General features: G+C 62.3%; 112 protein-coding genes, 10 pseudogenes and 1 other annotated feature (1 of these 123 only partly in view). Of the genes and pseudogenes, 49 read left to right on the forward strand and 73 right to left on the reverse strand.

What is annotated here, in order from left to right:
* Positions 1-19 precede the first annotated feature (19 nt).
* The 7 genes and pseudogenes from repA to ACNKFW_RS22235 form a co-directional block, all read left to right on the forward strand.
* Positions 20-1,194: pseudogene (gene repA, locus ACNKFW_RS22205) on the forward strand (plasmid partitioning protein RepA); the annotation flags it as partial.
* On the forward strand, positions 1,178-2,107 hold the full coding sequence (repB, locus tag ACNKFW_RS22210; RefSeq protein WP_418025984.1) for a plasmid partitioning protein RepB: 930 nt from the start codon (positions 1,178-1,180) through the stop codon (positions 2,105-2,107). The pseudogene repA and the gene repB, both read left to right, overlap by 17 nt.
* Before the next feature lie 213 nt (positions 2,108-2,320).
* Positions 2,321-3,532 (forward strand): plasmid replication protein RepC, encoded by a 1,212-nt coding sequence (gene repC, locus ACNKFW_RS22215; protein ID WP_074646408.1) that lies wholly within the window; start codon positions 2,321-2,323, stop codon positions 3,530-3,532.
* Positions 3,533-3,712: 180 nt separating this feature from the next.
* Positions 3,713-5,875 (forward strand): ParB/RepB/Spo0J family partition protein, encoded by a 2,163-nt coding sequence (locus ACNKFW_RS22220; RefSeq protein ID WP_418025939.1) that lies wholly within the window; start codon positions 3,713-3,715, stop codon positions 5,873-5,875.
* A 99-nt stretch (positions 5,876-5,974) separates the two neighbouring features.
* On the forward strand, positions 5,975-6,448 hold the full coding sequence (locus ACNKFW_RS22225) for a hypothetical protein (RefSeq protein WP_418025941.1): 474 nt from the start codon (positions 5,975-5,977) through the stop codon (positions 6,446-6,448).
* Positions 6,449-6,757: 309 nt separating this feature from the next.
* A pseudogene (locus ACNKFW_RS22230) lies at positions 6,758-7,000 on the forward strand (single-stranded DNA-binding protein); the annotation flags it as partial.
* A 281-nt stretch (positions 7,001-7,281) separates the two neighbouring features.
* The gene (locus ACNKFW_RS22235; RefSeq protein ID WP_418025943.1) at positions 7,282-9,384 is read left to right on the forward strand and encodes an ATP-dependent nuclease; all 2,103 of its coding nucleotides are present in this window, start codon (positions 7,282-7,284) and stop codon (positions 9,382-9,384) included.
* A 280-nt stretch (positions 9,385-9,664) separates the two neighbouring features.
* Here the strand turns inward: ACNKFW_RS22235 and ACNKFW_RS22240 are convergent, their stop codons facing one another.
* The 3 genes from ACNKFW_RS22240 to tnpA (ACNKFW_RS22250) form a co-directional block, all read right to left on the reverse strand.
* Positions 9,665-11,338, reverse strand: coding sequence for an IS66-like element ISPpa7 family transposase (locus tag ACNKFW_RS22240; protein WP_024844429.1), 1,674 nt, complete (start codon positions 11,336-11,338; stop codon positions 9,665-9,667).
* Between the two features lie 64 nt (positions 11,339-11,402).
* Entirely contained in the window at positions 11,403-11,756 is a 354-nt protein-coding gene (gene tnpB, locus ACNKFW_RS22245; protein WP_028710877.1) for an IS66 family insertion sequence element accessory protein TnpB, read from the reverse strand.
* Complete coding sequence (gene tnpA / locus ACNKFW_RS22250) at positions 11,753-12,184, reverse strand: IS66-like element accessory protein TnpA (protein WP_143091340.1); 432 nt, start codon at positions 12,182-12,184, stop codon at positions 11,753-11,755. The genes tnpB (ACNKFW_RS22245) and tnpA (ACNKFW_RS22250) overlap by 4 nt, the downstream gene beginning before the upstream one ends.
* Before the next feature lie 118 nt (positions 12,185-12,302).
* Between tnpA (ACNKFW_RS22250) and ACNKFW_RS22255 the strand changes: the two are divergent.
* The 4 genes and pseudogenes from ACNKFW_RS22255 to tnpC (ACNKFW_RS22270) form a co-directional block, all read left to right on the forward strand.
* Positions 12,303-12,755: pseudogene (locus ACNKFW_RS22255) on the forward strand (DUF932 domain-containing protein); the annotation flags it as partial.
* A 53-nt stretch (positions 12,756-12,808) separates the two neighbouring features.
* Positions 12,809-14,037 (forward strand): IS3 family transposase gene (locus ACNKFW_RS22260; protein ID WP_179921265.1). Its coding sequence is split into 2 segments (ribosomal slippage): positions 12,809-13,097 and positions 13,097-14,037, totalling 1,230 coding nucleotides; the frame shifts between segments, so codons are not numbered across the junction.
* Positions 13,090-13,206: a sequence feature (AL1L pseudoknot), on the forward strand. Its footprint overlaps the gene before it by 117 nt.
* A 54-nt stretch (positions 14,038-14,091) precedes the next feature.
* The gene (tnpB, locus tag ACNKFW_RS22265; protein WP_418025945.1) at positions 14,092-14,349 is read left to right on the forward strand and encodes an IS66 family insertion sequence element accessory protein TnpB; all 258 of its coding nucleotides are present in this window, start codon (positions 14,092-14,094) and stop codon (positions 14,347-14,349) included.
* A gap of 68 nt (positions 14,350-14,417) precedes the next feature.
* A pseudogene (gene tnpC / locus ACNKFW_RS22270) lies at positions 14,418-15,716 on the forward strand (IS66 family transposase); the annotation flags it as partial.
* A gap of 78 nt (positions 15,717-15,794) precedes the next feature.
* Here the strand turns inward: tnpC (ACNKFW_RS22270) and ACNKFW_RS22275 are convergent.
* On the reverse strand, positions 15,795-17,867 hold the full coding sequence (locus ACNKFW_RS22275) for a recombinase family protein (RefSeq protein WP_418025947.1): 2,073 nt from the start codon (positions 17,865-17,867) through the stop codon (positions 15,795-15,797).
* Positions 17,868-17,911: 44 nt separating this feature from the next.
* On the opposite strand from ACNKFW_RS22275, the gene ACNKFW_RS22280 reads away from it, so the two are divergent.
* Both ACNKFW_RS22280 and ACNKFW_RS22285 read left to right on the forward strand, forming a co-directional pair.
* Complete coding sequence (locus tag ACNKFW_RS22280) at positions 17,912-18,343, forward strand: hypothetical protein (protein WP_353428844.1); 432 nt, start codon at positions 17,912-17,914, stop codon at positions 18,341-18,343.
* Positions 18,337-18,483 (forward strand): annotated as a pseudogene (locus ACNKFW_RS22285) (transposase domain-containing protein); the annotation flags it as partial. The gene ACNKFW_RS22280 and the pseudogene ACNKFW_RS22285, both read left to right, overlap by 7 nt.
* 277 nt (positions 18,484-18,760) lie before the next feature.
* On the opposite strand, the pseudogene ACNKFW_RS22290 reads toward ACNKFW_RS22285, so the two are convergent.
* The 14 genes and pseudogenes from ACNKFW_RS22290 to ACNKFW_RS22355 all read right to left on the reverse strand — a co-directional run.
* Positions 18,761-19,322, reverse strand: a pseudogene (locus ACNKFW_RS22290) (IS481 family transposase); the annotation flags it as partial.
* Between the two features lie 110 nt (positions 19,323-19,432).
* Positions 19,433-20,143: an RNA polymerase sigma factor gene (locus ACNKFW_RS22295; protein WP_418025949.1), complete on the reverse strand. Its 711-nt coding sequence runs from the start codon at positions 20,141-20,143 to the stop codon at positions 19,433-19,435.
* Positions 20,140-20,667 (reverse strand): plastocyanin/azurin family copper-binding protein, encoded by a 528-nt coding sequence (locus ACNKFW_RS22300; RefSeq protein ID WP_418025951.1) that lies wholly within the window; start codon positions 20,665-20,667, stop codon positions 20,140-20,142. The genes ACNKFW_RS22295 and ACNKFW_RS22300 overlap by 4 nt, the downstream gene beginning before the upstream one ends.
* Entirely contained in the window at positions 20,667-21,089 is a 423-nt protein-coding gene (locus ACNKFW_RS22305) for a hypothetical protein (protein ID WP_418025953.1), read from the reverse strand. The genes ACNKFW_RS22300 and ACNKFW_RS22305 overlap by 1 nt, the downstream gene beginning before the upstream one ends.
* Positions 21,090-21,202: 113 nt before the next feature.
* Entirely contained in the window at positions 21,203-21,484 is a 282-nt protein-coding gene (locus ACNKFW_RS22310; protein WP_168776695.1) for a DUF6522 family protein, read from the reverse strand.
* Positions 21,481-21,714, reverse strand: a complete 234-nt coding sequence (locus ACNKFW_RS22315) for a hexameric tyrosine-coordinated heme protein (RefSeq protein ID WP_168776694.1) — start codon at positions 21,712-21,714, stop codon at positions 21,481-21,483. Before ACNKFW_RS22315 ends, ACNKFW_RS22310 begins: the two co-directional genes overlap by 4 nt.
* Positions 21,662-21,868 carry a cbb3-type cytochrome oxidase assembly protein CcoS gene (gene ccoS, locus ACNKFW_RS22320; RefSeq protein ID WP_168776693.1) on the reverse strand — a complete coding sequence of 69 codons (207 nt, stop codon included), beginning with the start codon at positions 21,866-21,868 and terminating at the stop codon, positions 21,662-21,664. Before ccoS ends, ACNKFW_RS22315 begins: the two co-directional genes overlap by 53 nt.
* Positions 21,865-22,653, reverse strand: coding sequence for a DUF2189 domain-containing protein (locus ACNKFW_RS22325; RefSeq protein WP_168776692.1), 789 nt, complete (start codon positions 22,651-22,653; stop codon positions 21,865-21,867). Before ACNKFW_RS22325 ends, ccoS begins: the two co-directional genes overlap by 4 nt.
* A 7-nt stretch (positions 22,654-22,660) precedes the next feature.
* Complete coding sequence (locus ACNKFW_RS22330) at positions 22,661-22,822, reverse strand: hypothetical protein (RefSeq protein ID WP_168776691.1); 162 nt, start codon at positions 22,820-22,822, stop codon at positions 22,661-22,663.
* The gene (gene ccoP / locus ACNKFW_RS22335) at positions 22,819-23,718 is read right to left on the reverse strand and encodes a cytochrome-c oxidase, cbb3-type subunit III (RefSeq protein WP_168776690.1); all 900 of its coding nucleotides are present in this window, start codon (positions 23,716-23,718) and stop codon (positions 22,819-22,821) included. The genes ACNKFW_RS22330 and ccoP overlap by 4 nt, the downstream gene beginning before the upstream one ends.
* The gene (locus ACNKFW_RS22340; protein WP_168776689.1) at positions 23,711-23,872 is read right to left on the reverse strand and encodes a cbb3-type cytochrome oxidase subunit 3; all 162 of its coding nucleotides are present in this window, start codon (positions 23,870-23,872) and stop codon (positions 23,711-23,713) included. Before ACNKFW_RS22340 ends, ccoP begins: the two co-directional genes overlap by 8 nt.
* Complete coding sequence (gene ccoO, locus ACNKFW_RS22345) at positions 23,869-24,600, reverse strand: cytochrome-c oxidase, cbb3-type subunit II (RefSeq protein WP_168776688.1); 732 nt, start codon at positions 24,598-24,600, stop codon at positions 23,869-23,871. The genes ACNKFW_RS22340 and ccoO overlap by 4 nt, the downstream gene beginning before the upstream one ends.
* 4 nt (positions 24,601-24,604) lie before the next feature.
* The gene (ccoN, locus tag ACNKFW_RS22350; RefSeq protein ID WP_168776687.1) at positions 24,605-26,239 is read right to left on the reverse strand and encodes a cytochrome-c oxidase, cbb3-type subunit I; all 1,635 of its coding nucleotides are present in this window, start codon (positions 26,237-26,239) and stop codon (positions 24,605-24,607) included.
* Positions 26,240-26,241: 2 nt separating this feature from the next.
* Positions 26,242-26,673: an Rrf2 family transcriptional regulator gene (locus tag ACNKFW_RS22355; RefSeq protein ID WP_168776686.1), complete on the reverse strand. Its 432-nt coding sequence runs from the start codon at positions 26,671-26,673 to the stop codon at positions 26,242-26,244.
* A gap of 77 nt (positions 26,674-26,750) precedes the next feature.
* Between ACNKFW_RS22355 and ACNKFW_RS22360 the strand changes: the two genes are divergently transcribed.
* The 6 genes from ACNKFW_RS22360 to ACNKFW_RS22385 all read left to right on the forward strand — a co-directional run bounded on the left by ACNKFW_RS22360 (position 26,751) and on the right by ACNKFW_RS22385 (position 30,133).
* On the forward strand, positions 26,751-27,200 hold the full coding sequence (locus tag ACNKFW_RS22360; RefSeq protein ID WP_418025957.1) for a group III truncated hemoglobin: 450 nt from the start codon (positions 26,751-26,753) through the stop codon (positions 27,198-27,200).
* 17 nt (positions 27,201-27,217) lie between these two features.
* On the forward strand, positions 27,218-27,703 hold the full coding sequence (locus ACNKFW_RS22365) for a hemerythrin domain-containing protein (RefSeq protein ID WP_418025959.1): 486 nt from the start codon (positions 27,218-27,220) through the stop codon (positions 27,701-27,703).
* Positions 27,696-28,031 (forward strand): carboxymuconolactone decarboxylase family protein, encoded by a 336-nt coding sequence (locus ACNKFW_RS22370; RefSeq protein ID WP_418025961.1) that lies wholly within the window; start codon positions 27,696-27,698, stop codon positions 28,029-28,031. The genes ACNKFW_RS22365 and ACNKFW_RS22370 overlap by 8 nt, the downstream gene beginning before the upstream one ends.
* Positions 28,031-28,447 (forward strand): DUF488 domain-containing protein, encoded by a 417-nt coding sequence (locus ACNKFW_RS22375; protein WP_418025963.1) that lies wholly within the window; start codon positions 28,031-28,033, stop codon positions 28,445-28,447. Before ACNKFW_RS22370 ends, ACNKFW_RS22375 begins: the two co-directional genes overlap by 1 nt.
* A gap of 70 nt (positions 28,448-28,517) precedes the next feature.
* Positions 28,518-29,459, forward strand: coding sequence for an NAD(P)H-dependent flavin oxidoreductase (locus ACNKFW_RS22380; RefSeq protein WP_418025980.1), 942 nt, complete (start codon positions 28,518-28,520; stop codon positions 29,457-29,459).
* Positions 29,456-30,133, forward strand: coding sequence for a 5-formyltetrahydrofolate cyclo-ligase (locus ACNKFW_RS22385; protein ID WP_418025965.1), 678 nt, complete (start codon positions 29,456-29,458; stop codon positions 30,131-30,133). Before ACNKFW_RS22380 ends, ACNKFW_RS22385 begins: the two co-directional genes overlap by 4 nt.
* A gap of 231 nt (positions 30,134-30,364) precedes the next feature.
* Here the strand turns inward: ACNKFW_RS22385 and rnk are convergent, their stop codons facing one another.
* Both rnk and ACNKFW_RS22395 read right to left on the reverse strand, forming a co-directional pair.
* On the reverse strand, positions 30,365-30,787 hold the full coding sequence (gene rnk, locus ACNKFW_RS22390; protein ID WP_418025967.1) for a nucleoside diphosphate kinase regulator: 423 nt from the start codon (positions 30,785-30,787) through the stop codon (positions 30,365-30,367).
* Positions 30,788-31,089: 302 nt separating this feature from the next.
* Positions 31,090-31,704 (reverse strand): annotated as a pseudogene (locus ACNKFW_RS22395) (transposase); the annotation flags it as partial.
* A 62-nt stretch (positions 31,705-31,766) separates the two neighbouring features.
* Between ACNKFW_RS22395 and tnpA (ACNKFW_RS22400) the strand changes: the two are divergent.
* From tnpA (ACNKFW_RS22400) to ACNKFW_RS22415, 4 genes are read left to right on the forward strand one after another with little or no spacing between them, the layout of a single operon-like run.
* Positions 31,767-32,177: an IS66-like element accessory protein TnpA gene (gene tnpA / locus ACNKFW_RS22400; protein WP_120441954.1), complete on the forward strand. Its 411-nt coding sequence runs from the start codon at positions 31,767-31,769 to the stop codon at positions 32,175-32,177.
* Positions 32,174-32,524, forward strand: a complete 351-nt coding sequence (gene tnpB, locus ACNKFW_RS22405) for an IS66 family insertion sequence element accessory protein TnpB (RefSeq protein WP_112312267.1) — start codon at positions 32,174-32,176, stop codon at positions 32,522-32,524. The genes tnpA (ACNKFW_RS22400) and tnpB (ACNKFW_RS22405) overlap by 4 nt, the downstream gene beginning before the upstream one ends.
* 58 nt (positions 32,525-32,582) lie before the next feature.
* Positions 32,583-34,235 carry an IS66 family transposase gene (tnpC, locus tag ACNKFW_RS22410; RefSeq protein ID WP_418025969.1) on the forward strand — a complete coding sequence of 551 codons (1,653 nt, stop codon included), beginning with the start codon at positions 32,583-32,585 and terminating at the stop codon, positions 34,233-34,235.
* Positions 34,232-34,834 (forward strand): plasmid pRiA4b ORF-3 family protein, encoded by a 603-nt coding sequence (locus ACNKFW_RS22415; protein WP_418024716.1) that lies wholly within the window; start codon positions 34,232-34,234, stop codon positions 34,832-34,834. The genes tnpC (ACNKFW_RS22410) and ACNKFW_RS22415 overlap by 4 nt, the downstream gene beginning before the upstream one ends.
* A gap of 39 nt (positions 34,835-34,873) precedes the next feature.
* Here ACNKFW_RS22415 and ACNKFW_RS22420 read toward each other — a convergent pair.
* From ACNKFW_RS22420 to ACNKFW_RS22470, 11 genes and pseudogenes are all read right to left on the reverse strand, one after another.
* Positions 34,874-35,881, reverse strand: a pseudogene (locus ACNKFW_RS22420) (ISL3 family transposase); the annotation flags it as partial.
* 182 nt (positions 35,882-36,063) lie between these two features.
* Complete coding sequence (locus ACNKFW_RS22425) at positions 36,064-37,317, reverse strand: glycerate kinase type-2 family protein (protein ID WP_116171239.1); 1,254 nt, start codon at positions 37,315-37,317, stop codon at positions 36,064-36,066.
* Positions 37,318-37,320: 3 nt separating this feature from the next.
* Complete coding sequence (locus ACNKFW_RS22430) at positions 37,321-38,757, reverse strand: NAD(P)-dependent oxidoreductase (protein ID WP_048600084.1); 1,437 nt, start codon at positions 38,755-38,757, stop codon at positions 37,321-37,323.
* Between the two features lie 42 nt (positions 38,758-38,799).
* Positions 38,800-39,612, reverse strand: a complete 813-nt coding sequence (locus ACNKFW_RS22435; protein ID WP_123130462.1) for a class II aldolase/adducin family protein — start codon at positions 39,610-39,612, stop codon at positions 38,800-38,802.
* 31 nt (positions 39,613-39,643) lie between these two features.
* Positions 39,644-40,945 carry a TRAP transporter large permease gene (locus tag ACNKFW_RS22440; protein WP_116171237.1) on the reverse strand — a complete coding sequence of 434 codons (1,302 nt, stop codon included), beginning with the start codon at positions 40,943-40,945 and terminating at the stop codon, positions 39,644-39,646.
* A gap of 10 nt (positions 40,946-40,955) precedes the next feature.
* Positions 40,956-41,510, reverse strand: a complete 555-nt coding sequence (locus ACNKFW_RS22445; RefSeq protein WP_116171236.1) for a TRAP transporter small permease — start codon at positions 41,508-41,510, stop codon at positions 40,956-40,958.
* 25 nt (positions 41,511-41,535) lie between these two features.
* Complete coding sequence (locus ACNKFW_RS22450; protein ID WP_148044833.1) at positions 41,536-42,525, reverse strand: TRAP transporter substrate-binding protein; 990 nt, start codon at positions 42,523-42,525, stop codon at positions 41,536-41,538.
* A 23-nt stretch (positions 42,526-42,548) separates the two neighbouring features.
* Positions 42,549-44,027 (reverse strand): aldehyde dehydrogenase family protein, encoded by a 1,479-nt coding sequence (locus tag ACNKFW_RS22455; RefSeq protein WP_116171234.1) that lies wholly within the window; start codon positions 44,025-44,027, stop codon positions 42,549-42,551.
* Positions 44,028-44,049: 22 nt separating this feature from the next.
* Positions 44,050-45,204: an iron-containing alcohol dehydrogenase gene (locus tag ACNKFW_RS22460; RefSeq protein WP_123130464.1), complete on the reverse strand. Its 1,155-nt coding sequence runs from the start codon at positions 45,202-45,204 to the stop codon at positions 44,050-44,052.
* 11 nt (positions 45,205-45,215) lie between these two features.
* Positions 45,216-46,268: an Ldh family oxidoreductase gene (locus ACNKFW_RS22465; RefSeq protein ID WP_116171232.1), complete on the reverse strand. Its 1,053-nt coding sequence runs from the start codon at positions 46,266-46,268 to the stop codon at positions 45,216-45,218.
* 5 nt (positions 46,269-46,273) lie between these two features.
* The gene (locus tag ACNKFW_RS22470; protein WP_116171231.1) at positions 46,274-46,918 is read right to left on the reverse strand and encodes an RraA family protein; all 645 of its coding nucleotides are present in this window, start codon (positions 46,916-46,918) and stop codon (positions 46,274-46,276) included.
* A gap of 133 nt (positions 46,919-47,051) precedes the next feature.
* On the opposite strand from ACNKFW_RS22470, the gene ACNKFW_RS22475 reads away from it, so the two are divergent.
* Entirely contained in the window at positions 47,052-47,975 is a 924-nt protein-coding gene (locus ACNKFW_RS22475; protein WP_123130465.1) for a LysR substrate-binding domain-containing protein, read from the forward strand.
* Between the two features lie 206 nt (positions 47,976-48,181).
* Positions 48,182-50,470 carry a type I restriction endonuclease subunit R gene (locus ACNKFW_RS22480; RefSeq protein ID WP_259676992.1) on the forward strand — a complete coding sequence of 763 codons (2,289 nt, stop codon included), beginning with the start codon at positions 48,182-48,184 and terminating at the stop codon, positions 50,468-50,470.
* Between the two features lie 436 nt (positions 50,471-50,906).
* Here ACNKFW_RS22480 and ACNKFW_RS22485 read toward each other — a convergent pair whose 3' ends face one another.
* The 6 genes from ACNKFW_RS22485 to ACNKFW_RS22510 form a co-directional block, all read right to left on the reverse strand.
* The gene (locus ACNKFW_RS22485; protein WP_418025973.1) at positions 50,907-51,926 is read right to left on the reverse strand and encodes a hypothetical protein; all 1,020 of its coding nucleotides are present in this window, start codon (positions 51,924-51,926) and stop codon (positions 50,907-50,909) included.
* A complete protein-coding gene (locus ACNKFW_RS22490) occupies positions 51,920-52,786 on the reverse strand; it encodes a hypothetical protein (RefSeq protein WP_123130467.1) in 867 nt (288 codons plus the stop codon). Before ACNKFW_RS22490 ends, ACNKFW_RS22485 begins: the two co-directional genes overlap by 7 nt.
* A 410-nt stretch (positions 52,787-53,196) precedes the next feature.
* Positions 53,197-53,880, reverse strand: a complete 684-nt coding sequence (locus tag ACNKFW_RS22495; protein WP_073061664.1) for a UPF0149 family protein — start codon at positions 53,878-53,880, stop codon at positions 53,197-53,199.
* 294 nt (positions 53,881-54,174) lie between these two features.
* On the reverse strand, positions 54,175-54,561 hold the full coding sequence (locus ACNKFW_RS22500; protein ID WP_119746558.1) for a GtrA family protein: 387 nt from the start codon (positions 54,559-54,561) through the stop codon (positions 54,175-54,177).
* On the reverse strand, positions 54,555-55,571 hold the full coding sequence (locus ACNKFW_RS22505; RefSeq protein ID WP_418025976.1) for a glycosyltransferase family 2 protein: 1,017 nt from the start codon (positions 55,569-55,571) through the stop codon (positions 54,555-54,557). The genes ACNKFW_RS22500 and ACNKFW_RS22505 overlap by 7 nt, the downstream gene beginning before the upstream one ends.
* On the reverse strand, positions 55,568-57,013 hold the full coding sequence (locus ACNKFW_RS22510; RefSeq protein WP_123130476.1) for an ArnT family glycosyltransferase: 1,446 nt from the start codon (positions 57,011-57,013) through the stop codon (positions 55,568-55,570). Before ACNKFW_RS22510 ends, ACNKFW_RS22505 begins: the two co-directional genes overlap by 4 nt.
* A 249-nt stretch (positions 57,014-57,262) precedes the next feature.
* Here ACNKFW_RS22510 and ACNKFW_RS22515 point away from each other — a divergent pair, with 249 nt between their 5' ends.
* Together ACNKFW_RS22515 and ACNKFW_RS22520 are read left to right on the forward strand one after the other, a co-directional pair.
* Positions 57,263-57,934, forward strand: a complete 672-nt coding sequence (locus ACNKFW_RS22515; protein ID WP_119746555.1) for a response regulator transcription factor — start codon at positions 57,263-57,265, stop codon at positions 57,932-57,934.
* 10 nt (positions 57,935-57,944) lie between these two features.
* A complete protein-coding gene (locus ACNKFW_RS22520) occupies positions 57,945-59,336 on the forward strand; it encodes a HAMP domain-containing sensor histidine kinase (RefSeq protein ID WP_123130468.1) in 1,392 nt (463 codons plus the stop codon).
* A 326-nt stretch (positions 59,337-59,662) separates the two neighbouring features.
* Here ACNKFW_RS22520 and ACNKFW_RS22525 read toward each other — a convergent pair whose 3' ends face one another.
* Complete coding sequence (locus tag ACNKFW_RS22525) at positions 59,663-60,646, reverse strand: hypothetical protein (RefSeq protein WP_148044834.1); 984 nt, start codon at positions 60,644-60,646, stop codon at positions 59,663-59,665.
* 328 nt (positions 60,647-60,974) lie between these two features.
* Between ACNKFW_RS22525 and ACNKFW_RS22530 the strand changes: the two genes are divergently transcribed.
* The 8 genes from ACNKFW_RS22530 (at position 60,975) to ACNKFW_RS22565 (ending at position 64,092) form a co-directional block, all read left to right on the forward strand.
* Entirely contained in the window at positions 60,975-61,304 is a 330-nt protein-coding gene (locus tag ACNKFW_RS22530) for a hypothetical protein (RefSeq protein WP_123130470.1), read from the forward strand.
* A 47-nt stretch (positions 61,305-61,351) separates the two neighbouring features.
* On the forward strand, positions 61,352-61,798 hold the full coding sequence (locus ACNKFW_RS22535) for a hypothetical protein (RefSeq protein ID WP_116171362.1): 447 nt from the start codon (positions 61,352-61,354) through the stop codon (positions 61,796-61,798).
* Entirely contained in the window at positions 61,791-62,024 is a 234-nt protein-coding gene (locus ACNKFW_RS22540) for a hypothetical protein (RefSeq protein ID WP_116171361.1), read from the forward strand. Before ACNKFW_RS22535 ends, ACNKFW_RS22540 begins: the two co-directional genes overlap by 8 nt.
* A 2-nt stretch (positions 62,025-62,026) precedes the next feature.
* On the forward strand, positions 62,027-62,356 hold the full coding sequence (locus ACNKFW_RS22545) for a hypothetical protein (RefSeq protein ID WP_116171360.1): 330 nt from the start codon (positions 62,027-62,029) through the stop codon (positions 62,354-62,356).
* Between the two features lie 223 nt (positions 62,357-62,579).
* On the forward strand, positions 62,580-62,876 hold the full coding sequence (locus ACNKFW_RS22550; protein WP_418025884.1) for a hypothetical protein: 297 nt from the start codon (positions 62,580-62,582) through the stop codon (positions 62,874-62,876).
* Positions 62,877-62,897: 21 nt separating this feature from the next.
* A complete protein-coding gene (locus ACNKFW_RS22555; RefSeq protein WP_104491151.1) occupies positions 62,898-63,143 on the forward strand; it encodes a type II toxin-antitoxin system Phd/YefM family antitoxin in 246 nt (81 codons plus the stop codon).
* Positions 63,133-63,435: a type II toxin-antitoxin system RelE family toxin gene (locus ACNKFW_RS22560; RefSeq protein ID WP_116171358.1), complete on the forward strand. Its 303-nt coding sequence runs from the start codon at positions 63,133-63,135 to the stop codon at positions 63,433-63,435. The genes ACNKFW_RS22555 and ACNKFW_RS22560 overlap by 11 nt, the downstream gene beginning before the upstream one ends.
* Before the next feature lie 462 nt (positions 63,436-63,897).
* Positions 63,898-64,092, forward strand: a complete 195-nt coding sequence (locus tag ACNKFW_RS22565) for a hypothetical protein (RefSeq protein WP_010400642.1) — start codon at positions 63,898-63,900, stop codon at positions 64,090-64,092.
* 1 nt (position 64,093) lies between these two features.
* Here the strand turns inward: ACNKFW_RS22565 and ACNKFW_RS22570 are convergent, their stop codons facing one another.
* Positions 64,094-64,267, reverse strand: coding sequence for a hypothetical protein (locus tag ACNKFW_RS22570; RefSeq protein WP_166436162.1), 174 nt, complete (start codon positions 64,265-64,267; stop codon positions 64,094-64,096).
* A gap of 244 nt (positions 64,268-64,511) precedes the next feature.
* Between ACNKFW_RS22570 and ACNKFW_RS22575 the strand changes: the two genes are divergently transcribed.
* From ACNKFW_RS22575 to ACNKFW_RS22585, 3 genes are read left to right on the forward strand one after another with little or no spacing between them, the layout of a single operon-like run.
* Positions 64,512-65,462 carry an IS1595 family transposase gene (locus ACNKFW_RS22575; protein ID WP_418025887.1) on the forward strand — a complete coding sequence of 317 codons (951 nt, stop codon included), beginning with the start codon at positions 64,512-64,514 and terminating at the stop codon, positions 65,460-65,462.
* 29 nt (positions 65,463-65,491) lie between these two features.
* Positions 65,492-66,235 carry a hypothetical protein gene (locus ACNKFW_RS22580; protein WP_418025888.1) on the forward strand — a complete coding sequence of 248 codons (744 nt, stop codon included), beginning with the start codon at positions 65,492-65,494 and terminating at the stop codon, positions 66,233-66,235.
* Positions 66,235-66,699, forward strand: coding sequence for a type II toxin-antitoxin system VapC family toxin (locus ACNKFW_RS22585; RefSeq protein WP_418025890.1), 465 nt, complete (start codon positions 66,235-66,237; stop codon positions 66,697-66,699). The genes ACNKFW_RS22580 and ACNKFW_RS22585 overlap by 1 nt, the downstream gene beginning before the upstream one ends.
* Before the next feature lie 215 nt (positions 66,700-66,914).
* Here ACNKFW_RS22585 and ACNKFW_RS22590 read toward each other — a convergent pair whose 3' ends face one another.
* A complete protein-coding gene (locus ACNKFW_RS22590) occupies positions 66,915-67,340 on the reverse strand; it encodes a type II toxin-antitoxin system VapC family toxin (protein ID WP_181180908.1) in 426 nt (141 codons plus the stop codon).
* Positions 67,340-67,585, reverse strand: a complete 246-nt coding sequence (locus ACNKFW_RS22595) for a type II toxin-antitoxin system VapB family antitoxin (RefSeq protein WP_140848566.1) — start codon at positions 67,583-67,585, stop codon at positions 67,340-67,342. Before ACNKFW_RS22595 ends, ACNKFW_RS22590 begins: the two co-directional genes overlap by 1 nt.
* A 628-nt stretch (positions 67,586-68,213) precedes the next feature.
* On the opposite strand from ACNKFW_RS22595, the gene ACNKFW_RS22600 reads away from it, so the two are divergent.
* From ACNKFW_RS22600 to ACNKFW_RS22620, 5 genes are all read left to right on the forward strand, one after another.
* Positions 68,214-68,411: a hypothetical protein gene (locus tag ACNKFW_RS22600; protein WP_140848564.1), complete on the forward strand. Its 198-nt coding sequence runs from the start codon at positions 68,214-68,216 to the stop codon at positions 68,409-68,411.
* A 617-nt stretch (positions 68,412-69,028) separates the two neighbouring features.
* Complete coding sequence (locus tag ACNKFW_RS22605) at positions 69,029-69,283, forward strand: hypothetical protein (protein WP_123130496.1); 255 nt, start codon at positions 69,029-69,031, stop codon at positions 69,281-69,283.
* Between the two features lie 13 nt (positions 69,284-69,296).
* The gene (locus ACNKFW_RS22610; RefSeq protein WP_140848562.1) at positions 69,297-69,938 is read left to right on the forward strand and encodes a hypothetical protein; all 642 of its coding nucleotides are present in this window, start codon (positions 69,297-69,299) and stop codon (positions 69,936-69,938) included.
* A 49-nt stretch (positions 69,939-69,987) separates the two neighbouring features.
* Positions 69,988-71,421: a DUF4942 domain-containing protein gene (locus ACNKFW_RS22615; protein WP_123130494.1), complete on the forward strand. Its 1,434-nt coding sequence runs from the start codon at positions 69,988-69,990 to the stop codon at positions 71,419-71,421.
* A gap of 580 nt (positions 71,422-72,001) precedes the next feature.
* The gene (locus ACNKFW_RS22620) at positions 72,002-72,892 is read left to right on the forward strand and encodes an ArdC family protein (RefSeq protein ID WP_418025893.1); all 891 of its coding nucleotides are present in this window, start codon (positions 72,002-72,004) and stop codon (positions 72,890-72,892) included.
* 608 nt (positions 72,893-73,500) lie between these two features.
* Here the strand turns inward: ACNKFW_RS22620 and ACNKFW_RS22625 are convergent.
* Both ACNKFW_RS22625 and ACNKFW_RS22630 read right to left on the reverse strand, forming a co-directional pair.
* Complete coding sequence (locus tag ACNKFW_RS22625) at positions 73,501-74,220, reverse strand: hypothetical protein (protein ID WP_418025894.1); 720 nt, start codon at positions 74,218-74,220, stop codon at positions 73,501-73,503.
* Positions 74,220-74,942 (reverse strand): AAA family ATPase, encoded by a 723-nt coding sequence (locus ACNKFW_RS22630; protein ID WP_147429460.1) that lies wholly within the window; start codon positions 74,940-74,942, stop codon positions 74,220-74,222. The genes ACNKFW_RS22625 and ACNKFW_RS22630 overlap by 1 nt, the downstream gene beginning before the upstream one ends.
* Before the next feature lie 677 nt (positions 74,943-75,619).
* Here ACNKFW_RS22630 and mobC point away from each other — a divergent pair.
* Both mobC and ACNKFW_RS22640 read left to right on the forward strand, forming a co-directional pair.
* The gene (mobC, locus tag ACNKFW_RS22635) at positions 75,620-76,207 is read left to right on the forward strand and encodes a plasmid mobilization relaxosome protein MobC (RefSeq protein WP_166436158.1); all 588 of its coding nucleotides are present in this window, start codon (positions 75,620-75,622) and stop codon (positions 76,205-76,207) included.
* The gene (locus ACNKFW_RS22640; protein ID WP_116171347.1) at positions 76,204-78,075 is read left to right on the forward strand and encodes a relaxase/mobilization nuclease domain-containing protein; all 1,872 of its coding nucleotides are present in this window, start codon (positions 76,204-76,206) and stop codon (positions 78,073-78,075) included. The genes mobC and ACNKFW_RS22640 overlap by 4 nt, the downstream gene beginning before the upstream one ends.
* Before the next feature lie 81 nt (positions 78,076-78,156).
* Here the strand turns inward: ACNKFW_RS22640 and ACNKFW_RS22645 are convergent, their stop codons facing one another.
* From ACNKFW_RS22645 to ACNKFW_RS22730, 18 genes are all read right to left on the reverse strand, one after another.
* Positions 78,157-80,109: a type IV secretory system conjugative DNA transfer family protein gene (locus ACNKFW_RS22645; RefSeq protein WP_418025897.1), complete on the reverse strand. Its 1,953-nt coding sequence runs from the start codon at positions 80,107-80,109 to the stop codon at positions 78,157-78,159.
* 8 nt (positions 80,110-80,117) lie between these two features.
* Positions 80,118-81,248, reverse strand: coding sequence for a hypothetical protein (locus ACNKFW_RS22650; protein ID WP_116171345.1), 1,131 nt, complete (start codon positions 81,246-81,248; stop codon positions 80,118-80,120).
* A gap of 45 nt (positions 81,249-81,293) precedes the next feature.
* Positions 81,294-82,298: an ATPase, T2SS/T4P/T4SS family gene (locus tag ACNKFW_RS22655; RefSeq protein ID WP_140848547.1), complete on the reverse strand. Its 1,005-nt coding sequence runs from the start codon at positions 82,296-82,298 to the stop codon at positions 81,294-81,296.
* The gene (locus ACNKFW_RS22660) at positions 82,298-83,632 is read right to left on the reverse strand and encodes a TrbI/VirB10 family protein (protein ID WP_418025899.1); all 1,335 of its coding nucleotides are present in this window, start codon (positions 83,630-83,632) and stop codon (positions 82,298-82,300) included. The genes ACNKFW_RS22655 and ACNKFW_RS22660 overlap by 1 nt, the downstream gene beginning before the upstream one ends.
* Positions 83,633-83,646: 14 nt before the next feature.
* Complete coding sequence (locus tag ACNKFW_RS22665; protein ID WP_116171313.1) at positions 83,647-84,378, reverse strand: TrbG/VirB9 family P-type conjugative transfer protein; 732 nt, start codon at positions 84,376-84,378, stop codon at positions 83,647-83,649.
* Positions 84,375-85,058, reverse strand: coding sequence for a virB8 family protein (locus ACNKFW_RS22670; protein ID WP_116171314.1), 684 nt, complete (start codon positions 85,056-85,058; stop codon positions 84,375-84,377). Before ACNKFW_RS22670 ends, ACNKFW_RS22665 begins: the two co-directional genes overlap by 4 nt.
* A 39-nt stretch (positions 85,059-85,097) precedes the next feature.
* Positions 85,098-86,138, reverse strand: coding sequence for a type IV secretion system protein (locus tag ACNKFW_RS22675; RefSeq protein ID WP_181180906.1), 1,041 nt, complete (start codon positions 86,136-86,138; stop codon positions 85,098-85,100).
* The gene (locus tag ACNKFW_RS22680; RefSeq protein ID WP_116171316.1) at positions 86,138-86,719 is read right to left on the reverse strand and encodes a hypothetical protein; all 582 of its coding nucleotides are present in this window, start codon (positions 86,717-86,719) and stop codon (positions 86,138-86,140) included. The genes ACNKFW_RS22675 and ACNKFW_RS22680 overlap by 1 nt, the downstream gene beginning before the upstream one ends.
* Before the next feature lies 1 nt (position 86,720).
* Positions 86,721-87,512, reverse strand: coding sequence for a type IV secretion system protein (locus tag ACNKFW_RS22685; RefSeq protein ID WP_116171317.1), 792 nt, complete (start codon positions 87,510-87,512; stop codon positions 86,721-86,723).
* Positions 87,509-88,672: a transglycosylase SLT domain-containing protein gene (locus ACNKFW_RS22690; RefSeq protein WP_418025902.1), complete on the reverse strand. Its 1,164-nt coding sequence runs from the start codon at positions 88,670-88,672 to the stop codon at positions 87,509-87,511. The genes ACNKFW_RS22685 and ACNKFW_RS22690 overlap by 4 nt, the downstream gene beginning before the upstream one ends.
* Positions 88,653-88,805 carry a hypothetical protein gene (locus ACNKFW_RS22695; protein ID WP_166436154.1) on the reverse strand — a complete coding sequence of 51 codons (153 nt, stop codon included), beginning with the start codon at positions 88,803-88,805 and terminating at the stop codon, positions 88,653-88,655. Before ACNKFW_RS22695 ends, ACNKFW_RS22690 begins: the two co-directional genes overlap by 20 nt.
* The gene (locus ACNKFW_RS22700; protein ID WP_116171319.1) at positions 88,798-91,173 is read right to left on the reverse strand and encodes a type IV secretion system protein B4; all 2,376 of its coding nucleotides are present in this window, start codon (positions 91,171-91,173) and stop codon (positions 88,798-88,800) included. Before ACNKFW_RS22700 ends, ACNKFW_RS22695 begins: the two co-directional genes overlap by 8 nt.
* Positions 91,166-91,444, reverse strand: a complete 279-nt coding sequence (locus ACNKFW_RS22705; protein ID WP_116171320.1) for a VirB3 family type IV secretion system protein — start codon at positions 91,442-91,444, stop codon at positions 91,166-91,168. The genes ACNKFW_RS22700 and ACNKFW_RS22705 overlap by 8 nt, the downstream gene beginning before the upstream one ends.
* Entirely contained in the window at positions 91,444-91,764 is a 321-nt protein-coding gene (locus ACNKFW_RS22710) for a TrbC/VirB2 family protein (protein WP_116171321.1), read from the reverse strand. The genes ACNKFW_RS22705 and ACNKFW_RS22710 overlap by 1 nt, the downstream gene beginning before the upstream one ends.
* Before the next feature lie 13 nt (positions 91,765-91,777).
* Positions 91,778-92,398 (reverse strand): lytic transglycosylase domain-containing protein, encoded by a 621-nt coding sequence (locus tag ACNKFW_RS22715; RefSeq protein WP_243700327.1) that lies wholly within the window; start codon positions 92,396-92,398, stop codon positions 91,778-91,780.
* Positions 92,399-92,528: 130 nt separating this feature from the next.
* On the reverse strand, positions 92,529-92,903 hold the full coding sequence (locus ACNKFW_RS22720; protein ID WP_140848480.1) for a hypothetical protein: 375 nt from the start codon (positions 92,901-92,903) through the stop codon (positions 92,529-92,531).
* A gap of 217 nt (positions 92,904-93,120) precedes the next feature.
* On the reverse strand, positions 93,121-93,867 hold the full coding sequence (locus ACNKFW_RS22725) for an acyl-homoserine-lactone synthase (protein WP_116171324.1): 747 nt from the start codon (positions 93,865-93,867) through the stop codon (positions 93,121-93,123).
* Complete coding sequence (locus ACNKFW_RS22730) at positions 93,851-94,207, reverse strand: hypothetical protein (protein WP_116171325.1); 357 nt, start codon at positions 94,205-94,207, stop codon at positions 93,851-93,853. The genes ACNKFW_RS22725 and ACNKFW_RS22730 overlap by 17 nt, the downstream gene beginning before the upstream one ends.
* Before the next feature lie 107 nt (positions 94,208-94,314).
* On the opposite strand from ACNKFW_RS22730, the gene ACNKFW_RS22735 reads away from it, so the two are divergent.
* The 3 genes from ACNKFW_RS22735 (at position 94,315) to repC (ACNKFW_RS22745) (ending at position 97,518) form a co-directional block, all read left to right on the forward strand.
* The gene (locus tag ACNKFW_RS22735; protein ID WP_116171326.1) at positions 94,315-94,935 is read left to right on the forward strand and encodes a helix-turn-helix transcriptional regulator; all 621 of its coding nucleotides are present in this window, start codon (positions 94,315-94,317) and stop codon (positions 94,933-94,935) included.
* A 375-nt stretch (positions 94,936-95,310) separates the two neighbouring features.
* Positions 95,311-95,958 (forward strand): hypothetical protein, encoded by a 648-nt coding sequence (locus ACNKFW_RS22740; protein WP_032488774.1) that lies wholly within the window; start codon positions 95,311-95,313, stop codon positions 95,956-95,958.
* A 315-nt stretch (positions 95,959-96,273) separates the two neighbouring features.
* Positions 96,274-97,518 carry a replication initiation protein RepC gene (repC, locus tag ACNKFW_RS22745; protein WP_166436155.1) on the forward strand — a complete coding sequence of 415 codons (1,245 nt, stop codon included), beginning with the start codon at positions 96,274-96,276 and terminating at the stop codon, positions 97,516-97,518.
* A gap of 302 nt (positions 97,519-97,820) precedes the next feature.
* Here repC (ACNKFW_RS22745) and ACNKFW_RS22750 read toward each other — a convergent pair.
* The 6 genes and pseudogenes from ACNKFW_RS22750 to ACNKFW_RS22775 form a co-directional block, all read right to left on the reverse strand.
* A pseudogene (locus ACNKFW_RS22750) lies at positions 97,821-98,380 on the reverse strand (transposase); the annotation flags it as partial.
* Positions 98,381-98,452: 72 nt separating this feature from the next.
* A pseudogene (locus ACNKFW_RS22755) lies at positions 98,453-98,835 on the reverse strand (IS5 family transposase); the annotation flags it as partial.
* 228 nt (positions 98,836-99,063) lie between these two features.
* Positions 99,064-101,655: a DEAD/DEAH box helicase gene (locus tag ACNKFW_RS22760; protein ID WP_418025906.1), complete on the reverse strand. Its 2,592-nt coding sequence runs from the start codon at positions 101,653-101,655 to the stop codon at positions 99,064-99,066.
* A gap of 4 nt (positions 101,656-101,659) precedes the next feature.
* A complete protein-coding gene (locus ACNKFW_RS22765) occupies positions 101,660-103,486 on the reverse strand; it encodes a site-specific DNA-methyltransferase (RefSeq protein WP_418025908.1) in 1,827 nt (608 codons plus the stop codon).
* Positions 103,483-103,806 (reverse strand): HigA family addiction module antitoxin, encoded by a 324-nt coding sequence (locus ACNKFW_RS22770; protein WP_145396293.1) that lies wholly within the window; start codon positions 103,804-103,806, stop codon positions 103,483-103,485. Before ACNKFW_RS22770 ends, ACNKFW_RS22765 begins: the two co-directional genes overlap by 4 nt.
* 444 nt (positions 103,807-104,250) lie before the next feature.
* A protein-coding gene (locus tag ACNKFW_RS22775; RefSeq protein ID WP_088238952.1) for an IS5-like element ISPme2 family transposase occupies positions 104,251-105,038 on the reverse strand; the annotation gives its coding sequence in 2 pieces (ribosomal slippage) (positions 104,251-104,702 and positions 104,702-105,038; 789 coding nt in all).
* A 91-nt stretch (positions 105,039-105,129) separates the two neighbouring features.
* Here ACNKFW_RS22775 and ACNKFW_RS22780 point away from each other — a divergent pair.
* A complete protein-coding gene (locus ACNKFW_RS22780) occupies positions 105,130-105,189 on the forward strand; it encodes a hypothetical protein (protein WP_418025982.1) in 60 nt (19 codons plus the stop codon).
* Between the two features lie 42 nt (positions 105,190-105,231).
* Here the strand turns inward: ACNKFW_RS22780 and ACNKFW_RS22785 are convergent, their stop codons facing one another.
* The 6 genes from ACNKFW_RS22785 to ACNKFW_RS22810 all read right to left on the reverse strand — a co-directional run.
* Positions 105,232-106,521 carry a TRAP transporter large permease gene (locus ACNKFW_RS22785; RefSeq protein ID WP_418025910.1) on the reverse strand — a complete coding sequence of 430 codons (1,290 nt, stop codon included), beginning with the start codon at positions 106,519-106,521 and terminating at the stop codon, positions 105,232-105,234.
* A gap of 17 nt (positions 106,522-106,538) precedes the next feature.
* Positions 106,539-107,051, reverse strand: a complete 513-nt coding sequence (locus ACNKFW_RS22790; protein ID WP_418025912.1) for a TRAP transporter small permease subunit — start codon at positions 107,049-107,051, stop codon at positions 106,539-106,541.
* A 26-nt stretch (positions 107,052-107,077) separates the two neighbouring features.
* The gene (locus tag ACNKFW_RS22795; RefSeq protein WP_418025914.1) at positions 107,078-108,058 is read right to left on the reverse strand and encodes a TRAP transporter substrate-binding protein; all 981 of its coding nucleotides are present in this window, start codon (positions 108,056-108,058) and stop codon (positions 107,078-107,080) included.
* 203 nt (positions 108,059-108,261) lie between these two features.
* Positions 108,262-109,041 carry a LamB/YcsF family protein gene (locus tag ACNKFW_RS22800; RefSeq protein ID WP_418025916.1) on the reverse strand — a complete coding sequence of 260 codons (780 nt, stop codon included), beginning with the start codon at positions 109,039-109,041 and terminating at the stop codon, positions 108,262-108,264.
* Entirely contained in the window at positions 109,038-109,376 is a 339-nt protein-coding gene (locus ACNKFW_RS22805) for a hypothetical protein (protein WP_418025918.1), read from the reverse strand. The genes ACNKFW_RS22800 and ACNKFW_RS22805 overlap by 4 nt, the downstream gene beginning before the upstream one ends.
* On the reverse strand, positions 109,369-109,674 hold the end of the coding sequence (locus tag ACNKFW_RS22810) for a biotin-dependent carboxyltransferase family protein (protein ID WP_418025920.1). Its footprint extends 681 nt past the window's final position; 306 of the gene's 987 nt are visible here — the last part of the coding sequence; its start codon lies beyond the right edge, outside the window; its stop codon occupies positions 109,369-109,371. The genes ACNKFW_RS22805 and ACNKFW_RS22810 overlap by 8 nt, the downstream gene beginning before the upstream one ends.

The following is a 109,674-nucleotide window of genomic DNA, read 5'->3' on the forward strand; positions in this document are numbered from 1 at the left end:
ATGAGCGAAGTAGAGCAGGATCTAGACATCGCCATCGGGCACTACGCGGAACTTCTCGCGTCGAACCTGCATGCTCAGCGCGCCGCACACTTCCCTCCGGATGCAAAGAAGGTGATGCGCACTTTGACCAGCGGTGAAGCTGCTGAGCTCCTTGGCGTCGACCATACCTATCTTCGGAAGCTTCATCGAGAAGGAAAGATCGTTGACGTTGAGACGACGGCTGGAAGTCATCGTCGCTATACGCTCGACGATATCTGGGAAATCCGGCAGACGCTTGAAGGAAACGCAAAAAAGTCTGGAACTTACGTGCCTGGGCGTCGCGACGGTGACGACCTTCAAGTTATTTCAGTGGTGAACTTCAAGGGCGGGTCCGGCAAAACGACGACGTCTGCTCACCTCGCTCAGCGCTTGGCGCTCAAGGGGTACAGGGTTCTTGCGATCGATCTCGACCCCCAAGCATCTCTTTCGGCTCTTCACGGAATCCAGCCAGAACTCGACCTTATGGAGGGCGGAACCCTCTATGATGCCGTTCGCTATGACGATCCGGTTCCGATCGCCGAAGTGATCCGCAAGACCTACATCCGCGGCCTTGATCTTATCCCGGGCAACCTTGAACTCATGGAGTTCGAGCACGAGACGCCTGCTGCTATCCAGCGAGGCGGAGCGAAAGCGTTCTTCGCGAGAGTTCATGACGCACTCGATAGTGTTGAAGCGAACTACGACGTTGTTGTGATCGACTGCCCGCCGCAGCTTGGTTTCTTCACGATGTCAGCACTTTCCGCGTCCTCGGGTGTTCTCGTGACGGTTCACCCGCAGATGCTTGACCTTATGTCGATGTCCCAATTCCTGCGAATGACTGCGGATCTCCTGGGAGTGATCAGGGATGCAGGCGCAAATCTGCGCTTCGATTGGCTGCGCTTTTTGCCAACGCGATACAAAGTCGGCGACGCGCCACAAACCGAAGTCATCGCTTTCATTCGCGGGCTGTTTGGGAGGTCCGTCTTGACCAATCACATGGTTGAATCGACCGCAATTTCTGATGCCGGCTTGACCAAGCAAACGCTCTATGAAGCTGACAAGAAGGACTTCACGCGTCAGACGTTTGATCGTGCGATCGAATCCATGAACGCAGTCAACGATGAGATCGCTGAAATCATCCAGAACACATGGGGGCGGAATGGCAAGAAAGCCTAAACTCGGCCTGCCGCTGCAGACCCTTCGCAACGCTCCTGACGCTCTTGAAGGGCGCCGACTGCGTGGCGGTGTATTTGAGATCGATCCGGCGCAGATTGTTACCGAAGGTCGATTGGATGACAGGCTTCAGATTGAAGTTGAGGGCCTGAAGAACTCTATCTCCAAGAACGGTCAGCGTGTGCCTGTATTGGTCCGCCCACTTGAAGGCGATCGCTACAACCTGATCTATGGCCGCAGGCGCCTAGAAGCATGTCGCGAACTCGGTATCAAAGTTCGAGCCATCGTCACTGAAGTTGAGGGTGATCAAGCGCTTCGAGATCAGCTTCTCGAGAACCAAGAGCGTCGTGATCTGAGCTTTATTGAACGTGCGCTTGTGGCGACGGCGCTTCTGGCCGGTGACCATTTGGAAGGGGCTGAGCGCACCAATCGAGGTGTCGCCGAAGTCCTTAACCTCCACGAAGCTGGGGTTTCACAGCTCTTGAGTGTCGTTCGGACGGTCGGCGAGGAACTCATCCAGGCAATTGGTGCGGCTCCCGGGATTGGTCGCCCGAGATGGGAAGAGCTCAAAAAGGCTTTGGGTGCCTACGACGGTGATCGAGACCAACTGCAAGCCGTAGCTCATGCAGCCAAGTCCGAAAGTTCCGGCTCGGTCGATGAGGTTTCTGAGCGCGCGTTTCTCGCAGTTCTGGCAGCTGCGAAGAGCCCAGAGAAGAAAGCAAACCCGTCTGGAAAGGGCGTGCCTGCTGTGGCGATCCCCGGTGTCGGAGCTGCGACGGTCAAGACCGGCCGCCAAGGCAAGCAGCTTAAACTCGATCTGACTACGGATGAACCTGATTTTATCAGCTGGTTGGAGGGTAATGCCCCAAAGCTGATTACCGAGCTTCATGAGCGCTGGAAGCGTTCAGGAGACTGAGGAAGAGCAACCAACAAGAAGGAGGCACGATACAGGCAAAAAGAAAAAGGCCCCGAGAAGCTAGCTTCACGAGACCTTTGTAAGGTTTCGCACCGGGATCAGCCCGCTACAAAATCTCAGTTTTCGCACTTCTGAATGTAGCGTTCTGGCCCCTACCCCGCAAGCGCAAAGCGATTCGCGGGCCGTAGAAATTTTGCCTTCGTGAACGTTTTCATGGAGTACACACCGATTTCGCCGTTTATGCGGCCGATCTCGCACGCCCATCTGCGCGTGATCGAGCGACCCGATGCATCTGTTCCGGGCAGACCCGTCAACAAGTGGGAACTCCTGCGCGAGCTCTCCAAGGCGCAAGCGGCCTTTGGCGTGTCAGAACGTGATTTGACTGTTTTGCAGGGGCTCCTCAGCTTCTTTCCAGACGATGCACTTGGCGGGAACGCCGAGATGGTAGTCTTCCCCTCGAACAAGGCGATCTGTGAGCGCCTGAATGGTATGCCCTGCTCCACTATGCGTCGTCACCTCGCGCGTCTTGTCGAGGCTGGTTTGCTCCAGCGGCGTGATAGCCCCAATGGAAAGCGCTACGTCCGCAAGCACGGCGAAGAGCGCGTCGCCTTTGGCTTCGATCTTTCCCCGCTCTACTGCCAGTCCGAGGAGATAGCACGGGCCGCAGAGGCCGTACGTGAGGCTGAGGAGCGCGTCAGGCGTCTGAGAGAAGTTGTAAGCCTCATGCGGCGTGATCTCGCGGCCCTCGCGGAGTTCGGAGACGAGATGCAGCCAGGCCTAGGCATCTGGGACCAGCTTCGTGACAAAGCTATCCTCACAGCGCGCGCGCTTCGCCGCAAGCTTTCAATTGAGGACCTCGCGGCCTATCGAGCAGATCTTGAAGCTCTCCTCGATCAGGCACGCAACATCATTGATGGCTCTGAAACAGAAGAAATGAACACCAATGATGCTCGATCTGAGCGTCACCATCATAATTCAAATAAAGAATCTATAGATCTTGAACCTGCTTTAGAAAAAAGCGGGGCGGCGGCCGACGTGCCAGATGTGGACAGGAATGAGCCCGTGGCTGACGTCGATGAACAGGACACAAGACACTTGCCAAAGATCCCGCTGCACCTGGTGATCGCGGCATGTCCCTCGCTCAAGACCTTCTACCAAGGCGAAATCCGGCATTGGCACCAGCTTTTCGATGCGGCATGCCATGTGCGACCAGCCATGGGGATCAGTGCATCTGCATGGGAAGAAGCGCAGCGGTTCATGGGTCCGGAGCAAGCGTCGATCGTCGTTTCTGCCATGCTGGAACGCTTTGAGGACATTAGATCGCCTGGTGGATACTTGCGAGCTCTGACTGCCAAAGCTGTGGCCGGTGAGTTTTCCTGTGGGCCGATGGTCATGGCATTGATTGGGCGACGATCTGCAGCTTAACAGCTGTTAAGGTTGAGAGACTGCGTACTGTTCCGCCACCTCGGGATTGACGACTTAACAGCTGTTAAGGTCCGGTCTCGGGAGCGCCAGAACAGGAGAGGGAAAGGTTTGTTGGTTTGAGGGGTGACGGGAAGTGAGATCGGAAGAGTGGCTTCCGGCGCCCGTCGTGGAGAAGATTTGATGGCGAAATCTGCCCAGAAAGTCACCCTGTCCCCGTCCCGGGACATTCCCTTCGACAAGCTCGTGCTGAGCCAGTCCAACGTCCGGCGCATCAAGGCCGGCATCTCGGTCGAGGAACTGGCCGAAGACATCGCCCGCCGCGGATTGCTGCAGAGCCTGAGCGTTCGGCCCGTTCTGGCGGATGACGGGTCCGAGACCGGCAAGTTCGAAATCCCCGCTGGCGGCCGGCGCTTCCAAGCACTCTCGCTCCTGGTGAAGCAGAAGCGTCTGGCCAAGACGACGCCCATCCCCTGCATCGTACGGGATGCCACTTCCGCGATCCTCGCCGAAGACGACTCGCTCGCTGAGAACATGCAGCGTGCAGCCCTGCATCCGCTCGACCAGTTCCGCGCCTTCGTTGCTTTGCGGGAGAAGGGTCAAGGCGATGAAGAGATCGCAGCCGCCTTCTTCGTCACGCCGCAGGTGGTGAAGCAGCGCCTGAAACTCGCCGCCGTGGCCCCTGCCCTGCTCGAGCTCTACGCCGAGGACGAGATGACGCTGGAGCAGCTGATGGCCTTCACGGTCAATCCGGATCACGAGCGTCAGATTCAAGTCTGGGAGGCGATCAAGTCTTCGTGGAACAAGGAGCCCTATCAGATCCGGCGGATGCTGACGGAAACCTCGGTGCGGGCATCGGACCGGCGCGCCGTCTTTGTCGGCGTCGAGTCGTACGAGGCGGCGGGCGGCACTATGTTGCATGACCTCTTCCAAGGCGATGACGGCGGTTGGCTAGAAGATCCTGCCCTGCTCGATCGTCTGGTCAGCGAAAAGCTTCAGGCTGAAGCCGAAGCGATTGCGACCGAAGGTTGGAAATGGATCGAGGTCTCGCTCGACCTGCCCTATGGCTACAGCCACGGTTTGCGGCGGCTAAGCGGAGACCCGGCGCCGATGACGGATGACGAAGGCGCGGCCCATGCCAAGCTGCTTGCCGAGTACCGGGCGCTCGAAGAGCAATACGAGGGCCAGGATGAATTCCCCGAAGAGATCGACGCGCGACTTGGCGAGTTGGAAGTCGCGATGGAGAAGCTCGAGGCCCGGCCGCTGATCTTCGACGATGAGGAGATCGCACGGGCAGGGGCGTTCGTGACGCTTGACCGCTATGGCGAGCTTGCCGTTTATCGGGGCTTCGTGCGGCCCGAGGATGAGCCTCGGGAAGATGCCGACGTCCACAGCGGTGAACAGGCGGCAGACGGGCAGGGCGTTGAGCTTTCAGCGGGGAGCAATGTGGATGGTATCGGCCACGGCACGGTGATCACCTCTGCCGGTCAGGCGCTTGGTGCCAACGTGCCTGACGACGAGGACGATGGTGCACTGAAGCCCTTGCCCGAGCGGCTGATCATGGAGCTGACGGCGCACCGGACATTGGCACTGCGCGAAGCTGTCGGTCGCTCCCCTGACGTCGCGTTGACGCTGCTGCTCCTGAAGCTCGTGGGTGACACCTTCCGGACGTCCAGTTCGGCGGGCAGCTGCCTCGAGGCTTCGGTCCGTCACGTCTACATGTCGGCGCAGGCGAGCGACCTGAAGGACAGCGTGGTGGCCAAGCTGGTGGACGATCGCCACGCGGAGTGGGAGACCGACCTTCCGCTTGGGGACGATGCCGCTCTCTGGGATTACCTGACCTCCCTCGATCAGGTGAGCCGGCTGTCCCTGCTCGCGCATTGCCTCAGCTTCGGGATCAACGCGCTCCACGAGAAGGTGAACCCCTATGGTGCTGGTATCTCGGCCTGCGGTTTGACAAGGCGGATGACCCAGTCCGACTTGGTCGCACAGGCGGTCGAACTCGACATGGTCGAGGCGGGCTGGAAGCCGACGGCCGATACCTACCTGAACCGCGTGCCCAAGGTGCGGATCCTCGAGGCTGTGCGCGAGGCGAAAGGGGAGGGGACGGCGCAGCTCCTCGATCATCTGAAGAAGGGCGAGATGGCGACCGAAGCCGAGCGTCTCTTGAAAGGCAGCGGCTGGTTGCCGGAGGTTCTTCGCCGTCACGACCTCGAGGCACTCGACGGTGTGGAAGGGCAGGGGGCGTCTGACTCCGACACCGAGCAGGCCGAAGATGTCGACCTGCCCGCCTTCCTTACAGCGGACTTGCCGAGCAATGAGGCATCGATGATGGCCGCGGAGTGATCTGCGCCATCCGAGGGCGGGGAAACCCGCCCTCAATCACATAAAAATCAACAATATCAATAAGATGAATGCAATTTTGTGCATTCAGAATGAGGAATCATGTCTGCAACCACCATTCTCGACACCGCGCCCCTGGGGGCGCTCATTCGCTACACCGACAACAGTCCGAAACCGCCTGCGCGGTTCACGAAGAAACTCGCGGCCTGGGAGCGCTCGAACGGCGTTGGCCGTCTCGTCAAGAAGGAGCCGCCACGACCCTATCCGACCTGGACGGCGCCGGCGTCGTTCACGCTGCACGAGGGGAACTTCTCCTCGGACGGGGTCATACTCGTGACGATCATGCGGACCCATTCGGCGGATAGCGCCTTGACCTTCGAGGTCGCTGAGGAACCACAGCCCGGGCAGGTGCGTGTCCTTTTGGATTTCGGCGGTTGCACGGAGCTGCTCCACCTGGCCGAGTCTGTCACGGCTGCGGAACTCTGGATCGCCAGAGAAGGCTATCGTAACGCGCGGCTGGAGATTGTCGGCAGCGAGGACGGCGATAGGGCAGGGAACGCAGAACTCGCCGCCTGAGCCTGAAAAATCCAAGGGGCCCGCCAAAGTGCGGGCCTCTCACCAATCACGACCCTGTCCTGCGAGATCGCGGGGCACCATAGGATCCAATTCAACACGGAAGGAGGTCTTCTACCAAATGTCTGCCGGGAGGCTGGCAGCGATAGCATCAGCGGGACACCCGGCTCCAGTCAGCGGTCGCACCATCCCCCGCTCGCCATTCCCTTCCTTGCCCCGAATCCTGTCTTCGAGATCAACCCGCGTATGTGGAACGGCCCGCGGTGCAAGGATGCTTTTCAGTCGATTTCACCACATGAGGACGGTGCGGTCACCGAATGGCACCGCATCACCTGCTTCAACGGTCTCGGCAAGACGGTCGCCGAGCATTGCGAAAAGGGCATGAAGGTCCTCGTCCACGGCCGCATCCACTACACCAAATGGATCGACAGCATGGGGAACGACCGCTACGGCTGCGAGATCATCGCCGAGAAGGTCGACTTCCTGAGCCGCCCGAAGTCGGCCGAGAACGAAAACCCCGAGCTGGTCGACCGCGACGACGAGATCCCGTTCTGAGGAACGGGGTCTCCCCCTTCGGGCCCGGCGGGTTACCCCGCCGGGTTTGGCGGATTGCCGCGAGGCGGTTTGGTGCCCATCTTTCTGATGCTGCACCAAGCGAAAACTCCCTCTAACCTCAGCATGCCGACACTGGACATCATGGGGAAAGATCATTTGATCTTTCTAACGACTTCGGTCCTTCCGCGCTCTCATTTTTGTTGGTGATGTCGGTACATGGTGTTGCATTGCTTTGCAGCAACACAACCAGTAGTATTGCGCCTGATTAGGAGTGACAGCAGATGAAATTGTCCAGGTTCAGAGTTTCCAATTTCCGGTCCGTGTCTGACAGCGGTTGGCTTGAGGCCGACGACGTGACAGCGCTGATTGGGGTCAATGAGTCTGGTAAGACGAATTTGCTGCTGCCACTTTGGAAGCTCAAGCCTGCCCAAGACGGTGAGATCCAACCGACGTCTGACTATCCGAAAACGATGTTCGGAGAAATCCGCAACGCGCCGGGCGACTATCACTTCATCGAAGCCGAGTTCGATACGGGTGCTTCCGGCGCTGCCATCGCGCAAGCCGCAGGTATTTCGGCTGAGATCGCTGAGACTGTCCGCGTCACGCGCTTCTTCGACGGTCACTACGACATCGAATTTCCAAAGCACCAACGGATCACCACCGTTACGCGGGAGTGGCTCGCGGGCAAGCTAACTGGGGCCGCAGGCGCAGTTGAAGCCGCGCAGGCTCTCAAGAAGGAATCCGAGCTGCAGCCTCAGTTGGTTCAAGGCCTCAGGGCCACCTCTGATGCGCTGCCCGACACGGAGAACCTTGGAGCGGTTCAATTGCGCGCGGCCATCAAGGCAGTCGATGGGCTAATACCCGAAGAGCCAGCAGAGACCAGCGTTATTGTCCCGTTGGTCAGGCAACTGGCATCAGAACTAGGCGACCAGCTCCGCGTGCTGATGACACCGCCACCAGGCCGTGTCGAAGGCGTTGAAGCAGTAGTCGTGAACGCAATCCCGCCATTTGTCTATTACTCCAACTACGGCAACCTCGATTCAGAAATCTACCTGCCGCATGTTGTTGAGAACCTCGTGCGACAGGATTTGGGGGCGAAAGAAGCCGCAAAGGCGAGAACGCTGCGGGTGCTGTTCAGCTTCGTACAGTTGGAGGCAAAGGAAATCTTAGAACTTGGACGTGACTTCAAAGAGGTGAATGGCCAGAATCGAGAGCCAACCGCAGATGAGATTGCCGCCATCGCGGAGCAAAAACGGACGCGCTCAATCCTGCTGCAATCCGCGGGCGCAACTCTGACCACTCGCTTTCGGGATTGGTGGAAGCAAGGCGATTACCGCTTCCGTTTTGAGGCGGACGGAAATCATTTTCGTATTTGGGTTGCTGACGACCGGCGTCCAACTGAGGTAGAACTTGAGAACCGAAGCACGGGTTTGCAGTGGTTCCTGAGTTTCTATCTTGTCTTCCTTGTCGAAAGCCGAGGCGACCACAAAAAAGCGGTGCTGCTCCTCGACGAACCAGGTGTGTCGCTGCACCCGCTTGCCCAACGTGACCTCTCTGCGTTCTTTGAAAGTCTGTCCCAGACCAACCAGATCATCTATACATCGCACTCGCCCTTCCTGGTCGATGCGGATCGACTTGAGAGGGCTCGTAAAGTCTATGTAGCGGCGGACGGCACCACGAAGGCGACACCAAATCTGCGACATAGCGAAGGCCGGGATGAGCAGGCGGGCGCGGCGTATGCCGTCCATTCTGCACTGAACCTGAGCGTCGCTGAGAGCCTACTTGTTGGTTGTCGGCCCGTGCTGGTCGAAGGCCCGTCGGATCAGCATTACCTGACTGCAATCAAGGCTCTCTTGGTCTCCGGCGCGAAAATTACGCCCAAACGAGAATTGGTCTTCCCACCCTCTGGCGGAACGAAGACAGCGCGTGTAGTGGCCAGCATCCTCACTGGTCGCGACGAAGTTCTGCCGATGATGCTGCTCGACGACGATGGTCCTGGCCGACAGATGCGCGCCAACTTGGCTCAGGGTCTGTATGCGGAAAGCCCGGACAAGGTGCTTAACGTCGCAGCCCATGTCGGCTACGAGCGTGCCGAGATCGAAGACCTGATACCATTTGACATCATCGCCGACGAACTGGACCGAATGGAACGCGAACCTGACGTTAGGTTCGCGGACGTTGTGCAGGCAGGCCTGCCAATTGTGGGCCAGATCGAAGCCTGGGCACAGGCGCAGGGCGTGCAACTTGACGAACATTGGAAAGTGCCGCTGTCGATCAAGGTCAAACAACGTATGCTGACACGGGGATTGAACGCGATCCCGCCGGATGTGGTGGTTCGGTGGGTCGGGTTGTTCGAGGCATTCTCGCCGCAAGACGCACCGTAGTGGCGCCTGAAGGCGCGCGTGGTAAGTGCAAAAAAGCTACCTTCGGTTCGAAACAACATCAACACCAGCTTGGTCCCGTATTGCTCGGACTTTTTAAAGAGTGAGAGGCGAGCCGGTTTCCCAGTGACAGGTTGAAGGCTGGGAGAGTGGCTCCCGGGTAAGCGCCGTCTCCGTCCCATTGGGATTTGGGGTGCGCTTGGGAGCGCGAGTTGGGTGCGTTGGGGGGCGAGTGCCGGTTAGTGAAGCTCACAATGAGCTCAGCCGGGAGTCCCGGATGTGCTCATTGTGAGGTCTTGGTCGCTGCCGCGTAGGCCCATGGCATCAAGGCGTCTATGTCCTTGTCGAGGTGGCCGGTGGCGATGCTTGTGAAGAGATCGCGCAGGTAGGCGTAAGGCTCCACGTCGTTCAGCTTGCAGGTGCCGATCAGGCTGGCGAAGCGGGCCCAGTTGCGGCCACCCTCGTCGTGGCCGGCGAAGAGCGCATTGCGGCGGTTCATGGCCGGGCTGCGGATGGCGTTCTCGACCAGGTTGGAGTCCATGTCGACATGGCCATCGTCGAGGAACAGCCGGAAGCCGTCCTGGCGGCGCAGCATGTAGTGCAGGGCCTTGCCGAGATCCGACTTGCGCGAGGTCCGGTCGGCCTGGGCGGCGAGCCAGGCGAAGAATTTATCGACCAGGGGGCGGGACTGCTCCTGCCGGATGGTGCGGCGCAGGCCGGCATCCTTGCCGCGGATGGCGGCCTCGATCCGATAGAGCGCGGCGATGCGCGCCAGCGCCTCGTCGACAATGGGCGAGCCGGCCTTCGGTCTGGCCGCGATGAGCTTCCTGCGGCCGTGCGACCAGCAGAACGCCAGCGCAAGCGGCTTGCCGCCCTTCCGGTCGGGCTTGGCCAGATGGGTGTAGCCGCCATAGGCGTCGACCTGAATCGTCCCGTCGAACCCGTCGAGGATCTCGTCGGCGTTCTCGCCGGCGCGGCCCGGGCGATAGTGGAACACCACGCCGGGCGGGGCGGGACCGCCCCAACCGCGATCGTCACGTAGCACCGCCCAGAGATATCCGGTCTTCGTCTTGCCGCGCCCTGGGTCCAGGACCGGGGCTGTGGTCTCGTCGACATAGAGGCGGGTGCCGCCGGTCTTCAGAAGCACCGTCATGCGCTCGACCACGGGCGCGATCAGCGCGCCGGTCCGGCCCATCCAGTCGGCCAGCACCGAGCGGTCGATGGGCACCCCGTGCCGGGCCATGACCAGCGACTGCCGGTTCAAGGGCATGTGTTCAGAATGCTTGGCGACCGCGATCTGCGCGAGCAGCGCCTCGGTAGGCCAGCTGCCTTCGAGCAGATGCGCCGGGGCTTTTGCCTGCACCACACCGGCCCGGCCCTTGGGGCAGGCGTATCTGGGTCGCACCGTGACGATCACCTGATACCGCGCGGGGATGCAATCCAGCCGCTTGCTGCGGTCCTCGCCGATCCGGACCATGTCGCCACAGCCACAAGGACAGGCGATGCTGTCGGGCTCGACCACCCGCTCCACATGCGGCAGGCCTTCGGGCAGCGCCCGGGCTTTGCGCGGTTTACGCCGAGCTTTCTTCTCGGGATCGAGCGTGCTGGCGGCGATCTTCTCTTCGACCGCAGCGATGCGCGCCTCGGTCTCGGCGATGGCAGTCTCGAGGTCTTCCAGTGCCAGGTCCAGCTGGGCGGGGTCCAGCTTCTCGGACTTCGGCCCGAACTTCGCGCGGCGATACTGCTGGATCTGGCCTTCCAGCGTCACCACCAGCTCCTTGAGCTCGGCGATGAACGCCTCCTTCTCGGCCACCACCGCTTGCTCGTGCTGGCGTGCCGCGCGTTCGACCGAGGCCTCGAACCGGGCGGCCTCCAGCGCCTCGTGCTGCGCTGCAAAGGCCGCCACCACCTCGGGCGGGAGGTCAGGAAAGCGGCTCAGATCGAGGGGCTGCGACATGGCCCTTTCTATCCGATCCCGGCAGGGAAGCCCAACAAAACAACGCCCGGAACGACGACCTGAGTCACCCCGCCGCAGTCGGCACCGTCACCCGCTGCGCCATCACCCGCCGCCAATCCAGGCCCTCGACCAGCGCCTCGCATTGCGCCCGTGACAGCCGCATCACCCCGTCCTGAACCTTCGGCCAGGCGAACTTGCCCTGCTCCAGGACCTTATACACCAGCACCATGCCGGTGCCGTCCCACACCAGGATCTTCAATCTGTCGCCGCGCTTCGATCGGAAGATCACCATCACCCCGGAATGCGGATCGAGCCGCAGCGTGTTCTGAACGATCAGTGCCAGCGCCTGATGACCGCAACGGAAGTCCACCGGTCGGGTCGCCACCAGGATCGGCAGCCGCTGCCCGGCGACGATCATGCCGACCTGCGCAGCGCACGCACAAGCGCCGCCGCCCGCTCCGCCGACACGTCGCCCGGCACGCGGACAATAATTCCGTCGCCAATCTCGATTCCGACGACCCCTTCGGCACCGCGCGCGGCATCAGGCGAGGCATCCACCTCGTCATCTACCGACACCGGCACGAACGCCGGCACCACGGTCGCGCCTACCGCCTCCATGGCATCCGCCGGCAGCGCCAGAAGCCCCTGTCGCGCCTGGCGCCGCCAGTCCGAGAGCTGATGCGGCGCAAGATCATGCCGCTGCGCGACATCCACAACTCGCACCCCGGGCTGGAAACTCTCCGCCACGATCCGGGCCTTCACCGCCTCAGGCCAGCGCCGATACCCCCGCGTCCGACGAACCACCTCGACACGACCAACGAACCCGTCGCCACCATCCGCCACCATCGCCCCCTTGCAGAAAACCACAAAGAGGCTCGCTCCTACGCAGCTCGCAGGAAACCCACGATATCAATGGGCTGGAGACGGCGCATACGCTCCCGGCGCCTGTCGCGGAGGAATGCCGATGGGCGTTGTGGAAGTACTGGATCCGGTTCGGCCGACGCGGGCTGGTGGCTGGAAAGTGGATGTGAGCCGGGGTGACCGGAATGGGCGGGTGTCGTCCGAATGGTTCAACAGGCCGGATGACGAGCGGTACCTGTCGCTCGACGATCTCTGGGCCAATGTGAAGGGTCGCTCTGAGCGCAGCCGCAGCCGGGTGGTGCAAACCGCCGACATCCGTGTCGAGGCAGCGCGCGACAGTGCAGAGCGGCTGCACTTGGTCCTGCCGAAAGCGCATGAGCCGGTCGCACCCACGCACTGGGCCTTCGGCCAGCTTGCCAGCATCGTCGGTGCCCCGGCATCCTACCTGCGGCAGCTTCCCGCGCCACTGGCGGGGATCAACCTGCAGTACGGTCTGACCAACCACCGCGCCGAGCAGGTGAAGACTTTCGAGACGGAAGACGGCCGGACCGAACTGTGAACCGCGCCGGGTTTGCCGGAGGCTCCAACTCCTGAGTAAGGTGGAGCATCATGAGCAAGACAACGAACAAGTTTTCTCCGGAAGTGCGTGAACGCGCGGTGCGGTTGGTCCTGGACAATGAGGGTCAGCATGGATCGCGGTGGCAGGCAGTCATGTCGATTTCGGCGAAGATCGGCTGTGCGCCGCAGACCTTGAACGATTGGGTCAAGAAGGCCGAGGTTGATAGCGGCAAGCGTCCGGGCGTCTCCAGCGAGATGGCCGAGAAGATGAAGGCGCTGGAACGCGAGAACCGCGAGTTGCGCCAGGCGAACGAGATCCTTCGCAAGGCGTCAGCATATTTTGCGATGGCGGAGCTCGACCGCCGGTCGAAGTGATGGTGGGTTTCATCGACGCGCACCGGGATGCGCACGGGGTCGAGCCGATCTGCGACGTGCTGCCGATCGCCCCGTCCACCTATTATGATCACCTTGCGAAGCGGGCCGATCCGTCTCGGCTGTCGGATCGGGCACGTCGGGACGAAGCGCTGCGCCCCGAGATCCTGCGCGTGTTCGAAGAGAACTGGCGGGTCTATGGTGTCCGGAAGGTCTGGCGACAGCTTGGCCGTGAGGGCTTCGATGTCGCGCGATGCACGGTGGCACGGCTGATGAAGAGCATGGGTATTCAGGGCATTATCCGCGGCAAGCCGCACAGGACGACGATCCCGGACAAGAAAGCTCCCTGTCCGCTGGACAAGGTGAACCGCCAGTTCCGCGTTCCGGCCCCGAACATGCTGTGGGTGTCGGATTTCACCTATGTCGCCACCTGGAAGGGTTTCGTCTATGTCGCCTTTGTCATCGATGCCTATGCTCGCAAGATCGTTGGCTGGCGCGTCAGCAGTTCGGCGCATGCGGGGTTCGTTCTCGATGCCCTAGAGCAGGCGGTGCATGATCGCCGCCCGGGAAAGGGCATGGGGCTGGTTCACCACAGCGACAGGGGCTCGCAATACCTGTCTATTCGCTACACTGAGCGCTTGGCGGAGGCCGGTATCGAACCCTCGGTGGGCAGCGTCGGCGACAGTTACGACAACGCCTTGGCCGAGACGATCAATGGCCTGTTCAAGGCGGAGGTCATCCACCGCCGTGGCCCATGGCGCAGCTTGGAAGCCGTGGAATACGCGACGCTCGAATGGGTGGACTGGTTCAACAACCGCCGTCTTCTCGAGCCCATAGGGAACATCCCGCCCGCAGAAGCCGAGGCCAACTTCTATGCAGCTCTGGAAACTGAAGCCATGGCTGCGTAACTAACGTCAATCAGCCTCCGGAAAACCCGGCGCGGTTCACTGGCGGTGCAGGAGATGTTCGGGCTCGACCCGTTCTGCGGGGCGGTCTTCGTCTTCCGGGCGAAGCGGGCAGATCGTATCAAGATGCTGGTCTGGGACCAGACCGGGATGGTGCTCGTTCACAAGCGCCTCGAGGGCGGCAAGTTCGTCTGGCCGCAGGTGCGGGATGGGGTGATGCGCCTGTCCTCGGCGCAGCTGGCGGCGCTGTTCGAGGGGTTGGACTGGAGACTGGTAAGACCCGAGCGGGTGCGCCGCCCGCTGGTTGCAGGGTAAGTGCGTCCGACGCACTGGAGGCCCCGTTTTTACTGGCCAGAACGGCATCAGCGTGATTCACTTCAGGCATGGATGCCGACACTCTCAGCCGCGAGAACGCTCATCTGAAGGCCCGCCTCGCGGAGGTCGAGGCAGCGCTCGCGGAGGTGCAGGAGGCAAACCGCCGGCTGGAGGGTATCCTGCGCACCTCGCAGCGCGAGCGCTTTGGCAAGAGTTCCGAGAAGTTGTCACCCGACCAGTTCAATTTGCCGCTCGAGGACGCCGAACTGGCCCAGGGCGTGCTTGAGGCCGCACAGGAGAAGGCTGAAGCCGCGCTTGCCCGGGCGCGAGGGGAAGAACCTCGCAAGCCCGCGCGCAACCGTGGGCATCTGCCGGCGCATCTGCCCCGGGTCGAGCGCGTGATCGAGCCGGCCAGCACCCTTTGCCCCTGCGGTTGTGGTGAGATGGCCCGGATCGGGGAGGATGTCTCCGAGCGGCTCGACGTGATCCCGGCGCAGTTCCAGGTTCTTGTGACGCGGCGCCCCAGATATGCCTGTCGCCGCTGCTCGCAGGCCGTAGTGCAGGCTCATGCGCCCGAGCACGTCGTGCCGGGCGGCCTGCCCACCGAGCGGCTGATCGCATGGATCATCATCTCGAAGTTCGGCGACCACCTTCCGTTTTACCGCCAGGCGGGGATCTTCGAGCGGCAGGGGCTCCACCTCGACCGCGGCACACTCGGCAATTGGGTCGGCCGCGCCTGCTTCCACCTGATGCCCGTGATCGACCACATGAAGGTCCACCTGCGCGTCGCCGACCGGATCTTCGTCGACGAGACCCGCGCGCCTGTTCTGGAGCCGGGCCGGAAGGCCACCAAGAGCGGCTACTTCTGGGCCGTCGTATCCGACGATCGCGGGCATGGCGGTGCCGGCCCGCCCCTCGTGCTGTTCCACTACGCTCCCGGTCGGGGACGGGAACATCCGCTTAGGTTCCTGGCCGGATACCGCGGCCGGTTCCTGCAATGCGACGCCTACCAATCCTACAATGCGCTGACCGAGATCACGCGCGATGAGGGGCCGTGGCAGCTGGTCTATTGCTGGACCCACGTCCGCCGCCGCTTCGTCAAACGCGTCGAGAGCGATGGCTCGCCCATCGCCGAGGAGATGCTGCGCCAGATCGCATTGCTGTATCAGATCGAAAAGACCGTGCGCGGCAAGGACCCGGCCGTCCGCATGGCCACCCGACGCGAGCAATCCGCCCCGATCATCTCCGCGCTCAAGCCCTGGCTGGAGACCCAGCTCTCGCGCATCCCGCGGAAGTCCCTGCTGGCCGAGGATATCCGCTACACCCTCGCGCACTGGCCCGGCCTGATCCGCTTTATCGACGATGGCACCCTCGAGCTGGACACCAACCCGGTCGAAAACCAGATCCGTCCGATCGCGAGTGGTGAGTCATTGTGCCCCTCTTCTTCAAGTATCTGGAAACATTTGAAGTTGGTCTCGGCTAACGGTGTGACGCGGGCGCCCTTTCTGCCGGAGGGCCTTGATGACGTCATCATTCTCAAGATCATCGGCCCGGATTTGCCATGGCGCGCCCGGAACGACCTGCTCGGCAGGCAGGATCCCGTCCTGGATCATCCGCCGCACGACATGGCTGGTCACCCCGAGTTTTGCCGCGGCCTCGCGCATTGTGAGCCATGCTCCGTCCTTCTCGGCCGAGCGAAAGGCGTGGATCCCGCGGACCCTGCGGATGGAGGCCACCCGGTGCGCCGTCCATGTCTTGTCCTGGCCGGTCCGCACGCCCATCCGGTTCAAGGTTGCCGCGATATCGGCGTCGGAAAAGCGCGTTGCCATGCTTTCCATCACGACAAGGGCCTGCTCAGGCGTCTGGCAACCGTGCTCCCCCGTCCGTGGCTTGCGCACCCGCAATTGCGAATGCTGACCGCCTTGCCAGTGGATCGTCAGCACGACCTCCCGTGTCGCGTCATCGACATCGGCGATGATGTCCGGGATCAGCGCCCGGATCAGTTGCTGGCGGCTTCGGGTCGTGACGCCCTGCGCCGACCAGGCTGCGGAGAGGTCCGCCGCCAAGCCCTCGAAGTCGGGCATCGGCGCGGTCGGGTCCAAGGTATCCGTTGCGGCAAGGCGCGCCCGGCAAGCCTCGACGCGCCGCAACGCAGCTTCCCAATGCTTCTCGAGCTGGGCTGCGATAAGCCGGTTCTCCGGGTCGCAGGCGGCATAGCGCCGTTCCGCCAGCGAAGCATCGTATTCTGACTGCTGCAGGTCGAGTTCGGCTACGCGCCGGCGCTCGGCCTCTCCTTCCCTGTGCATTCGCTCCGCCTCCAGCGCGGCCTCGATCGCCATCGGCTCGACCACGCGCAGTATCTCCGATGCGATCGCGGCGTCCACACGGGATCCGCCGAAGCTGAGGCAGCGCGGTAGGCCGAGCATGAGATTGGGCCGGTCGCAGCGATAGGTCGGACGCCCCGGCGGGGCGCCGGCATAGGCGACCGCCAGGCCGCGGCCACAGCGCCCGCAGGTCAGCATGCCCGCGAGAAGGGCACGGCCGCCACGCCCGGACTTCTGCCCGCCCGCCCGTCCATAGGCATTGGCTGCGAGCAGCATCTGGTTCCGCTCGTATTCCGCCCAGTCGATATAGGCGGCATGATGATCGCGGATCAGCACGTCCCACGCCTCCGGCGGCTTGCCATGGCCGTAGGACTTACGGGCGCGGCCGTCGACCAGTTCGATGCGCTTCTCACTCTTTCCATAGACATAGGCCCCTGCGTAGAAGGGATTCTTCAGCAGCCCGATGACATTGCGGTAGCGGATCGCTGTCCAGTCGAAGGAGGTCAGGCGTTTGCCGTCCGAGGGGCGTGGAAAGAACACCCCCTCCGCCGCCAGCGACAGATGCGTCTGCCGTGCGCTGCCGAGCTGGCGAAACCGCTCGAAGATCAGCCGGATTACCTGCTGGAGCCGGAAGTCAGGATCGAGACCGAGGCCGACCTCGCGATGCCAGATATAGCCGATCGGCACGCTGATCCGAAGTTCGCCACGGCGCGCCTTCGCCCGGGCGGCGTCAAGCATGCGCGCCCGGATCACCCCGAGCTCGAACTCGCTGATGCTGCCCTTCATGCCGAGCAGCAGGCGGTCGTTCGGCAGGCAGGGATCGTAGATGCCATCGAGGTCGATGACACGCGCCTCGACAAGCCCGCACAGTTCGAGCAGGTGGTGCCAGTCCCTGCCGTTGCGCGCCAGCCGCGAAGCGTCAAAGCAGAGCACGGCGCCGACTTCCCCGGCGCACAAGGCGGCGACAAGCTTCTCGAAGCCGGGCCGGGCCACCATGCCGCTGGCGGAGCGGCCGAGATCGTCGTCGATCACATCCACGGTCCTGAAACCACGACGACGCGCGACCTCGACCAGTTCATATTGCCGTCGCCGGCTCTCGGTGTTGAGCTCCACCTGGGCCGGGGTCGATTGGCGCACATAGACCACCGCCTTGCGCTGCAGGATGGCCGGTGGAAGGAGATCACCGTCCATCATCGTCTTGCTCCAACTTGCTCGTTCCCGCCGCTTCGGCCAGCAGAATGGCCAGGCGCGTCAATACCTGCTGGCGCTCCCGTGGGCTCATTCCGCGCAACCGCTCCGAGTCGAACTGCATCTGCAGTTGCCTGGGGCTCGACGGCCCGGTGGGCAGGTCTTGCATCGGTCTGTTCCTTTCCGGCGATGACATCACCGGAAGAGCTTCGCCGAAGACCGCGCCGAGTCAGAAGGTCATCGAGATCCGACAGGGCCGCGAGCGATACGCGCGGTGTGCCGAGGTTCATGCCCGCGCAGGCTACCGGATCGAGCATCCATGCGGCCACGACCGTAAATATCCCAGGCAGCACCTCGATATGGAAGAACTGACCGGACTTGCGTCGGTCGACACGCTCGACCCGAAACTGTCGGCCGAAAAGCGCGTGCCACCGGTAATGCACCTCAACAAATTGCCCGACATGGGCAGAATGAACGGGTGATGGCGCTGACCCGGAAGAACGCCCTCTTCGCCGGGAACGAAATCGGCGCCGAGAACTGGGCCATGCTCGCCTCGCTGGTTGCCACCTGCAAGCTGTCCGGCGTGAACCCCGTCGACTACCTCGCCGATACCCTCCGCCGCGATCCGCGCCCGCTCCGACTTCGTGCGCCGCCGGCGCCCGGTCGGCCCCTCGATCACCTCCAGCCGCGAAACCCCGCCGCCCAAGGAGCCGTCCAAATGGACGCCAACTTTGCCGTCTCGTTCCAAGCCAACACCTCCGACACTCATGCGCACAGAGAATGGCCCGGTCAGATCAGAAGCGGCAGGAGGGGATCAGCGTCGCGCTTACGGTAGTTGAACGGTCTCACGCGACATCTGCGAACTGGATCCCCTTATCAGTCAAAATTGTGTGCACCTAGCATGGCACGGCCTTGAGCATGTGCTGAAGGAACTCGGAAGCCGTCTTTCTGTCAGCAGTTGCAATGAGTTGAGCGACGGCGAACTTGGCTGTGCGGTCAATGCCAACGAACAGATACAGCTTGCCCTTGGCGGTCTGCACCTCGGCGATGTTGAACTCGAAGAAGCCGATGGGGTAGCGTTTGAACTTCTGGCGCTTCGGCTTGTCGCCTTCGATATCCGGCAGGCGCGAGATACCGTGACGCTGCAGACAGCGGTGCAGCGCCGACCTGTCAGGTGGGGGATCGAGGGCTGCAGGGCATAAAGGCAGTCGTCCAGCTGCAACAGGGTGTGCCGCCGGAAGGCGACGACAATTGCCTCCTCAGCCTCGGACCGAACCGTCAAACGCGGCTCCGTCGGACCGATCTTCATGTCCTCAGCCGTGGCCCGCTTCCGCCACTTCGCAACAGTCTTCGGATTAATCCCAGCTCCCGGCTCAGCTACGAGAGCGAAGGTTACGATCGCCGTATTGCTGCTCTGACAGGGTGCGTGGTCGTGTCGCTGCCGTGACGAACTTGTCCCATACTGCTTCCTCCCATTCCCGGGAAAGGATTGCACCATGAAACCGTGGGATCAAGAACTTAGCCGGAGAGGGTAGCCGTCCTCAATTTCTCCCAAGCGGACTTTGCGAAGGTCACTTTGCAAAGAACTTCCTGCGGATTAGGTTTGCGATCACGCGATCGGCCACACGGGTGCAGCGCGCGCCGTCGAAGGGAAAGATCGATTCGAAACCGCCCATCAGACGGGCTTCAAGCTCAGCGCGCAGGCGCTTGCGTGCGCGGTAAAGCCGTGTCCTGACCGTGATCGGGTTCAGTAACAAGGTCCGCGCGATGGCCAGCAGGCCCAGTCCCTCTACCTCGTGAAGCAGAAAGACCAGTCTCAGTTCAGTCGGCAGGCCGGCAACCGCAGCCTCCAGCAAGGTGGAAATTTGCGACCGGCCAAGCGCCTCTTCGCTGCCTTCAAAGCCGTTGCCGGGAAAGACCACGACGGCGCTGTCGGTCGCATCCCGTTCAAGCACAGTATCATACTCCTCTTGGGGCCGGGCAGCACGGGCGCGCATTCGCGCAGCGTTGATGGTGATGCGAATGAGCCATGTTGAAAAGCGCGACTCGCCGCGAAACTGATCCAGCCGGGTGAAGGCCGCAAGATAGGCGTCTTGCACCGCATCTTCGGCCTCGGCATTCGTATCGAGGATCCCGCGCGCGACCCGGAAAAGCCGAGGATTGAGGCGGCGGACAAGCTCGCGCACCGCCGCCTCGTCCTGCGCCCGCGCCGCCAATACCAGCGTCGCTTCCTCCACTTCGCGCAGGCTATAGGCCGGGGGCGGACGTGGAGCGAGCGTCATGGCCGACCCGGAGGCATCACTCGCCCGGTCTGCAGAATGGCCTCGACGGACGGAAATCCGTCGAGTGCAACGGCGGGCAGATCGCTCGCCTCGGTTGCCGCCCCTTGCCAACCTTCGTCACCCGGCCTTCCGACAACGATCCGGCCGACCATCCCTGCGTGTTCATGCGGGAGGCAATAGAAGTCATAAACGCCGGGAACGGTCAGCAGGACCTCAAAACTGTCGCCGGGCAGCAGGAAGTCGCTATCCCAGGGCGCCGCCCCCGTTGGAATGCGTTGCGGCCGGTCAAACAGGGTGGGGTGATAGCAGGTTGAGGTGTGGCTGTTACCGGGATCGAGGTTTACAAAGCGCAGCGTCGTGCCAGCGGCAACCGCAAGCCCGACCGGGGCGAACCAGACATGCTCGCCCCGTGACGTGCCCTGCATCCTGATCTCTTCCAGCGGACCCGCAAGCACGAAGGCTGGCCCGATGAGAGCGACGACGCCGCCCCCACCAACCGCCAGCACCTGCCGACGGTTCGGCATCACTCTGCCAGCCTCGCCTTGGCATCCGCGCCGTGGAACAGCACGACATGCGCGTGCGGCTTTTCCACACCGGGATGCCCGGCGTTGTAATAGATGTCGACGGATGAAACCTCATTCGACCCGACGGCCAGATCGTTGTAGGACGTGCCGCCCTGCAAATCCTCGATCGGGGTCATGAATATCGTGGCGGCCAGTTTTCCGTCCCGATCATAGCCAAGAAAGGGCCCTGCCGGCAGGGTCGCGGGATCGACGAAAAGCGTGCCGAGTCCGGGCAGGAAGTCAGGCAACGGCACAAGTTCGCTGACCTTGGCATAGGGTGCAGGCGGCGGCGCGTCCTCTGGGACACTTTCGGCATGGGCAAGGCCGGGGACCGCGAGCATCAGGGCGATTCCAAGGGTTGCGGCAGACAGGTTGAGGAACATGGTCGTCTCCGTGGTTGATCGAGACCCTTTCGTGCGGTCTCGACTATTGGATGCGACAGCGTCCCAATCGTTCCCGGGTTCCGAAGATCTTTTTCGCGGCCCTTCGTGCGTTCTCAGCCGTGAGAATTTGAGGCCGGTCGTGTGCCTTTGGCGTCAAAGGTGCTTTGCTTGAGGATGGCCCCGCCTTCGTCGACCGTTAAACGCAAGACCCGCCCGGAATGACGAAAGGTTAGCCGAAACCGGCCTGCGTCAGCATCAACGCCCTTTTCGCACAGGCTCGTCACCTCTCCGGCGCGCATCCTTTCCTGCAACTGCGCGGGGTCGAGTCCGAAAGCGTTGGCGATCGTGACCGCATCGACCTCGAACCCCTGCGCTGTAACGGTCACCCCAGTCATGTGGCATCGCGCCAGTAGTCGTTCGCGGCGGCGACGGTGGCGAAATGCGTCGCGACCACCTGGCTGACTGCGATCAGCGCCGCGACATCATCGGCATATTCTGGGCGCAGACGGTCGCGCACTGCGGCATCGGGCTGGGTCAGCTTGATCGCCACCCGGGCCAGTTTCACCGCAAGATCATAGCCCTCGGTCGGGGTCTTCGTGATAAGGCTGGGAAGCCAGTCGGACATGGGTATCTCCTTTCGCTGGGGGTTGCGGGATCAGGATGCGGCAGGCGTCACCTTCGGGGTCGCTGAACTGTCCGTTGCGTAGCGCCCAGAAGAAGGCGACCAGCCCGGCAAGGCCCATGCCGATCGACAGCGGGATCAGGAAGCCGATGGTCATAGGGCCTCGCGGTCGATGGCGCGCCAGGCGTGCCAGGTGCCGTGGCCGAGAAGGGGAAAGACCAGAAGCAGCGCGGTAAGGCCGGTCAGGATCGACAGGGCGGTGCCTGCGGTCACGATGGCGCCCCAGGCCAGCATCGGGCGAAGGTTCTGCGCGGTCAGCGCGAAGCTGCGGCCCATCGCGGTCAGTGCATCGCGGCGGGACGAGACCAGCATGGGGAAGGAGAAGACGCTGATCGCGAAGGCGAGGGCTGCGAACAGCCCGCCCACCAGCAGGCCTGTCGCGATCAGCGCCCATCCCCGTGGCGTGGTGAAGGCGTTCTGGAACGCCTCGGACGCGCCGGGGAAGGGTTGAAGCCCGAAGAACAGGGCATAGAGGAGGTCGGCCGCCCTGAGCCAAAAGAGGACGAGGAGGCCAAGGAGAAGGCCAGCCATCGCGATCTGCCCCACCGCGCCGGGTGGCAGGCGCAGGGTGGTCGGCGGCTCGCCCTGGGCAAGGCGGCGGCTTATCTCGTAAAGGCCGACGGCGAGGAACGGGCCGACGATCAGGAAGCCGGACAGCGCGGGCAGGGCCAGGTACAGAAGCCCCCAGGTCGCCAGCGCCCAGATCACTGCCCAGGACAGCGCCACGACTGCAGCCCCGTAGGCGAGGCTTGACCCGGGCGCGCGCGCAAGGTCGCGCCAGCCCTCGGCCAGCCAGTCCAGCGCCACTCGGGCGGGCAGGTGGCGGGCGTGGGGGCTTTCGACCGGGGCGCGTTTCTGAATGGTGGGAAGGGGTTCAAGCATCGGGACCTCAGCAACTGTGCCGGGCGGGGGCGGGGCCGTCGGGCAGGGCGGTGCAGGCGGGCTGCGAGGCGATGGCGGTGACCACCAGGTGGACATTCGCCGCGACGAAGGCCGCGACCACGGCGGCGGCGCCGGCAAGGGCAAGGTGGCGCTGACGGGCGGGGCTCATGGCTTGGCCTGTGGCAGGGTAGAGACGTAGAGGGCGAGAAGGTTGATCTGGGCCGGGGAAAGGCGCTGGCTCCAGGCCGGCATGACGCCGCGGCGGCCGTGGCGCAGGGTGGTCAGGATGGTGGCCTCGTCCTGGCCGTAGATCGCGGATCGGTCGGTCAGCGAGGGCGCCCCGGCCAGAAGCCCGCCGGTGCCGCCGTCGCCGTGGCAGGCGGCGCAGTTCTCGGCAAAGAGGGCGGCGCCAGGGCTGTCGCCGGGGGCCGTGCCCGAGGGCAGGGCAGAGACATAGGCGGCCAGCGCCTGGCGGTCGGCGGGGGCGAGCCAGTCGAAGACGGGCATCTCGGCCAGCCGGCTGTCGTCGGTGGCGTTGATGCCAAGGGTGATCGTCTCGGCCAGGGTTTCGGGGTCGCCGCCCCAAAGCCAGTCGGCGTCGTTCAGCGCCGGAAAGCCGGGACCGCCCTTGCCCGAGGTGCCGTGGCAGGCGGCGCAATTGTCGGCGAAAAGCCGGGCGGCGGCGGGCATGGCCTGGGCCATCAGCAGGTCGTCCGCGGCCAGGGCGGCAAAGTCCGGCTGGGCGAAGCGGGACAGCCAGCCCTGCCGCACCGCGTCCACCGCCTGATAGCCGTCGCGGGCCATGCGGCCCTGGTCCAGCCCCAGAAGGCCGCGCGTGTAATCCCGGCCCGTAGGCCAGGCGGGCAGCAGGACCCAGGCGACGACCGAGTAGAGGAAGGTCAGCAGCAGCGCGATGGCGGCGAGCCTGGGGAAGGGGGTGTTCAGCTCTTGAATACCGCCCCAGTCGTGGCCGGTGGTGTCGTAGCCGGTGACGGGGTCGATGCGGCGGTTGCCGGTGTGGGGGTCGGCACCGGGCAGGGCGTGGGGGTCCGTGGTGTCAGCCATCCGACTGCTCCTGCGGCAGGATCGACCGGGCGGCGCGGTCATGCGCCGCCTTGCGCGAGGGGGCATAGGCCCGGATCGCGACGATCAGCAGGAAGCCAAGCATCCAGATCGGGCCGAAGGTCTTGGCAAGCAGGACAAGGGTATCGTGGCTCATGGCGCGGTGCCTTCCTGGGCCAGATGGGCGGCGGCGGTCTGGGTGCCCAGCGATTGCAGATAGGCGACGACGGCGTCCATCTCGGTCAGCCGGGCGGGGTCGCCGTCAAAGGCGCGCAGGGCCGGGCGGTCGCCGTGGCGGGTGCGGAAAGCCTCGGCCTCGGCGCTGTCGGGGCGGCTTTGCGCCAGCGCGTCGGCCTCGGCCCCCTGGATCATCGCGGCGTCATAGGGCACGCCCAGCCGGGCCAGCACCGCCAGCGCGCCGGCCAACCCCGAGGTGTCCAGGGGCTGCATCAGCCACGGGTATGCCGGCATGATCGAGGCAGGGACCACCGCCCGCGGGTCGGTCAGATGCGCGACCTGCCAGGCGTCGGAGTATTTCCCCCCAACCCGCGCCAGGTCCGGGCCGGTCCGCTTGGACCCCCAGAGCATCGGGTGGTCATAGGCGCTTTCCGAAGCGAGCGAATAGGGGCCATAGCGGTCGATCTCGTCGGCCAGGCTGCGGATCATCTGGCTGTGGCAGGCATAGCAGCCCTCGCGCATGTAGATCTCGCGCCCCGCAAGTTCGAGGGGCGTCAGGGGGCGCAGGTCGGCGGGGATCTCCACCGTCTCGTCGATGGTGAAAAGCGGAGCGATTTCGACCAGTCCGCCGATGGACGCGGCGACGATTATCGCGCCGACCAGGCCCATCGACAGCTTTTCCAGGTTGTAATGCAGGCGCAGGACCATCGGGCTACTCCGCCGGTTGGGCCGCCAGCGGGCGGTCATGGGCCAGGTCGCGGGCGCGGGTCTGGCGCAGGGTGGCGCGGCAGTTCAGGGTGCAAAGCACGGCCCCGGTCAGGAACATCGCCCCGCCGATGGCGCGCAGAAGGTAATAGGGCGCCATCGCCTGGACCGACTGCAGGAAGCTGTAGGACAGCGCCCCGTTCGCGTCATAGGCCCGCCACATCAGCCCCTGCGTGATGCCCGCGTTCCACATCGCCACGACGTAGACGAGGGTTCCCAGCACGGCGAGCCAGAAGTGCCACTCTATCGCGCGGGGCCAGGCCATCGCCTCGCGCCCGGCCAGTTGCGGCACCAGGGTGTAGATCGCGCCGAAGATGATCATGGCGACCCAGCCCAGCGTGCCGGAATGGACGTGCCCCACGGTCCAGTCGGTGTAATGCGAAAGCGAGTTCACCGGGCGGATCGCGAGGAACGAGCCTTCGAACGTGGACAGGCCGTAGAACACGGCGGCCACGAACATGAAGCGCAGCGTGGCGTCGTCGCGCACCTTGGCCCAGGCACCGTTCAGCGTGGCGATGGCATTGCCGGCCGAGGCCCAGCTGGGCACCAGCAGCATGACCGAGAAGGTCATCCCCAGCGTCTGCACCCAGTAGGGCAGGGCGGTGTAGTGCAGGTGGTGCGAGCCGACCCAGATGTAGAAGAACACGATCCCCCAGAAGGACAGGATCGACAGGCGGTAGGACCAGATCGGCCGGCCCGACCGGACGGGCAGGAAGTAATACAGCATCCCCAGGAAGCCCGCCGTCAGGAAGAAGGCCACCGCGTTGTGGCCGTACCACCACTGGATCATCGCATCCTGCACGCCCGACCAGACGGTATAGCTTTTCGCCCCGGCCCAGCTGACCGGCAGGGCGATGTTGTTGACGATGTGCAGCATCGCCACGACCAGGATGAAGGCCATGTAATACCAGTTGGCGACGTAGATATGCGGCTCGGCCCGGCGGGCGAGGGTGCGGAGGTAAAGCGCGAAGTAGATCACCCAGACCACGACCAGCCACAGGTCGGCATACCATTCCGCCTCGGCATATTCCTTGGACTGGGTCGCGCCCATCAGATAGCCGGTGACCGCCCAGGCACAGAACAGGTTATAGCCGATCAGGATGACCCAGGGGCTGACCGCATCGGCCAGCCGGGCGCGCGAGGTGCGTTGCACCACCCAGAACGAGGTCGCGATCAGCGCATTGCCGCCGAAGCCGAAGATGATGCCGGTGGTGTGGACCGGGCGCAGGCGGCCGAAGCTGGTCGCAGGCCAGGGCGGTGTCGCCTCTGGCCAATAGAGCAATGCCGCGACCCAGACGCCCGCGACCATGCCGATCATCGCCCAGGTCAGCGTCATCCAGATGCCGAAACGGGTTGGGCCATCGTCGTAGCGGCTGGCCCGGTCAAGGCCAGCAGGTGCCACATCGTAAAGCGCCCCGCCCAGCCGGAATACCAGGCCCAGCCCAAGCGCCAGCGCCATGGCTCCATGGACCGCCATCACCCCGTGCCGCGCCGCCGCAGCAATCGTCAGCCCCCCCAACGCCAGCAGGACGGCAAGGCCAATGCCGATCCGCCGTTCCACCGTGGTGAGCGAGGCCTGCATGGTCAGACAAACTCCTCTTCCAGCCGCAGGTCTGGGCGCAGTGCAATGTCTGCCAGCGTCGAGCGGTCGAGATCGGCCAGGAAAGCCGCCTCGGCCGCGCGCAACCGCGCCTTCAGGCGGCAGCGGCCGTCGATGGTGCAATCTCCGCCACCGGCCGCGAAGCATTCGACAAGCGGCTGCCCTTCCTCGAGCAAGCGGATGATGGAACCCAGCCGGATCTCGCCAGCAGGGCGGGCCAGCATCGCCCCGCCGCCGCCACCGCGCCGGGTTGTGACATAGCCGGCTTGGGCAAGTTTCTGGATGATCTTCGTCAGGTGGTGCCGCGACAACCCAAAGTCCTCCGCCAGCTCAGCGGTCGAGAATCCCCGGTCCGGCGCCCCCGCCATACGCATCAGCATCCGCAATCCGTAATCTGTGAACGAGGTAAGGCGCATGATCGATCCTGAATCAGTATTTACAATACCAATTAACAGGCCTAGACAGGATTGCAAGCCAAACCGGAGTTCCGGACATGACCTTCAACCCGCCGCCCGTCGCGTCGGCCCGACCGGCGATCACCGCCGCGCTGATGGAAGAGACCGGCCTCGATGAGGCGATCCTGCGCACTCTGGTCCATCGCTTCTACGACCGGGTCCGGGCCGATGAGGTGTTGGGGCCGGTCTTCGCAGCGCGCATCACCGACTGGGGCCCGCATCTTGAGCGTATGGTGACCTTCTGGTCCTCGGTCGCGCTGATGACCGGGCGCTACCACGGCGCGCCGATGCCGGCCCATGCCACGCTGCCGGTAAACTGGGCGCATTTCGACCGCTGGCTGGACCTGTTCCGCCAGACCGCGACCGAGGTTTGTCCGCCCGCCGGGGCGGCGCATGTGATCGAACGCGCGGAACGCATAGCGCGATCGCTGCACATGGCGGTGGAAGATACCGCCCGCGGCGCCGGGATGACGCCGTCGCTTCGCTGAAAGGAAGGAGTCCCTTCATGACCCAAGGCCTGCACACTGACGATCCCGCCGCGCTGACCCGTCACATCGAGTCCCGGTTCCACGCCCGCCACCGCGAGCAGTTGCCCGCATTGGCCGCTCTGGCCGAAAAGGTCGAGACGGTGCATTTCGGCGACGACCATGTGCCCGAGGGTCTGGCCGACCTCTTGCAGCGGATGATCGGCGCGCTTGAGGTCCACATGAAGAAGGAAGAACTGATCCTGTTCCCGGCTATCCGCAAGGGCGGCGGCCCAGCGATCGGCACGCCGATTGCGGTGATGCGTGCCGACCATGACGACCACGCCCAGGACGTGGCCGAGATCCGCCGCTTGACTGGCGATCTTGGCCTGCCCGAGGGGGCCTGCCGCAGCTGGACCGCGCTCTATGTTGGCCTCGGCGAATTTATCTCTGATCTGGAAGAGCATATCCGGCTGGAGAACGACGTGCTGTTCCCACCTTTCGAGACAGAGGCCGCCCATGTCTGATCCGTCGCTGCCACGCGCCACGCGCGAGATGGTGGAACGCCGCCGTAACTTGGCGCCCGGGGCCGAAGATGCCTTCCGCGCCTTTTCCAAGGCCATCTTTGCCGAAGGCGCGTTGAACAAGCGCACCAAGCAGCTGATTGCCGTGGCGGTTGCCCATGTCACGCAATGCCCCTGGTGCATCGAGGGCCATGTAAAGGCCGCACGGAGCGAGGGCGCCAGCCCCGAGCAGATCATGGAGGCGATCTGGGTCGCCGCCGAGATGCGGGCAGGGGCCAGCTATGCCCATGCGCTGAAGGCCGTGCAAGCCATGGGCGACGGGGCGGACTGATGCCTGCGGTTCCGCCCATCCCCGGCGCCGCCGCCGACCGGATTCGGGTCAAACGCATCTACCGGGCGGCACGGGTGTCAGACGGCAATCGCGTACTCGTCGACCGGCTTTGGCCGCGTGGCATGTCGAAAGACCGCGCCCGCCTGCATTCCTGGTGCCGCGAGATCGCGCCCAGCGATGAGTTGCGTCGCTGGTACCACGCCCACCCCGACCAATGGGAGGACTTTGTGGCCCGCTATCGCCATGACCTGACCCTGAAGGACGATCTCGCCCGTGATCTGGCCAGCATGGCGGTCGATGGTGTGCTGACCCTGCTGTTCGCCTCAAGCGCCGAGACGCGCAACAACGCCACCGTGTTGCGTGACCACCTGCGACAACATCTTGCGAACAAGGGGGATCCCGATGCCCGGCCCTGACCAGAGACCCGCCCTGCGCACCCCCCTTTGTGATCTCCTGGGATGCGAGGTACCCGTACTCTTGGCAGGCATGGGCGGGGTCGCCCGTGCCGAACTGGCGGCGGCCGTCGCCCGCGCCGGGGGCTACGCCATGCTGGGGATGGTGCGTGAAGATCCGGACCTGATTGAGGCCGAGATCACCGCCTATCGCGCGGCGACCGACCGGCCCTTTGCCGTCAACGTGATCCCGTCTGCAACCGATCCGGCGCTGTTGCAAGCCCAGATCTCGCGATGCCTTGATCTGGGGGTGCGGGCCTTCACCTTCTTCTGGGATATTCGGCCAGAGGTCATCGCGCAAGTCAAGCGCGAGGGATGCCTCGTGCTGCATCAGGTGGGCACCCTTGCCGCCGCCCGCGAGGCAGAGGCGGCCGGCGCCGACGTCATCATCACGCAGGGGATCGAGGCCGGTGGCCACGTCCATGGCCGCACCGGCGCCTTCGCCCTGGCCGAGGCGGTGCTGGACGGCTCCCGGATTCCCGTCGTGGTGTCCGGCGGCATCACGACCGGCCACGGGCTCGCCGCCGCGCTGATGCTGGGCGCGCAGGGTGTGCAATGTGGCACGGCCTTTCTGGCAACCAAGGAATCCTGGGCGCATGACTACCACAAGGCGCGGGTGGCGGCCGCCAACGTCGACGATACTGTGCTCACCGATGTTTTCGTGTTGAACTGGCCCAAGGGCGCAGCGGTGCGGGTGCTGGGCAACAGCGTCACCGCCGGGCTGGACGGGCAACTGATGGGCCACGATCCCGCCACGCTGCCGCGCGTGGTGATTGCCCATGACAGCGGTCAGCCGCTGCTACGCTACAGCACCGACTCTCCGATGCGGCACACCTCTGGTGCGCTGGAGGAGATGGCGCTGTACGCCGGGCAGGGTGTCGGCACGATCCGCAACGTGGTGCCGGCGGCGGACCGGCTGCGCCAGATCGTCGATGAGGCGCGGGATTGCCTTGCCCGGCCCGGCCCGCGGCCATGACCTCGGACTCCGAAGCCCCGGGCCGCTATGCCTCGCCGCCCTGCATGGCGGCCGAGGTCGACCCGGCCTATTTCGATCCGCTGGCTGTCGACCCCGAACAGGCGCGCGACGTCGTGCGCTGGCGCCGCGCCGAGCGCACGCGGCTGCGGGCCGAGCGCGACGCCCTGTCCGTGGCCGATCGGCAGGCCGCCGGGGCGGCGATTGTCGGCCACCTGGCCGACCTGCTGCGAAAAAGGTTCGGCACGATGCGGGGGCGGGTGTTCTCGGGCTACTGGCCGATCAAGGGCGAGCCGGACCTGCGCCCGCTGCTGGCAGCCCTGGACGCCGAAGGTGCCCTGGTCGCCCTGCCGCTGGTCGAGGTGAAGGCCGCGCCGCTCGTGTTCCGGCGCTGGACGCGCAAGACCCGGATGGTGCGTGGCGACTGGAACATTCCCGTCCCGCCGCCCGAAATCGCGCTGGCCCCGGTGGTGGGTTGGACGGCTGAGGGTTTTCGTTTGGGTTATGGCGGTGGCTATTTCGACCGCACGCTGGCGGCCTTGTTGCCGCGCCCCTTCACCATCGGCATCGGCTTTCAGTCGGCCCGTCTGGCGACGATCTACCCCCAACCGCACGACATCGCGCTGGATGCCGTCGTGACCGAGGCAGGCATCGCCGTCCCACCATACGGGACGTGAGGTGTGAAGACGTGCCCCGATCGGAACCGGTTTCCCGACACCTGGGCAGATTGCGGTGGCATCTCGCAATAGGTCACACCGGCAGATCGCTGCCGTTGACGATCGCTTCATGTCGCCTGGGATGGCGACTAATCCTCCATTCCTCGCCGGGGGCTGCGACCACTTCGTCTGAAGCACTTACCTTGAGCAAGCGAGGCTCGGCGCCTCGCGTGCTCGCGACTCACTCTGCGGTCAATCATGGGTCAATGGCGGCCGAACCTCTAAAACTTCCAGTTGCCGTGTTTCGTCATCCCGCGTGACCCACGAGATCGTCGCTCCCGGACTGAGGCCAAGCAGGGCAACACCTACCGGGGTGAGGACAGAGATCCGCCCTTCCTCGATGTTGGCATTCTCGGGATAGACCACCGACACTGTATGCTCGCGAGCCATGTCCAGATCACGGTAGGTCACCACACTTCCAATCGTTATGACATCATCACGCATCTTGTTCGGAGCAACCAGCTTCGCACGTGCGATCTCGTCGATCAGGCGCTCGCCAACCTCGGGGGAGCGCCTCATCACGGAGGCAGCCAGCGCCTCGAGGCGGCCGACCAGAGTCTTGTCCAGATGGATCTTTGGTAGCCGCGTTGATGCAGGGTTTGAAACCTTTGTCATGTTCGTATCTTTCTCGGTTGTCATGTTTTTGGGGATATCAAGAGGCCCAATGTTTTGCCTTTTGGAAGTGTCTCAGGCTTGAATTCTGTCGACACTGAGTAGATGCGCGCGACGGAAAGTCCCGTCCGCCTGAAGGAATGGAACCCGAGTGTCAGCTTTCATGCCGATCAAGGTTGCACCCAACAGAGACCCGACGTGAATGCCGATGTCTTCCTCGGCGAATTCGTCGTAATGGAAAAGTCGTCCCGTCTGTCGCTCCTCGTCATCGATTGCTGTCGCGTAGCCCTTAAATGGGCTCTGCCTCAATCTGTGTGGCGGAGGGGCAGCATTCTTGCCCTCAACAGTTCTGGCCCGGCTCGGCCGTACATGGCGCGTTTGAGGGTCTTCAGACGATTAATCTGACCTTCTGCTTGGCCGTTGCTCCAGGGCATCTCGATAGCGTTTTTTACCGCATCGAAATCCCGGTTCAATGTGCGTGCGAAGCGCACGATGGGCGCCAGGTCGGTTTCGATCGCGTCGTCGATCCATGCAGGGAGCGGGTCTGCCTCGCGGCCACGCAGGATACCGTTGAACCGCATGACGAGGCAGCGCATCGTTGCGAAGGCGGGAGAGCCAGCCTTGAGCGCATCGACTTTCCGCGCCTGATCCGGGGTGAGTTTTCCGCGGGGTTTGATACACAGCGCTGCCGCGATGACCGGGGAGATCGCGTGCCCCGTTTCCGGGTCCCGGACCGGTTCCAGGATCTGGTGCTCCAAGGCAGGGCCCTTCGCTTGCTTTTCGGCTCTGCGCCACCCCGCCAGCAGCCGCTGCAAATGCGTCGGGCTCCCCTCGTAGCCACGCTCTCGGATCAGACGGAACAGGGCGCTTCCAGTTCGAATTCCGCCCTTCCAGCTTTGGCTCAGGAACTCTTCAAAGTACGTAAGCTCCCGGTGAGGACCGTCTGACGCTGAAGGTGGGATGGATGTAGGAGGCTGAAGCTATGGACACCCATAGCTTCAGTTCCCAAGTCGAGGTTCTCTCGGTGACCGATAGTGGTCGGCGGCGTCGCTGGTCGGCTGCCGAGAAGATCCGTATCGTCGAGGAAAGCCTGTCGCGCCCGCGCAGCGTGGCGCTGACGGCGCGGCGTCACGATATCTCTCGCGCGTTGCTGACGCGCTGGCGGAAGGACTATCGCGAGGGCCTTCTCGGAAATGAGCCTGCCCTGACCTTTGCGCCGGTGATGATTGCTGCCGAACCTGTGCCTGTATCGGTATCACCTGCGGCAGAGCTGGAGATCTCCGATGCCGTCACAGTCGCGATCACACTGGTGAATGGCCGGCACCTCGTGGTTCCTGCGGGAATTGACCCGGTCATTCTGGCGCGGCTGCTTCCGGTGCTGGACAGCGCATGATCGCCTTTCCGGCGGGGGCGCGCGTGTGGATTGCAGGCGGGGTGACGGACATGCGGTGCGGGATGAACAGCCTGGCGCTGAAGGTCCAGCAGGGCCTGGGTCGCGATCCGCACGGTGGCGAGATCTTCTGCTTCCGGGGGCGCAAGGGTGACCTGATCAAGGTGTTGTGGCACGACGGGGTCGGCATGTCGCTGTATCTGAAGCGGCTGGAGGCGGGGAAGTTCATCTGGCCGGTGAGCCAGAATGGCTCAGCCGTTCCGGTTTCGGCGGCGCAGCTCGGCTATCTTCTGGAAGGAATCGACTGGCGCAATCCGCGCTGGACGCAGCGGCCTGCCTCGGCGGGTTGATAGCCAAAATACCCTTGTTTTATTGGACTATTCCGGGGTTTCGTGATAGGTCTTCGGCATGTCGGAGACCACCTCGGAGATCGCTGTTCTGCGCGCCGCACTCGCCGCGGCAGAGGCTCGCGCATCTGCCGCAGAGGACGCCTTGGTCGCCGCCAAGGGGGAGTTGACCCAGGTTCAGGCGATCGTCTCGGCCTCTGAAGACATGATCCGGCACCTCCGACTGCAGATCGCCAAACTCCGCCGCGAGCAATATGGCCATGGTGCCGAACGCCATGCCCGGCTGATCGAGCAACTGGAGATGCAGCTCGAAGACATCGAGACCGACATTGCCGATGACCGGGCCAAAGCCGAGGCGACGGGCCCGAGGGCGATGGTCGCGGCCTTCGAACGCCGCCGCCCAGCCCGCAAGCCGTTCCCCGGGCATTTGCCCCGCGAGCGCGTCGTGGTTAAGGCGCCGACTTCCTGCACTTGCTGCGGGTCCTCGCGCATCGTGAAGATGGGCGAAGACATCACCGAGACGCTGGAGGTGATCCCGCGGCAGTGGAAGGTCGTGCAAACCGTCCGCGAGAAGTTCACCTGCCGCGACTGCGAGAAGATCAGCCAGCCGCCAGCGCCGTTCCACCCGACACCCCGGGGCTGGGCCGGCCCGAACCTGCTGGCCATGGTGCTGTTCGAGAAGTTTGGCCAGCATCAGCCCCTGAACAGGCAGGCCGAGCGCTATGCGAAGGAGGGCGTCGAGATCAGCCTCTCGACCCTGGCCGATCAGGTCGGGGCCTGTGCCGTGGCGCTGCAGCCGCTCCACGATCTGATCCGTGCCCATGTCCTCGGCGCCGAGCGATTGCATGCTGACGACACGACCGTGCCGCTGCTGGCCAAAGGTGGCACGCAAACCGCCCGGCTCTGGACCTATCTGCGGGATGACCGGCCCTTTGCCGGTGGGGCGCCGCCGGCAGCGCTCTATTACTTCTCAACCGACCGCAGGAAAGAACACCCGACCCGTCATCTGGCGGGCTGGACCGGCACCCTGCAAGCCGATGCCTATGGCGGTTACAACGACCTCTACCATGCCAGCCACAGGCCCGCGCCGGTGCTGAGCGCGCTGTGCTGGTCGCATGCCCGGCGCAAGTTCTTCGAACTGGCGGATATCAAAGCCACAGCCCGCAAGGGCAAAAAGGTGGCCGTAGAGATCTCGCCCATCGCGCTGGAGGCCGTCAAACGCTTCGACGCCATCTTCGATGCCGAGCGCGAGATCACCGGCCTGACCGCCGAGGCCCGCCATGACGCCCGTCAGCGGCTGGTGCGCCCGATGGTCCAGGATCTGCACAACTGGTTGCGGACCGAACGCGCCCGAATGTCGAAGCACAACCCCGTCGCCAAGGCGATCAACTACATGTTCGAGGAGGACGGCCGCTGGGACGCCTTCACCTGCTTCCTCGATGATGGCCGCATCTGCCTGACGAACAATGCGGCCGAACGTGCCCTCCGCGGCATTGCCCTCGGCCGCAAGGCTTGGCTCTTCGCCGGATCTCCGCGCGGTGGCGACCGCGCCGCCTTCATGTACTCCCTGATCGTCACGGCCAGGATGAATGACGTCGACCCGCAGGCCTGGCTGGCCGATGTCCTTGCCCGGCTGCCGGACATACCCCTGTCGCGCCTGCCGGAACTTCTTCCCTGGAACTGGTCGCAAATACCGCAAAGGAGGGCCGCATGACCCTGATCGCCCGCCTCCGGATCCTTCTGAACGACGTCGATCCTCAGCCGATGCGCCATATCGAGGTGCCGCTGAAGATCAGGCTCGACCGGCTGCATGAGGTGGTCCAGGCGGCGATGGGCTGGACGGACAGCCATCTCTACGAATTCCGGGCCGGTGGCGCCGGCTGGGGCGTGCCCGGTCCGGACGGATTCTACGACGGCCCGATGCCCGCGAAGAAGGCGACGCTGCAGAAGGTGCTCGAGGATACCGGCGTCAGGACGCTCCAGTATGTCTACGACTTCGGCGATGACTGGGACCACAGCATCCGGATCGAGCGGGTCACCGAGGCCAGCCCGGGCGTGACCTATCCAAGGCTTCTGAAGGCCAGCGGGGCCTGCCCGCCCGAGGATGTCGGCGGTGCTCCGGGCTACGAGGAATTCCTCGAAGCCCTCGCAGATCCGGACCACGAGCAGCACGACGACATGGTCGGCTGGTCAGGTGCATCCTTCGATCCCGAAGATGCCAGGATCGACAGGATCGTCGAACGCTTTGACCAACTCGCGAAGAAATGGTCCCCGCGGCCCGGCAAGCCCAAAGCACCCAAGCCCACTCCCTGAGCACGGACACCCGTCCGCGGCCTACGCCGGATGGTTACCAAAGTACCACGGCGAAGTCGGCTTCAAAGCTGCCCGCCTGCGGTCCGGCGGCGTCTCGAACTGCAGCCATTTCGCGATGCTGCGACGAGGGAACCCTGTTCGCCGCCCAATCTCGCTGCAGGTAAGCCCCTGATTTCGAAGCGCATGGATGGTGGTGAAAATCTCTTCCCGAGACGTCCTGTGCGCAAGGCGGGACTTCAGAAGGCTTCCCTCTGCGGTGATATTGTCGGCGTCGGACAGCAGCGCCCTGCCGGTCGCACGGCCGTGAAGGTTCATCTGCTCCTCGATAGCCTGCCGCAGGTTCTGCACGATATGAAACCGGTCGGCGACCTGTTCCGCTTGCGGCGCGCCTTGCCGGGCAGCCTGGGCGTAGAGACCGCAGCGATCTCTGCTGATCACTTCCACCTCGGGATGTCGTTTCAGCCAGTCGGTGCAGGTGACCACATCACGATCTTCGAGAACATCGATGACCGCGCGACGCTCCAGATCGACGATGATCGTGCCGTAGGTCTGCGACTTCCGCCAGCTCCAGTCGTCGATCCCGATGACGGTCGGCGGCTCGGCAGTGTCTTGAGCACGGTTCTTCAGCTCCCTAAGCACCGTGTCATCACTGACCCCAAGGCCCAAGCGGTGCAAGAGCCGCTCGGCAGGCCGCCCGCCGGTCGCGTGCCCAAGATGGCTGACAATTTCCCCGACACGCGAAGTGCGCCGCGCAAAAGGACGCGCAATCGAGCCGATCTGGTCCGAGAAAGTCCGGCGCGGGCAGGCGGGTGCCAAACATCGCCAACGGCAAACCCAGAGGGTTACCGTAACCCCGTCACCATGGGCGGGATAATCCTGCAGCCGCCTACGCCGCCAGCCGTGACGACGTCGCGATTGCAATCCACAGTCTGGGCAGATGCCGTTTGGTGTCAGACTGCCGGATACAGTCCACCCGCCGGAATCGCGCCGCTCAACGCTTTGAACGGAAACATCGCTCCCGGGCGACCAGTGCTTCCTTGAAATCATCACTATCCCTCCTGAATCTTCCCGTTCTCAGGATAGTGCGCCACACAGATTGAGGCAGAGCCGATTTAGGGGCAACGCGACACCGACGCTCGCCGCTATTTGCCGCGCGCGCTAGAACCCGTGAAGTTGCTCAGCAGCAGCTCGACCACGCCGTTCTACGCGAAAGATAGACCTACCCGAGGTCAGCGAATAAGGATTGCGCGGAAATCATTGACGTTCGTGCCGGTTGGTCCGGTCACATGGAAGTCGCCGATGGTGGAGAATGCGGTATAGCTGTCGTTGCGATCCAACATTTCGCGCGGATCGATTCCAGCGGCGCGCAGACGTCGCACTGTCGTTCCGTCGGCGAAAGCGCCGGCATTGTCCTCGGAGCCGTCGATGCCGTCCGTATCGGCCGCCAGAACCTCGATGGCGTGGCCGTCGATGGCAAGCGCCATGGCGAGCGCGAATTCACCGTTTCGGCCGCCCCGCCCGCCCCTTCCCCGCAATGTCACCGTCGTCTCGCCGCCGGAAAGCAGCACGGCCGGTCGCGAAAACGGGCGGCCGCGCGCCAGCACCTCGCGGGCGATCGCGGCATGGACGAGCGCCACGTCGCGCGCCTCGCCTTCCATCGCATCCGATAGGATCACCGGCATGACGCCGCGGCCCCGTGCCTCGTCCGCAGCAGCCTCCAGCGAAACACGCGCCGAGGCGACGATGTGATGCTCGTGTCGGGCGAAGACCGGATCGTCGGGCATCGGTGCGTCGGCCGCCGGCCCGTTCAGATGCGTCATGACGGCGGCCGGCAGATCGAGGCGGTACTGCGCGACGATCGCCAGCGCATCCGCACGCGTCGAGGCGTCGGGGATCGTCGGGCCGGATGCGATGGCGGCAGGATTGTCGCCCGGAATGTCGGAGACCAGCAGGCTGACGACGCGGGCGTGGGTCGCGGCAGCGAGCCGCCCGCCCTTGATGCGCGAGACGTGCTTGCGCACCATGTTCATCGCCGAGATCGGCGCGCCGGAGGCGAGCAGCGCCTCGTTGACGGCGATCTCGTCGGCGAGAGTGAGCCCTTCGGGCGGCGCCGGCAGCAACGCCGATCCGCCGCCGCAGACCAGCGCGATGAGGAGATCGTTTTCCGTCAGGCCGGAAACCAGATCGAGGAGCCGCGCGCCGGCTGCAAGCCCGGCCTCGTCGGGAACCGGGTGCGCCGCCTCCAGCACCTCGATGCCACGCGTCTCGCAGCCATAGCCGTAGCGCGTCACGACGATGCCGGTAAGTGGGCCGGGCCAGAGCGTTTCCAGCGCCGCCGCCATCTGTGCCGCGCCCTTGCCCGCCCCGATAACGACCGTGCGGCCGCTCGGCGGCGGCTCCGGCAGGTGGGCGCGGATGCCGGTCAGGGGATCGGCCGCCTGGACGGCTACGTCGAAGAGGGCGGCGAGGAAAGGCTTGTCCATCGCTCAGTCCCGCGGTTTGCCGGTGAAGGGGCCATGAAGGCCGAGTGCGCCTATCAGGGCGGCCTGCCGATTGACGTCCAGCATCACGCCGTCGCCCATCGCCGCGCAGAGTGCCTGCCGCTCTTCTGCATCTGCCGCGGCGGCAAGGCGCGTCCAGAAATCATGGAGTCGACCGGCCATATCGGCGAATTGCTTCACGACGTCCGCATCCTCGGCAACGCCCGCCAACGTGCCGGCGGAAACGCCGCCGATGCCGTGGATCGCGCGGCCGGGCACGGCGGTATAGCCATCGGGGAGATCACCCTTGAGATTGCCCACGCGACGGAAGCGGATCGCCTCGAGGATCTGGTCTACGGCCTGTTTCGCGCCCGCCACCCGCGACGGATGGTCGGTGTCGGCTACCGCATGCGGCAGAACCAGCAGGCGGCCGGCATGGCGTTCCACCAGCGGCAGATAGGGGGCGAGTGGGCCGGAGACCGCGCCGGTCGCGGCGTCTCTGAAGATGTCGGCGTCGATCGCGGCGAAACGGATGCGGCCGTCGCCCATCGCGGTGTCGAGGGCTGCGGCGTCGACCAGTTCGCCGCGATCGAAATTGACGAGCGTCGCGCCGGGGCTGACCGCATCGAAGATCGCATCGCCGACAAGGCCGGCATTGGCGAAGCGCCCGGTCGTGGCATCGGCCGCGCCGAGGCCGAGATGGACGGAAACGATGTCGGCGCCGGCGGACGCCTCGACGGGCGTTGCCGCGTAACGGAAGCCTTCGGCTTCGATCCAGCGGCGATGCCGCTCGCGGGCATAGATCACAGGCCGCATGCGGAAGGCATCAGCAAGGCGCGCGACCTCGCGGCCGATATTGCCGTAGCCGAGCACGGCGATGCGTCTGCCTTCCAGCTTCCCGGTCGGGAAATCCTTGAGGTCGCGGCCCGTATCGAAACGGCCGGACACGGAGCATTCGTGCAGCAGGTCGAACGGCAGATCCGGCAGGAAGCGCAGGATCGCCTTCATCACCATCTGCGCGGTGGCGCGGCTGTTGATGCCGGGCGTGTTCATCAGCGGCGCCGCGCCGCCGGCACCCGATCCGCCGCCCCAGGAGCGGGAGTGCATGTTGCCCGTGCCCGCCCCGATCCGAACGCCGCCCTCGGGGAAAACGGTGTCTGCCGGCACGACGGTCGCCGCAGCGATCACCGCGTCGTACAGGCCATCACCCGCTTCGGCGACGAGGTCTTCGGCGGTGTTCAGGTCCGGCCGGTAAACGAAGTGGATACCGCCACCGCCGATGTCAGCAGCGACGATGCCGTCGCCATCGTGGAACGTGCAGCAGGCCTGCTCGACGTGTCTGCGCACCTCGGAGCAGTCCGGCCGGCCGTCAGGCCCCGGCCGCAGGCCCACCAGGTCGCAGATGAGGATCCGGTAGGTCCGGCGGGCGTCAGTGTCATACATGGTTTCGTCTTCCTCTCGGCCGGTCGCTGCGGTGCGTCAGGCTCAGTTCACCAGATCCGGATCGGTCCGGATGATCCAGTCGTAAATGGGCTGAAAGTGTAGCCACCCCATGAAGGGCGTCGCAAGGTGCTTGGCGGAATGGGCGGCCTTTTCCGGCGCGACCAGTTTCAGCGGCGAGCCGGTCGCCTCCGCCTTCAGCTGGATTTCGCAGGCGCGTTCCAGCGCAATGAACCACCAGGCGGCCTCGTCGATGCTGTGACGCCCGACGCTGAATAGCCCGTGGTTCTGGTGGATGGCGACCTTAGCGTTGCCGAAGGCATTCGCGACGCTGTTGCCGGCCCCCTTCTCCACCACCACGGCGCCGGCCTCCTCGGTGATCACCGCCTGATGACCGTAGAAGCCACAGGCGGTCTGGGTGATCGGATCGAGCGGACGCCCGAGAGCCGCCCACGCCATGCCGTTGACGGTGTGGGCATGGCAGGAGGCCACGATGTCGGGATACGCTTCGTGGATCGCCGAATGCAGCACGAAGCCGGCGCGATTGACGGCCCAGGTGCCCTCCACAACCTTGCCGGCATGATCGACGAGGATGAGGTCCGAGGCTCGCACCCGCGAGAAACTCATGCCGAAGGGGTTGGTCCAGAACAGGTCGTGGTGCTCGGGATCGCGCACCGTGACGTGACCCGCGAAGCCGTACTCGAACTTGTAGCGGCCGAAGATCCGGCAGACGGCGGCCAGCCGCTCGCGGCGGTGCTGGCGTTCCTCCGCCAGCGTATGGAAGACCGGTTCGCGGGGGAAGTGCAGGCCTTCCTGATCGGGTTCGTAGATCGATTTCTTCTGCTGTGCGGTCGGCATGGAAATCCTCCTTCGCTGGTCGGCGTGACGACTACTTGAGCAGTTGCGGAAGCCAGAGGCTGAGGCCCGGCAGATAGGTGATGATCGCCAAACAGATGAGCAGCGACAGGTAGAAGGGCAGCATGCTGCGGATGATGTGCTCGATCCTCAGCCCCGCCACCTGACAGGCGACGAAGAGATTGACGCCGACCGGCGGCGTGGTCATGCCGACCGCGAGATTGACGATCATGAGGATCCCGAAATGGATGGGGTCGATGCCCATCTTCAGCGCCACCGGCGTCAGGATGGGGGCCAGCACGGTGATCGCGGCACCCGTCTCCAGGAACATGCCCACGAGAAGCAGCAGCAAGTTGATCAACAGCAGGAAGACCAGCGGATTGTCGGAGATCGACACGAAGACCTGGGAGATCAGCTCCGGGATGCGGTTTGCCGTCAGCACCCAGCCGAAGACGCTGGCCGACGAGATGATCAGCAAGATGACGACGGTGTTCAGCAGAGACGACCGCAGAGCCATCACCAGCTTCTCAACGGTGATGGTGCGGAACACGACGACACCGATGATCAGCGCAAAGCAGACGGCGGCCGCCGCGGCTTCGGTCGGCGTGAAGACGCCGCCGTAGATGCCGCCGAGGATGAGGACGGGCAGCATGAGCGGCAGGATGGCCGCCTTGAAGCTTTCCCACACGCCGGGCTGCGGGCCGAGCCCGTCGCCGGACGCGCCGGGTTTCGCCCTGCCATAGCCCTTGCGCTTGCTGACGAGGTAGACGGTCAGCATCAGGCCGCCGGCCACCAGCAGGCCGGGAAGGATACCAGCGAGGAAGAGATCGCCGATCGAGACCGGCACGCCGGCGGTCAGCGCGAAGATGATCATCGGGATCGAGGGCGGGATAATGACGCCGAGCTCCCCGGAGGACGCCTGTACGGAAGTGGCGAAGGGCCGCGAATAGCCACGCGCCGCCATGGCCGGGATGAGGATGCCGCCGATCGCCGCCGTCGTCGCGGCGCTCGATCCGGAAATCGCGGCGAAGAACATCGCCGACAGCACGGCGACGAGGCCTAGGCCGCCGGTGGCGCGGCCGACGAGCGATTGGGCGAAATTGACCAGGCGGGTAGAGATGCCGCTCACTTCCATCAGCGCGCCGGCGAGGATGAAGAAGGGAATGGCTGTCAGCGGGAAGGAATCGAGCGCAGCGAACATGCGCTGGATCATGGCCTGGAGCGGGATGCCGGAGCCGTACATGGCCATGGCCGAGACCATGCCGAGCGTGACGGCGATCGGCACCGCGCAGGTGAAGAAGACGAGCATGGAAGCGGTGAGCGCGACGGGAAACATGGCGATTCTCTCAGCTTGCGGCCTGGACGATCACGCTCGGCGGCGGATCGAAGGCGACAGCGATGGTGTTCACGAGGGCGAGGAGCGCGCCGACCGGAATGGCGAGGTAGACGTAGCGCATCGGCAGTTCGAGCGAGCCGGACATCAGGGTTCCGACCATGCCGCTGACGGTCCAGCCGTAGTAGACGAGGATTGCCCAGAAGACGATGCTGATGACGACGCTGAAGACGCTTATGATCCGCGCCACGGAGGCGGGCACAGCGATGAAGATCGCCTCGACGGCGACCAACATGCCGCGGCGCACCACGACGCCTGCGCCGAGGAAAACGCACCAGATGAGCGCGAAACGGATGAACTCCTCCGACCAGCCAAAAGGCGATTTCAACACGTAGCGCGCCACGACCTGGGCGATTCCGAGACAGGCGAGAAGGCCCAGGATGCCCGCCAGGAAATTGAGGACCAGGGCGTTGAGCATGTCGAGCCATCGGATCATCGCCCATTTCGGGCGATGATCTTGCTGGCTCGTCGAAAGGCCGACAACGGCCTCGTTGGACGAGGGTTTCATCGAAGCATCTTTCGGTTACGCGGGCTTACTGCCCGTTCGGGGCCTCGACAGCGGCTACGCTGTCGTAGAGATCGGCGACGGGGGCGAACGTCTTGTGGACAAAATCCGTGCCGACACGCTCCTGGAAAGGCTTCTTGTCCGGCTCGATCAGCGTCATGCCGGCATCCTGAAGCTGCTTGACGAAGGTTTGCTCGCCCTTCTGCACCTCGTCCGAGGCATAGGCCTTGGCGACGCCGTTGGCGGCATCGACGATTGCCTTGCGCTGGTCTTCCGGCATAGCGGCGAGGCGGCCGGCATCCATGACGACCACCACCGGCTCGTAGGCGTGCTCGGTGCGCACGAGGTACTTCACGACTTCCGAGAACTTTGAAGAGAGGATCAGCGACAACGGGTTTTCCTGCCCATCGATGACGCCCTGCTGGAGGGCGTTGAATACCTCGCCGAAGTTCATTGGTGTCGCGGAGGCGCCAAGTTGGTTCCAGGACTGCACGGTGACTGGGCTGTCGGGAACGCGGATCTTCAGGCCGGAAAGATCTTCCGGCTTTTCCACCGGGACCTTCGTCGTCAGCCAGCGCGGGCCGCGCAGCCAGTAGGCGACGACCTCGTAACCGGATTCGTCACGGATGCGCTTGGTGATCTCGCCGCCGACCGGGCCGCCATAGACGGCGTTGTAATGGTTCACGTCGCGGATCATGAAGGGCAGCGTGAAGATACGGGCGGCCTCGGACGCCGTGGACAGCACGCCGGCGCCGCCGACCCAGATGTCGTTGGACGAGAACTTGATGCCTTCGAGCAGTTCGCGGTCGCTGCCGAGCGTGCTGTTGCCGTGGATCTCGATCTTAACCTCGCCGTTCGTGGCGGCCGCGACGTCGTCGGCGAACTGCTTCGCCGCCGCCGCGTGGATTTCCGATTCCGGCCAGACATGGCCGAGTCGAAGGACTGTTTCTGCAGATGCACTGGTGGCAAAGAGAGCCACGGCAGCCAGCAGGGCTGCCGTTTTCAGTTTCATGTTCATGTTGGTCTCCTCCCGATTGAACACTAGCTTTGGAAATAGACGGCCTTGACGGTCGTGAAGAACTCCTGGTTGGAATGGCCGATGGAATAGGCGCCGAAGCCGGACGCCTTAACGCCACCGAAGGGCATGTGCGCCTCGCTGGCCGTTCCGTGATTGACGTGAACCATGCCGGACTGGCTCTCGCGGGCGAACCGCAGCGAGAGGTTGACGTCGTTGGTGTAGACAGAGGCCGCCAGCCCGTATTCGACGCTGTTGGCCACCTCGATCGCCTCATCGATCGAGCCGACCGGAATCACGGCAAGCACCGGGCCGAAGACCTCCTCCAACGCGAGCCGCGAGGTCTTGGCGACGCCGGTGAACAGCGTCGGCGCGACGAAATGACCCCTGGCGAAGTCGCCGTCCTCCATAGACGTGCCGCCGAGCGCGAGCGTCGCACCATCCTCCCGTGCATTGGCGATATGCCCCATGACGGAGGCCTTGTGCTGGGCGGTGATCAGCGGACCCATCGTGGCGCCGGCCTGCCAGGCAGGGCCGACCTTGATTGCCGCCATTTCTGCTTCAAGCGCTTCGGTGATCTCGCGGGCGTCCTTCTCCAGCACGACGATGCGGCTCAGCGCCGTGCAGCGCTGGCCCGAACAGGCGAAGGCGGCGCCGGCGATCTGCCTGGCGATGGTCGCAGCACTGTCGTAGTCGAGGACGACGGCGGGGTTCTTCCCGCCGAGCTCCAGCTGTGTGCGAACCAGACGGCGGCCGGCCTCCGCGTTGATCGCGACGCCAGTTCCGGTGGAACCGGTGAAGGATACGCCGCGCACCAGCGGGTGGCGGATCAGCGCCTCGCCGACCGCGCGGCCGGAACCCAGCACGAGGCTGACGACGCCTGCCGGAACGCCGGCGTCACGGAACACGTCCATGAGCTTGACGGCGGACCAGGGGGTCAGGTTCGACGATTTCAGGACGACGCTGCAGCCGAAGGCAAGCGCCGGGCCGATCTTGCGCACCGGGGTGACGACCGGGAAGTTCCACGGCCCGATGGCGGCGACGACCCCGATCGGCTCTCGCAGCGTCATGGCGAAGCCGTTGCGCTTTTCGCTGGGCAGCACGTCACCGTCGATACGGCTCGCCTCGCCGGCGGAAAAGCGCAGCTCCTTGGCGGCGCGGCCGACTTCGCCGCGCGCCTCCGTCAGCACCTTGCCCTGCTCGGCGGCGAGGATGAAGGCGAGCTCGTCGATTCGCTGCTCCAGAAGGTCGGCGGCGCGGAACAGGATCGCGCCGCGATCCGGGCCCGGCACCTGCCGCCATGAGAGCCATGCCTTGTGGGCCGCGACGACCGCCTCGTCCACTTCGGCCGCGCCGCTGTCGGCGAAACGGCCGAGGGACTGGTCGCGATCTGCGGGGTTGAAGATCTGGGACGTCTTGTCGCCGGCAGGCTTCCATTCGCCGCCGATGAAGTTTCCGTAGGTTCCGCCAACGGCTCCGGCGAGCCAGTTCAACATGTCGGACATCGTCATTCTCCTCCCCGGCCGCTCAGACCAGCTCGGCCCTAAGCAGGGCCTTCATGTCGTCTTTGGTCGGCTGGCGCGGATTGACCGGCACGTTGCCGGACAGCATCGCCTCATCGACGATCTCGTCGAAGCGGCCTTCCGTGACGCCGAAATTGCTGAGCTTTGCGGTGATGCCAACATCGAGCTTCAGCTTCTCGATGGCCGAGACGGAGAGCGCGGCAGCCTCCTCAACCGAAAGACCGGCGGTTTTCTCGCCGAAGATCTCTGCTATGCGGGCGAACTTGCGGGGGTTGGCGAGATGGTTGAAGCGCATCACCTCCGGCAGCATGATCGCATTGACCAGGCCGTGGGGAATGCCGAACTTCGCGCCAAGAGGCATGGCGAAGGCGTGTACCAAGCCAAGGCGCGTGCTGTTGAAGGCCATGGCCGCGATGGTGCTGGCGAGCAGCATGTCGCCACGCGCCTCGACGTCGGAGCCGTCGGCGACCGCCTTGCTTAGGCTCCTTGCGATTAGCGTCATCGCCTGGTCGGACATCGCCTCCGAGATCGGCTGCGTCGCGGTATTGACGTAGGACTCCAGCGCGTGGGTCAGCGCGTCCATGCCGGTGGCGGCGGTGATCTGCGGCGGCAGCGAAAGCGTCAGTTCCGGATCGAGAAGCGCAATCGCCGGGCAGTTCAGCGCACTGCCGACGCTGATCTTTGCCTTCGCGACCTTGTCGGACAGCACGGACCAGATGGTGAGTTCGCTGCCCGTACCGGCCGTGGTGGGTACGGCGATCACCGGCGCGCCTGCCCTCGGCACCTTGCCGATGCCGACATAATCCTTGATGTTGCCGTCGTTGACCAGCATCAGGCCGATCGCCTTTGCGGTGTCCAGCGCGCTGCCGCCGCCGATGCCGACCACGAGGTCGCAACCGTTCGCCTTGCCGTGGACGGTGCCCTCGTCAACGGAGCGGGTGGCAGGATCGCTTTCGACGTCGGCGTAGACCGCGTTGAAGATCGAGGCGCCGGTGAGGATCGCCTGGACGCGATCGATAAGGCCGACGCGCTGCACGCCGGGGTCGCCGACGACCAGCACGCGCGAGCCGCCGAGGGCCTTGACGAACTCCGGCAGCCGGGCGATCGCGCCATTGCCGAATTCGATCTGCGTCGGGATGTGGTAGGAGAATGCACGCATGGTTCGTTCTTTCAGGACAATGGAAGTTCGTTGAGCGAAAGGCCGTAGGCCGCGCCGAGGGCGTTGAGTTCGTCCTCGACCTTGGCCGGCAGCGTGATGCCGTCGCGGAGGCGGCTGGCCTCTAGCCGGCTTTCAATCTCGCCCGCGTAGAAGATTTCTTCGACGCCGCCCGCCCGGGGCTCCAGCTTCAGAAGGCGGATGTAATCATCGAGGCGGGCCATGAAGGTTTCGAGCGGCATCCAGCGCGCAATGTCGAGCACGATGAACATGTGACCGACGTTCTGGGGCTCTTCCCAGTTGTCGTACATGTTGTTCACCGAGGGGCCGAAGCCCGCGCCGGTCAGCACGCCGCACAGGATGTCGATCGCCATGGCGAGGCCCGAACCCTTCGCGCCCCCGAGCGGCAACACAGCGCCGTCGAGAGCGGCATGGGCGTCGGTCGTCGGATTGCCGTCCTTATCGACAGCCCAGCCGAGCGGGATCGCCTCGCCCTTGCTGGCCGCGACGATGATCTTGCCGCGGGCGACGAGGCTCGTCGCCATGTCGAGGATGAAGGGGACGTCGGTGCCGGTCGGAAAACCGAAGGCGATCGGGTTCGTTCCCATGAAGGGCCGCACACCCCCTGTCGGCGGCATCGTCTGGGACGCGTTGGACATGACGATCATCGCCAGCCCCTGCGAGACCGCCTGCTGCAGGTAGTGCGCGCCGGTACCGAAGTGGTTGGAATGACGGACGCCGAGAATGTAGGCGCCGTGGGTCTTGGCGCGGGCCATGGCGATGTCGAGACCGCGGGCGCCGACATAGGCGCCGAAATTGTTGCGGCCGTCGAGCAGGCCGACCGGCCCGTCGTCGCGCTCCAATTGAGGTTCGGCCTTCGGATCGATCATGCCCTCGGCCATGCGCTTCAGGTAGACGCCGAGGCGCACCACGCCGTGGGAACTGACGCCACGCAAATCGGCCGCGACAAGGCTTTCGGAGACCGCACGGGCCACGGCGTCCGGCGCACCGGCCGCCGTCAGTAGCTTGGTGGAAAAATCGACGAGTTTCGAGGCGCTGTGGGCCATGGCGCTCACAGTCCCTTGGCGCGCAGCGTCTGGTCGACCCAGGTGCGGTCGACGGTGCCATCGGCGATGCTGGCGAGGATGCCGGTCTCGCGGGCCTGCTGGGCGACCGCGAGCGCCAGGATCTCCTCCGCGTGGCTCTGCGGAACGGCGAGCACGCCATCCTCGTCGCCGAGCACGATATCGCCGGAGGAGACCACCATGCCGCCGACCGTGACCGGCACGCCGACCTCCCCGGGGCCGTCCTTGTAGGGGCCGCGATGGGTGACGCCACGGGCATAGACCGGCAGGCCGCTCTTTGCGATCGCGCCGGAATCGCGCACCGCGCCGTCGATGACGAAGCCGGCGACACCGCGGGTGATTGCGTAGTTGAGCATGATCTCGCCGATGATGGCGTTGGTGAGATCGCCGCTGGCGTCGACCACGATCACGTCGCCCGGCCTGGCGATGTCGAGCGCCTTGTGGACCATGAGATTGTCGCCTGGGCGGGTGCGCACGGTCAGCGCCGAGCCGCATAGCACGGCATCACCGTGGAAGGGCCGCAGGCCCGTGCCGCCGGCGAAGATGCGGTGCATGTTGTCGCTGACGATGGCGGTGGGGATCGTCCGAAATTTTTCGACGAGTTCCTTGGACGGACGACCGAAGCCCTCCATTACGCGAAATCCTAGCAATGTAACCTCCCGAAACGCAGTCGCGTTTTTTGTTCGTGTGGGGGATCGTAGGCAGCCCTTCTATTGACGTCCAATACATTATGAGCCTTCTATTGATGCCCTGGAGGTATTGCCGATGCTCGAAATCCGTCAGTTGCGCTATGTGCAGGCCGTGGCCGAGGAACTGCATTTCGGCCGGGCGGCGGCACGCCTGCACATCGCCCAGCCGGCGCTGTCGCGGCAGATCCAGCAGATCGAGCAGCAGACGGGTGCCGCACTCTTCGTGCGCACCCAGCGGAAGGTGGAACTGACGGCCGCCGGCGCGCTGATGCTGGAGCGCAGCCGCTCCATCCTGCGCGAACTCGAGCAGTTGGAGCAGGATGTGCGCCGCGCCGGCAAGGGCGAACTCGGACGGCTTACCATCGGCTTCATCCATTCCTCGACCTACGGGCTCCTGCCGCGAACGCTGCAGCGTTTCCGCTATCTCTACCCGGACGTGGAGCTGGAACTCAGGGAGATGAGCATCGCCGACCAGGCCACGGCGCTCGCCCGCGATCATATCGACGTCGGACTGACGCGGCCGGCCCGCTATGCGCCGGGCATCGAGACGCTGTCGATCATGGAGGAGGATTTCGTAGTCGCGGTGCCGGCCTATCACCTGCTGGCCTCGTCGGCGTCCACGCCGCTGGCGCGGCTTTCGAACGAGCCGTTCATTCTCTTTCCCCGCGCCAGCAGCCCGCTGTTCAACGCCTCGATCCTTAGGATGTGCGAGGCGGCCGGCTTCACCCCGCAGGCGATCCAGACGGCGACGCAAGTGCACACCGTCGTGGGCCTCGTCAGCGCCGGCATGGGGGTCGCGATCGTACCGGTGACCGCCAAGAACATGCAGGTCTCCGGCGTCGCCTTCCTGCGCATCCAGGAGGACCCGCCGCCGGTCAGCGTCGTGTTGGCCTGGCGGACGAGCCGCGAAATGCCGTCGCTCCGCGCCTTTCGCGCCATCGCGCTGACGGTCGGCGAGGAGTTCATGGCCGAGCAGGCGATAACTCGACTGCGGAGGTGATATCAGATTGTAGTCGCGACCATGGGTAGCTTTCCGGCAACCACCAACGTCATCGCCACGATCACGGGGCGGCGGGCAATCCGGTCAACCCGGCCGGCCATCGCACCGCCTATCTGTGGGAAGAAATCTGGGCGCGCGAAAGCTGGCTTGAGATTCTCGGCCGGTACATGGTCGGGATGCGGGATGCGAAAAAGCAGCTGACTGGCATGATTTTTCCGCGTTTTCATCAGCTTGACGCGACCCGCAAGCTGCGGGCGGGCGTGCTGGAGGAAGGGCCGGGCGGGAAATACCTGATCCAGCATTCGGCGGGGTCAGGCAAGACCAACTCCATCGCTTGGACCGCGCATCTGCTGGCCGATCTGCATGACGAGCGGGACGAGAAGATTTTTTCCTCGGTCGTCGTGGTCTCGGACCGCAACGTGATCGACACGCAGTTGCAGGAGGCGATCTTTGCCTTTGAACGCACCACCGGCGTGGTGGCGACGATCACCAACGAGGCCGGGGCCAAGAGCGGCCAGCTTGCCGAGGCGTTGGCGGGCGGCAAGAAGATCGTCGTCTGCACGATCCAGACCTTTCCCTTTGCGCTGAAGGCGGTGCAGGATCTGGCGGCGACCAGCGGCAAGCGGTTCGCGGTGATCGCCGATGAAGCCCATTCCAGCCAGACCGGTGAGGCGGCGTCGAAGCTGAAGCAGGTGCTGTCAGCTGAGGAACTGGCCGAATTGCAGGATGGCGGCGAGATCAGCGCCGAGGACGTGCTGGCCGCGAACATGGCGGCAAAGGCGGGATCTTCGGGGATCAGCTTCATCGCCTTCACCGCAACCCCCAAGGCCAAGACGATGGAGTTGTTCGGCCGCCGCCCGGATGTCGATGCGCCCGCCGGACCGGGCAACCTGCCCGAACCGTTCCACGTCTATTCGATGCGGCAGGCCATCGAGGAGGGCTTCATCCTCGACGTGCTGAAGAACTACACCCCCTATGCGTTGGTCTTCAAACTGGCAAACGGCGGCGCGGAAATGGACGACCGCGAGGTCGAGCGCAGCACGGCGCAAAAGGCGCTGATGCAATGGGTGAAGCTGCATCCCTGGAACATCGCGCAGAAGGTGGCGATCGTGGTCGAGCATTACCGCTCAATGGTGATGCCGCTGCTGGGTGGGCGCGCCAAGGCGATGGTGGTGGTGGAAAGCCGCAAGGAGGCTGTCCGCTGGCAGATCACCATGCAGAAATACATCAAGGGAAAAGGTTATGGCCTTGGCACGCTGGTTGCCTTTTCCGGCGAGGTGAATGACCCCGACAGCGGCCCCGAGCCGTTTGCCGAATCGTCGAAGGTGCTGAACCCCGGCTTGCGCGGTGATATTCGCGAGAGCTTCAAGGGGCCGGAGTTCCACGTCCTGATCGTCGCCAACAAGTTCCAGACCGGCTTTGACCAGCCGCTTTTGTGCGGCATGTATGTCGATCGCCGGCTGGCGGGCATCCAGGCGGTGCAGACGCTGTCGCGGTTGAACCGGGCGTGGTCCTCGGGTGGGATCACCAAGGATACGACCTATATCCTCGATTTCGCCAACAGCGCCGAGGACATCCTGACCGCCTTCCGCACCTATTACGAGACGGCGGAACTGGAGGCGGTGACCGATCCGGATCAGGTGCTATACCTGCGGGCAAAGCTGGATGCGCTTGGCTATTATGACGATTTCGAGGTGGATCGCGTGGTTCGGGCGGAGCTGGACCCCAGAGCGAACCACGCCAGTCTGTCCGCCGCCATCGAGCCGGTGGCGGATCGACTGCTGAAATCCTTCCGCGCGGCGAAGGATGCCGAGATCGCGGCCCGTGCCGCTGGCGATGACCGAGCGGCGCTTGCCGCCAAACAGACGCAGGATGTCCTGACCGTGTTCAAGGCCAACATGGGCGCCTTCCTGCGGCTTTATGCCTTCCTGTCGCAGATCTTCGACTATGGTTCGACCGCCATCGAGGCGCGCAGCATTTTCTACCGTCGCCTTATCCCGCTGCTGGATTTCGGCCGCGAGCGGGACGGTGTGGACCTGAGCAAGGTGGAGCTGACGCACCACAAGCTGACAGCGAAGGACAAGGCGGACCTGACTTTGGGCAGCGCGGCTGAAAAGCTGAAGCCCATGAGCGAATCCGGCTCGGCGGAAGTGCAAGACAAGGAAAAGGCTCTGCTGTCCGAGATCCTTGCCAGGATGAACGATCTGTTCACCGGCGTGACGGACAACGACCAGCTTTCTTATGCCATGGCGATCAAGGGCAAGCTGGTAGAAAACGAAACGCTTTCCCAGCAGGCTGGCAGCAACCAAAAGGAGCAGTTCGACAACTCGCCGTTGCTGAAAGCGGCAATCATGGATGCTGTCATCGACGCCTTGGACGCACATTCGGCGATGAGTCGTCAGGCATTGGAGTCACAGACGATCCAGGATGGGCTGAAGGCGGCACTGATGGGGCCGGGGCGGCTTTACGAGGCACTGCGCGAGCGGGTGGCATGATGCGAGAAAAGGCAAAGCTCGGCCCTTACCGGACGGTCGGCCTCGACCCATGTTGCGTGACCGCACCCCCAGAAGCCGACGCTCAGTTGGTGCCGCAGCAAGATCTAGCCATGATTGTATCAATACGGGACCCAGTTGCCGTTTGCAGGTGCCGCACGACGAAGCACAACATCGCACCCGGATCGACCCGCAGGGCGGAAAGCTGAAGTGCGCTGCAAGTGCGAAACACTTCGTATTTAAGGAAGAATGTGGACATTCACGATGGCGCGTCGTTGCCCGCCTACGGCAAGGCGTTGCAGCGGCTGATTGCGAAAGACGTGCTGCGAATGGCGCGCTGAGCGACGACCTCTCGTCAGAAGAACGAATTCTGTTCTAGGACTACAACGAGAAACGGGCGACCGGATGGCCTAGGCTGAGCCTCGGAAAGAGCGAGAGCCTAACCCAACAGGGACAGCGCGGCCGCTTTAATCAAGTCGTATGCCGCTCCGAGGACCACCGCTGAACCCACAGCAGCTGCGATACCTCGATGGATGAACGCACCCCACCGGCTGCGCTTGTAGTATTCCATCGGCGGGAAGAGCCACCGAACGTACTGGAAGACGAACCGAGCCAGCAGCAGGGTTAACAGGATCGCATAGACGCCAAGAACGACATTGAGGAACACAGATTGGTTACTCAGCCATTCCGCGACCCATGCCCCCCGCTTATAGAACAGCCAGATCGCGGCGGGCAGAAACAGCAGGTAGATGAAATAGTCGTATGTGCCAGACCCGTGAATGATCGGGCGCGCTGCCTTCCGTTTCTTGAAGAAGTCGTCGATCTTCTGCGCAGTCGAGATCACCCAATCCTCATCCCGCCCCGCGACATTGATCACGCTGCGGTTCTCAGTCGGATTGGATGGCAATGTTTGCAGGTCGATCTTCAAAGATGGCCTTTCGAAGCCGAGGAACACTTCGACGGTATTTAAAGGCCGGAGATTGATCGCCCGCTCAGCAAAAGCGGCGTTTGACGCGAACAGCGACTGCAAATCGTCCGGGAAGGCCCTTTCATCTGTCTTCGGAATGCCGAGGCCCTGCATAGAGTCACCATTGCCCGCGACATAGTTGTACTCGATGGGCATCAACTCGTTCACGCGCGCCCTTGCCTGCTGCGGACTGTCGAATGTGGCGAGATCGAGCCTGCTATACTCGATTTCCTTCGCCTTTTCGTTCACCTCGGCGAGCAGTTCGCAGAACTCTTTGAGGTCGTCCGCTGACAGGACGAGGTTGGTAGGTTTGAGGTCACGCCGATACAATGGCACTCGCACCGGATCAGCAGCCTGCATCTGCTGCGGTCGGGCTTCGACAGGTTCGGGCAGGTTGTCCGACGCATCCGCGCGCAAATTCTCATGAGCGTCAGCCGTCATTACCACCTGCTGTTCCGATTGCTTCTCCGCACCGCCATACGCCTCTACCAACCGAGCGTCTCCATAATCTCGCCAAGGTCCGGCGCTTCGATCTCAGGCAGATCGAGTTGATAGCGGTTGGTCTGTGGCTCGCCCATCCAATCCGTACCGACCTGCACTGTGATCGTCATGTGCCGCTTCGTGATGTGGATGCCGCGAATGTTGTGCAGGCTTGGGTTCGCGAGCACCCAGACCCGGAAGCGCTGTAGGTTGTCGGGCCGGAAGAACGCCACCGCCTCGTGCAGGTATCGGGTGCCATGCTCGATGCGCTCGATTACGGCGGCGCGCTTCTCCATCAGCTTCTCCGCTTCGCGTTCCGTGACGCCATCGGCTTGGCCGACTATGCAGGCGATGCCGCCCCGCGCATCACCGAAGGCGCGGCAAGGCTGGCCGAGGTAGGCGACGCCTTGAACGTCGCTACCGACGATCTGCTCCCTGACGGCCTTCGGGATGTAGTGGCCGAGGCCTGCCATCGCGGCCTCGGCCTCCCACTCGTTCGGAGCAATGTCGGCGTCGATGATCGGCAGGAGGTTCGCCGCCCTACCGATGATCGCCGCGGCCTGCTGCCGCTTGAGCCGCGCACCGGCCAACTGATCCCGCTTCCGATCCAGCGAACTGACCGTTGCCTTGTCGAAGTATTCCTCAGCGCAGACATTGCCGCACAGCGCGCGGCGACCGTCTTCGAGCAACGCGAGGTAGCCGTGCCGGTGCAACTGCTTCTGCGGGCAAAAGGCGCAGTGCACGTCGTGGTCGGCGGAATAGGGTTCGAGGAGTTGTATCGGGCGTGCACCCGCCTCCACCTCAAGAACGACGCCCGGTTGCTTCTCCGGGTCGGTGATCAGGAACTCTTCGTTGGGAGAGGATCTCGCCATAGCTAACTCCGAATCTGCTGAACCAACCAATGGTCCACCAGATTCGGGGCCGGAGTCAACCCCTAGTGTTCAGCAGAGGGGCTGCCCCGAGATTTAGCGGTGATTTTCGGGGCGGTCAACGCGAAAATTGGATGACATGGCGGAATTATGCTCCGGTGACGCGCGGCCAGGGCGGCGTCCAGATGCTCCTTCCTCTTGATCAACGGAGGAACCAATGCTCATCACCCGACGCTCGCCCGGGCTCCAACCGCGCGACTATCGACTCCTGCTTCCCCGCGAACCGCGGATCGACTGCCTCGCTTGTGTGAAATGTGCACTCGCAACGAATGGCAGCTTCGACGTGCCGCACCGCAGCATCAGGTCACCTTGCTCAATGTCCGCTATGGGCCGTGAGAGACTTGGGCGATCGGTCAGTTCCGACCGCAACATTGCTTGTATTTGCGGCCCGACCCACAGGAGCATGGGTCGTTCCGCCCGGGCCGGGGACCGGCGTTGAACGGCATCTCGGAACGATTTGCGGGCTCCATGCGGGAAAGCTCGGGACGAGACTGATAGAGTATCGTCGCAACGCAGTTCGGGATCAGATTGGGTGCTTCAAGGTCGATTTCGTCGATCTCCTCATCCGTGAACTTGCTGTGGCCAGTGTATATTTCCTGAAGCGCCATCAAGAAGATCATCGTCGTCCGCGTCTCTTCGTCGGCCTGAGCGAGCAGTCGATCCCAAGCATCCGGTCTTAGCCCCATAGCGCGAGTGAAGCCATCGATCCAAGGCTCCCACATCACCTCATCACTGTTGGGGTCAACCTCGTAGATGGGTTCGATCCAAGGTGAGCGGGTCATCGCCTCCGCAACCGAGTTGTAGTGAGCCATGACCGCACCGACCGTGGCTTCGGCGGTTTTCTGATCGGGAAAATTTGCCTCACCTGTCTCTCCCCAGACATGGGACATCCATTCCGAGGGCGGGATCATATCCGGGCAGGCAAGAACACCGACTACATAGCCATCAAGTTCACTGAGCGTCATGGGCATGTTCTCGATGGGCAGCGCATGCAACAGCGCGCTGAGACGCTCGAGTTCCTGATCGGACTGGTCCATAAATACCTCCCGGTGTTGCTCGGAATTTTTTACTCTGCGCGACGCCAACCCGCAATCCGCGCGAAGCCTGCTTCAAGCTCGGACAGGAAGATTGCTGCAGGCACCCCGAATGTCCGCAGTGGTGAAGCCGCGACGTAGCATCAGATCGTCGCGCCAACGTCTGCAAAGGGCCGGACTTACACCGCTGAATGTTGAAGATATTCAAGGCGACGCTCGACTTGTATCAGTCGCCGCGTGATCTCGCGACGCCGTTGATTCTGCCATCACCAATGCCCCTGGCAGGCGCGGCGTGGCCTATCGTGCGTGACCGCTCCCTGCAAACGCCCAAGTGCGCGACAGGATGAACGTACAGGCAGCCGCAAAGGCGGTCGAGATCAGAACGGCAGCTTCGAGACGAAACAACCCGATGCCCTGCAATAGGAACAGGACAATTTCATTTGCTAGAAATCCGATTGCCGCCACCATAGCGAATCGTCCGAAAGTCTGGGTCGCGGACGAACCATGTCCGGCGAAGGTGAACAGATGGTGACCAGAGAAACTGACCATGAAGGCAATCAGGAAAGCAACAGTGTTGCTGATCAGCGGAAGCATGCCAAACCAGACAAGGCCGATCGCGACGCCCAGATGGACAAGGGTCGCCAGGCCCCCGGTCAGGGCGAACCGCGCGACCGCGCCTAGCATTCGGATGACGCGGCAATCGTGACATCCTCGGCGATCAGATAGCCGGGGCGACCTTTCACCTCGCTGAAGACCCGCGCCAGATATTCGCCCAACACACCGATGGACATCAACTGGATGCCACTGAAAAAGAAGATCGCCACTGCCAGCGTGGACCAGCCGGGCACAGCATGGCCGAGCAGCAGCGTGCGGCCGGCTAGAAACAGCCCGTAGAAGATCGACAGCATGGCAAGGATCATTCCGATGCCGGTCCACATGCGCAACGGCCAGTCGGTGAAAGCGGTCAGCCCGGTCATGCCCAGTCTCAGCAGTTCGCGGAAGCGGAACTTGGTGCTACCCCCGCCGCGTGGCTGCAACTCGACCGGGATGGCAAGCGAGCGGAAACCGACCCAGGCATAAAGCCCCTTCATGAAGCGATTGCTTTCGGGCAGGGCGCAAAGCGCATCGACCACCTTTCGATCCATCAGCCGGAAATCCCGCGCTCCGGCAGGCATTGACACCTCGCTGCCGATATTCAGGAAGCGGTAAAAAGCGGCGGTGCAGCGGCGCTTCAACCAGCTTTCGTCATCACGATGGGCGCGGACGGCGTAGACGATCTCATAGCCTTCTCGGTAGCGCTCCAGCATCGTATCGACATAGCGCAAAGGCTCTTGCAGGTCGGCGTCGAGAATTACCACGGCTTTGCCCGTCGCATGACGCAGCCCAGCCATGATCGCCTGTTCCTTGCCGAAATTGCGCGACAGACGCAGCAGGCGAACCGGCAGGTCCCATTGGCCGGATGTGACCAGTTCCAGCGTTTCGTCGCTGCTGCCGTCATCGACGACAACGATCTCGGAATGCAGCACCAGCCTGCGCGCCTTGCGCGACACCCGTGTCAGCGTTTCCGCGATTGTTTCTGCCTCGTTATATGCCGGAATGACAAAGGATAGATCGGGCGCCAATGGCCCTGAATCGAGTGCGCGCGGCCTCATGTTTGCCGTTTCGCGACTGATATCCTGCATGCGGCCCATCATTTCACCTCGTTCGTCGGTCGGGTGACGAACAGGACGTGCCGCCCATATTCTCCCAAGTTTTCAAGACCCAATGTCGCCGCCTCCAACGCCATGGTCGGAGGCACCGAAAAAGCCGCCGATGCACCGCTGCCGGCCAGTCGCGCGAAATCTGCGGGATCAATGGCGCGCGCTTTGCCCCGCGAATAGAATTCGGCCGAGTAGCTGCGCCCGCCGAGGGTATAGAGCGGCGCATCGGGCATCGCTGTGCTGGCGGCCGCAACGAGCCGCTTGTCGGATTTCAATCGGATCTTCTGCGGCGCGAAAACCGCGCCCGAGATCAGCGCCAGGAAAAACGCGAAGATTACCGATGTCGCGATGGCAAATCCTGTTCGAGTTGCACGGCTCGGTTGGGCCTCGAACACCTGCGTGAACAGCACCACCAGCAAGACAGCGGCAGCTGGAAGGCCGGGCAGGACATAGGCGGCGAGAATATTGGATGCGGGCGTGAACAGCAGCAAAGGCGACAATGCCCAGAGCAACAGATAAACCAGCCAGCCCGAGCGATCCTGCCGGAACATTGTGACCGTCTTGTCCAGGCGGGTCAGTAGCAAGGTGGCAACCAAGCTCCATGGCAGGGCTGCCATCAGCCAGAACAGCCAGATCATGCCCTTGGCTTCCCGATGGCCAGACCCGTACAGATCGCCCTGCCAGCCGGGGGTTAGGAAACGCTGAACATGCTCTCCGATGAGGAAGTAGCGCAGGAATCCGGGTGTGGCGATTTCGGCGGCGACATACCAAGGCGCGGCCAGCGCTGTCAGTAATACCATGCCGCGCGCCCATGGCAGCAGGCGCAGCAGGTGCCAGTTCCATGTCAGGGCCAGCCACAGCATCAAGGGAATGCCGCTCAGCACAACCGCCACCGGCCCCTTGGCCAGCATACCAATTGCCAGCCCTAGAAAGACGCCATAACCCCAACGACTGTTGCCACCTCCGACCGCCTGCCAGAACCCGACCATGACGAGCGTCGTGCAAAGAACCATCGGCATGTCGGTCATCACGAAACCCGAAGCGCCAAAGAACATCGCCATCGTCGCCAGCACCGCCATGGCAACCAACGCCGTATTGCGCCCGACGGTATCACGCACCCACAGCCAGACGAGAAACAGAACCGCCAGCGCGGTCAGCAGGATCGGCAACCGAGCGGCCACTTCGTTCACGCCGAACAACTGCATCCCCCCTGCCGACAGCCAGGTATGCAGCGGCGGCTTGCCCCAGAACGGCACGCCATAGTCGAATTGCGGTGTCAGCCAGTTCCCGGTTTCAACCATCTTGCGGGCGATTTCGCCGTAACGGGCCTCGGTCGTGTCGGTGAAAGGTACGGCAAACATTGCCCAGAGCCGCAGGAGCCCGAATCCCGTCAGAACTGCCACCAGAAACCGGCGGGTCGGGCCATCCAACTGCATATCACGCAGCGTCGGTCGCACATTTGGGCGGGTTCGGGCCACTGCCGCGTGGAGAGGCACATGGGCCTCATCTATTATTGTCATTTTGTCCTGCTCGATAGGCTGACGGTTCGTGTCAGCCGCCATCTATCAAGAACGATCTGTCAGGGGTGTTGCCGGAACTATACCAATCCGTAATGTCCCGACGTCTTGACCCAAACGCACAGCGGGCTATCCCTGCGGGCAGACAAGATATGGAAAGCAGCAGCCATGCGCGTCCTTGTGGTCGAGGACCATGCCGAAACGGCCGACTACATCGCCTCCAGCCTCCGGGCGCAGGGGCATCTGGTCGATCATTGCGACAATGGCCGCGAAGGTTTCCTGTCGGCGCTGGACAACAGTTATGACGTGATGATCTTTGACCGCATGTTGCCAGGTCTGGATGGGCTGACCCTGATCAAATCCGTGCGCGGCGCAGGAGTCGAGACGCCGATCCTGATCCTTTCGGCGATGGACGGGATCGACGACCGGGTCGAGGGGCTTGAGGCGGGATCGGACGACTATCTCGTCAAGCCATTCTCGTTTCAGGAACTATCAGCGCGGCTGGCGGCGCTGACTCGCAGGCCGCCACTGAAAGCCGAGGAAACCGTCTTACAGGTGGCCGACCTGGAAATGAACCTGATCCGCCGTACGGTCACGCGGGCGGGCATTTCTCTGGACCTGCAACCACGCGAGTTCCGCCTGCTGGAATATCTGATGCGCAATGCCGGCCGGGTACTGACCCGCACGATGCTGCTGGAATCGGTCTGGGATTTCCATTTCGATCCCAAGACCAACGTCGTCGAGACCCATATCAGTCGATTGCGTAACAAAGTGGACAGGCCCTTCGAGATCGAGTTGATCCATACCGTCCGCGGTGCCGGGTATAGCCTGCATGGCTAGGGCCGGCGGCATGTCTCGCTTCCTGCGCTCGACCTCGGCGCGGTTGTCTCTGCGTTTTGCCGCACTTTACGCCATCATCACTGCCCTCGTCTTTGGTCTGACCTACCACTTCGCGGATCGCGAAATCAGCGAATGGGTACTAGACCAACTTGCGGACGATTCAGCCGGTTTTGCCAATCTTTACGAAAGCGAAGGTCTGGACGCGGTTCAGGCAAAGCTTGGCGGATTTGCCGGGTTCAATTTCGAGGATTATCGGATCTATCTGCTTCAGGACGCGGATGGCAACGTTCTGACCGGAAATGTCGATGCCATCGACTGGCAGGGCAGCAGCGGCTACGTCCCGGTCAATGCAATCCAAGCCGAAAAGCCCCGTTATGACGATGTGACAGGCTACCTGCTTCATTCGGCACAGCTCGGCCCGAACCGGCTGACATTGGGCACAAGCACCTATTTTCTTGAAGAGCTGCGCGAGGTTTTAGGTCGCGGATTCCTTGCAGGTTTTATCCTCTTGCTGCTTACCGGTTTACTGGCCGGGGTCATTGTCGGCCGCAGAACCGAACGGCGGCTGACCCGGATCTCCACGACGCTGAAATCAGTGGCATTGGGGCAATTGGATCGACGCGTCCCCGTCACTGGCAGCGATGGCGATGACCTTGCCCGTATGGCAGATGAAATCAACCGCACCATCGCACAGCTTCAGCAGATGGTCGAAAGCCAGAAACAGATTTCGGCCGATATCGCCCATGACCTTCGCACGCCCATGCAACGCCTGCGACAACGGCTGGATGTGCTTCTGAATGCGCCCGACCTGACTTCCGAGATCAGGGAAGATGCGGAACAAGCCGTGGAGATCGCCGACGATCTGATCGAGACATTCCACGCCCTGCTGCGGATCGGGCAGATCGAATCCGGTCAGCGGTCAGGTCGGTTTACCGCAGCCCCGCTTGCCCCGATCCTCGCCCGGATCGAAGACGCCTACGGCCCCGTCGCCGAAGAAAACGGTCAAACGCTGAGGTTTGACATCGAAGATCAGGACGCGATGGTTCAGGGCGATCAGCAACTCCTGACCCAGATGATCGCAAATCTCGTTGAAAACGCCCTGCGTCACTGTTCATCAGGTACGCGGATCGAGGTAACGCTGTCGAGGGTGGATGACAGCGCCCTGCTTCAGGTTTCCGACAATGGTCCGGGCATCCCCACAGCAGAACGCGACAAGGTTTTCCGCCGTTTCTATCGCCTCGAGAAGAGTCGCACGACCCCGGGCAATGGCTTGGGACTCAGCATGGTCAGGGCGATTGCCGAATTGCATGGCGCGGTGTTGACACTGAACGATAATCATCCGGGCCTGCGCGTTCTGGTCTCGTTTCCGCCTATTGCTCGCGAAGATTGCGAACCCCGCTGATTTCTATCGTTTTTGGGTTCGCTGTTATGCTACGGCTGCGAATGGCAGGATGCATCCGAACAATGCCGCACTTGATGCGTTGCACCGCCGACCTCCGCACCTCCCCCGACCTTCTTCAGCCCTCGCAACCGCTGTGCTGATTCCGCACCCGCGACGAGCGGTATCAAGGTCACAGATCAATGACTTCCACCGGCCAAGAATTGCTGCGACGAACATGTATGGCTGGTTTGGTGACGCCACATAGTGGCGCCGAGACTATATCGAATGGCAGTAAAGGGCCGGGTTATGCGTAAGCGCTACCGCTTCGCATGGGTCATGTATTCCTCCTAAAAGGGCCAAGGCATGGAGCTGATCCACGTTGCCACAGATTGCGCGACGCTGGTCAGGGCGCCAATGACAGTTTGGGGATCGGCAAGGCCATATCCAATCAGGACCGCGCCTCCAGCGTCAATTCCGGCGTTGATACGATCACGGGCCCACCCGCAGACGGCCCGCAGCACCCGAACGAAAACGTTCTGTCCACGCTCGACGACCTCAAGCTCCGGCTCGGGTTTGGTGGCTTCGGCACGTAGCTCTTCGATGGCCGCCTGGACCTCTCGCCACTCCCCACGACTTACCGCCTCCTCGATGGCAAACTCGGGCGGAGGCTGGTTATGGCCAATTCCCGGCAGCATATCAGGCGGCCCGTGTTCTTCGACCAACGGCCGGATTAGCTGTTCTAAGACTTCAATTCGCAGGAGGACGGCGGCCCGTGCTTCAGGTTCCGGCACATTGGGAGTCGGGGCGATATCGAGATCGTCTTCAGCCCAGTCGGCACCCGGAATAGGACTCCAGTCATATATCCCGGACTCGTCTGTGATTTTTGTGGCTGCCTGCTCGATTAGGCCGTCGCGATACACAGAGCCAAAGTTATCGCCGAGTGCCTCTTCTGGCGTCTCCGGCCCTCCATATATCCACTGATAGCCGCCTTCCGCTGACTCGTAGGGCACCCGGTTCGCCGGATCCTCATAGTTCTGGTGGAACCATGCGATCATTTCCTCGATTGCAGCTTCGTCGGCTTCTCTAGCATCGCTGTCTTCCGGATCGTGCTCCAAGGTGATCTGGAAGTCCGACACCAGTTCATGGCCATCGACGTCTGTATCGGTGCCATTGAAAGCGCCCTCGGGGTATTCCCACAGTTGCCAAGTCAAGGTGCCCAAATCGGGGAGTTCGATGGATGCCTCCCAGGTAGTGCGGGTGCCCATCGGCTCCTCATCGGCTCCGACACTATCCCAAAGGTCTGAAATTTCATCGGCTTCGATTTCGAACACCTGACCGGTGTCCTTATGTCGAATGATGGCAGTCCCGCTTGTCTTAATATGCATTGCCGTTCACCGCGCCGAGGAAATATCAACCGTCATAGACCCACTGCTATCACCCGCCCACGCACAATAATCAAACACGAAATCAAAGCGCTGCTCGAGTTGATCGGGCTGCCGATCTACGTCTCTCGCTCAGAGAGCTTCGGAACGGGGAGGACCGCTTTCCAATGCCTGCCGCAGGTGCGTTGCCGCACCGCCGTCAGGCCGCTCACCGCCCCTGGCGGCGGTCCCGACTGAGATCTCGCTGCAGTCCGTCCGAACGGCCGCTCTGACAAGGTTGCTGCGTCTGCCACGCTGCACTGACGTCAGGCGGCTCTCCGCCCTGATCGACAAGGCCACAGCCCCGCAAATCCGCGAAGTCTGGACCCCGACCGCCGCCAATTTCTTCGGCCGCGTCGGCGGGCCTTACCTGAACGAACTTTGGCGCGACCTGCTGGACCTGCCGGAAGATCATCCGACCGCAACTACCTTCGCCAAGCTGAAAAAGGCCGAGAAGGCCGCGAAGCTGGAAGCCCTGTTCGGTGACGATGCCACCCGCAAGGCCCATGGCGTCACCGAGGCGCAGGCCGCGCGGATCGACGCTTGGCTGCCTGAAGGTATGGAGTGACCGAGGCGCGGGGCGCGATTGCGCCCCGCCCATCGAGGGAGACAGACATGCGCTTTATCAGGTATCCCCGCCACCCATTCACCGATACCAGCCGCAAGCGCGCTGCGCTGCGCCGCAAGCAGCGCCTCGAACGCGAGGCCCTGCCCCTTTTCGCCGAACAGATCGCGGCAGCGCAGCCCGGCGAGGATGAGGTCATGCAGGCCCGCGCCGAGCAATGGGCGGAATCGCAGGCCCGAACCCGGTCCTGGCGCGCGGCCCGCTGGCGCGAGGCCCGGCGCAGGCTTGCCGCCCTGACCGACAATGAGCGCGCGGTCCTGCTGGCCGCATGGAACCGCGCGCCCTACCCCGCCGACCCCACATATCTGCTGGATTTCCTGCACGGCTATTCGGTCGGGCGCTTCACGCTGGACACAATCCCCTTCGACCAGGTGCCGCGCAACAAGCACGGGCACCGGCAGATCGCAGACCAGCACAAGGACATTGACCATGGCTGACTTCACCGCCTTCCGACACCCGGTCCTCGCTGTTGCCTGCCCGGCCTGTGGCGCGGCCGCAGGCTCCTGGTGCCGCCGGCCGAGCGGCCATCGCGCAGCCGATCTGCACCGCGCGCGCGGCATCGAGGCCGACCGGGTTTTCATCGACCAGCACGGCCCGGATGCCTCGATCATCCGCATGGCGACCGGCTGGCAGGTCGATCCCCGAGGGCGAGCCAGAGATTGAACATGCCCATGCAGCCCTGGAGACGCCTCGATTGGACCCTGCCCGATTGGATTGAACATGCGTGGAAGCTCGAACGCACGTTGCGATGCAGTCGGCAGCACTACGGCGCCTGCAATCGACATGTGCTGCGGTTTCCCGGCCAGCTGGTCGCGGTCGAGCTGGACAAGGCCGTCCTGCTGTCCCTGCGCCAGCTCATCCTTGATGGACACCCCAACCGTTTCGGCAGGCCGGGGAGGGGTTTTCGCGCCGAGGACTGGACGACCCGCGCCTTGATGGACGTGAATAATCAGCTTGCCCGGCTCGATCGCATCGAGCGCCGAAACACCCCCTGAAATATCCTTGTGGTGAGGATGACTGGCCGCTCCCTCGGGGGCGGCTCTTTTTTTTGCCCTGTTCCTGGTGTTCGCCGGCGCCGTCGCCCTGGCAGGCCAGAACGCCGGCGCCGACGCGGCGCTAAGGCCGCGCCGGGCCCGCTGCGCGGCCAGAAGCAGGGCATTGCCGTGTTGCATTTGGTTCTAAATATGGTATCATATTTTAGCATGAATAGAGGGTGATATGACGGATTCTGAAAAAGGTGCACTAGCGAAGCTCGCGCTGTTTGCTCTTGGAGCATTCGCCATCCTTCGCCTGACGTATACTGACGGCTGGAGGTTTGACTCGATCCTGGGGTGCGCGGCGAATGCGGCGCTGATCGTGGGCGTCCTCGCCCAGATCGCACTGGAAATGCTGGTGCGCTTCGCTCCGGGTAGTTGGCTGCCGGACGATGTGCTCGCCGAATTGCCGATATGGCAAACAGGGGTGGTCTTGCTGTCCATGATCGCTGCCTCGGTCAGCCTGCTCATCGCTCAATGAATGACCTTGTGGAGATCGAACATGCAACGTGTTGAAGCCCAGATTGCGGTCAGTGTCTCTGATCTGAAGAAAAGCCCGACCGCCATCATGGATCAGGCGCAAGGCGAGGCCGTCGCCGTGCTGAACCACAATCGCGTCATGGCTTATATGGTCCCGGCCGATGTTTACGAGGCGATGATGGAGCGGCTGGACGACCTGGCGCTTGTCGATGTTATTAAGGCCCGGGCGGATGAAACGCCGATCAGCGTGGGCCTCGATGACCTTTGAGCTTAAGTTCCTGCCATCCGCACTGAAGGAGTGGAAAAAGCTCGGTGCCACGCTTCGGGAGCAGTTTCGGAAGAAGCTGGCCGAACGTCTGGAGCAGCCCCGTGTTCCTGCTGATGCGCTGCATGGTCTGGAAGATCATTACAAGATCAAGCTCCGCAGCGCCGGCTACCGACTCGTCTATCGCGTGGAGAATGCAGAAATTACCGTCACTGTGGTCGCAGTTGGTCGTCGAGAACGAAGCGAGGTGTATAAAGCAGCAAGCGCACGGCGCGATGATCGACCCAAAAGCTGACGTCCATTCAGGACCTTGAGAAGCGGCAGATAGTTTCGGGAGGATCCGCGCAGGACCATCAGACCAGGCGCAGCGTGGCCGCCCCCTCGGGGCGGCTTTTTTCTTTGCCCTGTTCCTAGTGTTCGCCGGCGCCGTCGCCCTGGCAAGCCAGAACGCCGGGGACGGCGCGGCGCTAAGGCCGCGCCGGGCCCGCTGCGCGGCAGAACCGTCGCGCCATCGGTCGCGTCCGGCTGTTAACCCGGCCAGCGCCAGGCGCAGGCCGGGGCCGGACCTATCCACCACCACACGGATCTTGTCATTCTACCACCCTGGTCAAGGACGGCGGCCGCGCGAGCGCGGCCTTGCAAGCGGCCCGTGCCGGGCCGTCCCTGACTCAGCGTGTCCGCATGCCTGCGACCGTGCGGGGCGGCTAGAGCCTCGCAATCTTCGGTCTCATCGCTTACATTTCACAAGGAGCATCCAATGAGCGACGCCGACATGACCACCGCTGAACAGTCCCTTGCCGACGACAAGATGCGGGCCGAGATCGCCAAGCTGATCGCGGAAACCTCGAAGATCAATGCCGAAGCCCGCTGGTATCCGCTGGCCGTCGCGACCGGCCTCGTGGGCGCCATTGCCGGCCTGACGGCCTTCATCATCAAGCTTTTCGGTCTCTGACCTATGCGGCCCCTTCGGGGGCCGCTTTTACTTCAGCCGGGCGTAGCCTGGTCATTATCTTCCCCGCCAGCAATGCGGAATCGGCCGCGGACGAGGCGGCGCGGAACGGCCGCGGATCATCGTGCAGATCGGCCCAGGCATGGCCCGTCCAGAACGTCGCAACGTAGAACTTCATGATTCCTCTCCTGACGGCAGCATCCTTATACCTGCGCTGGCAATGAGAAGCGCCCGCACCTCGTCGCGGTCCTGCTCGCTCATATCAGATACCTCAGGAAGCTTGGCTCGGGCGAACGTGACCTTCACGCCGAACGTGACCTCAACTTGGTCCTCTGCCGTATCATCCTTATTTTTGGCGATTGTATATTTGACAAACCCAACTCGTGACCCTATATTGAGGTCATAGAGTTGAGGAAGCCGCCATGTCCGTTCTGTCCAAGCCTTACATGCACGACGAAGCCGCAGCCTTTGCGCATGTCGAAAGCATCATCTGGCCAGATGGTCCGGTCTGCCCGCACTGCGGAAACTGCGGCAAGGTCTATGCGCTGGTCGGCGTTCGCTCCAAGCCGTCCAAGAAGAACCCGGAAGGCGTTGAGCGTTACGGCCTCAAGAAATGCGCAGAGTGCCGCAAGCAGTTCACCGTGCGCATTGGCACGATCTTTGAGGAAAGCCACATTCCGCTGCACAAGTGGCTGCAAGCTATTCACCTGATGGTGTCCAGCAAGAAGGGCATCAGCAGCCATCAACTCCACCGCGTTCTGGAAATCACCCACAAGAGCGCATGGTTCATGTCTCACCGCATCCGCGAAGCCATGCGCAGCGATGGTGCAGTGAATTTCGGTAACGGTGGCGGCGTGGTCGAAGTTGATGAAACCTTCATCGGCACCAAGCAGAAGAAAGCCAAAGGCGCGCGCGGCTATGCCCACAAGAACGCCATGCTGTCCCTTGTGGATCGCACCACTGGCCGCGCCAAGTCCATCGTCGTGGATGATGTGACCAAGGCAACGCTTCTGCCGATCCTGCGCGAGAACATCGCCAAGGAAGCCACGGTCTACACCGACGAAGCGAAGCAATACACCGGCATCGACAAGGATTTTGCCGAGCACGATTTCACCACCCACAGCAAGGGCGAGTATGGTCGTGGTGTGGTCCACACCAACACGATTGAGGGCTATTTCAGCATCTTCAAGCGTGGCATGAAGGGCGTCTATCAGCACTGTGGCAAGAAGCACCTGCACCGCTACGCGGCGGAGTTCGAGTTTCGCTACAACAACCGCGCAGGCAATGGCATCAACGATGCCGAACGGGCGCAGATCGCTCTTAACGGAATCTTGGGGAAGCGAGTGCTTTACCGGGACTCGTTGGAAGCGTAGAATCCGCGCCACAGGCGCAGAAAGCACATATGATGGCAACAGCTGACCAGATACCTACTGATCTGACAATTGACTTGGGGGATGATCTATCCCCCGAAGAGTTCATTGCTGCTGTCCGGAATTTCGTCGGGTTCGTTAACGAGATCACCGAATCTCAGGCTGGCGATGGATCCGATATTCATTGGACTGTCCGTGTGAGGGAGGGGAGCGCATTGGTTGGCGTGCAGCCCCAGGCTGACGCACCAACATCTCGCCTCGCGATGATCTATCGGAAGGCGGAATATGCACCCCGGGCTATCGCGCGCGGCGATATTTCTTCCGCCGGCCTGACGGAGAAGGGGATAGTCCACCTTAAGAACCTATCTGAACTCGCCAGCAAAAATGGTAATAGTAAAGGCGTAAGCATTTGGGTCGAGCGCAAGCAGATTCCCATCGGGGCTTCTTTAGCACAGGCAATTCGTGAAGATACGAATGCCGACTACCGGGACTTTGGAAGTCTGGAGGGCCGACTTGAGGCGATTCAGGACGCAGCAGGTTCCTTGCAAATACGGGTTAAGGATTTTCTTTATCCACGCGCGATCAAATGTTCTGTTCCTGAAAAGCTGATCGAGCATGTGTTCGCTAGTTTTCGGCGCCGAGTCGAGATTGAAGGAATAGTTCACTATCGCGGTGACGGCTCCCCAATAAGCATAGATGCCCATCATATTGAAGTGCTACCGGAGGATGATGAACTTCCTACAGCTGCAGACGTTCGTGGAATCATGGCAATCTAATGGCGGTTGAAAAGATATACTGGGATAGCGACTGCTTTCTTGGACACTTTCAGGCGGAGTCAGGAAAGGCTGACAAGTGTGACGGTGTGATTGAACGCGCCGAGCGTGGTGATGTGCTAATCGTAACGTCTGCGCTCACACTGGCAGAGGTATTGTGGTTAAGAGACGGCCCTAGAATTGCGGCCGACAAGGCCGCATTGGTTCAGAAGTTTTTCCGCCGCTCGTATATTCGTGTTTACAACGTCACACGAAAAATATCCGAGTCTGCGCAGGTGCTTGTATGGGACAATGACATCAGGCCAAAGGATGCGATCCACGTCGCCACTGCGATCAACCTTAAGGCAGACGCTTTGGAAACGTTCGACGGAAAGCTGATTGGGAAAAGCGGGTCTGTCGGGGCGCCACTGCTTCTAATTCGTGAACCTCAGCCAGCCAGTCAGGGGAGGTTGCACCTTGCCAAATGAGAAATCCCAACTCGACAAGTTCAAGGAAGCCGCCCGACAGCTAGAGACGGACGACGACGATGAACGGTTTGAGGAACGGCTCAAACGGATCGTGAAGCAAAAGCCGGACGACAAGAAATCGTCCGACTGATCCGGCCTGTCACGCAGGTTGATGATGGCCTGTGCGACATGGGTTTGTCAAATATACAATCGCCTTATTTTTCCATGGTGGAACTTCAAGCCAAATCCGTTTCAGAAAAATCGCCGCCCTTGTAGAGCAAGGGCACATGGTAAGCTTTCGCGCAGGCGTAGGAGAGCGCGTCCCCGAAATTAAGCTGCGCCGCGTGTCCGACGACCTTGCCGTAAACCGACAGCGCCCGGATCGCTTCCTTCCCCATCCCCGTGGTGATGTGCATCTCTTGCGCTTCGGCCGCCTCGAAAAACCCGTCCACCAGCTCGGCCGCCGCGGCAAAGTCCTCGGCTGCCGCCGGGCCCTTGCCGCGGGCCTGCACCTTGGCCCTGACCAGGGCGAGCGTCGCTTCCATCCGCACGACAGGCGAGAACCGCAGCGTGCCACGCGCGGCCTCCATCGCCTTCAGCAGCCCAGGCGCTTCCGGTTCGTTCAGCAGCACCGCGACCACCGCGCTTGCGTCCAGGAACATCAGTTCTCGCCCCATTGCTCGTCAAAGAACGGCTTCAGGTCTTCGCCCGTGCTGACGAAACCAGCCGCCGCGGCCTTAGCCTGCACCTTCCCCACGCGGGTGGAAAGGCTCTCGCGCGCCGACAGGGCATTGATCTGTGCCATCAGGGCCTGCCGGACCGCTTCGCTCTTGTTCGTCTGCCCCGTCATGGCGCAATATCTAACGAGCAGAGCGTCGATCTCATCCCCTTTGATGTGTATTGCCATCAGTGTATCCCCTATAGTATACACCGTATGTATAGAAAGGGATACACTAGCGCAAGCCGCTTCCGCCGATTAGGAACATCATTGTCAATTGGAATGCACATGGTAATGAAGTCAACTATTTCAATCTATAGCACTTTTGCGAATCTCACGCTGCTGCTGGCAACCGTTCTGCTCATGTGGATGTATTTGCCTATGCAAGCGGAGTTCCTTTACGCTCATTGGCTTGCCTTCTCCAGTCTTGATCCCGTTGCTCATTGGTTTCGAACAGGAGTAATGAGATCATTCTGCTATTTCCTGCTCGGTTGGGTCTACCTGTTCGGCTGTGCCATGGTCTCAATCGCAATTGGGAGTCTGAAAAAGCACTTCCTGAAATCAAGGAGAGCCCATCGGTCGCCTGACAGGGCTTAGGATCTGCCCTCGTTCGTTGGCATTCTGGTCGATTGAGGTATATACCTTTGTAAGGAGGATGATATGGGTCTGATCTTCCGTCTCGGCATCGCCAGCGTCGCCGCCTATGCCTTCATGCCCGTCCTGCGGGACATCGCAGCGGTTGACTGGCCTGCGAGGTTCCAACTAAGGCGCCACTGAAGAGTGAGCGTCAAGTAAACACATTTCAAAAAGGTTCGACATGATCAAGTTCACACAAGGTAATTACCCTATTTACATCGCGCGGCAACATATCATCGCGGTCCAACCTGATCAGAATGGGGCGACAAAAATTGTGACCACGGGCCGGGAAACTTCCAATGGTGCGAACTATGCAGCCTTCATCGTCAAAGAGAGCATTGAGGAAGCTGTCGCGGCGATTAACGCTACTTCCAACTAAGGCGCGAGGATATGGCGCAGGAGCGACGATGATGTTCGTTGGTATCTGCCTGATCTACGAGGCTATGCAGCACAGAAAGAAATAATGGGCGTCTGCCCGCAAGCGGGCACCGCGTTCTAGTCCGGCCTGGCGGCCGGACGCGAGCAGGCGGCGAGCGAGACCCCAGGTATCGAGCGACCCGCCTGCGGGAAGCTGGGCAGAAGGTTCGTCGGAGATCCCGGCTGGCGCCGGCATCCGGTTGATCCAGGAGCCGCCCGGGGGGATCGACGCGGGCCAGGCCCGCGCTCACCCCCCGGCCGACGCCATTTCCTTTTCCTTTTGTCCGCCAACAGACCGGCTCTGCAAAGTCAATAGACGCCATCGCCGTGACGGGCTCGGACCCTCCGTAATTTTCTCCTGCGTCGAAAATGACGGTTTCCAAGCCCGTCACGGCGACAAGCCCCCCTCGGGGGGTGGCTATGACTTTGCCGATCCGGCCCGTGGGCCGGGCTTCGCCCTCACCCACTCTGTTCCGCCGGAAACATGCGTTTCCGGCAGATCAGACCGGCCGAGGCGCAGCCCATCGCGGACAGGGGCACCAAGACCCCGCCGCCATCGCAAAAGGAAAGGATGCCGCTATGGCTGTTTATGAGATTTCCATGACGACCGAGGACGGACCCGTCACCTTCCGGCCAGATGATCTGGACGAATGGCTCGATGAGATGGGCCTTGAAATCCAAGGCTACAACGAAAACCCCCGCCAGCGCGAGGAACTGCAAGGCCAGCCCAAGATCGCCGGCCTCTATGGCCCGTTCTGGGGCGCCTACACCCATGATGGCGAGCCCGTCATCCGCTACGAAGATCCGCAACGCTGCCGCGACTTGAGCCAGTGAGGGAGGGCAGAGCATGACCTTGCGCAATTATCCCGACCTGACCCGCGGCGAAGGCCGCTGGCTCAACCTCTGGGCCGCATTCGACCTGACCGCCGAATATCTCGGCACCTTCACCCTCGACCAACTCCACGAGATGGCGAGCAGAGAAGGCAAATGGATCAGCGCCGTCCAGTATCGCCGCGCCGGCCAGCGCATCGACGAAACCGCCCTTGCGACCCGTTTCAACGGGCTTTGCAAGGGAGACAGCCCTTTCGACTTCACGGGCTTCCGCATCTCGCCGGTCCGCAACGAGTCCAATGATCCCGAATGCACCTGTTTCGAGGTTTGCGAGCCGGGCGAACAAGCGTTCTGGTCCGTCTATGGTTTTCATGCCGAGGCGCGGGAATGGCTTCTGGTCCACGATTGCGAGGCGGGAGAGGAAGGCGAAATTCTGGCCCGTCTGGTCGAGCTTACCGGCCATCTGGTCGAATATCGGGACGCCGGAAAAGCCTATGCCAACACTCGGCTGGCCGATCTGCCCGAGATCATCGGCCAGCGCATACTTGACGAAGTGCCCGATCAGGACGACCCGGCCGCCCGGGCGGACGATGCAGACGCCCACCCCCTGACCGATCTGCGTGAGCGCATTCTGGAAGCCATCCAGCGCCGTGCCTGATCGACATGGCCGCGCCCTGAGGCGCGGCCCCCTGCCCCGAGGATTTCCCATGTTCCACGACACCCCGATGAAGCCGGGCGCTTTGGTTGCACCCTTGAACCTTGCCGCCATCTGCACCGCCCGCGACGCAGCCCTTGCCCGGATAGAGGAAGGCGCGGCCGCGTTGCGCGCCGCCTTCGATCTGACGCAGGAAGCCGCCCAAACCGCCAAGGGCGCGCATGGAGGCTGGCACTCGCCCCGCACCGACCGGGGCGAGGAATCGGCACGGGACCGGCTATTCCCCGCCCGGTTCGATCCTGCCGAAAGCATCGAGGCGTTTCGGCGCGACCTCGATGCCGCGATCTGGACCCGGCTTCTCGAAGAATCCGGCCTGCGCAAGATCATGGATGCCAAGGAACGCGATGATCTGGACGCGGCCATGCAGGGCGACGTGCCGCCGGCCACGATGGACAACATCACCGCCACCATCGAGCGGCTGATGGGCGATGCCGGCATGATCTGGCGGCGCGGGGTCGCCCGGACCTTCAGCCAACTGGACCGGCGGTTCCGCAGCCATGACGGATTCAAAATCGGATCGCGCATCATCCTGACGCGGGTGTTCAACGAATGGGGCGGCTTTACCTACGGTGAAATCCGCCAGGTTCTCTATGACATCGAGCGCGCCTTCTCGATCCTGGACGGCCAATCCGACCGTGCCGGCGAACTGGAGCGCGCGATCAGCATAGCCCGCCGCAACACCATCGGCCCGCGCCAGGACGAGATCGAGACCACCTATTTCAAGGTGCGCTGCTTCAAGAACGGCAATGCCCATCTATGGATGGTCAATGACGAGCTGGTGCGGAAGGTCAACAAGACGCTGGCCGAATACTATGGCGAGGTTCTGGCCGATGCAGCCCCGAGGCAAGACCGCCCCGAGGATTACCGCCCCACGTCAACCGCCGTCGCCCGCGTCCTGGCCTTCTATCCGACCCCGGCCGAGGCCGTCGCCGTCTTGCTGGACGGGCTCGATCTGCGGGAAGGCCAGCGCGTGCTTGAACCCGAGGCCGGTATCGGCAACATCGTGCGCGAGCTGCTGAAGCGCCCCGTCAGCGTCGATGCCGTCGAAATCCATCCCGGCCGGGCCGATGTGCTGCGCGGCATTGCCTCGGACCGGCTCCAGGTCAGCTGCGCCAATTTCCTTCAGACGAAGCCGCAGCCCGTCTATGACGCCGTGCTGATGAACCCGCCCTTCGCCGGCACCCACTGGATGAACCACGTTCGCCATGCCTTCGACTTCCTGAAACCGGGCGGCGAGCTGCGCGCCATCCTGCCCGCCTCGGCCGAGGTCAACGAAACGCCGGCGCACCAGAAATTCCGGGCATGGGCCGAAACCTTCAGCCCAGGATGGCGCGGCATGTGGCGGGATCTTCCCGCCGAGTCCTTTGCCGAGGTGGGCGTGCGGATCAACACGGTTGTCTTGACGCTGCGCAAGCCGAACCGATAGCGTGAGCTACCTAACGCTTCTTCCTCTTTTGCGATGAGGAACACTTGCCCCCGCTTCGGCGGGGGCCTTTCTTTTCCCTGCCCTGCAACCGCGGCGACCTGGCCGGATGCAGAGCGGCGCGAGCAGGCGGCGAGCGAGACCCCAGGTATCGAGCGACCCGCCTGCGGGAAGCTGGGCAGAAGGTTCGTCGGAGATCCCGGCTGGCGCCGGCATCCGGTTGATCCAGGAGCCGCCCGGGGGGATCGACGCGGGCCAGGCCCGCGCTCACCCCCCGGCCGACGCCTTTTCCTTTTCCTTTTGTCCGCCCAGCACCCGCCTGCCGGCCGGTCAATGGGCAAGCGCCGCGCGTGCCGCGCGTCGTCGTCCAGCCGGGCCGTGTCCTCGGCGCTGCGCGCCTGCGGGCCGCACCACCCCGGCCTCCCGACCCTTGACAGTCCGCCAGTCGGCCGCGGGCAGGGCTGCGCCCTCCCCGCTTCGCTCCGGAAAAAGCACGGGGCTTTTTCCAGATCAAACCGGAGAGGCCACGCCCATCGCGGACAGGGGCACCAAGACCCTGCCGCCATCGCAAAAGGAATGAACCATGGCCGTGAAATTCGACCTCTACCAGCATGTCACCGATCAGATCATTGCCAGCATCGAGGCGGGCACCCCCGCGTGGCGCAAGCCTTGGACGGGCGAGGCTGCCACCATGCAGATGCCGCGCCGCGCCAACGACGAAACCTATCGCGGCATCAATGTCCTGATGCTGTGGCTGGTCGCGATGGAAAAGGGCTATCGGGCGGCGCACTGGTTCACCTACCGTCAGGCGCAGGAGCATGGCGGGCAGGTCCGCAAGGGCGAAAAGGGCGCTATGGTTGTGAAATACGGCACATTTGACCGCGAAGATGCCGAGACCGGCGAGGATAGAAAAATCCCCTACCTGAAAGGCTACACGGTTTTCAACGCCGAGCAGATCGACGGCCTTCCCGAGAAATTCCATGCCGCCGCGGCCGAGCCGGCCCGTGATCTTGGCACCGAGGCCGATCACCGCCTTGACGCCTTCTTTGCCGCCACCGGCGCCGACATTCGCACCAGCGACGATCCGCGCGCCTACTATCACCCGGCGCAGGACTTCATCCACATGCCGCCGATCGCCACCTTCCACGACGCCGGCCGCTACTACGCCACACTTGCCCATGAGGCTTGCCACTGGACCGGCCACAAGTCCCGGCTGGATCGGTTTTCCCGTTTCACCGACCGCAAAGCCTATGCGTTCGAGGAGCTGGTTGCGGAAATCGGGAACTGCATGACCTGCGCCAGCCTGGGCCTGACCCCTGATTTCGGACAATCGGGCGCCTATGTCGAAGGCTGGTTGCGCGCGCTGGCTGATGACAAGCGGCTGATCTTCAAGGCGGCGGCCGAAGCGCAGAAGGCGGCCGAGCTGCTGTTGAAGGCCGCAGGCACCACCAACGAGGAAAGGGCGGCCGCATGAGCGGCCCCCAACAAGACAGAAGGTCCGATAGCATAATTGACCCTGTTGATGAGCTGCGTTCCATCTGGACCGAAAAGGGCGTTCCCGCAGATCGACAAGACGAGATCGTGGCCGAGATCGAAAGGCTGGCGCTACCCGGGGCGAAGATTGGCCCCTTCACCATGCCAAATAAATAGCTTGTATGTTGTTGAAGGCTTCTGCCCTTTCGGCCCCTCAAACGGCCTGGCCCGGCGGATCGACCGCCGGGCCAGGCCATTGCGGCAAGGAAAATTGTTCATTGAAATAAAGCGTTATTCCGGAAGGCCGCAGATTGCCGGCAATCTGAGGATTGCCGAAGACTTTTCCTAGCCTGCGGCCGGCCGGCTACCGCCGGCTGAATTGAGGCGCGGCATGCCGCGCCGCGTGATGGTTTGCGTTCGCCACGCAGGCCCTGGGCGGGACCAGGGCGGAAATGTCAAAGCCGGGCACGAGCACTGAATTGTCCACAGCACTCCCTCACGTTCCTTCGCTCCATGATGGCACGTCTCGTTCGGTCGGCTGCAAGCCCAAGCCGCTTTCGCGCCTCGGGTGGACAATTCAATCGGGAGCGTTCCTCTGGATGCGCAAGTTCAGTAGCCTTTCTGTGTCAGGTAACGGTCCAGGCTTTCGATGAACTTTACACGCGTCCATCGCGACATAGGCGCTTCCAGCCCGGTCATGTCCTCGGGGTCGATCTCGGCCGCCAGCTTGGCATAAGCCTCTGCGCTGACCATCATCGTCGTATCGAAATTGTAGCTGGCATCCGAAATGCGCTCATGCGGTATTTCGGTATAGCGGATGCCTCGCTCGATCTGCTCGATCAGCACAGGGCGAAGCTCCTGAAAGCCCTTGCGGATAACCGCGCCCACCGGGCAGCGGGCCTTTGTCGCCCAGACCTCTGCACGCGAAACAAGATCGGTGGGCATGCGGAAGGTGACCCGGATCTTCTTCCTCTCAGCATCTTTCCCCCCTGCCCTCTTTTTTTGCGATGCTATTGCGGCACCCGGTATTGGTGCTTCAGCTTCGCGCTGCGCCTCGCTCGTCGCCTCGGCGACAGGCTTTGTCTGTTCCATTGGTGTCACAGCTGGCTCGATCTTTGCAGGCTTTTCAGTTGGTGCGGGAGTCGGGACCAGGCGTTCAGGCTTCTTCGCGACGGTCGAGGCCGGGTTCGGATCGGCCGCGCCTGGCTTCTGGCTCGTAACCGGTGCTGCTGGCTTTGACGTGTCGTGCGGTTCCGCCGTGATTTCGAGGCGACGCGCAAAATTCGGGTCACGTTTTGCGATGATCCCGCGATCCTTCAACCTCGCCATTATTCGTTCTCCTTGATGATGCGGTCAAATTCATCGAGCAGATCGCCCATCTCCTTGATACCGTCCTGTAGTGATTTTGCGAGCGACCTGTTTGGATGCTTGTCGCGCACGACACCGAGCAAGCCGCTATCGTTCATGCGTTCATAACAAGCCCGCACCAGCACGAAATCATCAAGCATCGGTAGGCTATCGAACATGATTCCCAACTGCTGGCTGGCGGATTCGGTTATCTTCTGTGGAACATGGCTGCCGATGACGCGGAAAGGTGGGACGTTTTCCGGGCGGGTGACGCGATCCTTGAGCCTGACATGCCACATACCTGTCTCCGTGGTGTCGCGCACGTCCTGGGACGATGGGCGACATGGGGCGACGATAAGGTGCGACTCCATGGCCATTTCGTCCTGCGCTTCGGAGCCGCCGCCGAACGTGTCGATCAGGATCAGGTGATCCTCTTCAGGCTTCTCATAGATCGCATTGATTGCAGAAATGACCTCTTCGGCCGAGAGTGTTGCGATGACCTCTGCTCTATCATGCCAGTAACCCTGTGCACTTGCATCGTTCTTCCAATGGTAGATGCCGGCGTTGTCGTCAGTGTCAAAGATTGTGACGCGCTGGCCGCGGTCAATGGCAACGGACGCTAGGCCGCGCACGAGGGTCGATTTGCCGCAACCGCCCTTCTTGTTCATGACGGAGATGATCCGTCTGCCCACCTTTTTCGCCATCAGCTGTCCCTCTACATTCGATCTTAGGCACCGACAACCGGGAACCCGCAACCATAATCCCGCGACCATAGCGCAACATGCGCAAACCTGCAACTGCAATGCTGCAACCAAAATACAACAAACGGCAACCGAAAGGCGCAAACCGAATACCGCCAACGGTAATAGTGCAACCGACAACTATAAAACGTAAAACGACAAACGGAATACGATGAACAGCGACCGATGACCAGCAACCGGGAAACAGAGGCGCACAACCGACAACCGTTAAGCGTCATACAGCATCTGCAACCCAGCTTGAGACAACCAACAAAGCGCAACCGGCAAACGTGGTGCAAAATACTGCATCCAGCATGCAATAAGAAACATACCACAACCGACATACGGCAACTCAGAAACCAACGAATAGCGCCAGGAGGCGCACAGAGGGGCCGCAGAGCGGCTTCTTTGTTCGCCGACCTTTTGTTCCTTCGGAGAGGCAAGAGGCGCGTCCTACGGTCGCTTGAGGCGGTGCCGCGATGCGGCAAGCTGTCGCCTGGGCAGAAACCGGTCTCTTTGTGCCGTACCAGACAACTTTTCTCACGCCTGACAAGGGGCTGCCTGCGGCAGCGCATTTGTCGTTGTTTCTAGGGCGTGAGAGAGTTATCTTGGCACAAAGAGGAAATGGCAGGAAATGCGGGATGTATACAAGCTTTTCTGCCCAGGTGACGGAGTGGTTTCGATTGGCTCGAAAGACCTTGACCAAGGCCCAGAAGGAGGAAGCTCTTCGCCAGCTTAAGGCGGGGGGCGCAGTATCTACTGTCGCCGATGCCGTGGGTGCACCAGCTGCCACTATCTCGAAGGAAAGGGCCCTGCGCGTCAGGCAGTCAGAGGCCACGACGACTTATGGAAGCGTCGTCACTGTCCGGCTTTCGCCTGAAGAAGTCCGTCAGCTCGACGGGCTGAAGGCCGTCCTCGGAACGGATTCCCGGTCCGATGTTCTGCGTAGCTTGCTGCGATCAGGTGTCGGCATGATCGAATTTCCGCCGGACCAGGCCGCGAAGATCGAGGAAATCAGGCACGAGCTTCACAAGATCGGCGTCAACATCAACCAGATCGCCTTCGCCGCGAACGCGAAAAAGATCAAGCTCGCGAAGGGGCACATGGGTGCGCTCGACGAGTTGCGCGCAGCCTTGCCCCAGGTCCGCACCTACCTTCAGGCTGTCGTAAGCGAGCAACGCCGGCGTGGCATCAGACTGTTCCGGGCCTTCGTGGAGACGAACCAGTGACCGGGATCGCCAGTATCCTCGTCGGCGAACTCGATCTGTCGGGCCGGAACTGGGGCAGGTCGTATACCGAGCTCGAATTTTATCGAGCCGAGCGGGACCGCATGGTCGCGGCGAAGCGTGAGAAGTTTCGCCTCCAAGCCAGTGCGCAAAACCTCTGGAGAGTCGCGCAGGGGTCGAACTCTGCGGTGCTTAAGAAGATCCACAATGGTGGCACCCATACAGCCAAGCAATTGTCCAACCAGCTTGATTACCTGTTCGGTAAGGCGTCAACGATCTTCGGCAACATGGTCGATCATGACCCGGACGCACGCACTCTGTCACCGGATGAGCGAAAGGCAATCGTTGAGCAGTGGTCGGATGAATGGACCGGCGATCCGAAGAATGGCCATACCACTCATCTTCTCATCAGTTTCCCGGCCGATGTTGGAGCCAGGCGTATCCCGCCGATCGTAGAGCAATGGGCCGCTGAGCTGTTCCAGCAGGGCAGTCGCGTCGAAGGAGAAGAATGGGCTTATGTCGCTGCCCTTCATACCGACAGGGCCAACAAGCACGTCCATATCGTCATCAACAACCGTGGCCTGGAAAGAGACACCTGGTTCTACATGGCAAAGGGCCATGCCTTTGATCTTGATGACATGAAGACGCGATTGGTCGAGATTGCAGCCGATCACGGCATGTTCCTGGACAAGAGCAGTCGTGTCGACCGCGGTATCATGACTTATGGGCCATCGCGCGCGGAGATCGAGCGTGCCGGCCGCGAGGGCCGCGCGCCTGTTGAGCGGCCCAGGCAGGGCAGGGCGCTTGCCGATGCCATGGAACAGGTCGAAGAGAACGCACGGATGCTGCGCAGCATGGCATCCTTCGCGTGGATCATCAGCGACGAGGACCTGGCGCTGAAAATCGAAACGGCCGCCGAGACCCTTGAGAATGGCGGTATCATCCACCCCCGAAATCAGGAGATCATCATGGATGCCGAGACCATCAAGACACGTGGAGACCTAGCCTCATCCTTTGGCAAATGGCTGGACGACACCGAGAAGGACATCAGCAGGTTGCCACATGCCGAGCAGCGCGAGATGCGCAGCGAATTTTATCAGATCGCCGCTGAAATCGTGCGCGACCTCGGGGATGACCGCGGTGCGCAGCTGATGCACCACGAGGCCCGCACCGCGCTGTATCAGACCCAGATCACGTCCGACACCGTGTCCGGGATCGGCCAGGAGAAGCAGGTCGGGGAAGACGGCGCTCGCGAGATGAAGTCCAGGATCGAGCATTTGGCCGAGGATGCGGGACTGGATCGGGCAAAGATCAGCGAACGCATGAGCCTTGGCGCGGCGAACGCCTGGCAGGAGCGGGAGTGGATCAAGGAGGATCTTCTTGCCGTCGCCGACGCCAAGAAGATCGACCTGTCCAGCGAAGAGGGCAGGGGACGCGCAGCTGACATTGTGGACGGGTTCTACAACGCCGCCGCGAAAGTCCTATCCCAGGCCATTCAGGTTGATCTGACGCCTGAGAACGATCGCCTGACGCGGACCCTTGGCCACATGGCCGACAGTCTGGGCAAGCACGGCAAGGTCGAGTTCCAGAATGACGATGACGCGCGACGTTTCGGCCAGGACTTCCGCGAGCGGTATGGTCAGGACAGCATGAACCGGATCGCCGAAGGCGATACAGGTGCTTTGGCAGTCGATTTCCCTGACGAGAACCGCCGCCGCGACGTCGCCAAGGCCGTGGTCGCCGCCGCCCGCGTTCATCAGCCGGTCGGACTGACGCTTGAGCAGGTTAAGCAAGCCAACGAGCGGTTCGCAGAGCAGGAAAGTGCAGAGCTGGATCATACCCGCAACAAGGATCTCGGACACGAGCTCTGAGAGCCATTCTATATAGTGTGATGCAAAGAGGCCCGCGCAGCGCGCGGGCCTTGTTTTCATCTCGCCGGTCGTGGTGCTGGCCTACTTGCTCAGCTTGGCCTTCAGCCGATCCTGGAACATCTTCGCCTTCTCTATCCTGGCCTGGTCGTCTGGTCGAAGGGCTTCGCGGGCCTCTTCATCGGTCAGGATAGGTTTCGAGCCTTCAACTTCTGCCATGACCGACCTGGCTGCGGTTTTCTGTGCTGTAGGTTGTTGGTTGCCGTTTTGCGGTTGTTGTTTCGTGTATGAAATGGGCTGGAACTGCTCGAAGCGAGATTGAAGCTGCTCGATCTGCTGACGCATGGCCTGCATCGCGTGACGCTCATCCGGGTAGGGCAGCGGTCCTTTCTGAGCTTCCATGATCTTCTGGAAGAACGGATCTTTGAAATAGACGATCCGGTCTGCGAGGATCGCGTGCTGGCGCTCGGGGATCAGGATGACCTTTGTCGGGTCAAGCTTTTTTACCTCGTCCGGGGTGAGCAGGGGCCGCTCTTCATTCCGGCGCGAGACGGAACGTCGGCGCATCCCCTTGCCATCCGAGGAATAGCTGTCGCTGACCGAGAGCCTAGTCGTCTTGCCCAGGGCTTGCGACACCTCGGAGGCGGTCTTTTTCTCGTTCGGGCTGATGAACAGCTTCATGCCGGCGGCCGACTCGATGGAAAGCCTGTCGTTTTCCTCGTAGATCTTGTCCAGGCCGGGGATCGACTGCGTGATGATGGAAACACGTCCACCATGGCCGGCCAGCTGCTTCAGGGACTGGACTACGATGGGCATCTTGCCGAGCTGGTCGAACTCGTCCATGAGGATCATGACCGGCCAGGGTTCCGTTTTGGGGTTGGGCAGGGTCGCGCGCAAGGTCGCAATCAACTCGCCGAACAGCAGGCGCAGCAAAGGCGCGAGCGTGATGATGTCGTCGGAATTGACCACAAGATATACGGATTGCAGTTCCGAGCGCAGCGTCTGCCAGCTGAAATCATTGCCGCTGGTCACTCGGTCGATCTGGGGGTTGACCCAAAGACCGAGGCCGGCGCCCTTCAGGACGGAAACGTATGACGACAGGGTGCGGTCGGCATAGCCGCTGAAATCGGTGAAAATGTCTCTGGTTTGTGGGTGGCGGGTCTCTGCGGCGCGATTCTTATACTCGGCTGATTTGTCGGCACCGCCGAAAAGGATCCGGGTGATCTCGCCGATCGTCGGCTTGCCGCGCTCGATGGCCAGCATCCCACCGGCGACGAACAGTTCGCGTGCGCCCACGATGAAGTCGGCTGCGCCGCCTTTCTCGCTGGTTGTCAGAAAATAGGTCGCGAGCTTGCTCAACTCGGTGAACTGCTGGTCGGTATTCTTCAACCGCGCGATCCGTTCCAGGGGGTTGTAGCGGTGAGACTGATGCTCGAAGTCGAAGGGGCTGAAATAGAAGATCTTGTCACCCTGCGCCTGCCTGTAACGGGCTGTGGCCTCAAAGATTTCGCCCTTCACATCAAGGATCACGCATGATCCCGGGAAAAGCAGCGTGTTCGGGATGACATAACCGACGCCTTTGCCCGCCCGTGTCGGCGCCACCATCAGGCAATGTGGAAACTTGTTCCAGTCGGCGGCGACGAAGCGATTCAAGCCGAGGATCCGACCGAGAAGCCCCCAGCGGTTGTGACGGGCAAAGACCAGGCCGCTGCCGATGGCCTTCATCAGTCCGTTCTTGCGGATTTCGGCGCGTGTCTGGAAATGCGCCTTGCCGTATTCCGTCAGTTGCTGCGTGAAGGATAGGGCCAGCACCAGAAGCACCGTGGCACCAATGGCCGCCCCGACGATCTGGTAGCCGGCGCGCCAGGGTTGCAGCATGATCCGTTCCCAACCGGGAAACTCATTCACCAGGATGAAGGGGTCGGCTGTGGAAATATTGGCACCGAGCTGATGCTGGACCCACATGCCACCGATCATGAGCCCGACTATGGCGCCGGCCACGATACCGATGGGCAGTGCGATAAGGGTGCGGCTCATGACCTACCTCACAATTCCAGGTCGCTTCCGGCTTCATGGCGCCGTTCGGCTTGCTGGTCCTGCTCAACCTGCGCTGCTGCTTCGGTCACGACCTGCCGAAATGCATCTGTGACCGGGCCGCGATCACGTGCGGGCAGTTCCCTGATGTTCTCGCGGACGAAGGTGATGTCGTCTTTCATGCGATCCACCAGACTCATCATCATGTCGGTGGATGAGCTCTCGATCCTTTGCAACGTCGCCGCATTTGCATCCGCACCAGGTTCGTGCTCGTTGCCGGGGTCCACGTAGGGCCTGCCGTTGACGTAGATAACGCGCTCGCCCCTCGCCTCCGCTTCGCGGCCAGCCGCGACAGCCTCCTGCTGCTGGCGTAGAAGATCAGCTTGTCGATCTTCCCAAGATTGCTGCTCCTCGGTGCGGTTAAACTGCGCCTCGGCCTGCGCCCCGAGATAGTCAGGATCGCCGGCGGCGTCATAGTCGATCTCGTTATCACGGCGATGTTGCTCGTGGTATTCGCGCAAGGCGGCAATGTTCTCATCGGTCGGCTCAAGGTCGGCCTCGTCGTCGGGGCTTTCCAGCCGCAGGTCGGGATCGCGTGATGCTGCCTCCCTGATCTGCCCCTCGGTCATTTCCAACTGCTCTCCGTCGCCAGTAACCACGGGAATGTGCAGTTCACCGCTGTTTGCTCGCAGCTCCAGCTCATCGAGGTGCATCTGGCGCATCTCCTCGAACGCTGCATCCAGCTCCGCATCCTCCTGCTCTTGAGCGCGGCGCGCGTCGTCCGAAATCTCGTCTGCCATTCTGGTATCGCCATCGGGGAACCGCGCCTCATAATCTGCAATGGCATCGGTCCTCACATCGACTGATGTGGCGAGGCCCTGGGCCTCAAGGAGTTCGTTGAAGCGGTCAACACCTGCCCGATAGTCCGTCCCCGCCTCGGCAAGCAAATCTTCGCTAATCTCGTTTTGCGAAATTTTCTCGACTATATTCATCACTGTATCCTCAAGATGAGTGCGGGCTTCGCCGGGCTCCATCTTTTCTGCCTCGACCAACACTTGGCGGCCGGTTTCGATCAGCGCGTCAGCCTTCTCACGCAGTTCATCGGGCGTAAGCGCCTTATTCGTTTCATCAGTCTGTGCCATTGAAAAATCCTTTCTGGCCCGTTTGACGGGCTGATCTGGGGGTAATCAGGTAAGATGCTCATCCAGAGCGGGGAAATAGACTTCCATGATGCCCCGCCGGTCGCCCTGCCGCCCTGTCTGGATCACCAGGTCGATCGACCCGCGCAGGTATCGCAGGATTTCGGCGTAATTGAGCCTGATACCCGTGTTCAGGACCAGGAAAGCTAGACGGTCCATGGCCTTGCGGGCTGTTTCCGCATGGATCGTCGTGAAGCTGCCGGCATGGCCGGTATTGATTGATTCCAGAAACGTCATCGCCTCGGCGCCACGCAACTCGCCGAGGATGATGCGGTCCGGCCGAAGTCGAAGTGTCGCCTGCAACAGCTTCTCGGCCGAGCGGGACGAGTTTTCCGAACGCGAGGCGATCAGGCTGACATGGTTCGGCTGATGCGGCAGCAACTCGGCCGAATCCTCGATCAGAACCAGCCGTTCGGAATCGTCAATCATCCATTGCAGCCTGCGCGCCAGCTCGGTCTTGCCGGTCGACGTGCCGCCTGAAATGATGATGTTCAGCTTCTCCCGCACGCACCGCTCAAGGAACTCATCCGCAATCGTCCCGGCCTCGGTGGCCTCGACGAGCTCGCGCATGCCCCGTATCTTCTCCAGCCGCTCTGCCTCCAGCGATGATCCCTGCTGGCGCAGGACGGCAAATTGCTTCGGCTGTTCTTCCGCCCTGCGGCGACGGAACAGCCGGATGGATACACAGGTGCCGCCCGATGACGCTGGTGGAATCATCGCCTGGACGCGCAGCGTGACCCCCTTGTAGGTCACGGTGGTCGAAATCATCGGCTCGCTGTCCGTCAGCCTCAGCTGGGCGGTATTCGCAATCTGCTTTGCCAGGTCCGTGACCTCTTCAACGGAGATCGCATGCCCTTCGAGCGGTTTCATTGATGCTGCACCGGCCTTTTCGACCCAGATCAAGGCGTCGCTGTTGATCGCCAGCTCGATGGTTGCAGGATCGGTCAGCGGCCCATCGAGCTTTGCAAGGTAATGGTCGAGATAACCGTTCATCAGAACAGCTCCAGATCATTGTTGACCCGAACCTGCACGACTGCGCCCTGATCGACCGAGATCGTCGGCGGCACGTCCAGGTAGCCCTGCATCACATTACCAAGCGCGGTCGATGCACCCTGGCCTACATTTGCCGCCGTGGTCGAAGCCACGTCATTGTTGCTGTTCCCGTTTTCGTCGTCGTCCTCCATGGCAGCGGTGATGATCTCTGGCAGCGCGCCAATGACTGAAACGGCGGCGGCTGCCCCGAACCGGGCCAGTGTGTGATTGTTCACATGGCCGGGCATTCCCGAGCGGCCGATCCGGTCCGTGCCATAGCCTTCCAGCTGGACCGATTGCCCGTCCGAAGTCACAAGGCGGTCCCAGGCAATCAACACCCGGCGCTGGCCGCGATCCACATCCGAACTGTAGCGGCCATAGAGCTTTGACCCACGAGGGATCAGCACCTGGCTCATGTCCATCGACCAAACGTCATAGCTGACATTGGCCGCGACGTTCCCCGAAAGCGCCGAGCTGATCGCGGTTTCCAGCGTGGCCTCGATCATCGTGCCCTGGATGATGGTGTTGCTCGGATTGGCGATCACCTGGCTGCGGGTCACAGTGGATTTCTGGGCGCCGGCGCGCAGGAACGCTTCGTCGCCCTCATATTTCCGCTCTTCGCCCTCGCCGCCACCCGCACTGGTTCCGCTGGCGCGAAAGGCCACCATCGGCGACTGGATCTGCGCCTGGCGCCGGGCCTCTTCTTCCGCCCGCCGGGCCTGAAGCTCGGCCAGACGCTGCTGTTCGAACATCGCCTCGTCCTGCTGCTGCGCGAACATCTCGGCCTGGTTGTCGAGCTGCGATTGAAGGCGCATCCGCTCGCGCTCGGCCTCCGCCACCTGGGCGTCCTTCGCCTCGCTCTCCTTCCGCACGGCCTCAAGAGCAGCTTGCAGCTTTTCCATCTCACCGGCCCTGGCACTGGCCTGGTTTCGGAGCTCGGCAATCTCAGCCATCATCCCGTTCAGTTGTTCGTCGCTGATCGCGCTTTGCTGAACCGCGGGCTGTGCCTGTGGCTGCGGTGCCGGCCGGCTCTCCGGCCTCGGCCGCGAGATGGTGAAGCCGTCCAGACCAGAATTGTCCTGGAACTCGTTCACCTCGGATGTGGGCAGATTCAGTGAGGGCTGCTGCAGGGTGGCATCAGGCGCGGCCAGGAAGGCGTAGCTGGTCAGCGCGGCTCCGGCAATGAAGGTGCCCGCGCCGATGGCATAGGGCCGCCACCGGCTTGGCTTGCTGACCTTGCCCTGGATGCGTTTCAACCGTTCCTGGATGCTGTTGTCGTCGTTTTCGTTCGCCATGGCGCGATACCCCTTTACCTGACCACCGAAGCCGGCTCCCCGGTGACGCAGACGTAGCTGTCGCCATAGCGCAGCACCCAACGCTCGGATCTGCCGGCAACGGTGATGATGGTGCCGTTCGTCGTGGTGTTGACCGTGTATTCCTGGCCCTTCGCATCTGCCCTGAAGACCGAGGGCATCGGCGCGCCGGCGGGGATCTTGAAGTAGGTCTTGGTGCCGTCATCGCTCACCCCGACTGGCGCAAACTCCGCGCCCGTCGATCTGGTCGAAACCGAATAACGCATACGCGGCAGGGTCGCGGAGGCCTCGGCGGCCGCGCTGGAAGCCCTGCGCGTCGAACGGCCCGAGCCAGGGACTGAGAACTTGACCGACCAGGACGGTGTGCCACGTGCTGTTTCGGTGACCTGCATGAAATAGAAGCGGCGGTCCGTTTCGACCGTCATGTTGGTCGAGGCACCTTCGACCACCGGCTTCACGGTGAAGACATTGGAACCTTCCAGCTTGTCGATCTGAAAGCTCTCGCTGTCTCCGATCGCGATCGACTGGATGTTCTCGCCGTCACCCAGCTCGATCAGCGTCACGTTCCGGACCCGGGTCTGAACGTGATAGACCTGACCGCTTACATAATTGGCATAGGTCACGCGGCTGTCACGCGAGCCGGCCTGTGGCCGGGCTTCGGCCAGCGCCAGCCCCGGTATCGCCAGGATCAAGGCCAGGGCGGCGGTGGTGGTGATGGGTTTGATCATTTCAGGCCCTCCTGTTGCGCTTCCAGCGAGTCCGGGGTGGAACGGTAATCCGTGACGGTGAAGCCGAATGGGTTCTGCCAGACCAGCTCCAGTGCGGATTGCTGGCTCGGCACGAACTGATAGGTGACGGTGGCGGTGAAATTGCCGATCCGGTCATCCTCGCCCGGGCGGGTCAGCGTCTTGACGAAGCGGACCGTTGCGGTGTTCGGGTTGATCTGGTTGATCGACAGCACCTCGATGCTGACCTTGCCGGACTGGCCGTAAAGCGTCAGGGGGTAGTTTTCGTGACCTTCGGTCCACTGTTCGCGCAACGACTGTTGCGCCTGGCCGGCCGACTGACGATAGACCCGCAGAATCCGGTCCTCGTTATCGTTCACGTCATAGGTCTCGCGGCTCATGACGTAGTTGTAGAGCAGGCTCTGTTTCACCGCGTCTGCATGCTCGATGCTGGCCCGCTCGATCTGCACCGCCCGCTCGGCCTGGCCGGTGTTGCGATCCACGATGGTCAGGAAGGCCTGCGTCTCCTTCAGCGGCAGGGTCATCAACGCCACCGTGATCCCGCCCAGGCCGACCAGGCTGCCGACGATGCCCACCATCCACCCCATGCGCTCACGGCGGGGGACGCCGAAAATAATCTCGTTTTCGAGAATCGTCCTCTGTTCAGACTCTTGGTCTGTCATGAATTTAACTCCTGATTTCAGGCAATTAAGCCGTCTGAATTAATTTCCGCCGCGCAGCCTGCGCATGTCGTCGCGCTTCTGGCGCAGCATGGCGCCACGTTCGCGAAGCTCGCGGTCGCGATCCTTCTTCACCTGTTCCGGACTGTCGGCCGTGCCGTTCTTGAAGCCTTGGGCGATCAACTGCCTGTCCTGGCGGTATTGCTGCAGCTGCTTCACGCCCGGCAGCTGCTTTGCCGTCGCGGCAGCGCCGCGCTGCCCGAGGCGCAGGACTTCCGGTGCGATGGTGGACAAACGAAAATGTCCGGTCATCTGGCCGGCCGCGTCCGGGATCGCCTTCAGCGCGAAGATGCCGACGAAAACCACGACGCAAAATCCAAGGAGCTGGTTGATCGTTTCAACATTTTCCTGCGGCACAAATTGCTTCTGTGCTACGACTATGATGACCGAGATCACGGCCGAGGCGGCGATCGGATACATCAGGTAGCCGACCAGACTTTCGAGCCATGCTTCGAACATGCCTTTCGACCGCTCGAAGATCGTGGCGGTGATAGCCAAGGGCGCAACGCCGAGCAGAACCGCGATCATGATCTTGGCGAAGGCCACGATCAGAACATAGCCCGCCATCAGTAGAGCGAGGATTGCATAGAAAAATGCGCCCAGCACCCCGCGCATGATCGAGCCCTGCGACCTGGCCACGCCGTCAGCGGCGTCCGACATATTGACGGCCATTTTGTCCATCGCGCCATAGATGCTGTCCGTGCTGGTCGAACTGGCGACGTTGAAGAACTCCATGGCCAGCGTTTCGCCGGTATGGGCGAAAGCCTGATAGACGACGCTGAAATTCGACCAGCTGAAGGCGAATATGTAGATCATCACGATGCGGGTCGCGATCTGGATCGCATCGCGACCACTCATCTGGTAATAGCCGACTGCCATATTGATGCCGATCAGGATCAGCAGGATGGTGCAGGCGATCGTCATCACCGGCAGCATCCCCGAGGCTGAGGCCTCGAAGAATTTTTCCCCCGCCGACACGATGCTCGTGTCGATTGTCCCCATGATGTCACTGACGATGCCCATCAGAACTCGCCTCCGCACATGGCTTCGACCTGATCGCGAATCTTGCGTCCCTCGGTCTGATAGTGCTCGCCCCATTTAAAGCGGTTCCAATCCTCACCTTCCTTTTCAGTCAGCTCGGCTTTGATCAGGTTGACCCCTTGGAAGGGCGCGACTTTGCCGGCGCAAGTGCAGTCGCGCTTGTCGAGAGCATGCTTATATTTCACGAAATCGTAGATCGAACGGGTAGCAAAACCCTCATCACTCACCCGGTCGTTGTAGACTGTTGATTTTAGCTCCGGCACCTTTTCGCAGGTGCGGTAAGGCTCATTCCTGGCACCCTCTATCGGCAGGACGGCGCTGGTGTCGGAGCGGTCGAGCCGAAGATCGAGGTAGTCCTCCTCAGCCTTCCGCTGCTCCTCGGTCAGCCCAAGATCAGGACCCTCCTCGATGAAGACCTTGTCCAGCCCGGCAAAGGGGTTGTCGTCCGCCTGTGTCACCAGGCCATCCGGGGTCTGATCGCCTCGCGGGAAGATCTGCGCGCCCGCGACCACTACTGCAATCACCACGACAGCCGCCCCGCCCAGAAGAACCCGCTTGTTCATCTCACTCCTCCAGCTTCACTGTCAGGTATTTTTCTTCCTCGGCCGCCGTCGCGGCGTCCATGATCCCGGCCTCGCCCATTCCGACCGTCTGAACCGCTTCCATGGCCCAGATATTGGCCAGGGCGATGCCCAGCTCGCCGGTGACGCGCGTGTTCAGGTCAATGGCCTCCTTCAGATTCTGCGTCTCGCCGATCTGCTGCATGAACCCGTCCATGCGCGTCAGGCTTTCACGGGCCGCCTGCGACGAGCTTTCCGCCGCCACCGACATGAAGGCGTTTACATTCGCCTGGTTGCCGATCCGCGCGGCAGAGGCGTTTTCGCTGTTCGCCAACTCGTCCACTTCCGTCTTCTTGATACCCGCGGTTTCGAAGGTCTTGCTCACGAAGCTGTCCACAGAGCCGCCGCCGATTGAGCTCGTGCCGGACAGCACCCCCGACCAGTTGCCCGACTTGGCCGCGTCGAGCGATGCGGTCAGGTTCGAGAAATCGGGGAGAATGTCGCGCAGGAAGCTTTCGGGATCGAGGCCGAGATCGGCAAGCGACAGCCCGTTCTTCAGTGCGTCCAGCTGGGCCTGCATGGTCTTGATCTGCTCGATCAACTTCAAGGTCTGGTCGTCGAGCTTCAGATTCTGTGCGACTTGCTCCTGGAGCTGGAGTTTCGACTCGGTGATCATCTCTTGCAGCTTGGCGATCGAGGTCACGTCAATCGTCGGCACGCCCTGCGCATGGGCGCCTGTCGCCACGGCCAGCGCGGAGGCGGCCAGAAGGAATTTGATTTTCTGCGGGAAATTCATTCGTCCATCCTCACTTGCAGATATTTTTCGTCCTCGATGTAAGCCTGGATCAGCAGCGCGTTGCGGGCCGCTTCGACCTTGCGCCGTGTAGCGGCCAGCCGGACCAGGATATTCGCCATGCGCGCGACCTCGCCCCGCGCATAGGTGTTCAGATCCATCGCCTCCTTGACCGATCCGGTGCTTTCGATCTGGACGAGGATCGAGCGCAGCCGAGTAGCGGCAGCGCTCATGGTATCAATGCTGTGCGCTGCATAATGCCAGCCGGCGTCCGCTACGTTTGATGCCTCGGCAATAGCCATGTCGCGCGGATCGAGCGTGCCGACCGCATCGGCCGCGCCATTCATGCGTGCCGCGTAGCGGTCGTAATAGCCGCTGATCTTGACCACATAGTTCTGCGTCTCCTTATATGGCGGAATGCCGCCATATTTCTGCACCGCGCCAGGTCCGGCATTATAGGCCGCCAGCGCCAGGGGCATGGATCCGAAGCGGTTCAATTGCTCCAGGAGATATTTGGCCCCCCCGTCCAGCTGCAGGCGCGGGTCGTCATAATAGGCCGGATAGACGCCGAGGTATTTGGCCGTGTCCGGGATGATCTGGGTCAGGCCGAACGCCGCCTTCGGGCTTTTCGCCCCGATAGAGAAGTTCGATTCCTGTTTTACCAGCGCCTGGAACCAGCAGCGGAACTCGACCGCGTTGATGCCGGCTTTCGTCAGCGCCGGGTGATTGCCGTATTTCACCGCCGTTTCGGCAATCATCTGCTCGATCGTCACCGGCGCGTCGCCCATGATCCGATCGACATAGGGGTTGTTGTCGTCGATCGCATAGACCGTCGAGGCCGCGAAGACCTCACCCGCATCGCCGCCGCCTTCCAGGTCGGGGATGAAGGCGCTCGTGCCCGTCAGCAACTCAAGTGTCTCATCGAGGGCGGCCAGCTGTTCATCCTGCTTGTCGAGGATGTCCTGGCGCTTCGCGTTTTCATCGACCTCGGCCGCGCGCTCGTCGCGGTCCTGGTCCATCTGGATCAGGAGCTCGGCAATGCCACGCCCATCCAGGGTCGGCACGCCCTGCGCGATTGCCGCCGGAACGGACGCTGTTCCGAGGATCAGCGCCAGCGTCGCCGCCCTGACGGGGATCAGGCGCTCAGCGGGCCACAGGAACATATTCGAACTCGCAATCATCCATCGGGACCAGGGCCATGGTGGACCAGCAATTCGTCTTGCGGATCGGCGTCTCGCCCCCACAGGCCGCAAGGATGGGCAGGACGGCGAGAAGCAGCAAAAAAGCCTTAATCATGTTTGAAATTCCTCCAGAATTGCGGTTTGGTTTCGTAATCTTCACCGAACATCTTGCGGGCGGCTTCATCGCTACCCAGGGCGGCGAGCAGAGGGCCGACGGCCGACAGGTCCATGTTCAACACCGTCGAACCACTATGGCCGTTGAACAGCACCTCGCGCTTGCCCCGGGAACCGTCGAGCAGAAATCCCAACTCGTTCTCGGTCAGGTTGTAGCCCGTATAGTCCTTGGTGACGGCCTTGCTGTTCGGGAAGAGCATCCGGTTCGGGAGGCCTTCCAGGATCGACTTCGCCTTGCTTTCCCGGATATGCGACGGAAATTGCGTCATCAGGATCATGACCACGTTCTGCTTGCGGACCGTGGCCAGCCATTTCGGGATGCGCCGGGCGAAATAATCGTCGTCAAGGACCGTGCTGGCCTCGTCGATGATCACCAGGGTTGGCACCTTGTCCTCGAACATCAGTTCGAGCCGCCGGAAAATAAAGGACAACACCGCCGTTCGCTCAGTCGGCAGATCAAGGATTTCCGTCAGGTCAATGCCAAGGACTCTGGATTTCTGGCTGAAGTCGATAACCGGCTCTTCTGCCTCGCCGAACACCCAGCCGTATCGACCGCGCGGACCCCATTCGCTGAGGCGCAGCGCAAGATCACGGTCATCGTTCACATCGCCGATCAGCTCCTGGAATTTCTCGAAGTTCCGCAGTTCCGCCGGGGCAATGCCATTCTGCCGCACGGCCGATTTCAGCGCCTCGGACTGCTGTGGTGTCAGATGCCCGCCCGCCCGTTCCACCAGTGCCGAAAGCCAATCCATCTGCCACGCCTCGCCGCGAGGCCCGCTTTCGGTCAGCAGAGGATTCAGCCCTGTCGGTCGCCCGGCGAGGATCTGGGCATAGCGCCCCCCAAGTGCGGCGACGACCGGGCGCAGGGCCTTGTCCTTGTCGAAGAGCACGATCCGCAAGCCCGGGACACGCATGGCTTGGGCGGCAAGGAAGGCTTGCGTCGTCGATTTGCCCGAGTTCGACGGGCCGAGGACCAGCGTATGGCCGAGTGTCGGATCGGCGGGCGCCGGCGGACCCTCCTCATGCCAGCTGAACCTGTGCGCGCAGCCGCCTGCCGTCTCGACAACTGTAATCGGCGTCTGCCAAGGTAATTTCCTTGCCGGAGAGCCCGCATTCTCCATGTGAAGTGAGGCCAGATCAGCGAAGGTCGTGGTGCTGACCGTCATGTCCCAGCACTGATAATCCTGGTTGCCAGGATGCTGTGCAAAGAACGTCGCTTCGAGGCTGCGTTCGGTGCGACTCAGCGTCACCTTCATCCGCTCCGATACGCCGCGAATATGTGACACGCGTTGGTCCAGCTCGGCCTGGCTGTCGGCATAGACGGTGATGGAAAGCTGGTGGGCGCCCACGCCCGCCTTGCCGGTTTCGACGTCATCAGCCACATCGAGCAGTTGCTCGGCCACGGAAGCGGCCAGATCGCCGGCGGCACGCATCTGGTCGATGCGGGTTTTCACCCGGCCCGAGATCTTGTGATTTGCAATGGGCGTGAACGAATGGCAAATCACCATGTCGATCGACGTGTCCAGCGCGTCCAGCATTCCCGGCCAGGTCGTCTCCGAATATTTCCAGATCGCCAGCGTCGCGGCATAGCGCGGCCGCCCGAACCCTTCCTCGATGAGCATCGTGCCGCGCTTGTGGTCGAATTTGACCGCAATATTCGCCACATCCTCTGCGATCAGCGTGCGCCGGCCGCGATAGCTTTTGCCGAGGACGGCCGTGTTGATCGCCGAGAGAAAGCCGAGCATGCTGCCATCGCTGATCTTGAGCCGCCGGGCATTGAGCGAAAGGCTGGTTTCCAGGATCGACACGACCTCGCGCAGCTCGTGAAGGCGCGTGGTCGTGTCGCCATCGAGCAGCCGCTTCGCAGCCCTCTGGAACAAGGGCAGCTTTAGAGGTTGGCTCAGGTTGCGAACGACAGTCATGACCAGCACGAAATCATGGAGGTTCTTGCTGGCGAGATGCGCCTGCCATTTGCGGTCAAGGTCCGCGGCGAACCCGTCGCCGTGGATCGCTTTCAGGCCGAACTGCGCCGGGCGCATCATCCGATGGATGTAGACGGTGAACCGCTCGTCCAGACCGTCGAGGACATGCGCGAATGCCCGGCGCAGCTCGTGTATTTCACTGTCCGAGCTAGTGAGACCGTCAATGCCCGTGATTTCGAGCGCGATCAGCAGACCGTTCTCTCGGGTCCGCACGACCTCATCGTCAACCTCGATCGCATAAGGCATGTGCCGATACAGATTGAGATCGGCCGGAAGGATTGTGCGGGCACGCTCGCTGACTTCGCTCAAATCACGGGGGCTAAACATAGCGGCGGAATCTCTTCTTTTTGTTGAGAGAAATGACAGGCCGTGTTTTGGTCCAGATCACGGCCACAACCCGATGACCGTTGGGGTTGATAATCGTCACGATCTTGGCGAGGCCATACCAGAGCGGTGCAGTCAGCAGCCAAGGCAGCCATTTTACCCAGATGAACGGCAACATCGTCAGGCCGCCGACCGCCAGGAAGTAGGGCATCGGCAGGCCATACATCTTGGCCTGCCTCGACAGCCCGAGGATGACCGGAGTGCGCTCGACCATCAGGTGAAGATCGACTTGAGCTGGGTTACGATGTTCGTGGCGCCGAAGGCAAAGAACGCACCAAGGCAGATCATTCCGACCCACATCCAGCTGATCCGGTTGAAGGCAGCCAGAAAGCCGGTGATGACCAGCGCCAATGTGAAGAAGATCGTCGTCGGGTTACCCTTGATCCAGGTGATGAAGCTGTTGCCGAGCGTGTCGATCTTCGAGAACTGCACCCCGCCCGCAGTGGCCTGGGCAAGCACATCGGTCGCGAACATCGCAGCCCAGAGTAGCAGGACGACGAACAACGCCATCTGCATGTGATTTGGTTTCGTCATGGCAAATTCCCTTTCAATTTCGTGCCATTATCTGTTCGTGGCGGGAAAGAATCCTGACCACGTAATCGCGGGTTTCCCGATAGGGAGGGACGCCGCCATATTTCCGAACCGCCGCCGGGCCAGCGTTGTATGCTGCCAGCGCCAGCGTCGGACTCCGGAAATTCTGAAGCTGCGTGAGGAGATAGCGCGCGCCTCCGTCCAGGTTTTGCATCGGATCGGACGGATCGACCCCAAGGAGCGAGGCCGTGCCAGGCATCAACTGTGCCAATCCGAGGGCGCCCTTCGGACTTTTGGCACGCTGATTGAAGCGCGATTCTTGCCAGATCATTGCCTCGAAGAGCGACAGCCATTCCTGTTTCGTAAGGCCGGCGGCAATGATGGCGGGATGGTTTTGGTAGCGGAGCGCCGTCTGCCTGACGCTGGGGAGGGCGCCCAGGTATTCACCAACGGGCGCACGGCCGACGATGATGTCGCCGCTTCCCTTGGTGGAGGCCGCCATCAGCTCTATGTCGTTGCCTTCCGGCTCATCTGGCTTGGGAGGGAGGATCAGCCTGCCGTTGCGGTCATAACGAAAAACTGCACGGGGGCGCTGTTCGGGTTTCGCCGCCTCGGCCGTGGCGCCAAAGCGGATCACATCAGCTTGGGCGCAAGTCGTTGCCAGGAGGATGGAGGTGAGAGCGGCTGGGAAAGCCAGCCGGGCCCGTCGCCAAGCTCCGCGCACCTGCGCGCACAGAGCGGTGCAAAATGGTGCGGTATGCTCGGGGTTACTGAGCCCTATCCGTCGACTCTGACCAGTCGGATAGCGTAACTCTTTGCCGTTCGCGTTCGCCGGCGATAGACGGGATGATTGGGGACCGCACGCAATACTGCTTGCAGAAGCTGTAGATGCCGTTGACCGTCTTGAAGAGGCGCATGTCCTCAGCAGTCCCCCCGCGCCGTGCTTTGAGCAGTGGGATCTCTTGCTTGCCGTCAGGTGAGACGAGTACGACGACCCACTCACCATACCAGTATGAGCTGCGCAGGTAGGCGTCGGAGCGGCACAGCACTTCGAAGTGCCAGCCATCGCGCAAGTATTCCATGAATTCTTTTGCCTGATCCAGAACAAAGTAAGGTGGCTTCATAAAGGCAGGCGATGACACGGTCCGTCTCCATTGACGGTCGCACAGCCCGCGGTTACTGACACCGCAGGAATACGACATTATAAGATCGACAACAACCTTATAATTTCGTCCAACCGTAGAAAGTTGTTGGCGACCTTACAAAATTGTTCATCCGCCAAGCGGCGGACGCCCTACCAATAGCCCGATTTTTTAAAGGGGCCAACAGGATGCGAGGTCGGGAAGAGTGTCTTTCGGGTTACCGGCCGTGTTCGCCAACGCTGTGACCGGACTGCCCGGGGTGCAGCCTGGCCGCAGAGGGCCCGTATTCGTCGGTAACATCTTCTGGAGGAATGACGTCGCAACCGAATGCCAGGAACCGGCCGTCCTTGTTGCCTTGGATCTTCCCCAGTGGATCGGGCGCGAAACCCATCTTCTTCGCCATGCGCATGAACGCCGGTGGGCCGAGGAACAGGCACCTGCGGGCACTTATCTTGAACAGGAAGCGGTTAGCAGCCGCGAGAATGGCCTCTCCGACGCCAGGCTCCTTCTTTGCCACCAGGCGCGTCAATTCCCAAATCTCATCTGAGACAGGGGGAGCAGACTCACACAACTCTGTCGGCATTCCTGACAACAGGCCCAAGCATGCGTCGCGGATCATGTAGGAGCTTTTGGCCCCATCGAAGTTATCGGTCCTAAGCAGCCGAGCCCCACCCAAGACTTCTCCATCACGGTGGGCAACGATGTAGATGGCGCCAATGACCCCGCGAGCTCCCATGTTGTCATACTGATCAAACTCCAGACCATCGGCTGTCTTGAGCCCCCAGTTCTTCTGGTTGATGAAGACTTCCCGGCGCAAATCCCAGAACTTCATGATCAGTGCCCATCCCTTCGCGACCTCGGAGGGAGAACTGAACGACTTGCTCCAGAGCACACTGACAGCGAAGTCCCGTCTGTTGCTTTCTTGACTGGAGGTCTGCGACGCAGCTTCAGTGAGCCTTACCATGTGGGAACCTTGCTAACCCTAGAAACTGACGGCCGGCGAGAGGGTTGGGAAGCCAAAGCCCTCTGTTCGACACCTCGATGGTCACAACCCCATCGATCGCGTAGAAGTCGAAATATTCGTGCAGGGTCTTCACCATATCCTTCGTAAATTCTGGCGTCCTTTGGGAGCAGGTGTCATCTGGGTTCGCGCGCCACGAGCCATCTTCCAACACCTCCACCACCACCACCCCGCCGGTGGCGAGATCATCAAAGTTCTCGTTCAGGCTGGCCACCATCTCCTTTGTGAAGCCAACCTTCGCCTCGACGATAGTCCTGGCCTCAGAGGCCCTCTGTTGAAGCATACATGAATCCCTCTTTCGATCCATCAACACCCCGGGGACTGGACATTCCAGCATGATCGGCAGATTTTATACTTTGGGATAAGGTAATTTATGCTTTCGGATAATCCATGCTCATCAACAGCTTGCAAAACTACACCATTGACCGCGCTTGGCTGACCGAACTTGCACCCGCTGGATGGGTGCTGTCGTTCAACTATACTGCCGCTGGTGCCGAGAAGCTCGACAGCACCATGCCTGCAGTTTGGCAGGAGGCGTATGTCCGTGGTGGCGTCTTCCTGGATGACCCGGTGTTCCGCTGGATCGTGAAGGAGCAAAGTGGCGCGACACGGTGGTCGGAGATCGACCTTCCCGATAGCCAAGGCGTTCTAAAGGCAGCAGCTGCGCACGGGATGAGGTATGGCATGGCTGCGACCCGCAATGTGAACAGCATCCACTCCTTCATATCGCTGTCACGAGCAGACCGTGAATTTTCGGATTCCGAGGTTCGTGAGGTCACCGAAAAGTTCTTCTACTGGGTTGATTTGCTTCACAATAGGGCTTCCTTGACAGATGGTGAAATCGCCGTCTTGGAGTGCTTGCGGGATGGCCTGTCCCAAGCGGCAGCCGCAGAGCGGCTAGGCGTATCCCTTCCAACGATCAAGTACCGAAGCCAGCAGGCCCAAGACAAACTTAAGGCGAGGACCAGCACGCAAGCCGTGTCGATCGCCAAGGACAGGGGCTTCATCTAAGAAAATTTTATCCCAAAGTTTAAATCGGAGCCCTTTCCTCTTCCCTGTCTTGCTGCCTGCTTCCAACGTCCTCGCCAGACTGCAGTTGGTTGAAGGATAAGTTGCGATGCAAACACAAGGCGCCATGCGACCTACCAACCGATTCATCGGTGAAGTGCGTGAACGGGATGGGATCGGTCTTCGGTATGAGACGGCATCAGGCGACACGGGGGTCGTGTGGCTAATCCAGCCTTCTGACCCCGCGGGCTCGGTTCCTTCGCGAATGACGGTCTTGGGACGGTATCTTGAGCAGACCGGGGCTTTCTCTTGCCCCAAGGGCCGTTTAGACGCTATACAATCTTGTAAGATCGTTTCTGACCTTGCAAGGATGTAGATATGAAGATCAGTAAGTCATTAATACCAATCGCTTTTTCACTGTCAATAGTGCCTGCAATTCCGGTGAAGGCTCACCCGATCGACTGCGCTATCCTGCTCTGCATGGCCGGAGGGTTCCCAGCCAGTTCCGAGTGCGCGCTTGCCAAGGCGGAGGTCATACGACGCATCACCCCGATCCCCGTCGAGCCGCCCCTCCAGCCCTGGCGTTGCCCCATGGGCCTGGACGCCTCGACAGCCGCGAAGATCGGCGTGTCAATGGTGGTCGGGCCAGATGGGTTGAACCCGGAGACCCGCGCGATCCGCGATGGGATCGAAATCTATCATATTCAACGATATTTCCACAAACGCACGGGCGATACCCAATACATCACGGATCGAACTTCGGTCGGCACGTATACGGAAGACGGCAATTTCCAGTGGGCGGCCGGCAGCTACCAGCACGGGCCCTCGTGGTTGGCAGAGGCCACGGGCGGCTACACTGTCACTCGGACCGTTGGATGTGATGATGATCGCCACTCTGTCTACGGGCGCGGCTGCGAACCTATCGAGATCGAGACAACTAACGACCACCGCGGTCATATCCGAGGTGTTTTCATGCGCTATCGTGAATGGGATGGCAGCTACCACGTCGAGGCGATCCGCTACTGAACCTAGCGGGTGCCCGCTGGCGCACATACTAAGAATTGCCGCGGGGCCCTAGTCGTTGTAGGGTTCCGGGTTAAATGCCCCCGTAGAGGAGCCAGAGCAGAATCAGAGACATACGGCCCATAAGTAAACCCCCCCCGCGGGGACCGCACGAGGGGGCTTGAGTTAGTAACACAGGTTTGGCGACCTGCATTGCTCCATCAGTTACGAGCATAGTTACTTCCCCGGCCTCGAAAATCAAGAGCAAAAACGCATTTGTGCGAACGGATGTGCTATGCCCGCGGCCCTGCGCCTCACAAGATCGAGGAGCAGAAAACTATGAGCAGATTCGCGGCTTTGGCCGCCCAACCGACATATCCATGCCTGCCGTCCGGCATGACCTTCGGGCACCTGGTAGAGCTGATCGAGCGGCACGCCCGCCGTGCATTCGGGATCGGCCTGGCCCGGCGTGATGCGCTCTTGCGCATGATGCGATCCACATCGGTCAGTGACTGGACCGATCCGCACCGCGACCCGGTCTGCTATCGCGCGCAGCAGGACATGGCAGCGGAGATCGGCATCACGGACCGCGCCTTGCGCGCCCATGAGAGGCACCTGGAGGCGCTTGGCCTGGTGCTGATCGACACAGCGGCCGATGGGCACCGTTCCGGGGCGGAATTGAGCGGCGGCCGGCGCCTGGGGATCAATTTTCGGCCCCTCATCCAGCGTGTGGGCGAGCTGATCGCCTGTGACCGCGACCGCCAGGCCGAGGGCCGTAGGATACAGACCCTGCGCCTCGAATGCTCCGCGCTGAAACGCGACGTCCGCCGCGCCATCGAGCGCCTGGTAGAACTGGAGCCGCGGCATCCTGCGCTTGGATCGCTCCTTCAAGCCTTCGCGGCGTGGCCGAGGCGCTACGCCGGTTTTCGGACCGTTGCACAGCTTGAGGGTCACCTGGCGGATATTCGATCCGTCTATGACCAGCTGGCCGAGATCCTGTCATGTCGTGCAGATTCTTCCGGCGTGTCGGAATCCAGGATTCCGGCGATACTAAATACAAACCTAAAGAATCCTGTTTCTTGTAGCGGTTCCTCCGCCAACAATCGGACGGCCCGCAAGCGGGCCGATACCAATCCATATACGGCCGGGCCTAAGGGCCCGCCCGGATGCTCAGAAAAAAATGATCTGCGGCCAGGGCAGGGACGCAAGCCCGAACTGACCGAAACCTTCACCCCGGATCAGCTCTACGCCATGGCATCCGATGACATGCGGCTCTACCTTGATAGCTCAGGTCATAGCCCAGACCAGTTGACCGATCGCGACTTCATCAGTGCCGCGATCGCGAGCCTGGTCGATCTCGGCATCCGGCCCTCTGCTTGGGAAGACGCGGCGGAAGTGATGGGCAATCTGGGCGCGGCGCTGACCGTGCTGGTGATCGACGCCAACAGGTTCCGCTCTGTCGAACCTGTCAGAAAGCCGGGCGCGATGCTCTGCGCTATGACCCGGATCGCCGCCAGGAGTGGGCTGAACCTGCACGGCAGCCTGATCCGGCTGAAGCAATGGAAAATATTTGGAAAATCATGAAAAGAGGATAGAAATGCCAGTTTTGCTTCAAGCCAAGCAGCAGCCGGAAGGTAGGATTTACCTGGACACCATGGACTTTCAAGCATTCTCAGAAGACGGCGAAATCATCGGAACCTGGAGGATGGGGCCGCCGGGCCTGCTATCAGAGGATGAGTATTATTCCCTATGCAGCGAGCAGACCAACCCTCTCGTCAAGGTCGCATTTCGTTTCGTGGAAGATGCCGATTGGGCCGTCCAGGATTGCGCTGTCGATGTGGAATCAGCATGGCGAGTGCAGCTTGAAGGTGAGGTGTTTTGGTGGGTGGCTTGATCCGCAGGTTCAGCTCCAACTCGCAGTAGATGCGATGGACCCGCTTATGGTTCCAGACGTGCCCTTTGACGTTCCGCAGATGCAGGAAACACAGCCCGAACCCCCATGTCTTGTGAACATTGGTCAACCCGACCAGCAGGTCGGCGATCCTCTCGTTCTCCTCGTCGCGCTTCGGGCTGTAGCGGAAACAGGTCTCGCTGACACCAAACGCCCGGCAGGCCAGCGCGATGCTGACCCCCTTCGTCGCCACCGCCTTCGCGGCCAGCTCGCGGCGCTGAGCTGGCCGCGTCACTTTTTTCCCAGAGCCTCTCGGAGCAGGTCAGCCTGCATGCTCAGGTCCGCGAACATGCGCTTCAGCCGCCGGTTCTCTTCCTCCAGCGCCTTCATCTGGCCCATCATGGACGCATCCATGCCGCCATACTTGGCGCGCCACTTGTAGAACGTCGCGCTGCTGATCCCATGCTCGCGGCACAGCTCGGGCACGGCCAAACCGCCCTCCGCTTGACGCAGCACGCCCATGATCTGGGCTTCGGTGAAACGGCTCTTCTTCATCGGAATCTCCTCGTCCATCTTGCCGAGAAAATTCTACGTCCGCAGCCCTCTAACCATGGGGAGGATTACCAAGCCACCTCGCGAACGGCCGAAAGCTTGTCGCGGAGTCCCCCTTTAGCGCCCGCTGCCTGATGATGGGCGCGGACGACGGTGCTGTCGATCATCTGCAGGGTGGCTGGGACCAGCCCGCTCTCGTTCAACGCATCCATGATCTGCTCCCACAGCCCCGCCAGGGTCCAGCGCCGGAACTGACGGTAGACGGATGACCACTTGCCGAACTCCTCGGGCAAGTCACGCCAGGGCGACCCTGTTCGAGCTATCCAGAAAATCCCATCCAGAACAAGACGATGGTTCAGGGGTTTGCGTCCGTTCGGGGCGCGGGCGGCAAGGATGAAGCGTTCATGAAACGCCCACTCCTCGTCCGACATCAGGTCTCGTGCCAAGCTGGTCTCCATCGCAGATACCAGCTTGAATCACGTTCAGACCGCCATGTGAATCCATTTTGTCAACACGACCTAGGTGCATCGTGTTCCCCCACCACGAAGTCTAACGGATGATAACCCACGTCGGAATCTTAATTGCACGCCGTTGTGGTGGTGTATTGTAAGAACGCAAGGGATTACTGCAAGCAGCGCGTATCCCTCGCGGCTCGGTAACTACACCATCAGACAAATTCTGTTCAGTCAGAGATACGCAGGTAGCTTCGCCTTCCATTCGCTCATCAGGATCAAGGTGCCTCCGACGGTCTCGCCGTGTTTGACCAGCTCCAATTCGCCGACCGGCGTTGCTTCGTCCCATTCAAAATGCTCCGAGAGGAACGACAGCGCCTCGCGCTTGTAGGCCGTGTCGAGGTTGTCGAGCTGGTCGCCCTTGGTTTCCAGCACCGTGATCCGCTTCGCTTCGCCATCGCGCTGCACGGCGAAGATGAAATCCGGATAAATTTTGGCCTTCTTCCATCCCTGAATGCCGTATTGCGTCCGCGCGACATTGCGGTGCCACCAGGCCAGCGCCTTTTCGCCGTCGAGATAGACCGCCACATCCCGCTCGTCGCTGTTCAGCTCGTTCTCGTAGACCGGCGCGAAAAGACTCTTTTCGAGCGGGCCGCCCGCGCGGTTCAGGAGCTGGCGCGCGTTCTCCGGTTCCGTCGTTTCGATGCTGAACGGCATTCGCCAGTTGCGGCCATCGAGCCGCAAGCGAAACTGGATGCGTCCCGCCGCTACCTCGGCCTTGAACAGGGCTTCGGCGCGCGCGTTCCGCGCCGCTTCGAGGCCCTTGCGCAGCTCTTCCACGATCAGGCTAGCGAGCAGGCCGAGCTTCGCGTCATCGAAGCCCCGCGCCCGCAGGGCCGCAACCGTCGCGCCGACAATCTCGCGGCCGACGAAGGGATTCGGCACGATGTCGGAAATCATCCGGACGGCATGCGCCGGATCGAAGGCGAGGATTTCCGCGTTGGCGGCGACAGTCTCGCCGACGAACAATTCGTCGCCGTCCTCGGCAAGCCTGATCCGTTGGAGCTGGCTTTCCGCCGCCTGTGCGTTTTCGGGCACCCGATCCGCGATGTCCTGCGGATCGAAGCCCCGCCAGTCGAGCGCGGAAAGCACATCCGTCTCGTAGTCCAGCTCGCGCGCGTCGCCGCTTTCCACCACCATCACCTTGGGCAGGTAGATTTCCGTGGAGGCGAAAGCCGGGCGGCGATTGATCGTGCGGGCAGTCTTACCGGTCCCGCTTTTGTCGTCCTGCGTCACGCGCAGGACCAGATCGCCGAGGCCGTCCTGTTCGAGGCCGTCTTTAATGGCACCGACGACCGTCGCAGTATCGGCGTGATGCGTGATGACGTGGCACTCATCGAGCGCTTCAACGTCCGTTTTGAGCGCGCCGGGCTGGCGGAGAATGCGGCCGACAAGCTGGGTCATGGCCTTGAGGTTGGCGCTGGCCGCAAGGCTGCACAGCACATAGGCGAAGGGGCAATCCCAGCCCTCTTGCAGGGCCTGTTTCGTGATGATCGCCCGCACGCGGTTGGTGGGCGACAAGAGGTCCTGATTTTCCGGATCGTTGAGATCGTTCTGCTGCGCGGTTTTGATCGCGATTTCCGCCTGATCGAAACCTGCCGTCAGGAGCCATTCCTTCGCGTCCTCGGCGTGGATATGGCCGCTTTCGCGCTGATCCGCGCCCGTGCGCTCGACCTGGATCAGCATGATCGGGCGAATATAGCGGCCCGTATCGGCTCGCAGTTGCCGGGCTTCGGCATCGAGCGCGTTGAGCTTGGCAAGCGCCGCGTTCAGCGTCGCCTTCCAGTCATTGCCCTGCCGGGGATCGAGGTTGAGCGGCATCTTTATCATGCCCTCACGGTCCAGCTCGCGCCCCGTCACTTCCACCAGCACATTGGCATAGCGGCCTTCTCGCGGATTGCGGCCGCCGCGCGGCTGCACATCCTGCGGCGTGGCCGTCAGCTCCAGCACGAAACACGGGTTGAATCCGTAGAGCGTGCCGAAGGCGAGATCGGAAATGGCGCGGTGGCCTTCGTCCATCACGACCACGGGCCGAATGATTCGAAGGGCGTTCCCGAGGGAATCCTTCACCATCGCGAACATGCCCGTATAGGCAGAGAGGTTCGGCGTGCGGTCGATGGCGGCCTGATGCGCCTGTTGTTCGCCTTCGGGCGGGAAGAAGCCGTGCACGTCGCCCCGGTCCTGAAACATTTTCAGGGAATCCTGCGTCTCGCGGTTCGCGGATTGCAGCATCAGCAGCATGACGCAGAGGTTGGTTTCCACGTCCCGCGCATCGAGCCGGTCGGTTTTCTCCATAATCTTCACGCGCCCCGCCGCCGCGCGGTCTAGCGCCTGACGGTAGGGGTGCTGGCGATCCTTCAGGTGCTTGAGCGTCTGCGTATAAATCGCCTCGTTCGGCACGATCCACAGGACGAAACCGGTGTTGCGGTCGAGATAGCGGCCCATCACCCGCGAGACGGCGGAGACGGCAAGCCATGTCTTGCCGCCGCCGGTCGGCACTTTCAGCACGGCGTTAGGTACGGGCCGCTCGCAGCCGTCTATGCGCGGCGAGAACGGTATCGCGGCGCGGGAAGCAGGCAGCTTGCCTGCCGTCTTCATCGCTTCCCAAGCCTCTTTCGCGAAATCCGGAATGGCAAGGCCAAGGTCCGGGTCTTGCGCGGCGAGCGCCGCCACCTTGTCGGCGCGCGCCTTCTTTTCCTTCAAAAGGTCGAGATAGTCATCGAGCGTCTTGATGACGCGGTCCTGATAATCGAGTTGGCGAAACACGGCGTCAGCTCCGATCTATCCGATAGAGCGCGAAGGGCAGCGGCACGAACTCCACGGGGATGTTCTGTTCCGCCAGCATCTTCTGGCTCACGAAGCGCGCCGGGGCGAAGACAAGGTGGCGCTTGTCCGGATCGGACGCGGCGAATGCCTTGGCGCGCGCCAGCGTCAACGCCGCTTCCGGCGACTTCAACCAGTCGAGATCGGGCTTGTAGATCAGCCAGACATGCTGGCCTTCCATGGCACCGAGATAGAAATCATCCTCGCGCACGGCGGCGGGATCGAGCGCGTGATTGGTCGCCATGTGGAACAGCGCCGCGCCGAGGCCGGCATAGGGCGGCAGGGTTTCACCGCTCAGCACCTTGTCCAGCTCGACGGGATCGCCGAGGGTGCAATAGGTGAAGGTGCCGCCAAGACCTTCTGCACGTTCCGCCACCGTCTTTTCGCCGGTGACGATCAGCTCGCCGTCTTTCACTTCCTTCTTGATGCGGTCGTATTCGTGGCCGTGCAGGTTCTCGATGCCTTCGACCTTGTGCGCCAGCTCTCCGGCATTGCTGAGCGCGCGCCAGTTCAGCCGCTCCCGCAACATCTCTGTTCGCTGTGTGCCCTCGAAATCATAGCCGTTGATGACACGCCGGACGCGCTCTGCCGTCAGGCTGTCGGCATATTCCTCCATTTCCACGAGAATGAAGCGGCGATTGCCGCCGTCGCGCTTGTTGGCTTCGAGCACGGCGTGAGCCGTTGTTGCAGAACCCGCAAAGGAATCTAGGATAATTGCGTCATCATCGGCAGCAATGTCGATGATCCTGTCCAGAAGCTTCACGGTTTTCGGCGTGTCGAACAAATCAGACGTGCCAAATATGTTCCTGAGCATGGCCTTGGCCTGCCGCATCGTATCCACGTCGCTCCAAATCGTTGGAAACGGCCGCGTGGGATCGTCCTCGGGCGCAAACTCGCGGGTGTAAGGCTCCCACACTTCACGTCCGAGCTTTTCGATCCTCTTCCAGATCAATGTACCGGCATCTTTGTGTTTCTTGATGCCCTTCTTCCCCATCGACCATCGCGCTTCTTCCCCGTTATCATGTATGGGGAAAACCTCATTTCCATCGGGGTCTTCAAGCGGGAAGAACATGGTCGGCCGATCACGGCGGAGACTCGCCCGTCCGTTCTTCTTCAGAAGGCGATCTCTAAAAGGGCGTCCGTTCTCGTCTCGGTTCGGATAAGCTTTCAGGATGGACGGGGCGATCATCCTCTTGAACTTTGCAGAGCCAATATCGCGCGCAAAGCAGAGGACGTAATCATGGTCGGGTGTGATAGCTACCTTGTTATCGTTCGGGCTATCAACTTTCCGCCAGATAAAGGTGGCGACATGATTTTCCTCACCGAATATTTCGCAGCAAATATTTGTGAGGCGGTGCGCCTCGTTATCATCGATGGTTATAAAGATGACGCCATGGTCCGCCAGCAGCTCATGGAGCATCCGAAGGCGCGGCCACATCATGGCACACCATTTGTCATGACGTAGGCCGTCCTCAACACCGACCGGATTGGACTCCAGCCACTCCCGGATCATTGGCGCATTGACGTTATCGTCGTAGCACCATCCCTCGTTGCCGGTGTTGTACGGCGGATCGATAAAGATGCAGTCCACCTTGCCCGCGTAGAGCGGCAGGAGCGCTTTCAGCGCGTGCAGGTTGTCGCCGTGGATGACGAGGTTGCCGTCAAGCGCGACAGGACCGATGCCCTTGCTTTCATCGGGCACGAGCGGACGGAAGGGCACCGCCAGATGGTGGTTATAAACAAACTCTTTGCCCTTGAAACTCAGCTCCGTCATGCCCGCCCCTTCATCGTCATTCCAGTGTATCGCTCGACCTTGATCTCCGCTTCCCGCTTGCGGGCCTGGGCGATGTCGTAGCTGTTCTGCATGCGCATCAGCGTCTCCATCGAGACGCCGAAGGCTTTTTCAATTCGGATCGCCATGTCCGGCGACAGGTGCGCGCGCTCGTTCAGGAGCGCCGACAGTGCCGGTCGCGTGACGCCTAGCGCATCCGCCGCCTCTGTCACCGACAGGCCGAGCGGTTTCAAGACCTCTTGCTTCACGAAGCCACCCGGATGGGCGGGCGTCTTCAGCCGAAGGTCATCCTCGTCGGTCATCGCGCGTTGCCCGTTGAATGTTCATTGATTCGGATGCAGCGTATCGGACGTAACGTTGCCTGTAAAGTAACGCTTTACGGAATATGGCAGTGCCCAGTACTTATTTTCGGGTGCGAAAGCAGGCCAAAAGCATGACTCCAAAAACCATTGTGACAGAGGCCAAAAAATCGGGCCCGGAAACAGCCATCTAAGACATTGATTTAAAACAACTCTGAGTACCTCGTTGAAAACGAGGGGCATGTAGGTAGTTGAATTAATAAATTAAGTAGTGTGACATGCCCTATGACCAGCGTTGCGCAGTACCTTTCCGAACATGGTCCCTCACGTTCCTCACGGATCGTTGAGGCACTTGTCGCATCTGGTTTATCCGCAGAGGCAGCGCGTCAGCGCGTATCGCGAGCCAAGCCGCCGATCCGCAGCTTTCCTGTTCCGCTCCTGCCTAGGTCATGTTGACAAATGGCGGAGCCAGAGGCGGATCGACGTGATGTCGATGAAGCCCAGGAAGCTTTCGGCGGTCTTGTCGTAGCGGGTGGCGACGCGACGGGCATTCTTGAGCTTGTTGAAGCACCGCTCAACGAGATTGCGCAGGCGGTAGAGCCTGCGGTCAACGGCGACCCGTAGCTTCCGGGTTTTGCGCATGGGGATGACCGGCACCACGTCGCGCACCTCCATGGTCTTGCGGATGTTGTCGGAGTCGTAGCCGCGGTCTGCGAGCAGAACGCTTGGCTCGGGCAGGTTGTCAGCCATGACCAGATCGAAGCCGAGGTAGTCCGATGTCTGCCCGGCCGTGATCTCGGTTCTCATGGGCAGGCCTGCCGCATTGACCCGCAGATGGATCTTGGTCGTGAAGCCACCTCGCGAGCGGCCGAAACCTTGGCGCGGAGTCCCCCTTTTGCGCCCGCTGCCTGATGATGAGCGCGAACCACGGTGCTGTCGATCATCTGCAGCGCATCCGGCACGATCCGGCTCTCGTTCAGCGCCTCCAGGATCTGTTCCCACAGCCCCGCCAACGTCCAGCGCCGGAACTGCCGATAGACAGACGACCATTTGCCGAACTCTTCCGGCAGGTCGCGCCAGGGCGACCCCGTTCGGGCGATCCAGAAAATCCCATCCAGAACAAGCCGATGGTTCGTGGGCTTGCGGCCGTTCGGAGAACGGACAGCCAGGATGAAGCGTTCAAAGAACGCCCACTCGTCGTTCGACATCAGGTTTCGTGCCACGCTGGTCTCCATTGCAGATACCAGCTTGAATCACGATCACCGCGCCCGGTGAATCCCTTTTGTCAACACGCCCTAGGCTTGGCTCACGGACACGCTCGCCCGTATCCCCGGCTACAAGATCACCAAAGTCGATGATCTGCTGCCATGGCACTGGAACGGGTAGCGGTCGGACCGGAGGCTTACCTTCATCACGGCTTCCACAAGTTCAAACCATGTCTGGTAGGAAGGTTACAACGCCGGGGAAGATCGCGATCAGCACGACGAAGGCGACCATCAGCAGGAAAAAGGGGAGTGTTGCCCGGACGATGCTGCCCAGCTTCTCGCCCGTGAGTCCCTGGATGACGAAGATGTTCATCCCAACGGGAGGGGTGATCTGCGCCATCTCGACTACGATGATCAGGAAGACGCCAAACCAGATCTTGTCATAGCCCGCACCCAGGACCAGCGGCAAGGCGATGGGCAGCGTCATTACGATCAGCGACATCCCCTCAAGAAAGCAGCCGAGGACAAGGTAGATCAGCAAAAGCAACCCAATCAGCATCAGTGGCGACAGGTTCATCGCATTGATCGTACTCGAGATCTGCTGCGGCAGGCCTAGATAGCCCATTGCGGTGGACAGGAACGAGGCCGCGCCGATGATCAGCCCCAGCATGCTGACGGTGCGCGCCGTGCCCATGCAGGCGTCGACGAGGTTGCGCCAGTTCAGCGTCCGCTCGCCCGCCATGATCAGCATGGTCATGACGACGGCCAGCGCGGCGGCCTCGGACGGGCTGGCAAGGCCCGAATACATCGATCCCAGGAGCGATGCCATCAGAACCAGGAAGGGCGCCAGCACCGGCAGGCGCGAGAAGCGCTCTTTCCAGATATGCGTAGTCGGCTCGACCTTCACATCGAAGGGCCGCACCCAGGAATAAACCGCCAGATAGCCCATGAACATCGAGGCAAGGATCACTGCAGGGATGATCCCCGCTGCGAACAGCTTGACCACCGAAGTCTGCGACAGCACGCCATAGACGATCATGATGATGCTGGGCGGGATCAGGAAACCGAAGGTTCCCGCCCCTGCAAGCGACCCCATCGAGATCGACTTGGGATAGCCGCGCTCTTGCAGCTCGCTCAGGGTGATCTTGCCGATCGCGCTGGTCGTCGCCGCCGACGAGCCCGAGATCAGCGCAAAGAAGGCGCAGCCCAGAATATTGGTATGCAGAAGCCCACCGGGAAAGCGCCGCACCCAAGGCTCCAGTGCATAGAACAGCCCGCCGATGAAGCGTGAGCGGAAAACCAGCTCGGCCATCAGGATGAACAGCGGCAAGGCCAGCAGCTCGGGCGAGGACAGCCCGTTCCACACGGTCTGCGCCAGCACGCGGTCCACCGGCATGTTGCGGAAGATCTCGAGGCTGGCGATGCCCACGCCCATGAGGCCGAGGCCGATCCACGCGCCGCTGCCCAGAAGCACGAGCAGAAGCAGGACCGGGGTTATGACGGAAAGCGGCATGGGTGGTTTCCCTTTCCTCAATCGGCCGCGACGGTGGCGATCCACGGTTCTTGCAGCCGTGTCCCCATCGCCAGGTGGATCAGCCGGAACACCAGTTGCAGCGTCAGCATCGAGGCGCCGAAGGCCACGAAGATCATCGGATAGACCAGCGGCAGGTTATCGACCGTCCCCGAGGTCCGCCCGGTGCTGCCCCAGTTGTAGCAAAGCCGGATCATCGCGAAGCTGAGATAGCCCGAGATGATCAGCCCCACCGTGCTTGACAGCCAGTCGAACAGCCGCGGGAAAGCCCCGGCGAGCAGGGTCACCTGGATGTGCCCCCCTGTCCGCAGCGTGAAGGCCAGCCCCAGAAAGATCGCCGCGATATGCATATAGGCCGCATGTTCCCACACAAAGGTCAGGCTTATGCCCATGAGGTTGCGCAGAGCGATCTCTACCACCTGCATCAGCGCGATGATCAGGACGACAAAGCCCGCGACATATGCCATCGCACGCGACAGCGCATCGACAGCGCGGTAGGTTGATTGCCACATGGGACCGTGCTCCGGTTGGGGATGGATCACCGGCTCTCGAATGCTTCCACGACCTGCGCGCCGCGCGGGTCCATGCGGGCGATCTCGGCCTCGCGGATCGGGGCGGCGCGGCGGCGCAGTTCCTCGCGGGTGGCGTCGTCCAGTTCCGCGTTGGTGATGCCGTTATCGGCCAGTTTCTGAAGCTGCACCGCGTCGGTATCTTGCGCGGATTGCCAGAATTCGGGCTCAAGCCGCGCGGCGGTCTCGGCGATGGCCTCCTGATGCTCGGGCGAAAGCTGGTTCCAGGCGTCCGCGTTCACGCTGATCGCGTCGAGGTTCCAGGTGTGCCGCGTCGCATAGCCATGGGTCAGGAACTCCCAGAACGAGCCATCCACGGCCGAGGGCGACGAGGTGCCGACCGCATCGATGGCGCCCGTCGCCAGCGAGGGGATGACCTCGCCCCAGGGAAGCTGCACAGGGATCATGCCGGCGGCGCGGAAGATCTCGGTCGCCGAGGAATCGGACGAGCGGATCTTGATCCCGGCGAAGTCGTCGATCGAATTGATCTCTTTCTTCGTATAGATCTGCTGCTGCGGCCAAGGCACGGTGAACAGCAGTTTCTGATTGTTCTCGGCAAAGACGTCGTTCAGCACCGGGCGGTAGAATTCCTGGAATGCCACCTGGTCTTCATAGGTGTCGATCAGGTAGGGCAGCGATTGCAGACCCAGCAGCGGGTTGTCCCCGGTCTGCTGTTGCAGCAGCATGTCGCCGATGGGCACCAGCCCGTCGCGCACGGCCGAGAACATGTCCGGCCCCTTGAAGCCAAGCGAGCCGCCGGGATGGACAGTGATCTGCACCTCGCCATCGGTCACGGCGGCGACTTCTTCGGCGAAGCGTTGCGTGTTGACGGTGATGTAGTTCTCGGCGGGCCAGACCACCGGCAGATCCCATGCGGTCTGCGCCATCGCGGGCGCGGCGGTCCCAAGGGCAAGTGCCGAAACAAGGCCGAAGTTCTGGAAGCGGATCATGTGAGTTTTCCCTGTCATGTGATGTTTATTGCCGAGCCGATTGCGACTGGCGCGCTCTCTCATTCCATGAAAGCGCAGAGGGTTGAGAAGTTATAGCGATATATAATTATGGTCTTTCATTCCTCATCGGAATGCAGAGGATTGATGCTCAACGATCAGACCTGCCCATGACCATGCCATATCAACAGCTTGCGCCACCGGTTTCAGCGAGGCCGGGGCGTCGCAAAGGGGGCAACGGCGAAGCCCGCCTCTTCGACCGTGCGGCGGATCACCTGCGCCAGTTCGACCGCGCCAGCAGTGTCGCTGTGGATCAGGATGGAATCGACCGGCATGGCGACCAGACTGCCGTCGATGGCCTGCACGGTGCCTTCGGTCAGCGCCTGCGCGATGCGCGCGGCAACGGCACCCTCGTCGTGGATCACGGCACCCGGCTTCTGGCGCGAAACCAGCGTGCCGTCGGGATTATAGGCCCGGTCGGCAAGGAAGGACCGCACCAGCCGCAGCCCCTGCCGCTCGGCCTCGTCGGCGGCGGCGGTATGGGGCAGGCCGACGAAGCCGAGATCGGGGTCAAAGCTGCGCACCGCGCCGATCAGCACCCGCGCCACGTCGCGATCGACAAAGGACAGGTTGCCTAGAGCGCCGTGGAAATTCGCATGGGTCAGCCGCACCCCCGCCGCCGCAGCCAGCGCCGACAGCGCGCCAAGCTGGGTAAGGGCCAGCAGTTCCAACTCGCGCAGGTCAAGCTGCATGGACCGCCGTCCGAAGCCCTGCCGGTCGGGATAGCCGATATGCGCCCCCGGCGCGACACCGCACGCCAAGGCCAGCGCCAGCGTGTCGGCCATCACCACCGGATCGCCCGCATGGGCGCCGCAGGCGATATTGGCCGAGGACACGATCCCCAGCATCGCATCGTCATCGGCCATGCGCCACGCGCCGTAGCCCTCGCCCAGATCGGAATTCAGGTCGATTGCGCGTTCGGTCATGCCTTGCATCCCTTGCGGATCAGCGGGGTGCCGAAGCCGACGACCGCGCCCTCCTGTTCCAGTATCTCGTCGTCGTCGCAGAGGGATGCGACAGGAAAGAGGAAATCGCCCGCCCCGATGCAGGCCAGATCCGCGCCGCCGGGATGGCGGGCGTGGAAGATGCCCGGCCCGGCGGCGGCGATGGTGACAGCCTCTGCCCGCGCTCGCGGGGTTGCGCCCTTGCCAAGGGTGATGCGCAGCCGCTCATCCCCCTGCCGGACAGACAGCATGGCGACGCCGCGCAGGGCGAGATGGTCGATCAGCGACCGCAGTCCGGTGGCAAAGTTCCTATCCATTCCAGCCGCTCCGCATCGAATAGTCGCGCGCAAGGGCGATCCGGGTCGCCAGCCGCTCGATAAAGGTTTCGCGGACGGCGCGGGCTTTCAGCGCCTCGTCGCGGCTGACCGCGCGGAAGCGAAGCTGCGCGCCAAGCCGCACCTGCGCCAGCGCGGTCAGGTCGGGCTCGATCACCACGCCCAGCTTGGGATAGCCGCCGCAGGTATTGGCGTCGTTCAGCTGGATCACCGGCTGCCCGCCCGGCGGAAGCTGGATCGTCCCTGGCAGGATGCCATGGGACAGCAGTTCCAGCGGTTT

It is taken from the genome of Paracoccus sp. TD-10 (genome assembly GCF_048270675.1).
Taxonomy (GTDB): domain Bacteria; phylum Pseudomonadota; class Alphaproteobacteria; order Rhodobacterales; family Rhodobacteraceae; genus Paracoccus; species Paracoccus pantotrophus.

Bases quoted from the DNA above. Each gene is read 5' to 3' on its own strand.
- repB (WP_418025984.1), top strand. From the start codon at position 1,178: ATGGCAAGAAAGCCTAAACTCGGCCTGCCGCTGCAGACCCTTCGCAAC.
- repC (WP_074646408.1), top strand. From the start codon at position 2,321: ATGGAGTACACACCGATTTCGCCGTTTATGCGGCCGATCTCGCACGCC.
- ACNKFW_RS22220 (WP_418025939.1), top strand. From the start codon at position 3,713: ATGGCGAAATCTGCCCAGAAAGTCACCCTGTCCCCGTCCCGGGACATT.
- ACNKFW_RS22225 (WP_418025941.1), top strand. From the start codon at position 5,975: ATGTCTGCAACCACCATTCTCGACACCGCGCCCCTGGGGGCGCTCATT.
- ACNKFW_RS22235 (WP_418025943.1), top strand. From the start codon at position 7,282: ATGAAATTGTCCAGGTTCAGAGTTTCCAATTTCCGGTCCGTGTCTGAC.
- ACNKFW_RS22240 (WP_024844429.1), bottom strand. From the start codon at position 11,338: ATGTCGCAGCCCCTCGATCTGAGCCGCTTTCCTGACCTCCCGCCCGAG.
- tnpB (WP_028710877.1), bottom strand. From the start codon at position 11,756: ATGATCGTCGCCGGGCAGCGGCTGCCGATCCTGGTGGCGACCCGACCG.
- tnpA (WP_143091340.1), bottom strand. From the start codon at position 12,184: ATGGTGGCGGATGGTGGCGACGGGTTCGTTGGTCGTGTCGAGGTGGTT.
- tnpB (WP_418025945.1), top strand. From the start codon at position 14,092: ATGTTCGGGCTCGACCCGTTCTGCGGGGCGGTCTTCGTCTTCCGGGCG.
- ACNKFW_RS22275 (WP_418025947.1), bottom strand. From the start codon at position 17,867: ATGATGGACGGTGATCTCCTTCCACCGGCCATCCTGCAGCGCAAGGCG.
- ACNKFW_RS22280 (WP_353428844.1), top strand. From the start codon at position 17,912: ATGGCCAGGCGCGTCAATACCTGCTGGCGCTCCCGTGGGCTCATTCCG.
- ACNKFW_RS22295 (WP_418025949.1), bottom strand. From the start codon at position 20,143: ATGACGCTCGCTCCACGTCCGCCCCCGGCCTATAGCCTGCGCGAAGTG.
- ACNKFW_RS22300 (WP_418025951.1), bottom strand. From the start codon at position 20,667: ATGCCGAACCGTCGGCAGGTGCTGGCGGTTGGTGGGGGCGGCGTCGTC.
- ACNKFW_RS22305 (WP_418025953.1), bottom strand. From the start codon at position 21,089: ATGTTCCTCAACCTGTCTGCCGCAACCCTTGGAATCGCCCTGATGCTC.
- ACNKFW_RS22310 (WP_168776695.1), bottom strand. From the start codon at position 21,484: ATGACTGGGGTGACCGTTACAGCGCAGGGGTTCGAGGTCGATGCGGTC.
- ACNKFW_RS22315 (WP_168776694.1), bottom strand. From the start codon at position 21,714: ATGTCCGACTGGCTTCCCAGCCTTATCACGAAGACCCCGACCGAGGGC.
- ccoS (WP_168776693.1), bottom strand. From the start codon at position 21,868: ATGACCATCGGCTTCCTGATCCCGCTGTCGATCGGCATGGGCCTTGCC.
- ACNKFW_RS22325 (WP_168776692.1), bottom strand. From the start codon at position 22,653: ATGCTTGAACCCCTTCCCACCATTCAGAAACGCGCCCCGGTCGAAAGC.
- ACNKFW_RS22330 (WP_168776691.1), bottom strand. From the start codon at position 22,822: ATGAGCCCCGCCCGTCAGCGCCACCTTGCCCTTGCCGGCGCCGCCGCC.
- ccoP (WP_168776690.1), bottom strand. From the start codon at position 23,718: ATGGCTGACACCACGGACCCCCACGCCCTGCCCGGTGCCGACCCCCAC.
- ACNKFW_RS22340 (WP_168776689.1), bottom strand. From the start codon at position 23,872: ATGAGCCACGATACCCTTGTCCTGCTTGCCAAGACCTTCGGCCCGATC.
- ccoO (WP_168776688.1), bottom strand. From the start codon at position 24,600: ATGGTCCTGCGCCTGCATTACAACCTGGAAAAGCTGTCGATGGGCCTG.
- ccoN (WP_168776687.1), bottom strand. From the start codon at position 26,239: ATGCAGGCCTCGCTCACCACGGTGGAACGGCGGATCGGCATTGGCCTT.
- ACNKFW_RS22355 (WP_168776686.1), bottom strand. From the start codon at position 26,673: ATGCGCCTTACCTCGTTCACAGATTACGGATTGCGGATGCTGATGCGT.
- ACNKFW_RS22360 (WP_418025957.1), top strand. From the start codon at position 26,751: ATGACCTTCAACCCGCCGCCCGTCGCGTCGGCCCGACCGGCGATCACC.
- ACNKFW_RS22365 (WP_418025959.1), top strand. From the start codon at position 27,218: ATGACCCAAGGCCTGCACACTGACGATCCCGCCGCGCTGACCCGTCAC.
- ACNKFW_RS22370 (WP_418025961.1), top strand. From the start codon at position 27,696: ATGTCTGATCCGTCGCTGCCACGCGCCACGCGCGAGATGGTGGAACGC.
- ACNKFW_RS22375 (WP_418025963.1), top strand. From the start codon at position 28,031: ATGCCTGCGGTTCCGCCCATCCCCGGCGCCGCCGCCGACCGGATTCGG.
- ACNKFW_RS22380 (WP_418025980.1), top strand. From the start codon at position 28,518: ATGGGCGGGGTCGCCCGTGCCGAACTGGCGGCGGCCGTCGCCCGCGCC.
- ACNKFW_RS22385 (WP_418025965.1), top strand. From the start codon at position 29,456: ATGACCTCGGACTCCGAAGCCCCGGGCCGCTATGCCTCGCCGCCCTGC.
- rnk (WP_418025967.1), bottom strand. From the start codon at position 30,787: ATGACAAAGGTTTCAAACCCTGCATCAACGCGGCTACCAAAGATCCAT.
- tnpA (WP_120441954.1), top strand. From the start codon at position 31,767: ATGGACACCCATAGCTTCAGTTCCCAAGTCGAGGTTCTCTCGGTGACC.
- tnpB (WP_112312267.1), top strand. From the start codon at position 32,174: ATGATCGCCTTTCCGGCGGGGGCGCGCGTGTGGATTGCAGGCGGGGTG.
- tnpC (WP_418025969.1), top strand. From the start codon at position 32,583: ATGTCGGAGACCACCTCGGAGATCGCTGTTCTGCGCGCCGCACTCGCC.
- ACNKFW_RS22415 (WP_418024716.1), top strand. From the start codon at position 34,232: ATGACCCTGATCGCCCGCCTCCGGATCCTTCTGAACGACGTCGATCCT.
- ACNKFW_RS22425 (WP_116171239.1), bottom strand. From the start codon at position 37,317: ATGGACAAGCCTTTCCTCGCCGCCCTCTTCGACGTAGCCGTCCAGGCG.
- ACNKFW_RS22430 (WP_048600084.1), bottom strand. From the start codon at position 38,757: ATGTATGACACTGACGCCCGCCGGACCTACCGGATCCTCATCTGCGAC.
- ACNKFW_RS22435 (WP_123130462.1), bottom strand. From the start codon at position 39,612: ATGCCGACCGCACAGCAGAAGAAATCGATCTACGAACCCGATCAGGAA.
- ACNKFW_RS22440 (WP_116171237.1), bottom strand. From the start codon at position 40,945: ATGTTTCCCGTCGCGCTCACCGCTTCCATGCTCGTCTTCTTCACCTGC.
- ACNKFW_RS22445 (WP_116171236.1), bottom strand. From the start codon at position 41,510: ATGAAACCCTCGTCCAACGAGGCCGTTGTCGGCCTTTCGACGAGCCAG.
- ACNKFW_RS22450 (WP_148044833.1), bottom strand. From the start codon at position 42,525: ATGAACATGAAACTGAAAACGGCAGCCCTGCTGGCTGCCGTGGCTCTC.
- ACNKFW_RS22455 (WP_116171234.1), bottom strand. From the start codon at position 44,027: ATGTCCGACATGTTGAACTGGCTCGCCGGAGCCGTTGGCGGAACCTAC.
- ACNKFW_RS22460 (WP_123130464.1), bottom strand. From the start codon at position 45,204: ATGCGTGCATTCTCCTACCACATCCCGACGCAGATCGAATTCGGCAAT.
- ACNKFW_RS22465 (WP_116171232.1), bottom strand. From the start codon at position 46,268: ATGGCCCACAGCGCCTCGAAACTCGTCGATTTTTCCACCAAGCTACTG.
- ACNKFW_RS22470 (WP_116171231.1), bottom strand. From the start codon at position 46,918: ATGGAGGGCTTCGGTCGTCCGTCCAAGGAACTCGTCGAAAAATTTCGG.
- ACNKFW_RS22475 (WP_123130465.1), top strand. From the start codon at position 47,052: ATGCTCGAAATCCGTCAGTTGCGCTATGTGCAGGCCGTGGCCGAGGAA.
- ACNKFW_RS22480 (WP_259676992.1), top strand. From the start codon at position 48,182: ATGATTTTTCCGCGTTTTCATCAGCTTGACGCGACCCGCAAGCTGCGG.
- ACNKFW_RS22490 (WP_123130467.1), bottom strand. From the start codon at position 52,786: ATGGCGAGATCCTCTCCCAACGAAGAGTTCCTGATCACCGACCCGGAG.
- ACNKFW_RS22495 (WP_073061664.1), bottom strand. From the start codon at position 53,880: ATGGACCAGTCCGATCAGGAACTCGAGCGTCTCAGCGCGCTGTTGCAT.
- ACNKFW_RS22500 (WP_119746558.1), bottom strand. From the start codon at position 54,561: ATGCTAGGCGCGGTCGCGCGGTTCGCCCTGACCGGGGGCCTGGCGACC.
- ACNKFW_RS22505 (WP_418025976.1), bottom strand. From the start codon at position 55,571: ATGATGGGCCGCATGCAGGATATCAGTCGCGAAACGGCAAACATGAGG.
- ACNKFW_RS22510 (WP_123130476.1), bottom strand. From the start codon at position 57,013: ATGCAGTTGGATGGCCCGACCCGCCGGTTTCTGGTGGCAGTTCTGACG.
- ACNKFW_RS22515 (WP_119746555.1), top strand. From the start codon at position 57,263: ATGCGCGTCCTTGTGGTCGAGGACCATGCCGAAACGGCCGACTACATC.
- ACNKFW_RS22520 (WP_123130468.1), top strand. From the start codon at position 57,945: ATGTCTCGCTTCCTGCGCTCGACCTCGGCGCGGTTGTCTCTGCGTTTT.
- ACNKFW_RS22535 (WP_116171362.1), top strand. From the start codon at position 61,352: ATGCGCTTTATCAGGTATCCCCGCCACCCATTCACCGATACCAGCCGC.
- ACNKFW_RS22540 (WP_116171361.1), top strand. From the start codon at position 61,791: ATGGCTGACTTCACCGCCTTCCGACACCCGGTCCTCGCTGTTGCCTGC.
- ACNKFW_RS22545 (WP_116171360.1), top strand. From the start codon at position 62,027: ATGCCCATGCAGCCCTGGAGACGCCTCGATTGGACCCTGCCCGATTGG.
- ACNKFW_RS22550 (WP_418025884.1), top strand. From the start codon at position 62,580: ATGACGGATTCTGAAAAAGGTGCACTAGCGAAGCTCGCGCTGTTTGCT.
- ACNKFW_RS22555 (WP_104491151.1), top strand. From the start codon at position 62,898: ATGCAACGTGTTGAAGCCCAGATTGCGGTCAGTGTCTCTGATCTGAAG.
- ACNKFW_RS22560 (WP_116171358.1), top strand. From the start codon at position 63,133: ATGACCTTTGAGCTTAAGTTCCTGCCATCCGCACTGAAGGAGTGGAAA.
- ACNKFW_RS22565 (WP_010400642.1), top strand. From the start codon at position 63,898: ATGAGCGACGCCGACATGACCACCGCTGAACAGTCCCTTGCCGACGAC.
- ACNKFW_RS22570 (WP_166436162.1), bottom strand. From the start codon at position 64,267: ATGAAGTTCTACGTTGCGACGTTCTGGACGGGCCATGCCTGGGCCGAT.
- ACNKFW_RS22575 (WP_418025887.1), top strand. From the start codon at position 64,512: ATGTCCGTTCTGTCCAAGCCTTACATGCACGACGAAGCCGCAGCCTTT.
- ACNKFW_RS22580 (WP_418025888.1), top strand. From the start codon at position 65,492: ATGATGGCAACAGCTGACCAGATACCTACTGATCTGACAATTGACTTG.
- ACNKFW_RS22585 (WP_418025890.1), top strand. From the start codon at position 66,235: ATGGCGGTTGAAAAGATATACTGGGATAGCGACTGCTTTCTTGGACAC.
- ACNKFW_RS22590 (WP_181180908.1), bottom strand. From the start codon at position 67,340: ATGTTCCTGGACGCAAGCGCGGTGGTCGCGGTGCTGCTGAACGAACCG.
- ACNKFW_RS22595 (WP_140848566.1), bottom strand. From the start codon at position 67,585: ATGGCAATACACATCAAAGGGGATGAGATCGACGCTCTGCTCGTTAGA.
- ACNKFW_RS22600 (WP_140848564.1), top strand. From the start codon at position 68,214: ATGATCAAGTTCACACAAGGTAATTACCCTATTTACATCGCGCGGCAA.
- ACNKFW_RS22605 (WP_123130496.1), top strand. From the start codon at position 69,029: ATGGCTGTTTATGAGATTTCCATGACGACCGAGGACGGACCCGTCACC.
- ACNKFW_RS22610 (WP_140848562.1), top strand. From the start codon at position 69,297: ATGACCTTGCGCAATTATCCCGACCTGACCCGCGGCGAAGGCCGCTGG.
- ACNKFW_RS22615 (WP_123130494.1), top strand. From the start codon at position 69,988: ATGTTCCACGACACCCCGATGAAGCCGGGCGCTTTGGTTGCACCCTTG.
- ACNKFW_RS22620 (WP_418025893.1), top strand. From the start codon at position 72,002: ATGGCCGTGAAATTCGACCTCTACCAGCATGTCACCGATCAGATCATT.
- ACNKFW_RS22625 (WP_418025894.1), bottom strand. From the start codon at position 74,220: ATGGCGAGGTTGAAGGATCGCGGGATCATCGCAAAACGTGACCCGAAT.
- ACNKFW_RS22630 (WP_147429460.1), bottom strand. From the start codon at position 74,942: ATGGCGAAAAAGGTGGGCAGACGGATCATCTCCGTCATGAACAAGAAG.
- mobC (WP_166436158.1), top strand. From the start codon at position 75,620: ATGTATACAAGCTTTTCTGCCCAGGTGACGGAGTGGTTTCGATTGGCT.
- ACNKFW_RS22645 (WP_418025897.1), bottom strand. From the start codon at position 80,109: ATGAGCCGCACCCTTATCGCACTGCCCATCGGTATCGTGGCCGGCGCC.
- ACNKFW_RS22650 (WP_116171345.1), bottom strand. From the start codon at position 81,248: ATGGCACAGACTGATGAAACGAATAAGGCGCTTACGCCCGATGAACTG.
- ACNKFW_RS22655 (WP_140848547.1), bottom strand. From the start codon at position 82,298: ATGAACGGTTATCTCGACCATTACCTTGCAAAGCTCGATGGGCCGCTG.
- ACNKFW_RS22660 (WP_418025899.1), bottom strand. From the start codon at position 83,632: ATGGCGAACGAAAACGACGACAACAGCATCCAGGAACGGTTGAAACGC.
- ACNKFW_RS22665 (WP_116171313.1), bottom strand. From the start codon at position 84,378: ATGATCAAACCCATCACCACCACCGCCGCCCTGGCCTTGATCCTGGCG.
- ACNKFW_RS22670 (WP_116171314.1), bottom strand. From the start codon at position 85,058: ATGACAGACCAAGAGTCTGAACAGAGGACGATTCTCGAAAACGAGATT.
- ACNKFW_RS22675 (WP_181180906.1), bottom strand. From the start codon at position 86,138: ATGGGCATCGTCAGTGACATCATGGGGACAATCGACACGAGCATCGTG.
- ACNKFW_RS22680 (WP_116171316.1), bottom strand. From the start codon at position 86,719: ATGAACAAGCGGGTTCTTCTGGGCGGGGCGGCTGTCGTGGTGATTGCA.
- ACNKFW_RS22685 (WP_116171317.1), bottom strand. From the start codon at position 87,512: ATGAATTTCCCGCAGAAAATCAAATTCCTTCTGGCCGCCTCCGCGCTG.
- ACNKFW_RS22690 (WP_418025902.1), bottom strand. From the start codon at position 88,672: ATGTTCCTGTGGCCCGCTGAGCGCCTGATCCCCGTCAGGGCGGCGACG.
- ACNKFW_RS22695 (WP_166436154.1), bottom strand. From the start codon at position 88,805: ATGATTAAGGCTTTTTTGCTGCTTCTCGCCGTCCTGCCCATCCTTGCG.
- ACNKFW_RS22700 (WP_116171319.1), bottom strand. From the start codon at position 91,173: ATGTTTAGCCCCCGTGATTTGAGCGAAGTCAGCGAGCGTGCCCGCACA.
- ACNKFW_RS22705 (WP_116171320.1), bottom strand. From the start codon at position 91,444: ATGGTCGAGCGCACTCCGGTCATCCTCGGGCTGTCGAGGCAGGCCAAG.
- ACNKFW_RS22710 (WP_116171321.1), bottom strand. From the start codon at position 91,764: ATGACGAAACCAAATCACATGCAGATGGCGTTGTTCGTCGTCCTGCTA.
- ACNKFW_RS22725 (WP_116171324.1), bottom strand. From the start codon at position 93,867: ATGGTAAGGCTCACTGAAGCTGCGTCGCAGACCTCCAGTCAAGAAAGC.
- ACNKFW_RS22730 (WP_116171325.1), bottom strand. From the start codon at position 94,207: ATGCTTCAACAGAGGGCCTCTGAGGCCAGGACTATCGTCGAGGCGAAG.
- ACNKFW_RS22735 (WP_116171326.1), top strand. From the start codon at position 94,315: ATGCTCATCAACAGCTTGCAAAACTACACCATTGACCGCGCTTGGCTG.
- ACNKFW_RS22740 (WP_032488774.1), top strand. From the start codon at position 95,311: ATGAAGATCAGTAAGTCATTAATACCAATCGCTTTTTCACTGTCAATA.
- repC (WP_166436155.1), top strand. From the start codon at position 96,274: ATGAGCAGATTCGCGGCTTTGGCCGCCCAACCGACATATCCATGCCTG.
- ACNKFW_RS22765 (WP_418025908.1), bottom strand. From the start codon at position 103,486: ATGACGGAGCTGAGTTTCAAGGGCAAAGAGTTTGTTTATAACCACCAT.
- ACNKFW_RS22770 (WP_145396293.1), bottom strand. From the start codon at position 103,806: ATGACCGACGAGGATGACCTTCGGCTGAAGACGCCCGCCCATCCGGGT.
- ACNKFW_RS22785 (WP_418025910.1), bottom strand. From the start codon at position 106,521: ATGCCGCTTTCCGTCATAACCCCGGTCCTGCTTCTGCTCGTGCTTCTG.
- ACNKFW_RS22790 (WP_418025912.1), bottom strand. From the start codon at position 107,051: ATGTGGCAATCAACCTACCGCGCTGTCGATGCGCTGTCGCGTGCGATG.
- ACNKFW_RS22795 (WP_418025914.1), bottom strand. From the start codon at position 108,058: ATGATCCGCTTCCAGAACTTCGGCCTTGTTTCGGCACTTGCCCTTGGG.
- ACNKFW_RS22800 (WP_418025916.1), bottom strand. From the start codon at position 109,041: ATGACCGAACGCGCAATCGACCTGAATTCCGATCTGGGCGAGGGCTAC.
- ACNKFW_RS22805 (WP_418025918.1), bottom strand. From the start codon at position 109,376: ATGGATAGGAACTTTGCCACCGGACTGCGGTCGCTGATCGACCATCTC.